At 67.4% G+C, this 115,343-nt stretch carries 102 protein-coding genes and 1 pseudogene (1 of these 103 running past the window's edge); 74 read left to right on the forward strand and 29 right to left on the reverse strand.

Features of this window, described 5'->3' with window-relative positions:
* Positions 1-1,661, reverse strand: a 1,661-nt coding sequence (locus ACLQ2Q_RS05160) for a M6 family metalloprotease domain-containing protein (protein ID WP_425818664.1), incomplete at its 3' end; no start/stop codon positions are given.
* A gap of 508 nt (positions 1,662-2,169) precedes the next feature.
* On the opposite strand from ACLQ2Q_RS05160, the gene ACLQ2Q_RS05165 reads away from it, so the two are divergent.
* From ACLQ2Q_RS05165 to ACLQ2Q_RS05180, 4 genes are read left to right on the forward strand one after another with little or no spacing between them, the layout of a single operon-like run.
* The gene (locus ACLQ2Q_RS05165) at positions 2,170-3,267 is read left to right on the forward strand and encodes a C1 family peptidase (protein WP_425818666.1); all 1,098 of its coding nucleotides are present in this window, start codon (positions 2,170-2,172) and stop codon (positions 3,265-3,267) included.
* Between the two features lie 41 nt (positions 3,268-3,308).
* Entirely contained in the window at positions 3,309-3,521 is a 213-nt protein-coding gene (locus ACLQ2Q_RS05170; protein ID WP_425818668.1) for a hypothetical protein, read from the forward strand.
* 30 nt (positions 3,522-3,551) lie between these two features.
* Positions 3,552-3,971, forward strand: coding sequence for a hypothetical protein (locus ACLQ2Q_RS05175; protein ID WP_425818670.1), 420 nt, complete (start codon positions 3,552-3,554; stop codon positions 3,969-3,971).
* Between the two features lie 4 nt (positions 3,972-3,975).
* Complete coding sequence (locus tag ACLQ2Q_RS05180; RefSeq protein WP_425818672.1) at positions 3,976-4,335, forward strand: protease inhibitor I42 family protein; 360 nt, start codon at positions 3,976-3,978, stop codon at positions 4,333-4,335.
* 46 nt (positions 4,336-4,381) lie between these two features.
* Here the strand turns inward: ACLQ2Q_RS05180 and ACLQ2Q_RS05185 are convergent, their stop codons facing one another.
* The gene (locus tag ACLQ2Q_RS05185) at positions 4,382-5,101 is read right to left on the reverse strand and encodes a hypothetical protein (RefSeq protein ID WP_425818674.1); all 720 of its coding nucleotides are present in this window, start codon (positions 5,099-5,101) and stop codon (positions 4,382-4,384) included.
* 239 nt (positions 5,102-5,340) lie between these two features.
* Between ACLQ2Q_RS05185 and ACLQ2Q_RS05190 the strand changes: the two genes are divergently transcribed.
* The 13 genes and pseudogenes from ACLQ2Q_RS05190 (at position 5,341) to ACLQ2Q_RS05250 (ending at position 20,748) form a co-directional block, all read left to right on the forward strand.
* On the forward strand, positions 5,341-6,723 hold the full coding sequence (locus ACLQ2Q_RS05190; RefSeq protein WP_425818676.1) for an ABC transporter substrate-binding protein: 1,383 nt from the start codon (positions 5,341-5,343) through the stop codon (positions 6,721-6,723).
* A complete protein-coding gene (locus tag ACLQ2Q_RS05195) occupies positions 6,723-7,691 on the forward strand; it encodes a carbohydrate ABC transporter permease (RefSeq protein ID WP_425818677.1) in 969 nt (322 codons plus the stop codon). The genes ACLQ2Q_RS05190 and ACLQ2Q_RS05195 overlap by 1 nt, the downstream gene beginning before the upstream one ends.
* A gap of 9 nt (positions 7,692-7,700) precedes the next feature.
* On the forward strand, positions 7,701-8,534 hold the full coding sequence (locus ACLQ2Q_RS05200; RefSeq protein ID WP_425818679.1) for a carbohydrate ABC transporter permease: 834 nt from the start codon (positions 7,701-7,703) through the stop codon (positions 8,532-8,534).
* On the forward strand, positions 8,534-9,793 hold the full coding sequence (locus ACLQ2Q_RS05205) for a glycoside hydrolase family 32 protein (protein ID WP_425818681.1): 1,260 nt from the start codon (positions 8,534-8,536) through the stop codon (positions 9,791-9,793). The genes ACLQ2Q_RS05200 and ACLQ2Q_RS05205 overlap by 1 nt, the downstream gene beginning before the upstream one ends.
* 117 nt (positions 9,794-9,910) lie before the next feature.
* Positions 9,911-10,927, forward strand: coding sequence for a LacI family DNA-binding transcriptional regulator (locus ACLQ2Q_RS05210; protein ID WP_425818683.1), 1,017 nt, complete (start codon positions 9,911-9,913; stop codon positions 10,925-10,927).
* A 64-nt stretch (positions 10,928-10,991) separates the two neighbouring features.
* Positions 10,992-12,659, forward strand: a complete 1,668-nt coding sequence (locus tag ACLQ2Q_RS05215) for an ABC transporter substrate-binding protein (protein WP_425818685.1) — start codon at positions 10,992-10,994, stop codon at positions 12,657-12,659.
* A 61-nt stretch (positions 12,660-12,720) separates the two neighbouring features.
* Positions 12,721-13,698, forward strand: a complete 978-nt coding sequence (locus tag ACLQ2Q_RS05220; RefSeq protein ID WP_425818687.1) for an ABC transporter permease — start codon at positions 12,721-12,723, stop codon at positions 13,696-13,698.
* A gap of 39 nt (positions 13,699-13,737) precedes the next feature.
* Positions 13,738-14,754: an ABC transporter permease gene (locus tag ACLQ2Q_RS05225; protein WP_425819939.1), complete on the forward strand. Its 1,017-nt coding sequence runs from the start codon at positions 13,738-13,740 to the stop codon at positions 14,752-14,754.
* Positions 14,751-15,668: an ABC transporter ATP-binding protein gene (locus ACLQ2Q_RS05230; protein ID WP_425818689.1), complete on the forward strand. Its 918-nt coding sequence runs from the start codon at positions 14,751-14,753 to the stop codon at positions 15,666-15,668. The genes ACLQ2Q_RS05225 and ACLQ2Q_RS05230 overlap by 4 nt, the downstream gene beginning before the upstream one ends.
* Positions 15,665-16,699, forward strand: a complete 1,035-nt coding sequence (locus ACLQ2Q_RS05235; protein ID WP_425818691.1) for an ATP-binding cassette domain-containing protein — start codon at positions 15,665-15,667, stop codon at positions 16,697-16,699. Before ACLQ2Q_RS05230 ends, ACLQ2Q_RS05235 begins: the two co-directional genes overlap by 4 nt.
* On the forward strand, positions 16,696-18,180 hold the full coding sequence (locus ACLQ2Q_RS05240) for a glycoside hydrolase family 32 protein (protein WP_425818693.1): 1,485 nt from the start codon (positions 16,696-16,698) through the stop codon (positions 18,178-18,180). The genes ACLQ2Q_RS05235 and ACLQ2Q_RS05240 overlap by 4 nt, the downstream gene beginning before the upstream one ends.
* Before the next feature lie 53 nt (positions 18,181-18,233).
* The gene (locus tag ACLQ2Q_RS05245; RefSeq protein ID WP_425818695.1) at positions 18,234-19,796 is read left to right on the forward strand and encodes a glycoside hydrolase family 32 protein; all 1,563 of its coding nucleotides are present in this window, start codon (positions 18,234-18,236) and stop codon (positions 19,794-19,796) included.
* A gap of 344 nt (positions 19,797-20,140) precedes the next feature.
* A pseudogene (locus tag ACLQ2Q_RS05250) lies at positions 20,141-20,748 on the forward strand (glycoside hydrolase family 172 protein).
* A gap of 137 nt (positions 20,749-20,885) precedes the next feature.
* Here ACLQ2Q_RS05250 and ACLQ2Q_RS05255 read toward each other — a convergent pair.
* On the reverse strand, positions 20,886-22,505 hold the full coding sequence (locus ACLQ2Q_RS05255) for a M28 family peptidase (RefSeq protein WP_425818697.1): 1,620 nt from the start codon (positions 22,503-22,505) through the stop codon (positions 20,886-20,888).
* A gap of 166 nt (positions 22,506-22,671) precedes the next feature.
* Complete coding sequence (locus ACLQ2Q_RS05260) at positions 22,672-23,169, reverse strand: MarR family winged helix-turn-helix transcriptional regulator (RefSeq protein WP_425818699.1); 498 nt, start codon at positions 23,167-23,169, stop codon at positions 22,672-22,674.
* 89 nt (positions 23,170-23,258) lie between these two features.
* Between ACLQ2Q_RS05260 and ACLQ2Q_RS05265 the strand changes: the two genes are divergently transcribed.
* Both ACLQ2Q_RS05265 and ACLQ2Q_RS05270 read left to right on the forward strand, forming a co-directional pair.
* Positions 23,259-24,908 (forward strand): FAD-dependent monooxygenase, encoded by a 1,650-nt coding sequence (locus ACLQ2Q_RS05265; protein WP_425818701.1) that lies wholly within the window; start codon positions 23,259-23,261, stop codon positions 24,906-24,908.
* A gap of 216 nt (positions 24,909-25,124) precedes the next feature.
* Positions 25,125-26,402, forward strand: coding sequence for an ATP-binding protein (locus ACLQ2Q_RS05270; protein ID WP_425818703.1), 1,278 nt, complete (start codon positions 25,125-25,127; stop codon positions 26,400-26,402).
* 75 nt (positions 26,403-26,477) lie between these two features.
* On the opposite strand, the gene ACLQ2Q_RS05275 is transcribed toward ACLQ2Q_RS05270, so the two are convergent.
* Entirely contained in the window at positions 26,478-28,922 is a 2,445-nt protein-coding gene (locus ACLQ2Q_RS05275; RefSeq protein ID WP_425818705.1) for a glycoside hydrolase family 2 TIM barrel-domain containing protein, read from the reverse strand.
* 302 nt (positions 28,923-29,224) lie between these two features.
* Here ACLQ2Q_RS05275 and ACLQ2Q_RS05280 point away from each other — a divergent pair, with 302 nt between their 5' ends.
* Entirely contained in the window at positions 29,225-31,069 is a 1,845-nt protein-coding gene (locus tag ACLQ2Q_RS05280; protein WP_425818706.1) for a hypothetical protein, read from the forward strand.
* A gap of 104 nt (positions 31,070-31,173) precedes the next feature.
* Here ACLQ2Q_RS05280 and ACLQ2Q_RS05285 read toward each other — a convergent pair whose 3' ends face one another.
* Positions 31,174-32,196 carry a LacI family DNA-binding transcriptional regulator gene (locus tag ACLQ2Q_RS05285; RefSeq protein WP_425818708.1) on the reverse strand — a complete coding sequence of 341 codons (1,023 nt, stop codon included), beginning with the start codon at positions 32,194-32,196 and terminating at the stop codon, positions 31,174-31,176.
* A 343-nt stretch (positions 32,197-32,539) separates the two neighbouring features.
* On the opposite strand from ACLQ2Q_RS05285, the gene ACLQ2Q_RS05290 reads away from it, so the two are divergent.
* The 7 genes from ACLQ2Q_RS05290 to ACLQ2Q_RS05320 all read left to right on the forward strand — a co-directional run bounded on the left by ACLQ2Q_RS05290 (position 32,540) and on the right by ACLQ2Q_RS05320 (position 42,879).
* On the forward strand, positions 32,540-34,069 hold the full coding sequence (locus ACLQ2Q_RS05290) for an ABC transporter substrate-binding protein (RefSeq protein ID WP_425818710.1): 1,530 nt from the start codon (positions 32,540-32,542) through the stop codon (positions 34,067-34,069).
* A 23-nt stretch (positions 34,070-34,092) separates the two neighbouring features.
* A complete protein-coding gene (locus ACLQ2Q_RS05295; RefSeq protein WP_425818712.1) occupies positions 34,093-35,034 on the forward strand; it encodes an ABC transporter permease in 942 nt (313 codons plus the stop codon).
* Positions 35,031-36,824 carry a dipeptide/oligopeptide/nickel ABC transporter permease/ATP-binding protein gene (locus ACLQ2Q_RS05300; RefSeq protein WP_425818714.1) on the forward strand — a complete coding sequence of 598 codons (1,794 nt, stop codon included), beginning with the start codon at positions 35,031-35,033 and terminating at the stop codon, positions 36,822-36,824. Before ACLQ2Q_RS05295 ends, ACLQ2Q_RS05300 begins: the two co-directional genes overlap by 4 nt.
* On the forward strand, positions 36,817-37,668 hold the full coding sequence (locus ACLQ2Q_RS05305; RefSeq protein WP_425818716.1) for an ABC transporter ATP-binding protein: 852 nt from the start codon (positions 36,817-36,819) through the stop codon (positions 37,666-37,668). Before ACLQ2Q_RS05300 ends, ACLQ2Q_RS05305 begins: the two co-directional genes overlap by 8 nt.
* Before the next feature lie 106 nt (positions 37,669-37,774).
* Positions 37,775-39,295: a family 43 glycosylhydrolase gene (locus tag ACLQ2Q_RS05310; RefSeq protein ID WP_425818718.1), complete on the forward strand. Its 1,521-nt coding sequence runs from the start codon at positions 37,775-37,777 to the stop codon at positions 39,293-39,295.
* 214 nt (positions 39,296-39,509) lie between these two features.
* The gene (locus ACLQ2Q_RS05315; RefSeq protein ID WP_425818720.1) at positions 39,510-41,252 is read left to right on the forward strand and encodes a DUF5605 domain-containing protein; all 1,743 of its coding nucleotides are present in this window, start codon (positions 39,510-39,512) and stop codon (positions 41,250-41,252) included.
* A gap of 25 nt (positions 41,253-41,277) precedes the next feature.
* On the forward strand, positions 41,278-42,879 hold the full coding sequence (locus ACLQ2Q_RS05320) for a DUF5597 domain-containing protein (RefSeq protein ID WP_425818722.1): 1,602 nt from the start codon (positions 41,278-41,280) through the stop codon (positions 42,877-42,879).
* A 79-nt stretch (positions 42,880-42,958) separates the two neighbouring features.
* On the opposite strand, the gene ACLQ2Q_RS05325 is transcribed toward ACLQ2Q_RS05320, so the two are convergent.
* Both ACLQ2Q_RS05325 and ACLQ2Q_RS05330 read right to left on the reverse strand, forming a co-directional pair.
* Positions 42,959-43,267: a Dabb family protein gene (locus ACLQ2Q_RS05325; RefSeq protein ID WP_425818724.1), complete on the reverse strand. Its 309-nt coding sequence runs from the start codon at positions 43,265-43,267 to the stop codon at positions 42,959-42,961.
* Between the two features lie 116 nt (positions 43,268-43,383).
* Entirely contained in the window at positions 43,384-43,587 is a 204-nt protein-coding gene (locus ACLQ2Q_RS05330) for a hypothetical protein (RefSeq protein WP_425818726.1), read from the reverse strand.
* A 16-nt stretch (positions 43,588-43,603) separates the two neighbouring features.
* Between ACLQ2Q_RS05330 and ACLQ2Q_RS05335 the strand changes: the two genes are divergently transcribed.
* From ACLQ2Q_RS05335 to ACLQ2Q_RS05355, 5 genes are all read left to right on the forward strand, one after another.
* Complete coding sequence (locus ACLQ2Q_RS05335) at positions 43,604-43,792, forward strand: hypothetical protein (RefSeq protein ID WP_425818728.1); 189 nt, start codon at positions 43,604-43,606, stop codon at positions 43,790-43,792.
* Positions 43,793-43,859: 67 nt separating this feature from the next.
* Positions 43,860-44,588 carry a hypothetical protein gene (locus ACLQ2Q_RS05340; RefSeq protein ID WP_425818730.1) on the forward strand — a complete coding sequence of 243 codons (729 nt, stop codon included), beginning with the start codon at positions 43,860-43,862 and terminating at the stop codon, positions 44,586-44,588.
* Between the two features lie 161 nt (positions 44,589-44,749).
* Positions 44,750-45,133, forward strand: coding sequence for a YciI family protein (locus ACLQ2Q_RS05345; protein ID WP_425818732.1), 384 nt, complete (start codon positions 44,750-44,752; stop codon positions 45,131-45,133).
* 133 nt (positions 45,134-45,266) lie between these two features.
* Positions 45,267-45,404, forward strand: a complete 138-nt coding sequence (locus tag ACLQ2Q_RS05350) for a hypothetical protein (protein ID WP_425818734.1) — start codon at positions 45,267-45,269, stop codon at positions 45,402-45,404.
* Positions 45,401-46,075, forward strand: coding sequence for a GAP family protein (locus ACLQ2Q_RS05355; protein WP_425818736.1), 675 nt, complete (start codon positions 45,401-45,403; stop codon positions 46,073-46,075). Before ACLQ2Q_RS05350 ends, ACLQ2Q_RS05355 begins: the two co-directional genes overlap by 4 nt.
* Before the next feature lie 15 nt (positions 46,076-46,090).
* On the opposite strand, the gene ACLQ2Q_RS05360 is transcribed toward ACLQ2Q_RS05355, so the two are convergent.
* The 8 genes from ACLQ2Q_RS05360 to ACLQ2Q_RS05395 form a co-directional block, all read right to left on the reverse strand.
* On the reverse strand, positions 46,091-48,199 hold the full coding sequence (locus tag ACLQ2Q_RS05360) for an alpha-galactosidase (protein WP_425818738.1): 2,109 nt from the start codon (positions 48,197-48,199) through the stop codon (positions 46,091-46,093).
* Positions 48,200-48,203: 4 nt separating this feature from the next.
* Complete coding sequence (locus tag ACLQ2Q_RS05365) at positions 48,204-49,214, reverse strand: LacI family DNA-binding transcriptional regulator (RefSeq protein ID WP_425818740.1); 1,011 nt, start codon at positions 49,212-49,214, stop codon at positions 48,204-48,206.
* Positions 49,215-49,268: 54 nt separating this feature from the next.
* Positions 49,269-50,438, reverse strand: coding sequence for a Gfo/Idh/MocA family protein (locus ACLQ2Q_RS05370; RefSeq protein ID WP_425818742.1), 1,170 nt, complete (start codon positions 50,436-50,438; stop codon positions 49,269-49,271).
* A gap of 85 nt (positions 50,439-50,523) precedes the next feature.
* The gene (locus ACLQ2Q_RS05375; RefSeq protein WP_425818744.1) at positions 50,524-51,363 is read right to left on the reverse strand and encodes a carbohydrate ABC transporter permease; all 840 of its coding nucleotides are present in this window, start codon (positions 51,361-51,363) and stop codon (positions 50,524-50,526) included.
* A complete protein-coding gene (locus tag ACLQ2Q_RS05380) occupies positions 51,360-52,310 on the reverse strand; it encodes a carbohydrate ABC transporter permease (protein WP_425818746.1) in 951 nt (316 codons plus the stop codon). The genes ACLQ2Q_RS05375 and ACLQ2Q_RS05380 overlap by 4 nt, the downstream gene beginning before the upstream one ends.
* Positions 52,311-52,368: 58 nt before the next feature.
* Positions 52,369-53,682, reverse strand: a complete 1,314-nt coding sequence (locus ACLQ2Q_RS05385; protein ID WP_425818748.1) for an ABC transporter substrate-binding protein — start codon at positions 53,680-53,682, stop codon at positions 52,369-52,371.
* A 210-nt stretch (positions 53,683-53,892) separates the two neighbouring features.
* Positions 53,893-54,906 (reverse strand): saccharopine dehydrogenase family protein, encoded by a 1,014-nt coding sequence (locus ACLQ2Q_RS05390; protein ID WP_425818750.1) that lies wholly within the window; start codon positions 54,904-54,906, stop codon positions 53,893-53,895.
* Positions 54,903-55,808 (reverse strand): SDR family NAD(P)-dependent oxidoreductase, encoded by a 906-nt coding sequence (locus tag ACLQ2Q_RS05395; RefSeq protein WP_425818752.1) that lies wholly within the window; start codon positions 55,806-55,808, stop codon positions 54,903-54,905. The genes ACLQ2Q_RS05390 and ACLQ2Q_RS05395 overlap by 4 nt, the downstream gene beginning before the upstream one ends.
* A 54-nt stretch (positions 55,809-55,862) precedes the next feature.
* Here ACLQ2Q_RS05395 and ACLQ2Q_RS05400 point away from each other — a divergent pair, with 54 nt between their 5' ends.
* Positions 55,863-56,486, forward strand: coding sequence for a TetR/AcrR family transcriptional regulator (locus ACLQ2Q_RS05400; RefSeq protein ID WP_425818754.1), 624 nt, complete (start codon positions 55,863-55,865; stop codon positions 56,484-56,486).
* Positions 56,487-56,489: 3 nt separating this feature from the next.
* On the opposite strand, the gene ACLQ2Q_RS05405 is transcribed toward ACLQ2Q_RS05400, so the two are convergent.
* Complete coding sequence (locus ACLQ2Q_RS05405) at positions 56,490-57,353, reverse strand: fumarylacetoacetate hydrolase family protein (RefSeq protein WP_425818756.1); 864 nt, start codon at positions 57,351-57,353, stop codon at positions 56,490-56,492.
* A gap of 2 nt (positions 57,354-57,355) precedes the next feature.
* Positions 57,356-57,928, reverse strand: coding sequence for an SMP-30/gluconolactonase/LRE family protein (locus ACLQ2Q_RS05410; protein WP_425819941.1), 573 nt, complete (start codon positions 57,926-57,928; stop codon positions 57,356-57,358).
* A gap of 36 nt (positions 57,929-57,964) precedes the next feature.
* Here ACLQ2Q_RS05410 and ACLQ2Q_RS05415 point away from each other — a divergent pair, with 36 nt between their 5' ends.
* The 16 genes from ACLQ2Q_RS05415 to ACLQ2Q_RS05490 all read left to right on the forward strand — a co-directional run bounded on the left by ACLQ2Q_RS05415 (position 57,965) and on the right by ACLQ2Q_RS05490 (position 77,322).
* Positions 57,965-58,372: an IclR family transcriptional regulator gene (locus ACLQ2Q_RS05415; protein ID WP_425818758.1), complete on the forward strand. Its 408-nt coding sequence runs from the start codon at positions 57,965-57,967 to the stop codon at positions 58,370-58,372.
* A 91-nt stretch (positions 58,373-58,463) separates the two neighbouring features.
* Positions 58,464-59,486 carry a hydroxyacid dehydrogenase gene (locus ACLQ2Q_RS05420; RefSeq protein ID WP_425818760.1) on the forward strand — a complete coding sequence of 341 codons (1,023 nt, stop codon included), beginning with the start codon at positions 58,464-58,466 and terminating at the stop codon, positions 59,484-59,486.
* Positions 59,483-61,447 carry a DUF2264 domain-containing protein gene (locus tag ACLQ2Q_RS05425; protein WP_425818762.1) on the forward strand — a complete coding sequence of 655 codons (1,965 nt, stop codon included), beginning with the start codon at positions 59,483-59,485 and terminating at the stop codon, positions 61,445-61,447. The genes ACLQ2Q_RS05420 and ACLQ2Q_RS05425 overlap by 4 nt, the downstream gene beginning before the upstream one ends.
* 40 nt (positions 61,448-61,487) lie before the next feature.
* Positions 61,488-62,504, forward strand: coding sequence for a LacI family DNA-binding transcriptional regulator (locus tag ACLQ2Q_RS05430; protein ID WP_425818764.1), 1,017 nt, complete (start codon positions 61,488-61,490; stop codon positions 62,502-62,504).
* A 236-nt stretch (positions 62,505-62,740) separates the two neighbouring features.
* The gene (locus ACLQ2Q_RS05435) at positions 62,741-63,715 is read left to right on the forward strand and encodes an ABC transporter permease (protein WP_425818766.1); all 975 of its coding nucleotides are present in this window, start codon (positions 62,741-62,743) and stop codon (positions 63,713-63,715) included.
* A gap of 101 nt (positions 63,716-63,816) precedes the next feature.
* Complete coding sequence (locus ACLQ2Q_RS05440) at positions 63,817-64,686, forward strand: carbohydrate ABC transporter permease (RefSeq protein ID WP_425818768.1); 870 nt, start codon at positions 63,817-63,819, stop codon at positions 64,684-64,686.
* A gap of 45 nt (positions 64,687-64,731) precedes the next feature.
* Positions 64,732-66,372, forward strand: a complete 1,641-nt coding sequence (locus ACLQ2Q_RS05445; RefSeq protein WP_425818770.1) for an extracellular solute-binding protein — start codon at positions 64,732-64,734, stop codon at positions 66,370-66,372.
* Between the two features lie 51 nt (positions 66,373-66,423).
* Positions 66,424-66,705: a twin-arginine translocase TatA/TatE family subunit gene (gene tatA, locus ACLQ2Q_RS05450; RefSeq protein ID WP_425818772.1), complete on the forward strand. Its 282-nt coding sequence runs from the start codon at positions 66,424-66,426 to the stop codon at positions 66,703-66,705.
* A 7-nt stretch (positions 66,706-66,712) separates the two neighbouring features.
* The gene (tatC, locus tag ACLQ2Q_RS05455; RefSeq protein WP_425818774.1) at positions 66,713-67,537 is read left to right on the forward strand and encodes a twin-arginine translocase subunit TatC; all 825 of its coding nucleotides are present in this window, start codon (positions 66,713-66,715) and stop codon (positions 67,535-67,537) included.
* 105 nt (positions 67,538-67,642) lie between these two features.
* Entirely contained in the window at positions 67,643-68,926 is a 1,284-nt protein-coding gene (locus ACLQ2Q_RS05460) for a polysaccharide pyruvyl transferase family protein (RefSeq protein ID WP_425818776.1), read from the forward strand.
* Positions 68,923-70,134: a glycoside hydrolase 5 family protein gene (locus tag ACLQ2Q_RS05465; RefSeq protein WP_425818778.1), complete on the forward strand. Its 1,212-nt coding sequence runs from the start codon at positions 68,923-68,925 to the stop codon at positions 70,132-70,134. Before ACLQ2Q_RS05460 ends, ACLQ2Q_RS05465 begins: the two co-directional genes overlap by 4 nt.
* Before the next feature lie 98 nt (positions 70,135-70,232).
* Positions 70,233-72,392: an alpha-galactosidase gene (locus tag ACLQ2Q_RS05470; RefSeq protein ID WP_425818780.1), complete on the forward strand. Its 2,160-nt coding sequence runs from the start codon at positions 70,233-70,235 to the stop codon at positions 72,390-72,392.
* A 116-nt stretch (positions 72,393-72,508) separates the two neighbouring features.
* On the forward strand, positions 72,509-73,840 hold the full coding sequence (locus ACLQ2Q_RS05475) for a choice-of-anchor Q domain-containing protein (RefSeq protein ID WP_425818782.1): 1,332 nt from the start codon (positions 72,509-72,511) through the stop codon (positions 73,838-73,840).
* A gap of 119 nt (positions 73,841-73,959) precedes the next feature.
* Positions 73,960-75,342: a GH1 family beta-glucosidase gene (locus tag ACLQ2Q_RS05480; protein ID WP_425818784.1), complete on the forward strand. Its 1,383-nt coding sequence runs from the start codon at positions 73,960-73,962 to the stop codon at positions 75,340-75,342.
* Positions 75,343-75,509: 167 nt separating this feature from the next.
* On the forward strand, positions 75,510-76,454 hold the full coding sequence (locus ACLQ2Q_RS05485) for a LacI family DNA-binding transcriptional regulator (RefSeq protein WP_425818786.1): 945 nt from the start codon (positions 75,510-75,512) through the stop codon (positions 76,452-76,454).
* Between the two features lie 40 nt (positions 76,455-76,494).
* The gene (locus tag ACLQ2Q_RS05490; protein WP_425818788.1) at positions 76,495-77,322 is read left to right on the forward strand and encodes an AraC family transcriptional regulator; all 828 of its coding nucleotides are present in this window, start codon (positions 76,495-76,497) and stop codon (positions 77,320-77,322) included.
* A gap of 9 nt (positions 77,323-77,331) precedes the next feature.
* Here the strand turns inward: ACLQ2Q_RS05490 and ACLQ2Q_RS05495 are convergent, their stop codons facing one another.
* Positions 77,332-78,111 (reverse strand): SDR family oxidoreductase, encoded by a 780-nt coding sequence (locus ACLQ2Q_RS05495; RefSeq protein ID WP_425818791.1) that lies wholly within the window; start codon positions 78,109-78,111, stop codon positions 77,332-77,334.
* Between the two features lie 225 nt (positions 78,112-78,336).
* Here ACLQ2Q_RS05495 and ACLQ2Q_RS05500 point away from each other — a divergent pair, with 225 nt between their 5' ends.
* The 11 genes from ACLQ2Q_RS05500 to ACLQ2Q_RS05550 all read left to right on the forward strand — a co-directional run bounded on the left by ACLQ2Q_RS05500 (position 78,337) and on the right by ACLQ2Q_RS05550 (position 90,069).
* Positions 78,337-80,358 (forward strand): heparinase II/III domain-containing protein, encoded by a 2,022-nt coding sequence (locus ACLQ2Q_RS05500; RefSeq protein WP_425818793.1) that lies wholly within the window; start codon positions 78,337-78,339, stop codon positions 80,356-80,358.
* 176 nt (positions 80,359-80,534) lie between these two features.
* Positions 80,535-81,236 carry an RraA family protein gene (locus ACLQ2Q_RS05505; RefSeq protein ID WP_425818795.1) on the forward strand — a complete coding sequence of 234 codons (702 nt, stop codon included), beginning with the start codon at positions 80,535-80,537 and terminating at the stop codon, positions 81,234-81,236.
* 4 nt (positions 81,237-81,240) lie between these two features.
* The gene (locus ACLQ2Q_RS05510) at positions 81,241-82,365 is read left to right on the forward strand and encodes a glycoside hydrolase family 88 protein (protein WP_425818797.1); all 1,125 of its coding nucleotides are present in this window, start codon (positions 81,241-81,243) and stop codon (positions 82,363-82,365) included.
* Positions 82,362-83,408 (forward strand): ABC transporter permease, encoded by a 1,047-nt coding sequence (locus tag ACLQ2Q_RS05515; RefSeq protein ID WP_425818799.1) that lies wholly within the window; start codon positions 82,362-82,364, stop codon positions 83,406-83,408. The genes ACLQ2Q_RS05510 and ACLQ2Q_RS05515 overlap by 4 nt, the downstream gene beginning before the upstream one ends.
* On the forward strand, positions 83,405-84,292 hold the full coding sequence (locus ACLQ2Q_RS05520) for a carbohydrate ABC transporter permease (RefSeq protein ID WP_425818801.1): 888 nt from the start codon (positions 83,405-83,407) through the stop codon (positions 84,290-84,292). The genes ACLQ2Q_RS05515 and ACLQ2Q_RS05520 overlap by 4 nt, the downstream gene beginning before the upstream one ends.
* A gap of 65 nt (positions 84,293-84,357) precedes the next feature.
* A complete protein-coding gene (locus tag ACLQ2Q_RS05525; RefSeq protein WP_425818803.1) occupies positions 84,358-86,010 on the forward strand; it encodes an extracellular solute-binding protein in 1,653 nt (550 codons plus the stop codon).
* On the forward strand, positions 86,007-87,035 hold the full coding sequence (locus tag ACLQ2Q_RS05530) for a zinc-dependent alcohol dehydrogenase (protein ID WP_425818805.1): 1,029 nt from the start codon (positions 86,007-86,009) through the stop codon (positions 87,033-87,035). The genes ACLQ2Q_RS05525 and ACLQ2Q_RS05530 overlap by 4 nt, the downstream gene beginning before the upstream one ends.
* Complete coding sequence (locus ACLQ2Q_RS05535; RefSeq protein ID WP_425818807.1) at positions 87,032-87,805, forward strand: SDR family oxidoreductase; 774 nt, start codon at positions 87,032-87,034, stop codon at positions 87,803-87,805. Before ACLQ2Q_RS05530 ends, ACLQ2Q_RS05535 begins: the two co-directional genes overlap by 4 nt.
* A 69-nt stretch (positions 87,806-87,874) precedes the next feature.
* Positions 87,875-88,090, forward strand: coding sequence for a twin-arginine translocase TatA/TatE family subunit (locus ACLQ2Q_RS05540; protein WP_425818809.1), 216 nt, complete (start codon positions 87,875-87,877; stop codon positions 88,088-88,090).
* A gap of 117 nt (positions 88,091-88,207) precedes the next feature.
* The gene (locus ACLQ2Q_RS05545; protein WP_425818811.1) at positions 88,208-89,287 is read left to right on the forward strand and encodes a zinc-dependent alcohol dehydrogenase; all 1,080 of its coding nucleotides are present in this window, start codon (positions 88,208-88,210) and stop codon (positions 89,285-89,287) included.
* Entirely contained in the window at positions 89,284-90,069 is a 786-nt protein-coding gene (locus ACLQ2Q_RS05550) for a FadR/GntR family transcriptional regulator (protein WP_425818813.1), read from the forward strand. The genes ACLQ2Q_RS05545 and ACLQ2Q_RS05550 overlap by 4 nt, the downstream gene beginning before the upstream one ends.
* 60 nt (positions 90,070-90,129) lie before the next feature.
* On the opposite strand, the gene ACLQ2Q_RS05555 is transcribed toward ACLQ2Q_RS05550, so the two are convergent.
* A complete protein-coding gene (locus tag ACLQ2Q_RS05555) occupies positions 90,130-91,344 on the reverse strand; it encodes a mandelate racemase/muconate lactonizing enzyme family protein (RefSeq protein ID WP_425818815.1) in 1,215 nt (404 codons plus the stop codon).
* Between the two features lie 103 nt (positions 91,345-91,447).
* Between ACLQ2Q_RS05555 and ACLQ2Q_RS05560 the strand changes: the two genes are divergently transcribed.
* The 4 genes from ACLQ2Q_RS05560 (at position 91,448) to ACLQ2Q_RS05575 (ending at position 95,830) form a co-directional block, all read left to right on the forward strand.
* Positions 91,448-92,710, forward strand: coding sequence for an ABC transporter substrate-binding protein (locus ACLQ2Q_RS05560; protein WP_425818817.1), 1,263 nt, complete (start codon positions 91,448-91,450; stop codon positions 92,708-92,710).
* A 65-nt stretch (positions 92,711-92,775) separates the two neighbouring features.
* Complete coding sequence (locus tag ACLQ2Q_RS05565) at positions 92,776-93,777, forward strand: carbohydrate ABC transporter permease (protein ID WP_425818819.1); 1,002 nt, start codon at positions 92,776-92,778, stop codon at positions 93,775-93,777.
* Complete coding sequence (locus tag ACLQ2Q_RS05570) at positions 93,774-94,664, forward strand: carbohydrate ABC transporter permease (protein ID WP_425818821.1); 891 nt, start codon at positions 93,774-93,776, stop codon at positions 94,662-94,664. The genes ACLQ2Q_RS05565 and ACLQ2Q_RS05570 overlap by 4 nt, the downstream gene beginning before the upstream one ends.
* 26 nt (positions 94,665-94,690) lie before the next feature.
* On the forward strand, positions 94,691-95,830 hold the full coding sequence (locus ACLQ2Q_RS05575) for a cellulase-like family protein (protein ID WP_425818823.1): 1,140 nt from the start codon (positions 94,691-94,693) through the stop codon (positions 95,828-95,830).
* Between the two features lie 42 nt (positions 95,831-95,872).
* Here ACLQ2Q_RS05575 and ACLQ2Q_RS05580 read toward each other — a convergent pair whose 3' ends face one another.
* Positions 95,873-96,871: a LacI family DNA-binding transcriptional regulator gene (locus tag ACLQ2Q_RS05580; protein WP_425818825.1), complete on the reverse strand. Its 999-nt coding sequence runs from the start codon at positions 96,869-96,871 to the stop codon at positions 95,873-95,875.
* A gap of 94 nt (positions 96,872-96,965) precedes the next feature.
* On the opposite strand from ACLQ2Q_RS05580, the gene ACLQ2Q_RS05585 reads away from it, so the two are divergent.
* From ACLQ2Q_RS05585 to ACLQ2Q_RS05610, 6 genes are all read left to right on the forward strand, one after another.
* Entirely contained in the window at positions 96,966-98,387 is a 1,422-nt protein-coding gene (locus ACLQ2Q_RS05585) for an ADP-ribosylglycohydrolase family protein (protein ID WP_425818827.1), read from the forward strand.
* A gap of 231 nt (positions 98,388-98,618) precedes the next feature.
* Positions 98,619-99,917, forward strand: a complete 1,299-nt coding sequence (locus ACLQ2Q_RS05590) for an ABC transporter substrate-binding protein (protein ID WP_425818829.1) — start codon at positions 98,619-98,621, stop codon at positions 99,915-99,917.
* A 95-nt stretch (positions 99,918-100,012) separates the two neighbouring features.
* Positions 100,013-100,951, forward strand: a complete 939-nt coding sequence (locus ACLQ2Q_RS05595; RefSeq protein WP_425818831.1) for a carbohydrate ABC transporter permease — start codon at positions 100,013-100,015, stop codon at positions 100,949-100,951.
* A 9-nt stretch (positions 100,952-100,960) separates the two neighbouring features.
* On the forward strand, positions 100,961-101,806 hold the full coding sequence (locus ACLQ2Q_RS05600) for a carbohydrate ABC transporter permease (protein ID WP_425818833.1): 846 nt from the start codon (positions 100,961-100,963) through the stop codon (positions 101,804-101,806).
* A gap of 1 nt (position 101,807) precedes the next feature.
* Positions 101,808-102,881: a Gfo/Idh/MocA family protein gene (locus ACLQ2Q_RS05605; protein ID WP_425818835.1), complete on the forward strand. Its 1,074-nt coding sequence runs from the start codon at positions 101,808-101,810 to the stop codon at positions 102,879-102,881.
* Between the two features lie 10 nt (positions 102,882-102,891).
* Positions 102,892-103,710: a sugar phosphate isomerase/epimerase family protein gene (locus tag ACLQ2Q_RS05610; protein WP_425818837.1), complete on the forward strand. Its 819-nt coding sequence runs from the start codon at positions 102,892-102,894 to the stop codon at positions 103,708-103,710.
* Here ACLQ2Q_RS05610 and ACLQ2Q_RS05615 read toward each other — a convergent pair.
* Complete coding sequence (locus tag ACLQ2Q_RS05615) at positions 103,703-104,440, reverse strand: GntR family transcriptional regulator (RefSeq protein ID WP_425818839.1); 738 nt, start codon at positions 104,438-104,440, stop codon at positions 103,703-103,705. The genes ACLQ2Q_RS05610 and ACLQ2Q_RS05615 overlap by 8 nt on opposite strands.
* 246 nt (positions 104,441-104,686) lie before the next feature.
* Between ACLQ2Q_RS05615 and ACLQ2Q_RS05620 the strand changes: the two genes are divergently transcribed.
* Both ACLQ2Q_RS05620 and ACLQ2Q_RS05625 read left to right on the forward strand, forming a co-directional pair.
* Positions 104,687-105,772 (forward strand): Gfo/Idh/MocA family protein, encoded by a 1,086-nt coding sequence (locus ACLQ2Q_RS05620; protein ID WP_425818841.1) that lies wholly within the window; start codon positions 104,687-104,689, stop codon positions 105,770-105,772.
* Entirely contained in the window at positions 105,772-106,818 is a 1,047-nt protein-coding gene (locus tag ACLQ2Q_RS05625) for a Gfo/Idh/MocA family protein (RefSeq protein ID WP_425818843.1), read from the forward strand. The genes ACLQ2Q_RS05620 and ACLQ2Q_RS05625 overlap by 1 nt, the downstream gene beginning before the upstream one ends.
* Before the next feature lie 81 nt (positions 106,819-106,899).
* Here ACLQ2Q_RS05625 and ACLQ2Q_RS05630 read toward each other — a convergent pair whose 3' ends face one another.
* The 7 genes from ACLQ2Q_RS05630 to ACLQ2Q_RS05660 all read right to left on the reverse strand — a co-directional run bounded on the left by ACLQ2Q_RS05630 (position 106,900) and on the right by ACLQ2Q_RS05660 (position 113,262).
* A complete protein-coding gene (locus tag ACLQ2Q_RS05630; RefSeq protein ID WP_425818845.1) occupies positions 106,900-107,517 on the reverse strand; it encodes a bifunctional 4-hydroxy-2-oxoglutarate aldolase/2-dehydro-3-deoxy-phosphogluconate aldolase in 618 nt (205 codons plus the stop codon).
* Positions 107,514-108,473 carry a hypothetical protein gene (locus ACLQ2Q_RS05635; RefSeq protein ID WP_425818847.1) on the reverse strand — a complete coding sequence of 320 codons (960 nt, stop codon included), beginning with the start codon at positions 108,471-108,473 and terminating at the stop codon, positions 107,514-107,516. The genes ACLQ2Q_RS05630 and ACLQ2Q_RS05635 overlap by 4 nt, the downstream gene beginning before the upstream one ends.
* Positions 108,470-109,843: an FAD-dependent oxidoreductase gene (locus ACLQ2Q_RS05640; RefSeq protein ID WP_425818849.1), complete on the reverse strand. Its 1,374-nt coding sequence runs from the start codon at positions 109,841-109,843 to the stop codon at positions 108,470-108,472. The genes ACLQ2Q_RS05635 and ACLQ2Q_RS05640 overlap by 4 nt, the downstream gene beginning before the upstream one ends.
* Before the next feature lie 29 nt (positions 109,844-109,872).
* Positions 109,873-110,562 carry an SDR family NAD(P)-dependent oxidoreductase gene (locus ACLQ2Q_RS05645; RefSeq protein ID WP_425818852.1) on the reverse strand — a complete coding sequence of 230 codons (690 nt, stop codon included), beginning with the start codon at positions 110,560-110,562 and terminating at the stop codon, positions 109,873-109,875.
* Positions 110,559-111,344 carry a sugar isomerase domain-containing protein gene (locus ACLQ2Q_RS05650; protein ID WP_425818854.1) on the reverse strand — a complete coding sequence of 262 codons (786 nt, stop codon included), beginning with the start codon at positions 111,342-111,344 and terminating at the stop codon, positions 110,559-110,561. The genes ACLQ2Q_RS05645 and ACLQ2Q_RS05650 overlap by 4 nt, the downstream gene beginning before the upstream one ends.
* Positions 111,341-112,369, reverse strand: a complete 1,029-nt coding sequence (locus ACLQ2Q_RS05655; protein ID WP_425818856.1) for an ROK family protein — start codon at positions 112,367-112,369, stop codon at positions 111,341-111,343. Before ACLQ2Q_RS05655 ends, ACLQ2Q_RS05650 begins: the two co-directional genes overlap by 4 nt.
* A gap of 164 nt (positions 112,370-112,533) precedes the next feature.
* Positions 112,534-113,262 (reverse strand): GntR family transcriptional regulator, encoded by a 729-nt coding sequence (locus ACLQ2Q_RS05660; RefSeq protein ID WP_425818858.1) that lies wholly within the window; start codon positions 113,260-113,262, stop codon positions 112,534-112,536.
* 128 nt (positions 113,263-113,390) lie between these two features.
* Here ACLQ2Q_RS05660 and mmsA point away from each other — a divergent pair, with 128 nt between their 5' ends.
* Positions 113,391-114,974 (forward strand): multiple monosaccharide ABC transporter ATP-binding protein, encoded by a 1,584-nt coding sequence (gene mmsA / locus ACLQ2Q_RS05665; RefSeq protein ID WP_425818860.1) that lies wholly within the window; start codon positions 113,391-113,393, stop codon positions 114,972-114,974.
* Positions 114,971-115,343, forward strand: partial view of a multiple monosaccharide ABC transporter permease gene (mmsB, locus tag ACLQ2Q_RS05670; protein ID WP_425818862.1) — the 5' portion only. Its footprint extends 1,010 nt past the window's final position; the window shows 373 of its 1,383 coding nt (coding positions 1-373); the start codon lies at positions 114,971-114,973; the stop codon falls past the right edge of the window. The genes mmsA and mmsB overlap by 4 nt, the downstream gene beginning before the upstream one ends.

The following is a 115,343-nucleotide window of genomic DNA, read 5'->3' on the forward strand; positions in this document are numbered from 1 at the left end:
TCATCGACGGGGCCGTTGGTGATGTTCCAGGTGCCGTCCCCGTTCGCGAACGCGACCGGGATCGACGCCCACCCCGGAGTCTGCCGCACCAACGCAATGTCCTTACCCCCATACACCACCTCCGCCGGACCCGCGCCCCGGGTGTGGACGGTCATCGACGCGCTGACGGCGGAGATCTGCTCGATCTCGAGGCCTGATGCGCTGCCGTCCCACCAGTTGCTGTTCGGCCCTGTTGCGGCGCCGAATGCGACGGCGGCGCGGCCGTACAGGTCTTCGGCATCGCCGGCGTTGACTCTGCGCTCGAGGTCGAAACGGTTGTCCGCCTGTTCCAGGGAGCATTCGTAGTGCTCGGTCGGCGTCATCTGTTCGTGGCTGTTGTCGCCGTTGACGTCGACGTGCCAGATCGCCACGCCGGCGGCGGGCAGCGCCGCGTCGCGGCCGGACTGCTGACGGTTCTCCAGAATGAAGTACTCCGACGCGTTCCTGGGATGAATGAGGAAGTCGTTCTTGCCCGCCTCGACGGTCGCGGTCATCCCGCCGGCGAGTGTCGTAACCCGGGATGCCCATCCGGCGGCGTGCTTCAGGTAGGCGTCGACCTGTGTGGGGTTCTTGTTCGACCCGCCGAAGCACATCAGCGAGTAGTGACCGATCCCGTTGCCGACGTTGACCTTGTCGTAGTCGTACAGATCCGGAAAGTCACAGACCATGTGCCCGTTCTCGTGACAGAACGTCCTCAGGGTCAACTCGTCCCCCAGATCGGTGATCTGATAGTCCCGGAACCGGCGTCCACCATCGACGGAGTAAGTGTTGGCGAGGCCCCACGCGTGCGGCCAGAGGCCCTCGGACCATGCGTTGGAGCGAACGCCTGCATAGAAGACGCTGAGTGCCTGGATGAAACCGCCGGAATCCGCCGTCAACCCGGAGAAGTTGAACCCGCTCGCGACGAGGCCGTCCAAAGCCTCGCGGATCAGCTCCTGGGCACGCGTTCCGTACTTGATCGTCCGGTCGGTGTAGTAGGTGCGCGGGCGCGCGGCGCGGAAGTACGCGGCTACATGATTCTTGTAACGGAGCTTGCCGTCGGAGACATCTCGAAAGTAGTCGAACGCCGAGCCGTTATTGCCGAATCCGCTATAGCCGGGCTTGTTGCAGAAGTCATCAACCTGCTGGCGGCTGATCGTCTGCGGGAAGTCCGAGAAGTCGATCAGGAGCACGAGTCCGAGGTAATCGCCCGTTGTAGCGGCTGATGGGGGGGCACCTCCCGGCCCTTCGGGCGCACCCTGCGGCGTCACGCCGTCGGGGGGTTCGGCTGCTCGGCGCGCGCGGTCCTCCCGGCGTCGCTCCATCCATCGCGGGACGGACCCCATGGCCGCCTGGGCGCGCTCGGTGTGCGCGCGAGCCGCCTCACGGGTGACACGCACATGCTTGGGAAGCGGTAGGGCCTCGCGACCCTCCTCGCCGACCCGCGTGCCTGTCGGGACCAGTGTCTCGCCGTCGCCGGACAACTTCGCGTATTGGTAGTAGCCATCATCCGCGTGGACGACCGTGTAACCCTCGAGGGTCTCGAAGACGGCTTCGAACTGGTTCCCCCACCCCCGCAGCGTCACTTGCGAGCCATCGGGATTCACGAACGTGAAGATTTCGCCGTCGAATGGACTGGCCATGTCCGGCCCCCCTCTTTGAGAGCTCGGGATCCCGAGGGCGGCCTACCAACGACCACCGTGTCGGGCAAAGCGAGCAAATGTTGACTGTACTGTCGGTTAGGAGCTGCATTCCGTCTTGTTGATACATCGGCGTGCACCCAAATGAAGGGTGTGGTCCGATCACGGGCTCCCCGACTGCTGCAGCTCCTCCGGCCAGGTCGAGCACGCCATTCCCGCTACTCCGGGTTCAGGAGCCAGATTTGCCGGCGACGAATTGCGGCGCCGACTCCCCAACTGGCCAGGCCCCGTGGCCTCCCTGCACGATCCTTCGCAGGCATCCCCATTGACGCGTCACACCGTATACCCAGATGACCTGGTTGTCTGTCCCCCTTTCGGGGGACAGGAGGAAACGGGAGCGAGTCAGAACCCCGGCTGCTGCAGCGCTCGAAAGTGACGTCGCGACTGGTCCTCTTGACACGAGTCTGGGCTAGGTATAGACGTTAGGCGAGCCACAGACAGGGTGGAGATCATGGCGAACGATGAACCGACGGTCAGTCAGATTCAGGCCGCTATCAAAGCAGACGGCCTCTCCTGGGAGGCAGAAGAGAACTTCCTCACGCAGATGTCGGCTGAGGAGCGCCGGGGGTACCTGGGAGTCATAGTCACTCCTGCCGAGATGGCCGCTCTGAAGGCTGAGACCCAAGCGCTCGCAGCTCAGGAGTCGGCATCATTCGGAGCTGCGGTCGGTGCGCCCACCGCCGTCGACTGGCGCACGGGCGGGTACGTGACCTCGGTGAAGGACCAAGGCGGCTGTGGTTCCTGCGTCGCGTTCTGCACCTGCGCCGTAATCGAATCCGGGGTGCGGATCAAGCTGAACAATCCCAACTACGGGATCGACCTCTCCGAAGCCTTCCTCCAATTCTGCGGCGGCGGCAGTTGCAATGGCTGGGGCCTGACTTCAGGGTTGGACTTCGCGCAGAGCACCGGCGTCACGGACGAGGCCTGTATGCCGTACCAGGCGCAGAACATGGATTGCGGGGCCAGTCGATGCGGCGACTGGCAGAACCGGCTCACCAAGATCTCGGGCTATGCCGGTCATGCGACGATGGCGGCGCGCAAGGAGGCCGTCGCCAAAGGTCCGGTGCTGGCGGGGTTGGAGGTGTGGAGTGACTTCTTCGCCTACAACGGGACGTCCGTATATGTGAAGTCATCGGCGGCCACGAGGCTGAACCCGCCGGGTTACCACTGCATCTGCGTCGTGGGCTACGACGACAATCAGCAGTGCTGGATCGTCAAGAACAGCTGGGGCACCACGTGGGGAGACCAGGGGTTCGGCCGCATCGGGTATGGCCAAGCGGATCTGCTCATCGACTCGAGTTGGTCCTTCTACTCCGCGGACGTGGTGGTTGGTCCGGTCTTTCAAAGCACAAAAGTGACTCAGGTATTCGCTAGCCGCGACTCGCAGAATGCTTGGGCACACTTTCCCGGCATGGGATGGCGCCGCATCCAACCGGGAGCGGCCGACGGCGTTACGAACGTTCACGCCATCCTGACGGAAGCGTCTGCAAAGAATCTCACCGTTACCGTGCTCGTCGACGGCTCACAGATCTATCAGGCCTACCTGTAGTCCGAGCTAGCGGCCTACGTCGATTAAGGAGAAAAGGTTTCATGTGGACGAACATCAACCAGATCTATACCAGCCGTGACGCACAGAACGCATGGGCGCATCTCGCTGGTACGAACGCCTGGCACCGCATCCTCCCTGGAAGCGGCGACGGCGTGACGAACGTGCTCGTCGTCCTGGTCGCCGCCAAGGCGAACAACCGACAGGCCTACGTCGTGCAAGACGCCAGCGGCAACATCCTGCAGGCGTATCTGTAACGCCTGACGTGCGCATCGAGAGGATTCGTCGTGAGCTCTGAAGTCACCATCACGATCACCATTGGCGGGACTGGACAAACTGCGGCTGCCCACCTGGCCTCGGTCGACGTGGGCGCGCCACCCGCGCCCGCGGCACTGGAAGAGCTCCAGACGGCCGGGACGGGCGAGAGCCCCGTCCCGTTGGAGGTCGCGCAGCTCAGCCGGCTCCGTGGCGAGGTCAGCCCTTCCAGTGCCGGGCTGCCCGAACCGATGCCTGTCGACCAGCTGTCTGCAGGCAGTTTCACGATGGCCCCGCCACCGGCCGACGTGTCGTCGCTGGCCTCTCAGGTCGGCGGCGGGTCACCACCGGCGCCTTTGTCTGTCGAGGAGCTTGCCGCGGCCGCTGACGCAGGGGGAAACTCGGAGCCGGCGGTGAGCCAACGCTCCAAGCCCAAGCCGCCCCGAGGCTGACCACGTGGCGGAGGTCCATCTGCAGGCATCCGACGACGGGGGCAGCGTCGCGGCCAAGGTAGGCGACCACATCGTGATTGTGCTGGAGGAGAACGCGACTACCGGGTACCGCTGGACGATTGCCGGCGCCACCGAAGCCGTCACGCTTGCCTCCGACGGGTACGCACCTTCTCCATCGGGGAATCTGCCCGCACCGGGCAGCACGGCGCCCACCGACCCGGTCATGGGGCGTGGCGGCAACCGTGAGTTCCGCCTCGTGGCGGTTTCGCCCGGCGTCGCCAGAGTTGTCTTGGCTCTGAAGCGCGAGTGGGAGGACGACGCATCGGGCATCGCCCGCTGGACGGCATCGATCAACGTCACCTGACGGCGGCCGTACGCCCGCCCGCGAGGCACCGTGATCACCGTCTTGTCTACGAGCCGGATCCCGGTTCTATGCCCGTGACTTTGGACGCGACGAGCGTGAACAGGCCCGTGATGATGAGCAGGACGAAGAGGAACTCGGCGCTGTTCTCTCTGAATGGCTCCCAGAGGTTCCACGCCGATGCAGGGATTGCAGCGCTCCACAGAGCGAACGCGATCGGTGCCAACACGATCGACCAGGCCAGCTTTCGCTTCGCGGCGGCAGACCTCTTCCGTCCGGAGGTCTTCCTGGCCCAAGCGGTCAGCCATATGAAAACGGGCGTCGCTATGAGTGCGATCACCCACAACGGTAATGAATAGTTCGGTGGCGAGCCGGCGTCCGCCGGCTGCATCATGGTCACGAACGCACCGTACGCGGCCACAATTTCGGCGGGAATCCAGAGGACGAGAACACCGAGCGCTGCCGTGAGCAGTTGTGGAGCGGTCTTGCTGGGTGGAGGTTGATCATTCCCGCCCTTGCGGGGTTCCGCAGCGACGATATCCACGATTTCCGACAGCGCGGTCGTTCGGGTGTCTGCTTCGTCGAGCTTACGTCGGACGCTCTCCAGCACCTCGGCGTCAGCGGTTCCGGCTACCTCGGTTCTTCTGCCAGGATCCGACGATTCTGACGGCTCGAACCTGGCCACGACGACGTTGGTTCTCGCTTCCGGCGATGCGGGGGGGAATGCGTCAGCGTCCTCGACGGCGGAGGCAAGACCGAAAATGCTCATTCTGCAAATCCTCCTTGAATTGCCTTTGCAGGCGCGCATGTCAGCGCCCACGATTCTTCGTACCATCTCCGGAATAGGCGCCCAGGGAGGCGCGTCGGTCAAGTCCTCGAGATTTTGGTCGCGCAGATCCTCCGAAGTGTGATATAAGCAGGTCTCTTGACGGGTGCTGGCCGCGGGGCGACAATGAGCCCCAACGAGACCCTAAGCGGACGCTCTCTCGCCGGGGACGGAGCAACATCGTGGTTGATCTTTCACGCAGGGCGATGATCGCCCTTCTCGGTGCCGGGGTGGTCGGCACGGCAATATCGTGGCCGCGGCTCACTGGGGGCGACATCCCGGGCCGGGGATCCGACGCGCTGACTGTCGCGCTCTTCGGAACCGCTCAAGACGCGGCCGCCAGACAGGGTCTCATCGACGGATTCCAGGGGCTCCATCCCGACATCCCGGTGCGCATCATCGCCATCCAGGGACAGGACTGGAGCAACTACTTCGCGAAGATCCTCACCCTGGTGGCCGCCGGCACCCCGCCGGACGTCGTCACCGTGGCGACGGAGGGGACTCAGCTCTTCGCATCCCGAATGGCACTTCCCATCGACGAGTACGTCCAGCGCGACGCCGCGGAGATGCAGAACTACTTCGACGACGTCCATCCCTCGCTCGTCGAGGCGATGATGTACAAGGGCAATCTCTTCCAGCTTCCCGACAACTTCAACGCTGCGAACGTGTTCTACAACACGGCGGCGCTCGAGCGGGCCGGTCTGGAACGACCCCGAGACAATTGGACGCTCGACGACTTCTTCACGGTCGCCCGGACCATGCAAGACGCCGCAGAGGGTCAGTTCCTGCCGTACTTCTGGAACAACCGTTTGTGGGGCGGCGTGGTCCCGTGGCTGTACATCAACGACACGAGCTTCCTCAGCGAGGAGAAGGCGAAAGGCGGGGACTGGCTGTGGGACCAGTTCTACCCGAATGAGGCGCCCCGTGGCGGTGGATTCCTGTGGGAGAACGCGGATGCCCTCAACGAGAACTGCGTCGAGAGCTTCGGGGTCCTCGAGCAGATGGTGCGGGAAGGACTCGCCGCCAACCCGGCTCAGGGTGGCGGAAACGAGCTGGTCGCGCTCTTCTCGACCGGCAAGGTGGGCATGACCCCGGCCGGCGGCTTCTGGGCACAGGGGCTGAGCGACGCAGGCGTCGCGAACGATGACTACGACGTCACGTACTTCCCCAAGATGGCTGGGCAGCGCCACCAGTTCGGGGCCGGCGGCTACGCCATCATGCAGACGTCGCAGCGCAAGGACGAGGCGTGGGAGTGGCTCAAGTACTGCGTCTCCGTGGAAGGCATGTCGATCGCGCACCCTCGCCCGGATTCGTCACTGCCGCGCAAGTCGCTGAACGACGAGCTGTACGGCGCCGGAGTCGGGCCGCAGCACTGGGAAGTCTTCTACGACACGCTCGAGAAGTTCCCCACCACGGGCCCGATGCCCGCGCCGCCGCAGCAGGCGGCCGTCGAAGCGGCGCTCATCAAGAACGTCGTCGGCACGATCACGAATGGCCCGGACGGCGTCCGGCCGGGGCTGGAGCTCATGCAGCGTGATCTCGAACTGGCCTTGAGGAGGTCATGATGTCGGTCACGGTGCCCACCCCCGCCGCGGAGCGTGCGGCCGTCGATGAGCTGGAAGCGGAACTCCACGGTCGCGGTCTCGTTGAGGACAAGGGCCACAAGGGGTCGCGCGTGCTGGTGTGGGTGTTCCTCGCCCCGACCCTGATCGGTCTCGGGCTGTTCACCTTCATCCCGATCATCGCCTCGATCGTGCTGGCCTTCTTCCGCTGGGACATCATCACGGCTCCGCAATTCGTCGGTGTCGACAACTTCGTCGAGATCGCGGCGAACCCCACGATCCGGGTGTCGTTCCTGAACACCATCGGATTCGTCATCACCGCCGTGATCGTGCAGCTTGCGGTCGCACTGGCGCTGGCGCTGCTCGTGCAGTCGAAGATGCCCAACTGGCTGCGGACGTTCTTCCGCTCGTCACTGTTCTTCCCGCTCATCCTGTCCGCGGCATCCGTCTCCCTCGTCATGTCGTACCTGTTCAACCAGGAGTTCGGCCTCGTCAACCAAGTCCTCAGCTGGTTCGGAGTTCCGGCCGTCGGGTGGCTGACCACGGGCTTCGGGGCGAAGGTCGTCGTGCTGCTGGTGTACGTCTGGCAGAACTTCGGCTTCACCTTCCTGCTCTTCATCGGCGGTGTCGCCGCCATCCCGAGGGAGGTGTACGAGGCGTCGGCGCTCGACGGCGCGACCGGCTGGGCGCAGTTCCGTCAGATCACCCTCCCGCTGATCAGCCCCACCATGCTCGTCGCTACGGTCATGGCGATCATCAGCGCGCTGCAGATCTTCGATCAGCCATACGTCCTCACCCGAGGAGGCCCCGGAGACGAGACGCGCACCGCGGTGATGGTGATCTACGAATCCGCCTTCCAGAAGCTGGAGTTCGGCCTCGCCTCGGCGGTCGGCATCGTGCTGACCGTCCTGATACTCGCGGTGACGGCCGTCCAATTCCAGCTCAGCAAGCGCTACGTCTTCTACGGGTGAGGTCGAAAGATGTCCATCGAAGCAGTCGCCACCCGCTCGCCGTTGAACACGCTCGGCAAGGTCGCCAAGTATGTCGTGCTGAGTATCGCGGTATTCCTCACACTCGGACCAGTGGTCTGGACGCTCATCACAGCCATGACACCCACCGACCCCGTCACGAACACGACCCAGTTCGGCTTCTCAGCCTTCGCTGAGGCATTCCAGAGGATTCCGCTGTGGCTGTACACCTGGAACAGCGCACTGGTCACGCTTCTGGTGGCGGCCGGGCAGATGCTGACCGCGGCCATGGCGGGGTACGTCTTCGCCCGATTCGAGTTCCGCGCCAAGAATCTGATCTTCGCGCTCATCCTCGCCACCATGATGGTGCCGATGCAGGTCACGATCGTGCCGGTGTTCATGCTGATCCGCGGCATGGGCCTGGCGGACACACTGATGGCGCTCATCCTCCCGGCGCTGCCCACCGCCTTCGGAACGTTCCTCATGAGGCAGTACTTCATGGGGTTGCCGGCGGAATTGGGCGAGGCCGCCGAGATTGACGGCGCCGGCCCGTGGAGGGTCTTCTTCAGCGTCTATCTGCCGCTGGCCACTCCCGGGCTCGCAATCGTCGGGATCCTCGCATTCAACTACCACTGGAACGAGTTCTTCAGACCCCTGATCATGATCATCAGCGAGCAGAACTTCACTCTGCCGCTCGGTCTGGTGTCGTTGCAGGGAAACCTCGGAACGGGAGCCGTCTCAGTGGTGCTCGCCGGCGTCCTGCTGTCGATGATCCCCGCGCTCTTCGTCTTCATCTTCGGACAGAAGCCGCTGCGCGAAGGGCTGACGGCGGGCACGGGCAAGTGATGCACCCGGACCCCTCGTTCCCGGCGCTGCACGGGCGCCCGGACCACGGTTGGGTGAACGACCCCAACGGGCTCGCCGTCCTCGACGGCCGGTATCACGTGTTCTTCCAGTACAACCCGGATCGCCCCGTGCATGAGCGCATCCACTGGGGGCACGCGAGCTCAGATGATCTCCTGCGCTGGCGCGAGGAGCCGATCGCCCTGGCGCCGCGGGACGGGGCGCCGGACGAGCGAGGCTGCTGGAGCGGATGCCTCGTCGACGACGCCGGGACGCCCACGGTGCTGTACACCGCGGTGAGTGCGGCCGGCCCGGGTGAGGCAGGCGTGGTGCTCGCGACCAGCGACCGCGCCGCCATCGAGTGGCAGCCGCGCAAGACGATCATCCCCCACACCGACGAGCCGCACGACATCCAGGTGCGCGACCCGTACGTGTTCGTGTTCGATGGTCGCCGGTATGCCGTGCAGGGCGGCGGCGCCGTGGGTGAAATGCCTCGGATCGTGCTGTACGCGTGCGAAGACCTTCGCGAGTGGACGCTTCTCGGCAACCTCTTGACCCCGGATGACCCCGCGGCGGCCGCATACGGCGAGGCCGATGTCTGGGAGTGCCCGAACCTGTTCGAGATGGACGGGCGATGGGTTCTCATCATCTCGCCGCTGACCTTCCGTGAGAGCGGTGCGCAACACGGCGAGGTGTTCGCCCTCATCGGACAACTCGAGCCGGACCGCGATTCGCTGTCCTTCCGGCCAGAGGCGACGAGCCGGCTCGACGACGGCGTCAGCTTCTACGCGCCCCAGGTGCTCGTGGACGGCGAGCGTCGACTTATCTGGGGATGGACCCGGGATGAGGGCCGCTCGGCCGCGCAGATCGCCCAAGCAGGGTGGACCGGAGCGCTCACGCTCCCCCGCGAGCTGCGGCTGGAAGGGGACGCGCTGCGAAGTGCTCCGGCTCGGGAACTGGAGGGCCTACGGCGCGAACGCGTCCACCCCGTCGATGGAGTCATCGACATCGGAGCCTTCGAGATCGAGGGGACGGATGCCGGTGTACGACTGATCCTCGAAGGCGAGCGCGGGTCGGAGACGATCGTGGATGTCGACGGCTCATCGTCGACCGACATCCGGATTCTCGTGGACGGCAGCGTCATCGAAGTCTTCGTCGAAGGCACGGTGGCGCGAACACTACGCGCCTATCCCGATACCGGCTCCCGCTGGCGCATCCGCGGCGGCGCCGGGCTGCGCCTCTGGCGCCTGGGCCTCGAGTAACTCAGGATGCGGGCGCGTCCTGAATTTTTCTACTTGACGTCGCTCCTAACGCGAGTTAGTGTGGGTCCACCACCGACTAACTCGCGTTAGTTTCACCCCCGCTCAGAAAGCCCGCTCATGTCGAAGACGACTCGCCGACCGGTGACGATGAAAGACATCGCGGTGCGCGCGGGCGTCTCGCGCACCGCCGTCTCCCTGGTGCTGAATGGCCGGCAGTCCGTGGCGCTCGCCGACGAGACGCGGGCCCGGGTTCTGGCCGTGGCGGCCGAGCTCGGCTACCGGCCGAACGCGGGCGCCCGCGCCCTCGCGAATCAGCGGAGCGACTGGTACGGACTCGTCACGGAGATCGTGACCGCGCCGTTCGCCGTCGACATCATCAAGGGGGCGCAAGACCGTGCCCTCCTTGATGAGAAGTATCTGCTCATCGCGTCGACGGAGTCGGATCCCGTGGCCGATACGGCGGTCATCGAGCGCCTTCTCGAGCAGCGGGTCGAGGGTCTCCTCTTCGCGGCGACCTGGCACCGCGCGGTGACGCTCCCGGAGATCGCCCATGAGGTTCCCACTGTGCTCGTCAACTGCTTCGATCGGGAGGGCCGCTTTCCGGCCGTGATCCCCGACGAGCGCGCGGGCGGACGCCGTGCGACCGAACGCCTCCTCGCGGCGGGACACCGTCGCATCGGCTTCGTCAACCTCGACCCCGACATCCCGGCCGCCGTCGGCCGACGCATCGGCTTCCATGAGACTCTTCGCGAGGCGGGAATCTCAGCCGACGAGAAGCTCGAGATCTCCGGACACGCGACCGCCGACGGCGGCTACACCGCGGCATCCGCCCTTCTCGACCTCGCCGATCCGCCGACAGCCATCTTCTGTGCGAACGACCGCATGGCGATGGGCGCGTACGACGCCATCAAAGAGCGCGGACTGCGCATCCCCAACGACGTTGCCGTCATCGGATTCGACAATCAGGAGCTCATCGCGGCCTACCTGAGACCCGGACTCACGACGGTCGCACTGCCCTTCGAAACGATGGGCGCCAAAGGCGTGGAACTCCTCGCCGCCATCATCGCGGGTCAATCGACCGCCACGGAAAACGTGACGGTCGACTGCCCGCTCCTCGAACGCGCGTCGGTCTGACTGGACATCTGGTCCGGCGCGCAGCCCCTTCGGCTTCAACGAAGAAGAAAGGAACACCCTCATCATGACAGTTCACAGGAAAGCGGTGCTCATCGCTGCCGCTCTGGTGACCTCCGCGGCGCTCGCGCTCTCGGGCTGCAGCTCCGGCGGAGGCCGCTCCGCCCAGCCCGCCGACGGCTCTCAGCTCCTGACCATTCCGCGCGAGGACATGGGGACGTTCGACCGCAACTTCAACCCGTTCTCGAACCCCGGATTCCCGATGACTCAGCAGGCGATCTACGAATCGATGCTCATCTACAACCCGGCCGACGGCTCCACGACCCCATGGCTGGCGACGGAATGGGAGGTGACTCCCGACAGTACGGGCATCACCTACCACCTGCGCGAGGGCGTGAATTGGTCGGACGGCGAGCCGTTCACCGCCGACGACGTCGTGCTCTCGTTCGACCTTCAGCGCGAGATCCGCGGCGGCTTCGACTACATCGAGACCGTCACCGCCGTCGACCCGCTCACAGTGCAGTTCGACTTCAACGAGCCGTTCTCGCCCGCGCTGCTCGACATCGGGCAGCAGATCATCGCACCCGCCCACATCTGGAGCGAGGTCGAGGACCCGACGAAGTTCGCCAACGAGGAGCCGGTCGGCACAGGTCCCTACACCGAGGTCACGAACTTCCAGGCGCAGTCCTTCGACCTCGGGAAGAATCCCGAGTACTGGCAGCCCGAGAAGCAGAAGATCGAGGGCATCCGCATGCTCGCCTTCGCGGGCAATGACGGCGCGAACCTCGCAGCGGCCAATGGAGACGTGGACTGGGCGCCCCAGTTCATACCGAACATCGACGAGGCCTACGTCGCGAAGGACGCCGAGAACCGGTTCTTCTGGTTCCCGCCCACCGGGTCGATGATCAACTGGCAGTTCAACACCACCAAGGCCCCGTTCGACGACCCGAATGTGCGCAAGGCGCTGTCGATGGCGGTCGATCGCGAGCAGGTCACCGAGATCGGGATGCAGGGCTACACCGCTCCCGCCGACTGCACCGGTCTGAGCGGTTCGTATGACACGTGGCGCGACGGAGCCGTCGTCGATTCGTGCACGTGGACGAACCGTGACGTGAAGGGCGCGGGCGAGCTGCTGGACGACGCGGGCATCACCCTCGGCGCCGACGGCAAGCGGGTCCTCCCCGACGGCACGCCGTTCGCCTTCGACTTCTCGGTCGGCTCCACCTCGAGCGACTGGGTGTCGGTCGGCAACGTCATCTCGCAGAACCTCGCCGAACTGGGTGTCACCGTGACCGTCGCAGCCAAGGACTGGGGCGACGTGGTGGCCGGATACGAGAACGGAACCTTCGATTCCGGCATCGTGTGGAGCGCAAACGCCCCCACCCCGTACCAGTTCTATCGGGGCGTGATGGGAAGTGAGACGGTGAAGCCGGTCGGCGAGCAGACGTTCGACAACTATCACCGCTACGGCAGCCCGGGGGCCGACGCCCTGCTCGCACAGTTCGCTGCGGCACCGGACGAGGCCGCGCAGCACGACGTCGCGAACCAGCTGCAGGCGCTCTTCGCCGAGGAAGCCCCTGTCGCCCCGCTGTTCCCAGGCCCGGAGTGGGGCGCGGCGAGCACGGAGCGCTTCACCGGCTGGCCCTCCGAGGACGACCCATACGCGACGCTCTCGACGCGCTCGCGGACGACGGTCCTCGTCCTGACCGCCCTCGAGCCAGTCGCCGCCGACTGAGAAACGATTCGTCCCGCTGCGTCGCCGACGCGGCGCAGCGGGACGATCCAGGAGGCATCACATGGGCTACATGCTGCGACGCTTCGGGTTCTACCTCGTCGCGTTCTGGGTGTCGATCACCCTCAACTTCTTCCTCCCCCGCTTCATGCCGGGAGACCCGGTGTCGCGCATGGTCGCGCGCCTCCAGGGTCAGCTCCGCCCCGATCAGATCGAGGCCCTCAAAGAGTCCTTCGGGCTCAGCGACGCCCCGCTGTGGGAACAGTACCTGCGGTATCTCGGTCAAGTCTTCACCGGCAACCTCGGCTTCTCCATCTCGCGGTTTCCGACACCGGTCATCGACGTCATCACGAGTGTGATCGGCTGGACGCTTCTCCTGGGCTTCGTGTCGCTGATCATCGCCGTCGTCATCGGCAACGTGCTCGGCATCCTCGCGGCCTGGCGCCGCGGCGGAATCCTCGACTCCTACGTCCCGCCGTTTCTCATCTTCATCGGCTCGTTCCCGTACTTCTGGCTGGCGATGGGGCTGCTCTACGTGTTCGGGGTGGTGCTCGGGTGGTTCCCGGTGCGGCATGCGTACGGGGTGGGGATGACTCCCGAGTTCTCCCTCGCCTTCATCGGCGACGTGGCCTACCACCTGATCCTGCCGGCCGCCTCGATCGTGCTCGTCTCCATCGGCGGCTGGATGCTGGGGATGCGCAACACGATGATCGCCACGAACGCCGAGGACTACATCGTCATGGCCGAGGCCAAGGGCCTGGGCGCCAACCGCATCCGGACGAACTATGCGGCGCGCAATGCGCTGCTGCCCTCCGTCACCGCGTTCGGGATGTCGCTCGGCTTCCTCGTCGGCGGTGCGCTCCTCACCGAGGTCGTCTTCGCCTATCCGGGCATCGGCTACACGCTGCTCGCGGCGGTGCAGAACCTCGACTACCCCCTCATGCAGGGGCTCTTCCTGACGATCACCACCTTCGTGCTGATCGCCAACTTCCTCGTGGACATCGTGTACGTGCGGCTCGACCCGCGCGTGCGCGTGAGCTGAACGGAGCGCGTGATGTCACTCGCACAGAATCCTCAGGCGATGGCCGAGCTCGATCTCGGCACGGCGCCCGGCCCCGATGGCCAGCTCCTCGCCGCACCGCCCCCGCCCCGTAAGCGCGGCGGCGGGGGAGGGCTCCTTCGGGGCCTCGTCGGCAACACCAAGTCGGTGGCCGGCATCGCGATCCTCGTCATCTTCCTGCTGATCGCGGTCTTCGCGCCCGTCATCTCGCCCGGAGACCCCAACCTCATCACGGGGATGGGCTCCCAGCCGCCCTCGCCGGAGCACTGGCTCGGCACCACCGCGAAGGGACAGGACGTCCTCGCCCTCAACATCTGGGGCTCCCGCTCATCGCTCTTCGTCGGCTTCTCGGTCGGCATCCTGGCAATGCTCGTCGGCCTTCTCGTCGGCCTGGCATCGGCATACCTCGGACGCTGGGTCGACAACCTCCTGTCCCTCGTCACCAACGTGTTCCTGCTGCTGCCCGGCCTGCCGCTGCTCGTCATCCTCGCAGCGTTCCTGCCACAGGGGCTCGGCACCGTGATCCTGGTGCTCGTCGTCACCGGATGGGCCGGATCGGCGCGCGTGCTCCGCTCGCAGGCGATGTCGATCCGTGGCAAGGACTTCGTCGGCGCCTCGCAGGTGACCGGTGAAAGCAGCATCCGCATCATGTTCCGCGAGATGCTGCCGAACATGGCGTCGATCGTCATGAGCACGTTCCTCGCGTGCGTCATCTTCGGCATCGGCGCGCAGGCGGGCCTCGAGTTCTTGGGACTCGGCGACATCAGCACCGTCAGCTGGGGAACGAACCTCTACTGGGCGAGCAACGACGGCGCCCTGCTGACCGGCGCCTGGTGGGTCTTCGTCCCTCCCGGCGTCTGCATCGCCCTCGTCGCATTCGCACTCGCCCTGGTCAACTACGGCGTCGACGAGACGACCAACCCACGCCTGCGTCGGCCGCGCCGCCGCACCACCCCCGACGAACCCACCCGGGTAGCGGCATCGGCGGGGAACAACTCCGCACAGGCCGCGGCCGCCCAGAAGGAGCAGAGCCGATGAGCACTCCCTTGCTCGAGATCGAAGATCTCAGCGTCGAATACGTCACCGAAGCGCGCACGGTCCGCGCGGTCGACCGGGTCACCTTCTCGATCGCCGAACGCGAGGTATTCGGGTTGGCCGGCGAGTCCGGCTGCGGAAAGTCGACGATCGCCAATGCGATCCTGCGACTGCTGCGGGACCCCGCCGTCATCGCCGGAGGATCCATCCGATTCGCCGGAACGGACGTGCTGGCGCTGAGCGCGAACGAACTGCGCGACTTCCGCTGGCGTCAGGTGGCGATGGTCTTCCAGAGCGCGATGAATTCCCTCAATCCGGTGATGACGATCGGCGACCAGATCGCGGACATCTTCACCACCCATGAGGGCGGGTCCAAGAAGGCGGCGATGGTTCGGGCCGGTGAGCTGCTCGACCTCGTGGGCATCCCGCGGGACCGCCTGCGGTCCTACCCGCATCAGCTCTCGGGTGGGATGCGGCAGCGCGTCGTCATCGCGATGGCCACGGCGCTGCGGCCACCCCTGTTGGTGATGGATGAGCCCACGACGGCGCTCGACGTGGTCGTGCAGCAGGAGATCATGGCGCAGATCAAGGACCTGCAGCAGGAGCTGGGATTCGCGATCCTGTTCATCACGCACGACATCTCGCTGATGGTCGAGCTGTCCGACCGGATGGCGATCATGTACGCCGGCCGCTTCGTCGAGACCGCGCCCGCGAAGGAGGTCTTCGACGCTCCGAAGCATCCGTACACGCGCGCGCTGATGAATGCGTTCCCGCCCATGGCGGGTCCGCGGACCCGTCTTCAGGGCCTCGGGGAGGGCGTGAGATTCCGCGACATCCCCGACCTGCAAGCGGTGACGCCCAGCCACTGGGTGGCGCCGAGCACTGACGAGAATCTGATCCCGGAGGCGATCGCATGACCGACCACGACATCCCTGTGCTCTCGACGCGCGGACTGCAGAAGACCTTCACCATCGGGGGATCCTTCTCACGCAAGCAGGTGCGCGCCCTGGGCGGCGTCGACCTCGACATCGCCCACGGTGAGATCGTGGCGCTCGTCGGCGAGTCCGGCAGCGGCAAGTCCACGCTCGCACGCTGCATCGCGCGTCTCGAGCAGCCATCCGAAGGCACCTTCCTGTTCGAAGGCGAAGACATCATCGCCACATCCAAGCGGCGTGCGACGCGCGAATACCGCTCGGCGGTGCAGATGATCTTCCAGGATCCGTTCGGCTCGCTGAACCCCGTGCACCGGATCGGGCACTTCCTCGAGCGCCCGCTGCGCATCCACGGCGCAGCCTCCGGCCGCGCGGCGATCGAGCAGGCCAAGCGCCGACTGATGGCGAAGGTCGGGCTGCCCGACGAGATGCTCGACCGCTACCCGCACGAGCTCTCGGGCGGTCAGCGGCAGCGCATCGCCATCGCCCGCGCTTTGGCGGTGAACCCCCGGCTCCTCCTTGCCGACGAGCCGACGTCGATGCTCGACGTCTCGGTGCGGATCGGGGTGCTCAACCTCATGCGCAACCTCTGCGAGGAGCAGGGGATCTCGATGCTGTACATCACGCATGACCTCGCATCGGCGCGCTATCTGGCCGACCGCATCATCGTGATGTTCGCCGGGGAGTTCGTCGAGGGCGGCGACGCCATGGAGCTGCTCGCACATCCCGCGCATCCGTACACGCGGTTGCTCATCTCCGCGGTTCCCGACCCGAAGCGCACGGAGCCATTCGATGCGGTCGAGCGAGCGCAGCTGCGTCGCGCCGTTCTGCAGCCGACCGAGTGCTCGTGGACGGGGAGGGCGGCCGAACCGTGCTCGGCCGAGAAGCCGGTGTTCCACCGGCTGAGCGAAAAGCCCGAGCACTGGGTGCGCTGCGGCCTGTACGCACCGCCGGCGGACGCGCCCGGAACCGCGCTCGAACAGGCCGCGGACGACCAGGAGAACGACGCCGCATGACCGCGCACTTCTCCGCCGGCGCCGCCGTGGCGTCTCCTGAGCTCGCGGCGCGTGCGGCACGAGACCCGCACCGGCCGGCCTTCCACTTCGTCGCACCGGCAGGGTGGCTGAACGATCCGAACGGGCTGACGCAGCGGGACGGCTGGTACCACCTCTTCTACCAGTACAACCCGTTCGCCCCGGTCCACGGGCGCATCCACTGGGGACACGCGCGCAGCACCGACCTCATCCACTGGGAGCACCTGCCGATCGCACTGGAGCCCGGCGACGGTCCCGACGCCGACGGCTGCTGGTCGGGCGTGCTGGTCGACGACGGCGGCGTCCCGACGCTTGTGTACTCCGGCCATCACGACGGCACCGAACTGCCCTGTGTGGCCACGGGTTCGGCCGACCTGCTGGAGTGGACGACGGATGCCGCGAATCCCGTCATCCCCGCTCCGCCGAGCGACCTCGACATCGTCGCCTTCCGCGACCATTGCGTCTGGCGGGAACCCGCGCCGGACGGCGTCCCCGGGCGCTGGCGCCACATCATCGGCGCCGGCATCCGCGGGGTCGGCGGAACCGCCCTGCTCTACGAGTCGGACGACCTGCGCTCCTGGCGCTATCTCGGACCCCTGCTGGTCGGGGACGCGAACGCTCAGCCCCGCACAGCTCCGGACTGGACGGGCACGATGTGGGAGTGCGTCGACCTGTTCCGGGTCGGATCCGCGAACGAGGGGGTCGACGTGCTCGCCTTCTCCGCATGGAACGACGGCGTCACCCACCACCCGCTCTTTTGGTCGGGCGAATACCGCGGCGATCGCTTCGAACCGCGCACACTGCATCGCCTCGACCTCGGGGGTCGTTACTTCTACGCCCCGCAGTCGATGCAGGACGAGACGGGCAGGCGCCTCATGTTCGGATGGATGCAGGAGGGACGAAGGGATGCCGCCGCCGTCGCCGCCGGATGGTCCGGGGTGATGTCGCTGCCGCGCGTGATCACCGCAGAGGCGGACGGAACGCTGCACCAGGCACCGGCGCCCGAGGTCGACGCCCTGCGCGCCGAGCTCCTCTTCGACGGTGACGCAGCTGCCGCGAGCCGTGGCGCGGTCGACGGCGATCAGCTCGATCTCGAACTCGAGGCGACGCTCGCTCCGGGCGGCTCCGTCGTATTGACTGTGCGGGCCACACCGGACGGACACGAGCGGACCGTCTACCGACTGCGCCGGATCGGCGACGAGGCCCAGCTCTCGCTGGACCGGACGCGGTCCAGTCTCGATGAGAGCACTGACGTCGAGCCGCTGTCAGGCCCTGTGCCACTCGACGGCGACACCGTACGGCTGCGCGTGCTCGTGGATCATTCCGCGCTGGAGGCCTTCGCCAACGGCGTTCCACTCGCCGCCCGGGTGTACCCGACGAGCCCCCATGCCAGACGGGTCTCCGTCGACCTCTACGACGCACAAGCTTCGCTGCGCGCCTGGCGAGTGGCATCCGCTCGCTGACCTCAGTCCCACCAATCGGCAGCGGCCACGCTGCCTCGAACAGAAGGTGACCCATGGAAGACTCATCCGCCGTCTCACGCCGCGCGCTTCTCGCCGGAGCCGGGGCGACCGCTCTCGGCAGCACGCTCGCCGTGGCGGGGGGCATCGCTCCCGCATCCGCCGAGTCCGGCCCCGCCGGCTCAACCTCGAAAGGACGCACGCGCACGCGTCCCACTTACCACTTCAGCGTTCCCGACAACTGGAAGAACGACCCACAGCGCCCCATCTACCTCGATGGCGAATACCACTACTACTACCTGTACAACGCCGACTACATCGACGGCGGAGGAGGCACCGCATGGCGTCGCGCGACGACACGGGATCACGTCTCGTTCCGCGATCGCGGCGTCGCCATCCCGAAGTTCACCAACGCCAACGGCGACTGCTGGTCGGGAAGCCTCGTCGTCGATGAGCGCGGCACCGCCGGATATGGCAAAGGCGCGGTCATCGCCCTTGTGACGCAGGCCCCCGGCGGGAAGCAGGCCCAGTATCTCTGGTACTCGACGGATGGCGGACGATCCTTCCGGCCCGGCGGGGATGCGCCCGTGCTGCCGAATCCGGGAGTGCCGGACTTCCGCGACCCGAAGGTGATCTGGGACGCCGACCGAGACCGCTGGTTCATGGCGAACGCAGAAGGGCAGAAGATCGGGTTCTACATATCGGCCGATCTGCGGTCATGGCAGCGCGTCGGCCAGTTCGAGCGCACCGACCTCGGCGTGCTCGAGTGCCCCGACATCTTCCGCATGACCGCGGATGACGGCAGCTCGCGGTGGATCCTCGGCATCAGCGCCAACGGCAAGAGCCGCGGATTGCCGGCGACGTATGCGTATTGGCCCGGCGCCTTCGATGGATCGACGTTCGTCCCCGACCATGGCGAGCCGCAGTGGCTGGACTACGGGTTCGACTTCTATGGCGCCGTGACGTATCCGCATCACAACGCCGCGGGCGCAGAGGACGCGACTCTCCGCCGCGCCATCGGGTGGGCCAACTTCTGGGACTACCCGCACAACACACCAACGCTTGCGACCGACGGCTATAACGGCGACGACATGATCGTGCGCGACATCCGGCTGAAGCGGGGGAGCGACGGCTACTATCTCGCCTCCGCCCCGACCACGGCGCTCGAGCAGTACGCGAAAAGGACGCACCGGCTCGGCGATGTCGTCGTCAGCGGCACCCGCGATCTCGACGTGCGGTCGCTCGCCTACGACCTGACGTGCGAGGTGACCTGGAACCCGGCGGCCGCACCCGCGAACATCGGCTTCGAGGTGTGCCGCGCCCCCGGAGGCGGGCGCCATGTCGCGGCCGGCGCATACCTGCGCGGGCCATTCGTGTACGTCAACCGGCGCCCGACCATCAACCCCACCGGTGGTGAGTCGCAGACCCCGATCGACCCCTCCACCGGGCGCCTCGTCGTCCGCATCCTCGTCGATCGAACGAGTGTGGAACTCTTCATCGGGGACGGTCGCGTCGTGCACTCGCACCGAGTGTTCCCGCTCGAGGGCGACGACCGCATCCGCCTCTACGCCCACGAAGGCGAGGCGGTGTTCCGCGGACTCACCATTCGGGAGCTCTGAGCGTCATCACACAGCTGTCACGCGCTTCACCCCGGTGCAGAGAGGGAGACGAATGCTCACCGGGTGCAATCGACTTCGCAACGACGGAACCCTGCGCAGCCGCGCCATGAATGCGGAGAATCCGACCGGGGCCCCCGGCTCTGCGGGTTCAGCGAGCTCGCCGCTGGGGCCGGGTCGCAAGGGGAGCGCGTGGTATCGACTGCCGGCCGGGGAGTCCATTGCGCTCGCCGACATCAGCGGTCCCGGCGTGATCCGTCATATCTGGATCACCGTGACCGACAAGAGCCCCGCTGGCCCGAACTGCGCAGCGAGCACGCCGGTGACCTGGAACACATCTCTTCCAGATCGACTACACCACCGGCGACGACTTCGACCAGTGGCCCGGCTACTTCCACGCTCAGTGGCGGCGCAGTAACGGCACAACGGCGCCGGGTGAGGACCACGTCATCGTCGATGGCGTGGTCGGCAGCGGATGCTACGTCGGCACCTATGTCGCCCTTGCATCGCTCCACCGATACTGGTGGGGGAGGGCGAGGTCAAGTTCTACGTGGACGACGACACCGATCTGCCGACCCTCTGCAGCACCGGACTGGAGGACTACGCCGGAGGTGCGTGGGCGTTTCAGGACGCGCTGCGCGCCGAGCCGGAACCGAACACCCTGACCTTCAGCGCACCGTACTTCGGTTACCCGTTCTCAAGCGCCACTGACAGGACGAAGGCTTCTGAATTCTCCACGCCGATGCTTGCGATGCATGGACTCTACCGATGGCATCTACCGGACCCGGTCTACTTCCAGGAGAAGCTCCGCGTGGCTGTGCAGCAGATCGGCGCGTGGGATCACGGTCTGTTCGAGCGATCCGACGACATTTCCACGACCGCGTACTGGTATCAGACAACGGTGAACGCTCGCTTCGCCGCACTTCCTCCCGCGGCACGGCGCGCTCCGCGTTGATGCGCGGGGGCGATGGCCACAAGGTCGACGTCCACCCATCCGCCAACTGAGGAAACTCAGGGCGGCGACGGAGCCGGTCGCCTGCACACGAGAGGCGGGGGCGCGATCAGCACCCCCGCCCTGCTCAGTGCATCGAATCAGTCGACGTCGCCGTGCTCGTGGTCGGGCGCGAGGCCACCGCCACCGGGAAGGTTGACGGTGCCCTGCGGACCGGCCGGTGCCGGGAACGCGAGGTTCCCAGGTACCTTCTTGCCGACCACGCCGTTCACCGTCTCGGTGGAGTAGGCGTAGGTCAGCACAGCTGCCGCGATCGCGTCGGAGTTGACATCGAGCGCGTCGAGCGCGAGGTTGTCTATCGTGTCGCATGCCAGGTGGTAGCACGGGTCGTACTGCTGGCCCGCCTCACCGCCCCAGATCTCCTCCTGCTGCTCGGTCTTGGGCACTTCGGCGCCCGTGAACAGGCCGCCCGCCGGGATGCCGTTCTGTATGAACGCCTGGTAGTCGCTGCGACCGCTGAACTGCGCGTCGTCGTACGGCACGCCCGCCCATGTGTAGTAGCTCTCGAACAGGTCCTCGATCTGGATGGAGCCCTCGGGGATCGGTACGCCGGCAGGCGCATCCCAACCCGACTCGTCACCGTCGTACACCATGAAGATGTAGTTGGGCGAGGCCACCATGTCGAAGTTCAGGTAGAGCGCGACGTCACCGAGCGTGCCCTCCACCCGCTGCTCTTCGACCCAGGCGCGGGAGCCGAGCAGTCCGCTCTCTTCTGCGCCCCACCACGCGAAGCGGATGGTGTTCTCCGGCTTGAGCTTGGAGATCTGCTGGGCGATCTCCAGGAGCGCCGATGAGCCGCTGCCGTTGTCGTTGATCCCCGGGCCGGCCAGCACTGAGTCGAGGTGTGCGCCGGCCATGACGACGTTCGAGTCGTTCGTACCGGGCAGCTCCGCGATCACGTTGACCTGCGGACGCGACTCCGGCTCGTCGACGACGACGCGGGCCGTCGAGTTCGCCTGGGCGAGCGCAGCGCCGTCGGCGAAACTCGCACCGACGACCGGAATGCTGAGCGGCGTCTGGTTGATGCCGAACAGCGTGCCCGTCACGAGGCCGGAGCGAAGCTCGGTGTTGCCCTGGTTGAAGATGATCACCGCCTCGGCGCCCGCCGTCTGCGCGTTGATGGCCTTGACACCGAACTCGCACGTGCCCCGCTGGACCAGTGCGATGTCGTTCGTCCCCGAGAAATCGAGACCGACGAAGTCCGACTCGTCACATCCGCTCGTGACCGGATCGCGTGGCGGGTCGAGGACGATGTCGACCGGGATCACGTTGCCTGTGACCTCGCCATAGCCCGTTCCGGTGAACGTGCCCGACTCGTACTCGGCGGCGACCGGGGTCAGCTGCTCGAGCAGGGGCGGCGGCACGAAGGTGAACGGGAACTCGTCCAGTTCCACGCTCCAGCCGGCGGCTTCGAGCGTCTGGACAACGTACTCGACGCTCTCGGTGTAGCCGGTCGTGCCCGCCGCGCGGGTGTCGTCGTTGGCATCAGCGATGGCCTGTAACGCCTCCTCGTGTTCGAGGACCCCTTCCACGGTCACGCAGGAGAGGAGTTTCTCGTAGGTGTTGTTCGTGCGTGTATCGCATGCCTGAGGCGGGGCTGCGAACGCGCCGCCGGCTGGTACCAGCGCCAGGGCAGCGACCGCCGTCGTCGCGATCACTGCCGTCCTGGCGCGCTTGGAAAGTGTTGCAGATGGGTACATCGTCTTCCTTCCGTGCGGGCGTCTTCGTTGACACCCGTCCGGAGGAGCCTAATCGGAGCCTTGCGCGACCGGAAGCGCTGGTTCCGAGAACCTGCCTGGCAACGGTGGACGTTCTCCTCCCGCTGCGCAGTTCGGCCAGCACCGTGGCGTCCCTCAGGTCGGTGCGTCAGGACGAGAGATCGTCGGCGAAACGAGCGAGTCGCTCCTTCGCTCCGCGGAGATACCGGTGGATCGCCGCCTGTTCGGCTTCGTTGAACTCGGTTGCTAGGTCGTCCAGAGCCTCGAACAGGGGGGAGAGCTCGTCGAGCGCTCGTCTGATCGAATGCTCCTGCGCGATCAGTGAGACTCTGCGTCGATCCGACTCGGCACGCTGGCGAGTGATGTGCTCTGCTCGTTCCAGCCGATCGACGAGTTCCGTCGCAGAGCCGCTGGTGATCCCGAGCCGGTGACCGAGTTCCGCTGGCCCGATGGGATCCGATTCGGCAGACATGACGTGGGAGAACGCAGCGAAATCGAGCAGGCGAAGCCCTAATCGCGCCGCCAGCGCCTGGTCGACTTCGGTCGACGCCCTGTTCACAGCGCGCAGCGACCACGAGAGCTCCGCGGCGGACATCCGCGAGCGCTCAAGGTTCTCGACTTCGTCAGGAGTCTTGCTTGCCCTCATGGTTAGACACTACTTGACATTTAGCTCCGATACCATGAAACTCGAATACCGAGCTAAATAATGTAACATCCCGAGCTGGAGGCCCGATCATGACTTCGATCACTTACACCGGTGTGCTCGTCGTGGGTGCCGGGCCCGCCGGACTCACCCTCGCGGCTGACCTGCTCCGGAGGAACGTCTCCGTTCGGCTGATCGATCAGGCCGGGTCACCCGCGCCGACTTCTCGCGCGACGAGCCTGACGCCGCGCACGCTGGAGGTACTCGACGATCTGGGCATCGCGCAGGAACTCCTTGACACCGGGATCCGCATCCGGACGGCGGAGGCCTACCAAGGCCAGAATCGGGCGTTCCGGCTCACGTTTCCCGAGACGGGTCAGACCCGGTATCCATTTCTGCTCAACAACTCGCAGCGGCAGACAGAGGACCTGATGACGGAACGCGTCCGGGCGCTCGGAGGCACCGTGGAGCGCGAGCGCCGGCTCATCGGTCTGCGTCAGGACCGAAAGGGTGTCGTCGCGCTCATCGACGGGCCTGCAGGACCCGAAGAGATTCACGCGAAGTGGCTGATCGGGGCAGACGGCGGGAGAAGCACCGTGCGCAACACGCTCGGCATCCCCTTCGAAGGCAAGACGGGCACGCTTGAGGAGACGATCGTGCTCGGCGATGTCCACATCGACTGGAATCTGCCGTCCGACCGGCTGTATTCGTGGTTCAACGAGGATGGTGCTCTCTTGGCGTTCCCGTTCCGTGAGCCGGGTCGGTGGCGTATCACGGCGGCACTGAGTCCCGCCGAGGAAGCCGACGGGCGATTCATCGAGGACTCCATCGAACGATTCACCGAGCTCTATCAGCGGCGCACCGGAGACACCACGAGCCGCCTCACCGACATGCAGGGATTCTCCGTCTACCGCGTCAACCAGAGGGTCGTCGACCACTATCGGCGCGGCCGGGTGGTGCTGATGGGCGACGCCGCACACGTGCACACGCCCGCAGGCGGACTCGGGATGAACACCGGAATCCAGGATGCCTACAGCCTCGGGTGGCGCCTCGCGATCGCGGTCCAGCGCGGCGATGACGCCGCGATCGAATCGTATGAGCGGGAACGTCGCCCCGTCGCCCTCGCACTTCTGTCGAGCACCGGCAACCTGCAACGCCTGTGGAGCATTCGCGACCGCAGGGTGCAGCACGTTCGCGATAGCGCGCTTCAGATCGTGCTGAATCTCGGCCCTGTGAGGCGGGCGTTCTTCGCCGGTGCCGGCCAGCTGAACGTCACGTACCGTGCACGCTCCCGAATCGGTCGACGGAGCGGTCCGCGCGTAGGCGACCGCATCCCGGATGTCCGCGTCGCGCACGGGAACACGGAGCAGTCGTGGCTCCATGAGCATCTACGCGGCACACAGCCCGTGCTCATCGTCCTGGCCGGTGATCGGATTTCGAACAGGGGCGTCGACGACCGACTCACGGCACTGGCCCACGATGCGCAGCGGCGCAGTGTGACCCTGCTGTACGTCGAGGCCCCCGGCGTGGACCACGCCGAGCGGGGCGGTGTGACCACCGTGGTCGATACGCACGGCGACCTGCACCGGCGTTTCCATGCGCGCACCGCCCGATCGATCGTCGTCCGCCCCGACAAGCACATCGCTGCCATCAGCACAGCACACGACTCAGCGATCCTCGCGCTCGCCGAATCGCTCACGCACCGGCCCGAGACGATGAGCGAGTTTCCGCGACGAGCGTGAGAGCTCGAGTTGCCCGGGCCCTGAGCTCGCCCGGGCGTTCTCCGCTGAACGCGCCACCCACCAGTGGGCACGAGCGGAGTCGTTCCGCACCCGCTCCATCCGGGTCCTTCCGCGCACCTGGGCGCTGTTCGCGGGATCACGTGATGGTGCTCGCCGCCATGCCCGCGGCTCGATAGCCTCAGATATGCGCGCTCCCGTGGACGGACCCCAAACGCCATGACCGGGTGGCGCATCCGCGACTATCACGCTGACGACGTCGATGGCATCCTGCGACTGTGGGAGCAGATGCTCGCCGTCAACGCCGAGCCCGTCTACGGCCTGTCCGACGTCCTCGCCTCCTGCGCCAAGGACCACGCGGTCGTCGCAGTGATCGGCGAAGAGGTGGTCGGCGCGGCGATCGGGCGGGCTGCCCACGCGCAGGGATGGGTGGTGTTCCTCGCGACCGCGTCGCACGCTCGCGGAGCCGGCATCGGGTCGTCCATGCTGGCCGCGCTCGAGGCGCGGATGGCGGCGGCCGGCATCTCGAAGCTGTCGGCGCTGATGCCGGCGGCTGAGACCCGGGTGGGGGCATTCCTTCATCAGGGGTTCGCGTTGAAGCAGGATCTTCATTACTTCGAGCGGCATGTCCCTGTGCAGCGCGAGGAGCTGAAGATCCTCGCCGAGCTGGGCGGGCGTGTCCTTCCGCGCGGACTCTGGGACGGCGTCGGGGGAATGACCGCGGAGAAGGACCTGCTCGAGCGGCGCGTGGTGATGCCGCTCGCGCAATCCGAACTCGCGGACCGCTTCGGGGTCGTCCCGCCCCGCGCCATCGTGCTGTTCGGGCCCCCCGGCACGGGCAAGACCACCTTCGCCAAGGCCATCGCGTCGCGCCTGGAGTGGTCGTTCGTCGAAGTTTTCCCATCTCGGTTGGCGGCGAACCCCGGGGGTCTCGCCGGCGCACTGAGAGAGACGTTCCTCAAGATCTCGGAGCTCGAACACGCCGTCGTGTTCATCGACGAGGTGGAAGAAATCGCCTCCCATCGCCAGGGCGAGCCGCCATCGCCGACGCAGGGCGTGACGAACGAGCTGTTGAAGATCATCCCCGCGTTCCGCGACCAGCCGGGACGTCTACTGATCTGCGCCACGAACTTCATCCGGGCACTGGATGCCGCTTTCCTCCGTCACGGCAGGTTCGACTATGTCATTCCCATCGGCCTCCCCGACGAGCTGGCGAGGCGCGCGATCTGGGAACGTTACATCCCCGTCGCGGCGGTCGACATCGATGTGAAGGTGCTCGTCGAGATGACCGAGGGCTTCTCGCCCGCCGACATCGAATTCGCCGCGCGCAAAGCATCGCAATCCGCCCTGGAGAGTGCGGTGAGCTCGGGCGTCGACGATCCAGATGGGCCATTCCTGGGGGACTATGTCGCTGCGATATCGGCGACTCGAGCGACGGTGTCGGCCAAGGTGGCGCAAGAGTTCTGGGAGGACATCGAGAACGTCGGACGTCTCTGAAGACGCCGGGGCGAGCCGACGAACGGGAGGGCCGAGAGGTTGTGGTCGTGTCGAAAGGGCAGCTTCTGGCGCGCCTCAGAGTGCGGTGACGGTGCCGGGCCGGGATGCGGTTACGCGCACGGTGACCGGACCAAGACTCCGGCCCGCTGCCGTCAGCGCGATCGACCCGGGGCCCGTCGGCCGGAGGACCGCCAGCAGCCGGCCATCGAAGGTGGTGTGCGAACCTGCGAGATAGCTCTCCTCGGTGATGGGCCGGGCACTGCCGAGACCCTGCAGCACTGCCGGTCCGGTCACATCCACCGTCACGGGCTGATCGCGTGATGTGAACAGCGTGCCGTCGGCGTCCACGATCTCGATAGTCACGTACGCGAGGTCGGCCGGGTCGGCGCTGATGACGTCGCGGTCGGCTCGCGCGCTCAGCATCCGCTCGCCGCTCGCACTGGCGACGGACATCTCAGCGCCTCCGTGTGCCACCGCGCGCAGGACGCCGGGCTGGTAGGCGAGCTCGAACTCCGCACGGAAGCGGTGTGCGGCTCCGGTCGGCTGCACCCCGACGGATTCCCCGTTGAGGAAGAGCTCGACGGACGCGGCATGGCTGTAGACCTCGACCATCATGGGCGCTCCCGGCTCGACGTCCCACGTCCAGCTGGACACCGTGTCGCTCCATGCCCACCCGAGGGCGCGACGATCGCGGCCATGTGATTCGGGCCGTCGCACCGCGATGTACGGGTCTGCGCGCAGCCCGAACACGATCTCGCGGTAGTAGGACGACGGGCGACGGTAGCCCGTCAGATCGAGGTCGCCGCAGTACGCGGCGAGCGCGGGATACGCCGAGATCGGCATCTCCTGGTCGGGCGCATCGGCGTATCGGGTGACGCCCAGTCCGGCCTCGCCGAGATAGTCGAATCCAGTCCAGGTGAAGTCGCCGAGAACGTGCGGGTATTGCTGCACCAGGGCCCAGTTGCGGTCGATCTGCGTGGCGAGCGTCTCGGTGCCGAGGACGATGCGATCCGGGAAGCGCTCGAGCTCGCCGGCGTAGCGGGACGCGGCGTAATTGTGCCCGGCGACGTCGAGAACGGCGTGGCCCTCGACGGTCTTCTCCGTCACAGCGTCGGAGAGGCTGATCTGGTCGATGAGCTCATCCATCTGGCTCATCAATTCGTTCACGCCGCCCGATGAATCCAGTTGCGCCACCTCGCCCTTGAACTGCGTGAGCGTGTCCGCGATAGTCGCGACGAAGCCGCTGATCCCGTTCGTGACGTAACGGGTCGAGTCGAGTTCGCGCACTTTCTCGGCGAGCGCGCGGCCGGTCACGGCGCCGAGCGGCGTGCCGATGTCGAGCACCTCGTTGCCGATCGAGTACATGATCACGCTGGGGTGCGAGAAGTCTCGCTCGACCATCGCCTCGACGTCTCGCTCCCACCATTCCGGGAAGGCGAGTGAGTAGTCGAAGGGGTTCTTACCCTTGGCCCACATGTCGAAGGCCTCGTCCATGACGAGCATCCCGAGCCGGTCGCACGCGTCGAGCATGGGCGTGCTGATCATGTTGTGGGCGGCGCGCACCGCGTTGAAGCCGGCTGCCTTCAACAGCTCGATGCGACGTTCCTCCGCACGGGGGATCGCGGCCGACCCGAGCATGCCGTTGTCATGGTGGATGCAGGCGCCCCGCAGTTTCACCACTTCGTCGTTGATGCGCAGGCCGTGCTGAGGGTCGAGGCGGAGAGTCCGCACGCCGAACGAGGTGGTGCTCTCGTCGGGCGCGACGCTGTCTACGGTGAGGGTGCCATGCGCCCGATAAAGCGAGGGCTCGTCGACGCTCCAGCGTCGAGGCTGCGGAACGTACAAGCGCTGCCGCGCCAGCACGCTGTCGCCCGCGCGCACCGTGACCGGCGAGCTCGAAACGCCGACGGGTGCCCCGCCGGGATCGAACAGCCGCGTCTCCACCCGAGCAGTGACCGTGCTCACGCCCTCATTCGTCACGCGATGCACGATCTCGACCACGGCACGCTCGTCGTCGACGTCGGGGGTTGAGACGCGAGGACCATCGCCGTCGAAGTGGACCATTCCGGAGACGTGAAGCTGAACTCCGCGGTGGATGCCGAGCCCCGAGTACCAACGCGAGTCGCGATGGGCGCGGGCCTCAACCCGCACCTCATTGGGTTCGCCGTAGCGGAGGAAGGGATCCAGGGCGATGCGGAAGGGGGCGTAGCCGTTGGGATGCTGACCGGCATAGTCGCCATTCACATACACGGCGGCATCCCGGTACACGCCATCGAACCGAAGCGACACGCGCTGGTTGCGCCAGTCCGTCGGAACGTCGAGGGTCCTCGTGTAGGCGACCGACCCGCCGGTGAAGTAGCCGGAGGAGTCCCCACTCGGTGCATCGGGCGTCCGGGGCAGGGCGAGCATTGCGTCGTGCGGCAATGTCACCGGCTGGGCGCCGACACCTCCGGACAGTTGGGCGAAGATGCTCTGGTTCGGCTGAACGGACCAGCCGGTGTTGAAGTCGATAGCGACCACGATGTCTCCTCAAACGCCCGGATTCTGGCGTCCGGGAGAGCGGGGTGACGCGGCGAGCTGCACTCCAGGCCCGTCACCTTGCATATCCCCAGGCTTGCACCGATTGGCGGCTAACCTCGTCGATTGCGCAATTATGCGGTTGTGTGACTGCGCTTGCGCAATAACCGTCGCTTCCGTTGACGCCGCGGTGCTGACGCTCTTAGCGTCAGCGTCTGTCGACTGCCGGTCACTCTTTTCTCGCCGCGGCATCCGGCTCGCATCGACGGTCGATGCGGATTCATCGATGAAGCTGAAGGAGAACCATGAATCGAGCACCTTCGCGCCGGAGGTCCCCTCTTGCGCTGGGAGTCGCCTTGGCGGTGTGCGCGGTGATGCTGCCTGCACTGCCGGCCGCCGCGGAACCGGTCGAATGCGTCACGGACGCCGCGGGCGCCATGCAGGTCACCGGCGAATGCATCGATCCGCTGTACACACAGCCGATCGTCGATGCCGAGACCGACGAAGCGTCTCCAGTCGCGCACCACCGAGTGTCCGGTCATTTCGAAGGCACGAACATCCAGTTCAACATCTACCTGCACCCCCAAGCCGACAAGGCCAAGTGGGACGGTCGATTCTTCCAGTACACCTACCCCACCACGTTCACTCCCGGCCAGAACACGTCGCGGGCGAGCGATCGGGCCATCGGATTCGCGCTGGCGAGCGGCGGGTACACCGTGCAGGCGGGGAACGACTTCCTCTCACTCGGGTACCGGCACGCCGCTGCCGCCGCGAAATTCGCGGAGCAGGTGGCCGCCGACTACTACGGCGGCGACCGGGAGATCTTCGGATACCTCTATGGGCCGAGCGGCGGCTCGTTCCAGGCGGTCGGCGCGGCCGAGAACACCGACGGCGTCTGGCAGGGGTTCGTCCCGATGGTCCAGGCGGTGCCGGCGCCGAACAGCTACAACTTCAACGGCCGGTCCGCTGCCGAGCTCATCCTCGCCGACAAGGCCGATCAAATCCGCGACGCCCTGCTGCCCGGAGGCAGCGGCGACCCGTACGCCACGCTCGATGAGGCCGAGCGGGAGATGCTCACAGAGCTGCATCTGCTGGGCATCCCCTGGAAGGCCTGGGAGAACTCCGACTATCTGCTCGGCTACGACCCCTCCTACTTCGGCTCGGGCCTCGACTCCGACGACCCTCTCGCCTACGACCCGACGTACGTCGACGACTTCTGGAAGGCAGAGGGCTACCTCGGGACGGAAGACTCGCCGCTCGGCGCGCGGGTGCGCGCCGAACTGGCCGAGATGGGCGACACCGTCGGGCACCGCTGGAACATCGCCAAGCGCTTCGCCTACCGCTACCAGCTGCCGGCAGCCGGCGAGGGATGGATCGCGCTCGACCAGTTCCGCAACGCGGACGGAACGCCCCTCTATCCTCAGCGCACGGTCGGCGAGCCCAAGTTCTCCGGCGCAGTGTCGGGGAACACCGCGTTCGACGGGTCGATCAACGGGAAGATGATCGTGGTGTCCAACCTCTACGACAGCGACGCGCTGCCGCTGCACACCGACTGGTACCGCAAGCAGGTCGAGAAGAGCCTGGGCGCCGCGGCATCCAGCACCTACCGCGTGTACTTCACCGACCACGCCGACCACCAGGATGCCCCGCCCGCGGGAGAGCGTGCCGCCACCCTCGTCGACTGGTACGGCATGGTCGAGCAGGCGCTGCGCGATGTCGCCCGCTGGGCGGAGGACGGCGTTCCGGCGCCGGCATCCACCCGCTATGAGATCAAGAACGCTCAGATCGAGGTGTCGCCGTTCGCGCTGGCACGGCGCGGCATCCAGCCGACCGTCGACATCGGAGCTCGTGATGGCGTGATCAAGGCCAAGGTCGGCAAGCCGGTTCTTCTCGCTGCGGCCGCGCACACACCGGCCGGCGGCGGCAAGATCATCGCCGCCGAGTGGGACTTCGAGGGCGACGGCGAGTACGTGCCCGGCAAGTCCACCGCACCGCGGAGGATCGCCGCGATCGGGACGACGCACCGCTTCACCGAACCAGGAATTTACTTCGCCAGCCTTCGGGTCACCGCCGAACGCGACGGGAACATCGGCGCGGAGTACGCGCTGCTGCAGAACATCGACCGCGTGCGCGTCGTCGTCACTGAGTAGTCGACCGAGGAGCGGACGGATGCCGCATCCGGCATCCGTCCGTCCCTACGGCGTGCCACGACCGCTCGGGTCTGGACGACTGCAGGGCGGTGGGCCGACGACGCTTAGAAATCGGATGTCGGTAGCGTCGATGCCCTCACGATGAGTTCGCTCGGCAGCTCGACACGTTCGTGTCGCTGATCGTCGTGGTGCCGCAACCGGGTCACGAGTTCCACCGCCCGGGCGGCCATCGCTCGGAGCGGCTGTCGCACAGAGGTCAGGGGCGGGTCGGCCCTTGCCGCGCGAGGCTCGTCGTTGAAACCGACGACGGAGACGTCGTCGGGGATCCTCAGCCCGATCCGCGCCGCCGCGCGATACACGGCGAACGCCATCTCGTCATTGCACGCGAACACGCCCACGGGCGTCGGGGCCGTGCGAATCGCGGCGACCAGCCCCTCGGTGAGAGGCGCGTCCGTCCACTCCGAGTCGACGCGGAGAACCTCCGCTTCGGGTCGATGCTCCGCGATCGCCGCGCGAAACCCCTCCTCGCGCGCCCGGCCGAACCGGTACCGCGGAACCCCCGTCACGACCACGAACCTCGCCGCAGCGCTCGCCGCCAGCAGCGTGCCCGCGTCATGTCCGCCTTGCCAGTCCGTCGTTCCGACGCTGGCAAGTGCGCCCTCCGGGTCCGAACGAGGCTCGAGCAGCACAATGGGAATCCGAAGGCCTCGGATCTCGTCCAACTGTCTCGTGGTCGGACGGATGATTCCGATGACGACGCCGGAGGGCCGGCGGGTCGCGACCCGGGTTGGCCAGTCGTCGCTCGGATCGGGGCGTTCCAGGGTGAGCACGAGGTCGAACCCCAGCCGGAAGGCAGCCTCGCGTGCTCCTGTCGTCATCGCGTCCGTCCACGCGTCGTCGAAGCTGCCCAGCACGAACTCGATCAGTCGAGGGTCGAGGGTCGTCGGTCTTCCGCGATTCACCAGGCTCCGGTCGTAGCCGAGCTCCTCCGCTGCCGCGACGACCCGTTCTCGAGTCGACCGCGAGAGATCACCCCTTCCGGAGAGAGCCCTCGATGCCGTGGGCACAGACACGCCCGCAGCATCGGCGACATCCCGAAGCGTGACGAGTTCATCGTCCTTCACCACCGCCGGGCCTCCCAGCATCACTTTTGCGCAAGCATTCCATCACTTTGCGGATAAGTCACGGGCCGCGCCGCGAGGGCGCTCCCCGTACCCGACATGGTGCGGAAATTCCGCCTGTCCGGCGGTGTCGGCGCTGTCTCGGAGCAGCCCTCACTCGGCATGCTTGACGTAGCCACCGGGTCGTCGATCTCGGCTCGACCGCCGTCTACGTTGCGCAAAAACGCCGGCCTTCGTTGTCGGCGGTGGGTTATCTGCCTAGCGTCATGGCAAGCGATCCGACCCAATGGAAAACGGATACTTTCGGGCACAGCTTGCCCCGCCAAGAGATCACAACAAAGGAGTTGAAATGCGTTTCACACGACGTGGCGCGATAGCGGCAGTGGCAATCCCTGCGCTCGCAGCCGTCACCGTACTCACCGCCTGCGCCCCTGGGGGCAGCACCGGCAGAACCTCGGGCGAGGCAGGAGACACCCTCACGCTCGGCATGACAGCCGATCTTCCAGGCCTGAGCGTTCTCATCCAGCCGAGCTACCAGGGCTGGTTCGCGGATGCCGTCTGGGACTCACTGTTAATCTGTGACGAGTTCGGCAAGCCCTCGCCGCAGCTGGCAACGGAGTGGGAGTACAACGACGACCAGAGCGCCGCGACCCTGACGCTGCGCGAAGGAGTCAAATTCTCGGATGGCAGCGAGTTCGACGCCGCAGACGTCGAGGCCGCCCTCACCGCGGCCGGTGAGGTCAACGATCGCTTCGCGGACCTCACATTCGAGTCGCCCGACCCGCAGACGATCACCATCACGTGGCCGCAGCCGATCCCGACGATGGACGTCATTCTCTGCGAGCCCAACATCTCATCCTCGAAGGCATACGAGTCGGCGAATCTCGACACGACCGTCGTCGGTTCGGGTCCGTATCTCTACGACGCCGATGCCAGCACGCAGGGCTCCAACTACGTCCTGAAGAAGAACCCGGACTACTGGGACTCGGACACCTACCCTTTCGAGAACCTCGAGCTCAAGGTCTTCACCGACAACACCGCCGGCCTGAACGCGCTCAAGACCGGTCAGATCGACGGCATCCTCGCTGACGCCTCCACCGTCGAAGAGGCGAAGAGCTCCGGCAAGGAGGTGGTCACGCTGCGTGGCGTCACGACGCGCCTGCTCATCACGGATCACAACGGCGAGAAGATCCCCGCGCTCGGCGATGTCCGGGTGCGCCAGGCGATGAACATGGTGTTCGACCGGGATGCGATCGCAGAGGACCTGTACCGCGGCTATGCGGATCCGGCATACCAGATCTTCCGTGAGGGAAGCACCGCGTATCTCGAGGACCTCACCGAGGACCCATACCCGTATGACGTCGAGGCGGCCAAGGCGCTGATGGAGGAGGCCGGCTACGCCGATGGGTTCGCGCTGCAGATCCCGTTCTTCGAGGGGCAGGGGCACGACCTCCTGTTCCCGTATGTGACCGAGCAGCTCGGTCAGCTGAACATCACGGTGGAGCAAGTCAACCTGACCGGTCCGGACGCGTACACCGAGCTCCTCAGCGGCACGTACCCTGTGCCGCTGTGGCAGCTGGGCAACTATGGTGAGTCGCTGCAGGACATCAAGGACTACATCCTGACCGACGGCATCTGGAACGTCTCGCACCAGGCTGACCCGACGATCGACGCGCTGTGGCAGACGATCCTCACCGGCACCGACGAGGAGAAGATCGCCGCGCAGCAGGAGATCAACCAGTACGTGATCGACCAGGCGTGGTTCGTGCCGATGGCGTACCCGGACGGCTTCTACGCCTACAGCCCGGACATCTCCATCCCCACCATGTCGGACTTCGCGGCACTGCACCCGCTGCTCCGCGACTTCCAGCAGAACTAGACAGCGACCGACGGGCCCCGGCTATGTTCCGCACTATTGTCATCCTCCTTCTCCGATCTGTCGGTGTGCTGCTCATCGTGAGCTTCTTCACCTTCTGCATCACCTTCAGCGACGGGATCGGGATCGCCCGCAGCGTGCTCGGACTCAGCGCGAGCGACGAGCAGGTGGCGGCAAAGGCGGCAGAGCTGGGGCTCGACCGGCCCCTGATCGTGCAGTACCTCGATTGGCTCTCCGGGCTGGTCACGGGCGACCTGGGTGCATCCTTCCTCACCGGCCAATCGGTGACCGAGGCGCTGTCCACCCGCGTGCCCGTAACGCTCTCCCTGATCATCCTGACGATGATCCTCACGACCGTCATCAGCGTCGTGCTCGGCGTCACCTCAGCGCTCTACGGGGGGTGGATCGACCGCGCGCTGCAGTTCATCTCGGTGCTCGGCGCCGCAATACCGGGATACATCCTCGGGATCGGCCTCATCTTCGCATTCGCGATCGCGATCCCGTACTTCCCCGCGACCGGCTACATCCGGGCCACCGACAGCGTGCAGGGCTGGCTCTGGTCGCTCACGCTGCCGGTACTCGCGCTACTGGTCGGTGCGATCGCGAACGCGGCAGCACAGTTCAGGGGTTCGATGCTCGACGCCCTGTCGCAGGACTACGTGCGCACCCTGCGGTCCCGGGGCATCCCTGAATCGCAGCTGCTGTTCCGGCACGTTCTGCGCAATGCCGGCGGCCCCGGGCTGGTGGTGCTCAGCCTGACGACACTCGGCTTATTCGGAGGGGCGCTTTTCATCGAGGCGATCTTCGCCCTTCCCGGGGTCGGCCTGCTTTCCGTCTCTGCCGCGCTGGCGGGGGACGTGCCGATGGTGATGGGAGTAGTGGTCGTCGTCATCGTCCTCGTCCTGGTTGTCAACCTGCTCGCCGACGTGCTCGGTAGCCTGCTCAACCCGAAGGCGAGGATCCGATGACCGTCGATCAGCATCAAATCGACCCGAACGTGGACGGCACTGCCGCACTCACGAAGAAGCGCGTACGGCGGTCGACGTTCCGGTCGCTGATGAAGAATCCGTTCGCGGTGTTCGGCATCGTCGTCCTGTCGATCATCTTCGCGGCCGGGATTCTGGCTCCGTGGATCGCACCGTATCCGCCGAACGCGACCGACTTGGCTGCGACCAATGCTGCACCTTTCAGCGAAGGGCACCTTCTCGGGGCGGATGCGTCGGGGCGCGACATCCTTTCCAGGCTGATCTGGGGGACGCGCCAGACGATCGTCGCCTGCGTGATCGTGCTTGGCGTGTCGCTCTTGCTCGGCCTGACCGGCGGCCTGGTTGCCGGGTTCTATCGCGGTCGACTCGAGGCGGTGGCGAACTTCGTATCCGACGTCCTCCAGTCGCTTCCCGGCATTCTCACGATCGTCGCGTTCTTCGCGTTGACGGGTCCGAACATCCCACTCTCGATGACCGTCTTCGGGGTCATGGTCGCGCCTTCGCTGTATCGCCTCGTGCGGTCTGTCGTCATCTCCGTGCGCTCCGAGCTTTACGTCGACGCCGCCAAGGTCGTGGGTCTCTCCGATCTGCGCATCGTCGGCCGCCACGTTCTCTCGGCTGTCCGAGCTCCCGTGATCGTGCAGGGCGCCTTCGTGCTCGCGACGGCCGTTGCGATCGTGGGCGGCGTCGACCTGATCGGGCTCGGCGATCCCTCTCAGGCCTCGTGGGGTCGTGTCCTGCAGGACGCGTTCAACAACATCTACACGAACCCGGCCAACGTCATCTGGCCGGCACTTGTGATCAGCCTCACCATTCTGGCCTTTGTCCTCCTCGGCAACGCCCTCCGAGACACGCTCCAGGCATCCAACCGCAGCGCCGCTCTGAAGCCTTCTCGTCGACGCGCGCTCAACACGGCTGCGCAGGATGCGCGCGTCGCCGGTGAACACGACCACGCCGCAAGACAGGACGTCCTTCTCTCGGTTCGTGGGCTCCGCGTCGGCTACCCGTCCTCGAGCAATGAGGTCACGGAGGTGGTTCATGGCGTCGATATCGACGTGCGCAAGGGGGAGATCCACGGCCTGGTCGGCGAGTCCGGATCCGGCAAGTCGCAGATCGCCTTCTCGATCATCGGCATCCTCCCGCGCGAGGCGGTGGTGCTGGGCGGCAGTGTGTTCTTCGACGGGAAGGATCTCCTCGCCGACCCGGCGCGAATGCGCAAGGTCCGCGGCCGCAGGATCGCCTACGTTCCGCAAGAGCCGATGTCGAATCTGGACCCCTCGTTCACCATCGGGGCACAGCTCATCTACGGTCTGCGCTCAGCGACCGGTGTCTCCAAGAAGGCGGCACGGGCCAAACTGCTGGAATTGTTGCAACGTGTCGGGATCCGCGACGCCGAACGCGTCATGCGTCTCTACCCGCACGAGATCTCCGGCGGGATGGCGCAACGCGTCCTCATCTGTGGGGCAATCGCCTCGGACCCCGATCTCATCGTCGCCGACGAGCCCACCACGGCTCTGGATGTCACGGTCCAGGCAGAGGTTCTCGAGCTGCTGCGCCAACTCAGCAGCGAACGCGGTCTGGCGATGATCATCGTCACCCACAACCTGGGCGTTGTCGCCGACATCTGCGACACCGTGAGCGTCATGCGAGGCGGCCTGATCGTGGAACAGAACGACGTGGACACGCTCTTCGCCGCACCGACCAACCTTTACACCCGGGACCTGCTGGAGTCCTCTCGCAAGGTCGAGCTCATGGAGGTCGCAGATGACTGAGAAACTGCTGCAGATCAGCGACCTCGTGGTCCGCTACGGCGGCAAGCGGAGCGGTAAGACCGTCATCGAGAATGTCTCACTCGACCTGGCACCCGGGGAGACCGTGAGCCTCGTCGGTGAGTCGGGGTCCGGGAAGACGACGATCGGTCGTGCCATTCTCGGCCTGGCGCCGGTCACCGGCGGAACCATCTCCTTTCGCGGCCAGGAGATCAGCAACATCCCCCGTGCCCGCCGCCGTCAGATTGCCCGCGATATCCAGGTCATCTTCCAAGACCCATATTCGTCACTCAACCCCTCAATGACGGTCGAGAGCATCCTCGTCGAGCCGCTGCGTGCCGCCGGGGTGACCGAGGGACGCGCGAGGGTCCGAGAGCTTCTGGATGCTGTCGGCCTCCCCGCCGATGCATGGTCGCGCTACCCGCGCGAATTCTCCGGAGGTCAGCGGCAGCGCATCGCAATCGCCCGGGCGCTGGCATTGAATCCGTCGGTGATCGTGTGCGACGAGCCGACCAGCGCCCTGGACGTCACGACCCAGGCGCGGGTCCTCGAGCTCCTCAGCGATCTGCAGAAGGACACGGGTGTCGCATACCTCTTCATCAGCCACGACCTCGGCGTCGTGCACAGTATCAGCGACCGGATCGCCGTCCTCCAGGGAGGACGCATCGTGGAGCTCGGCGACGCGCACCAAGTCGCCACGAATCCCCAGCATCCGTACACACATCGGCTGCAGATGTCCGCCCCAGTTGCCGACCCGCCACGCCAGCGCGCCCGCCGCGCCGCACGATTGCGGGCGCTGCACGACGAGGCCGCAAAGCCACCGGAGGGGGTCGAACTCGGCGCATGACGTGATCGCTCTCTGTCCACCGACTCATCGATAACACTCGTCAGGAACGTCATGCCCTACATTCCCGCGCCCCCCGGCACGACCTCGCTCGAACGGAGCGCCCCCAGTGCCTGAGCACACGTCCACGGCGAGTCGCGCAATAACAGACACGTCGGCAAACGGCGCATTCCAGCCGATCCTCCCGGGCTTCCACCCCGACCCGACGATCTGCCGCGTGGGCGATGACTACTACCTTGCAACGTCGAGCTTCGAGTACTTTCCGGGAGCGCCGATCTTTCACAGCACGGACCTCGTCTCGTGGACCCAGATCGGCAGCATCCTGACGACGCGTGAGCAGTTCCGGCTCACCACCCCCGGTCCATCGACGGGGATCTACGGGTCGACGCTGCGGTTTCACGGAGGGCGGTTCTGGTTCATCACCACGAACGTCAGCGACTTCGCCGCCGGCCAGGTGATCGTGCATGCCACCGACCCCGCCGGACCGTGGAGCGAGCCGGTCTTCGTGCCCGAGGCAGTCGGGATCGACCCCGACCTCTGCTGGGACGACGACGGCGAGAGCTACCTCACGTGGCATGTGCTCGACTTCACCGTCGGGGGACAGGGGATCCGTCAGGCGCGCATCGATCTCGAGACCGGACGCCTGCGGGAACCGCACTACCCGATCTGGCAGGGGTCCGGTATGCAGGCCGCCGAAGGGCCGCACCTCTATCGCATCGGCGACCACTGGTACATCCTGCTGGCCGAGGGCGGAACCGAGCGCGGCCATTGCGTCACGGCGGCGAGGAGCACGAGCCCGACCGGTCCCTTCGAACCCTGCCCGTGGAACCCGGTGTTCACCCATCGCAGCAGTTCTCACCCCGTGCAGAGCGTCGGACACGCGGACCTGGTGCAAGGACCCGACGGCCGATGGGCGGTCGTCTACCTGGGCGCACGGCCCCGCGGGTCCACTCCCGGCTTCCACGTGCTCGGACGCGAGACATTTCTCGCCGGCATCGACTGGGTCGATGGCTGGCCGGTCTTCGACGAGTACAGGTTCGACATCCCAGTGCCGGATACCGCCTTCGAGGATGACTTCTCGGGGGCGGCGCTGGATCCGCGTTGGGTCGTTGCAGACGGTGAACCCGCGTCCACGGTGGAGCGCGATCCCGACGGCGGACTTCACTTCCCGTCGGCGGGTCGATCCGCCGCCGATCTGCTGTGCGCACGGGTGCGTGATTTCGCCTGGGTCGCCGAGGCGGTGGTCGAACGCGCAGGGGAGTTCCGCCTGCGGCTGGACGAGCGTCACTGGTGCGGTGTTGTGGTGGATGCCGGAACGGCCCGTGCCATCCTCCGGATCGGAGACGTGTGGCAGGAAGTGGCTGCCGCCCCTGTGAGAACGCCCCGCGTGACGCTTCGGCTCGAGGCATCCGTGCCGCGCAGCGCACCCGTGCCCTTCGGGTATGCCGGTCCCGACGACGTCACCCTGTCGGTGGACACAGGTGACGGCTTCGTGAAATTGGCACGGCTCGACGGTCGCTATTTCTCGACCGAGGTGGCGGCCGGTTTCACGGGCCGGATGCTGGCGCTCGGTTCACCTCACCCCGGTGGGCGCCTGCTGAGCGTGAGCTATCGGCCGATCTACGACTGACCGCGGTCGACGCCAGGTTCTGGTGCGAGCGGGGTCAGAGTGTGGTGCCGGTCTGTGCGGGCCTGACCGACGTTGCGCAATAACCGCCGGCGGTGCCAGCAAATTGCGCAAGTCCTGGCGGCCGAACGGCCCGTTTGACACTCTCGACGAGAGACAACGTGGTCCCCGGTCCTGCCGGGCGACGAGGCTCGATCCCGACTCAAGGAAAACCCCTATGCGCACCATTCAACGATCCACGCCCGTATCCGCTGTGCTCGCGCACGGTGACGCCGCCGCCGTCGTCCGCTCCATAGCTCCCGAGGTGCTGGATTCCCCGATGGTCGTCGAATTGGCGGACTTCCCGTCGGCCGCGATTCTGGGCCTCATCCTCGGCGATGACGACCCGCGCATCTCGCAGATCATGGAGGGCGTCGCCGAGTTCGAGGATCTCAGCCCGCGTCCGGCGGTCGAAGCCCCGATCGCCGCGGCTCCCGACTACGAGTCGGGTGCCGTGCCACGGGGAAGCGCACGGGTCGAAGCATCCCGGGGGGCGGGCGCGAACCGCCGCACGGAGATCGTGCTGCACGGTCCGTCCCACGGCAACCCGTTCGTGGACGTCGAGCTGACCGTGACCTTCCGCACAGTGGGCAAGGACATCACCGTCGGCGGCTTCTACGACGGCAATGGCACGTACCGGGCTCGATTCCTTCCGCCCTCGGCCGGTCGCTGGAGCTTCACGACCACCTCCAACGCCCGCTCCCTGGACGGCATCCACGGCACGATCAGCGTGTCCGAGAGCGATGCACGGGGACCGGTTCGGGCCGTTGACGGCGGGCACTTCGCATACGCCGACGGCACAGCGTACGTGCCGGTGGGGACCACTGCCTACGCGTGGACGCACCAGGACGAGGCGCTGCAAGAGCAGACGCTGCGCTCACTCGCCCAGGCGCCGTTCAACAAGATCCGGATGGGCCTGTTCCCGAAATCGTTCATGTTCAACGCCAACGAGCCGGAGCGGTTCGTCTTCCCCCGTGCGGAGGGCGGCGGCTGGGACACCACGCGCTTCGATCCGGAGTACTTCGCCGCCCTGGAGACGCGACTGGACCAGCTGGCCGCGCTGGGTGTCGAGGCAGACCTGATCCTCTTCCACCCCTACGACCGGTGGGGCTTCGCGACGCTCGGTCCCACCGCCGACGACCGGTATGTCGCCTACGTCACTCGACGCCTTGCTGCATTTCCCCACGTGTGGTGGTCGATGGCGAACGAATACGACCTTCTCACCACGAAGGGCCGCGAGGACTGGGACCGTCTCGCCCGCCTGGTCCGCTCGAATGACCCGTACGGCCACCCTCTCTCGATCCACAACTGGGTCGAGGTCTTCGACTACTCCGTCGATTGGGCTACTCACTGCAGCATCCAGAGCGGTGACTACACGATCGGCAAGTCCATCGCCCGGTGGAAGCGTGCCTGGGACAAACCCGTCATCGTCGACGAATCCGGCTATGAGGGCGACATCGACCAGGGGTGGGGCAACCTTCCCGCAGAAGAGATGGTGCGGCGCTTCTGGGACGCCACCCTTCACGGCGGATACCTCACGCACGGCGAGACGTACTACTCGGAGGACGATGTGCTGTGGTGGTCGAAGGGCGGCACGCTGCAGGGCGACAGCCTGCCGCGGCTCGCATTCCTCCGACAGATCATCGACGCGTCACCGACGGGACGGCTCGATCCGCTCCCCAGCGACTGGGACTTCCCGTCCGGCGGCGCCGACGGGTACATCGTGACGTACTACGGAGGACACCGACCTCGCTACCGCGATGTGCGCATTCCGGAGGGACGGACTGCCACCATCGAGGTCCTCGACACCTGGAAGATGACGATCGAACCACTGCCCGGCGACCACACCGGCCAGGTGCGTGTCGAGCTGCCCGCCCGCCCCTACATCGCGATCCGCGTCGTCCTGGCACCCGAGTCCTGAGCGCACCACCGCCGAGGAGAATCTGATGAACAGCCTTCTGCACCGCCGATTCGAGCATGGTCGTCTCATGCTGCACGGACGTCCGTACCTCATCGTGGGCGGCGAGCTCCACAACTCCGGGAGCAGCACGCGCGCCGCCATCACGGAGTCGCTGGATGCGGCCGCCCTCATGGGTGTCAATACCGTACTGGCGCCGGTCGCCTGGGAGTCGATCGAGCCCGAGGAGGGCGTCTTCGACTTCAGCATCGTCGACGCGCTGATCGGCGCCGCCCGCACCCACTCCCTGCACGTCATCCCGCTCTGGTTCGGAACGTGGAAGAACGGGATGTCGAACTACGTGCCCGGCTGGGTCAAGCGCGATGCCGCTCGCTTCCCGCGCATCCACACATCGGCGGGAACCCCCATCGAGGCGATCTCCCCGTTCTCTCGCTCCGCTTGTGAGGCGGATGCCCGCGCCTTCGCCGCGCTGATGCGTCATCTGAAAGAGCTCGACGATGGGGAGACGGTGTTGATGCTTCAGGTCGAGAACGAGGTCGGAGTACTCGGCGACTCCCGCGACCGGAGTCGACTCGCAGAGGAGAAGTGGGCGGATCCGGTGCCGGCAGCGGTGCTCGACGCGCTGGGTCGACTCGACGAGGGGCGTCTCCTGGGGGCGGTTCGGAGGACCGGCACGGCGAGGGACAGCAATTGGGAAGGTGTCTTCTCAGAGGAGGCGGACGAGGCCTTCATGGCAGCTGCATACGCGTCGTACATCGATGAGGTCGCTCGGGCGGGTCGCGCGGAATTCGACATCCCCCTCTACGTGAATGCCTGGGTCGACGCCAATGCGCAGAGCGATGGCGGAGAGGCCGGGTTCGCGCTCGCCGGCGGGGTTCGGCCCGGTGAGTACCCGAGCGGCGGACCGCTTCGACACACCGCGAGCATCTGGCGTGCGCTCGCGCCGACGCTCGACTTCCTCGCACCGGATCTCTATTTCGGCACGTTCGATGCGATCGCGAGCGAGTACGCCGCGATCGACGGAATCCTGTTCATCCCCGAGATGCAGTGCAATCGAACCGGGGTGGAGCAGATGTTCCGCGCAGTCGGTGAGCTGGGGGCGGCGGGCGTCGCTCCCTTCGCGTTCGACATCATGGCGAAGGACGATCCTCACTACTCGGACGTCACCGACGCGTTCCGGTTGCTGTCCGCGGCGGGGAAAGTTCTCGAGCAGTATCCGGATGCCGAGATGCATGGATTCACGCTCACCGGTGACAAGTCGACGAAGCGCCTCTTCGGCGATGGAGCGGTCGAGGTCAGCAGCAGCCACCTTGCCGAGACCTTCCCCTCGGAGAGGAACGGCGTCGGTTTGGTGGCTCGCGTGCGACAAGATTTGTTCTACGTGATCGGCCGCGGATTCGCTGTTCGGACAGTTGATGCGGGAGGCTCTCGGACCGGCTGGCTGGCCGTCGAGGAGGTCGAGCCAGAAGGCGATGACTGGCGGGTCAGACGTCGCCTGAACGGCGATGAGGTGGGAGGCGGCCAATGGATCCGCCTGCCCGCGCTCGACCAGACACAATCGGAGCTGTTTCCGATCCGGCAGAACACGCGCCTGTCGGGCATCCTGCGCGCGAGCACGTATACCTATTGACTACCCCGGCCCCGACCGCTTTAGCGTCACCGCGGTGGGGTCCTTTGGGGAAGCACCGGAGTTGCCACGACGGGCGACGTCACGCATCGACGTCGAAGACGACCACCTGTTCCGCGAACCGAGAAATGAGCTGCGCGACCGGTTGGTGCGCCGGATGCGGTAGGTAGTCGTCTCGGGCTGCGCTGCTCGCGAAGCTGACGATGAGCGCCCACTCGAATCCGCCCGCAAGTCCTTCCGGGCTGGTGTTCGCCCCGCAGTGAACGGCGAGTACTCCCGGGATGGTGTCCGGGAATGCGCTCGCCAGTTCGGTCAATTCTTGAAGGGCGGCGGCATCGGCATCCGGCTTCCAGCGGACGAGGACGACGTGCACAACGGATGGCGTGGTCATCGTCCCACAATGCCCGAACCGATCGTCCCGGGGGGAATCGACCCGGGTGAAGTGCCCCTGACCACCCATGGACGAGTGAGGGAGCGGTGCGGAGGAGGGGTCGCCTGATCGTCGCACTACTGCCCCTTGTCTTTCTGGTCGTTCTGCTCGCGCCCTTCGCGTGGCTCATCCGGGCGCTCGCCCGCCGGGTCGTAGGCGTCCAGCCGCGGCGGAAAATCATCAGCGCACGTCGCATCGGCGACGACGTCGAGCTGCCTCTCAGCACCCTGACGTCGGCGGTCGGCGAGTACGGACTGTGGTTCGGGAAGACGTTCCAGCACCACGCACTCGTCGGCGGTGTCGTCTTTGCACTCCGGGGGTGACGAGGAGATCCCGTTCGAACTGACGGAGGAGTTCGCTGCGGCGCATCCGGAAGTCACCGTTGTGGAGACCGCCGTCGCCCCGCATGGGTGGGTAGCGAACGTCGAGCCGGAACGCTTCCAGTCCGCGCTGACGGAATGGTTCAAGTCTGCGGATTGGGGCTGACAGTCAGGGCGTTCCGGGAAAACGGCGCTCACTGTGCGCGCGTGGCGAGCGGGTGTACGTTGCAACCGTGGATGGATCGCCCTCCGCATCGAACCCGGACCCCGAGTCGTTTCAGCGCATCACACACTCGCGCCTGTCGGACGCCGAACGCGAGTTGAATGACCTGCGCGCACGGGCGTACGGTCCGGCATCCGACATCGATGCCGATCCGGCGGCGATGGCGAGGCTGATCGAACTCGAAGCCGCTCACGCGGGCGCTCCGGCTCCGGTCACCGTCACACAATCCGTCGGCAGCCGTGCGGCCGAGGCGTCGCCGTCGCTGTGGCAGCGCGCCACCGCGACGCGGAGCCGCGCATGGTTCGTCGTCGGATCGACCGTGGTAATCGCAATCCTCATCTACGCCGCGGCCCGGCTCCTTGCACCGCAGCCCGACGCGACGCTGCAGCCCACCGCGGTGCAGCCGCCGAATAGCCCACTGATCCAGACGCTGGATGGCTTTGGCGAGGTTGCGGACACCACCACACTCCTCCGGTTCGAGCAGTACCACGACGTCAACGTGTGGTCCGTTGAGAACAGCCTGGGCAGCACTTGCCTCATCGCTTGGGACAGTGCAGGCAGCGGCCGGTTCGAATTCGAGTGCCTGCCACCGGGAAGGGAACTCGCCCTCCACCTGGGCGTCGCGGCGGACTCGAATGACGGCTTCGGCGAATGGCTTCCGGGCGGCAGCGTGGTCAGCCTGTATCTCCGCGGGGACATGGTGGACGTCTTCGTCCACACTCCGCCGGCAGCCGACTGAACTCGAGGCGCAGCCAGCCATCGCCGTCGGCGTGACCGGGTGGGATGTCGCAGCAATAGTGTCGTATTCGAGCGTCGCCGTTCGTGGATAAGGTGTGCGACCCGTTTCGGGTCGCCTCAGGAGCCACGACATGGCTCTGGTCCCGATGAGAGGAGACGGCAGTGCCGAAATATCTGATTGCATTCAACGACGAGTGGGTGCCCGAGCACACCCCCGACGAACTGCGTGCCAAGAGCGAGGCGTCGCGAGCTGTGCTCGACGACATGAAAGAGGCGGGCGTCTTCCTCTACGGGGATGGGGGAATCGATGCCTCGACCGCCATCTTCAGTGTCGTGAGCGAGGACGGGAAGCCGGTCTTCACCGATGGGCCGTTCGTCGAGACCAAGGAGCACCTCGGCGGCTTCGCCGTCGTGGACGTGGCGGACGATGAGGCCGCGCGTTACTGGGCAGGACGGTTGGCCGTCGCACTGGACTGGCCGCAGGAGGTGCACCGGTTCCCCTCGGACCTCACGGAGATCATCGAACGGCAGCGGCCCGTGGGGTGAGTGAGAAGGCCCCGCGCGAAGTACCCCCCCACCTCGGCAGAGGTGGGGGTTCTTGCGTCCAGGGGCTCGGCCATGCGCAATCTCGCACCGGATTCCCAGACCGGCCGGTCGGTCGGTACGTATGCTGGCCTCTATGGAGATGCGCGGACGGATACTGCGGGAGACCCGCCGGCTGACGATCGAGGGCGGCTCGATCCCCTCCCTCAACGCCGTCGCCGAAGCTGCCGAGGTGTCGACGGCGCTCCTTTCCGCGCCGAGGACTCGCCCGTGAACATCGAGCTGCTGCTCGGCATCATCGGCCTCGCGGTTCTCGACTCGTTCAATCCGGCGACCATCGCGACCGTGGCGCTGATCCTCGTTCTTGTTCCTCGACGCCCCGGCGTCACCGCCGCCGCGGCGATCACGGGTGCCGCTCTGGCGGTGTTCACGGTCGGCGCCGCCCTCTTCCTGACCGCGGGAGCGGCAGCGGGCGCGGTCGAAGGAATCGTCGTCGTCCTGCGCATCCTCGCCTTCGGAGCCGGTGGCATCGCGCTGATCGTGGCCGGCATCCGGCGCCTCCAGGAACGCCCACGCTCACCCATCGCACTTCCCACCTGGTTCCGGCCGGCGACGGCGGTGCCGTTCGGAATAGTCGTCACCGCGGCCGACCTTCCCAACGCGTTCTCGTACTTCATCGCCATCGAACGGATGGTCGCCGCCGACGTACCGCCATCCAGCGGACTCGCCGTCATCGGCCTCTACACCCTTGTCTACTGCCTTCCGTGCCTGATCCTTCTCATCGTCGGCCTGCTCACCCGCAAGAAGACCCACGCCTTCCTCGACCGCGTTCTCACGCGGCTCGGAACAGGCGTCGTGCGGCGTTCCGTTCCGATCGCGATCATCTTGATGATCCTGGGGGTGGCCGTGGCCTCGGTGCCGTTCTGGATCGAGGCGCTCCTGTAGGCCGGACGCCGTGGGTCAGCGCGGACGCACCCGGAACGTGCGCGCCGCCGTCACGTCTTCCGCAGCCCTCACCCCGAGCGTTCCCGTCGCGGCGTCCCACTCCACCGACCACGCGGGAAGCGCTGCGGGAAACACCGTATCCACCGCGACATCCCTGCCTCGGTAGAGCGGCAGCTGCAACCGCGCGTCGAGCGGCGCATCCGAACCGTGCCGACGCCAGACCGACACGCACGTCTCGGAGGCATCCGGCAGGGCGAGACCGAGCGCGACCCACGGTGATGTCCAGCTCGGAAGGCCGAGCGGCCAGAGCGGGGTCGACCGCTGGATGCCGGGTCGAAGGGTCTTCGCCGCAGCCACCGCCTCGCGAACCAGGCCGAAGCGGTCGGGTGAGAGCCGGTCGAGGAAGCCCGAGAGGTAGAAGCGGCCGAGCAGCCCGGTGACCAGGCAGAAGGCCACCTCCTCGTCGCCCATCTCGGGGTCCGGGTACGACCAGTTCGCCGCCTGTTCGGGGAGCATCGACATCGGCGCGGATGCGGCGATCGGCGGGTAGAGCCGGAAGTCCTGCTGGTCGGAGGTGGACTGGAGCTGAAGCCGCGACAAGAGGGCGTAGTCCATCCGCATCGCGCCCGATGCGCAGTTCTCGATGATCAGGTCCGGATGCCGGTCGAGCACGCCGTCGAGCCACTCGAGGTGCGCGCGGTTGTGCTGCAGCAGTCCATCGCCCACGCTGTCGGCACGCACGTCGGTGCCCGAGCCGGGGTTGATGTTGTAATCGAACTTGAAGTAGCCGACCCCCAGGTCGGCGACCAGGCGGTCGACCACGGCGTCGAGGTGCGCGCGGGCCGCGGGGTGCCTCACGTCGAGGTGGAACCGCTCGTGCTCTTCGACGCGCGCGCCGTGCCGCTGGAAGAAGGCGTCGTCGGGGAGGGATGCCGCGATCGGGCTGCGTACGCCGATCACCTCGGGTTCGAGCCAGAGTCCCGCGATCATGCCTCGCTCCCGGATGTCGTCGGTGACGGGCGCGAGCCCACCCGGGAAGCGGCGCGCCGACGGCATCCACTCGCCGACGCTGCCCCACCACGATCCGCTGTCGTCGTACCACCCCGCGTCGACGCAGAAGACCTCCGCCCCCGCGTCGGCCGCGGCCGCGATGAGGGGGTGCAGCTTCTCGCTGGACGGGTCGCCGCTGAGGGTGTTCATGTAGTCGTTGTAGATGACCGGCATCGCCGCGTTGTCGCTGTGCGCTCTGCGTGAGCGGCGCCGGTGGCGCGTGAGCGATGCGACGGCGTCCGGGATGTCGGATGCCAGCGCGACGGTGACCGGCACGCTGGAGAAGCGGTCGCCCGGTCGGAGGATCTTCGTGAACGCGTGATCCGTGTCGGTCGGACCGGAGAGCGAGAAAATGCCGCCGGCGATGTTCTCTGCGACGTCCCAGCGCCACCCCCCGTTGTGCTCGATCTGCCAGGCCCACGCGGCGCGTTGATCCGATGACTCGACGCCCGCGACCGGCAGCCCGCCGCTCGTCGACCAGGTGCCGCTGGACGTCTGCGTCAGCGCGCTTCGACGATCGTGGCCCGTCAGATCCTCTGCGATCGCCGGGAGTGGCCCGAGGCGCAGATCCGAGGAGGACCATCGCCCCTCGGCCAGCCACTCACTGGTACCGGACGTCAATGTCCAGGTGTCGAAGGCCGAATCGCCGCCCGTCCGTCCCCCGAACGCGGAGCTCCAGCTGGTGACCGACAGCAGGACGGCCTCCCGTCCCCCGGAATTGGAGAGGTGCACGCGGGCGCTCACGGCACCGGTGCCGTGGTGCGCGTGCAGCTCGATCGTGACATGCAGCCCGTGTGCGTCGTCCCGCTGATGGATGCGCAGACTCGAGGACCCCTCGTCCGAGTCCTGTTCGTGCGACACATAGCGCAGGTCGCGGCCGATCCGGGTGTGGTCGAGTCGGCGTGATGCGGATGTATGCCCGGCGTCCGCCGTGATCACCTCGACGAACGGCACGGCATCCGGCATCTCCAGCGACGCACTGGATGAGCGGACCGCCGTGAGCGACACGGGGGTCGACTCCGACCAGACGAAGGTCAGCTCGAGGTTCGGGTCACCCCACCGCAGATCGGGCACGATCTCAGGGCTCCGTCGATTCCCGGATGATCATCTCGGGTACGACGATCGAGTTCTGCGGCTGCGACGAACCTCCGATGAGAGCGGAGAGGAGGCCGAAGGCGCGGGCGCCCAGATCGTCGAAATCCTGATGGACCGTGCTGAGCGAGGGAGCCCAGAACTGCGCCAGCGGCTGGTTGTCGAAGCCCATCACCGCGATGTCGTGGGGAACCTCGATGCCGTTGTCGGAGAACGCACGCATCACGGCGATCGCGATGTCGTCGTTGGCGCAGAACACCGCGGTGACGTCATCCTGGTCCGCAAGCGCCTGACCGGCCGCGTAGCCGGTGGCCGGGTCCCACGTGCACGAGAGCACGGGGGGCACGGGGGCGCCCGCCTCCTCCAGCGCGGCTCGCCAGCCTTCGGTCCGCCCCAGCGACTGCCCCATCGTCGGCTGAGAGACGTGATGCACGGTCTCGTGTCCGAGGGAGAGCAGGTGTTCGGTCAGGTTCCGCCCCGCAGCCCTCTCGTCGAGCAGCGCGTAGGGGATGGAGGGATCGGATGGGTCTCCTCCGCTCACGGCCACCGTCGGCAGGGTCGAGCTGAGCGCCTCGAGGACGGCGCGGCCGGGCTCGTCGAATTCGAGGACGATCACTCCCGCGAGGTTCTCGGCCAGGACCAGCTCGACGGCTTCGGACACGTCGGCCTCGGACGCGGAGTCGACGACGGAGATGATGGACGCGTACCCCTCCTGACGTGCGCTCACCTCGATCCCCTGGATGGTCCGCGCCCAGCCGAACCGTGAGGAGTTCCCCGCCAGGATCGCGATCATCGATCGGCGCCCGAGCGCCAGTGCACGGGCGGCGCTGTTCGGTCGGTAGCCGAGCTGCGTGATGGCCGCCGCGATCCGCTCCCGGAGGCGGTCGCTGACCGGGGTGGTCCCGTTCAGGTAGCGCGAGACGGTCGGCACCGATACGCCGGCGACTCGCGCGACATCCGCGATCTTGGGCGCCTTACTGGGAGAGGGCTGCGTCACGGTGCCTCCTTCCCGACGTGGACCCGACCACCTGAGGGCGACATCCCGCCTTCCTCACACTGTAGATGCGGCGACGCGCTCGAACCGCGGCACCTCGATTCGTTCGCCGTCGCGGAGGGCGGACTCGTGCGCGGCGACGCCCGGAGCGCTCCAGTTGGCCGCCACCACTGCATTGATCGCGGACGGCCTCTCTTCGACGATGCTGCGGACGAACTCATGGACGAGGTGGGGATGGGAGCCGCCGTGACCTCCGCCCTGGATGAAGGAGGCGTGCGAGCCGTCGGAGTAGACGCTCTCGCGCGTGTACGCGGCGATCTCGCGCGGCAGCAGATCGGCTCGATCGGGGGCCTCGATACGGACCGCCTCGACCTCCACCGCCTGCTTGTGCCGACCGCCCTCTCCCTCCCGAGGCCGCGTGACGAAATGCACCGGCGGCTCCTCTTCGATCTGCGGCCACTCGAATCCGTAGTTCTCCCCGTAGATCGCGAAGGCCTCGGTGTATGAGCGTGCCGCCTGGAACAGCGTGCGGGAGATCTCGATCGACACGTCGGTGTCCTCGAGCTCGAAGATCGCCGTCTCGGCCGGGAACGGGTTCCCGTACCGGGTTTGCCGCTCCGAGGAAAGGCGCCCCGAGCCCAGGCTGCGTACGGACGTGGCGCGGGTGTCGAGCAGCCGCAGCAGCGGCGCGACGGCGTGAGTCATGTACCACAGAGGCGGGAGCCCCTCCCAGTAGCTCGGCCAGCCCTCCATGTCCTGGTAGTGCAGACCCTTGGCGTACGTCACCTGGCCGAACCGGCCGGCGTCGAAGATGCTCTGACAGTGCAGGAACTCGCGGGTGTACACCGCGGTCTCCATCATCATGTAGTTCTTGCCGGTCTCCGCTTCGAGACGCACGATCTCGGCCATCTCGTTGATCGAGATCGCCATGGGCACCGTGCTCGCGCAGTGCTTGCCGCTCTCGAGCACCGCGATGCTCTGCGCGCCATGGTCCGGCAGCGCGGTCACGAGGTGCACCGCGTCGATGTGCGGCTGGGCGAGCACGTCCTCGAGGCGGCTGTATCGCTCGGTGATGCCCAGGCGGTCGCCGACCGTCTGCAGCGCATCCTGATCGGCGTCGCACAGCACCACGCGCTCGACATCGGGGTGGTCGCGATAGATGGGCGCGAATTCCGCCCCGAAGCCGAGTCCGACGAGCGCCACCACCGGGCGTGTGTTCACAGTCATGTCGTGCGGGTTCCTTTCGAAGGGACTACAGGGAAGTTCGGGTGGGGGGCGATGAGCCCGCGCGAGAAGCAGCGGCCGAGCCCGGTCACTTGACGGCGCCCGACGTCACGCCGGAGATGATCCTGCGCTGTGCGACGGCGAAGAGCGCGACGAGAGGCACGCTCGCGAGCACCACGTACGCGAAGATCAGGTTCCAGGCGTTCGTGTAAAGGGCGGTGTTGGCGACCTTGAAAAGATTCAGCGGGATCGTGGAGACGTTGCCCCCGCCGAGCACGAAGAAGGCGTAGAAGACGTCGTTCCACGCGAACAGCGTCACGAGGATCGCGCTCGTGGCCATGACGGGGGAGAGGAGCGGCAGGATGATGCGGAAGAAGACCTTCACGGGTCCCGCGCCGTCGACCCGCGCCGCCTCTTCCAGTTCGATGGGCACCGTCCGGACGAAGCCGGTGATGAAGAAGATGACCAGCGACAGGTACATCCCGGAGTAGACGCCGATCAGGCCCGCAGAAGTCCCGGCCAGACCCAGCTGCCGCAGTACGACGACCAGCGTCACGGCGGCGGGCGGGATGAGGACGCCCGAGATCCCGACCGCATACAGGGCGGCGGCCATCCGTCCGGAGCGGCGGGCGAACACCCACGCCGCCATGGCGCCCAGGATGAGGACGATGAGCACAGCGGGCACGACGATGGTGACGCTGCCCAGAAGAGCGAGCCAGATCTCGCCCTTGGTCGCTGCTTCGGAGTAGTTCTCGGCCAGCTGCCACGTGCTCGGGGGATCGAGGTTCGGGTTCAGCGCTTCATCCAGCGGCTTGCCCGACGTCGACAGCACGAGCCAGAACGGAACGGCGATCAGGAGCAGGAGGAGCAGCAGCACGAGGGCCGGCTGTCCCAGCCGGGTGAACGAACGTGATCGAGTGCGGGTCATGCGAGCACCCTCTCTCTGCGGCGGAGGTAGGTGATCAGCGGGATGGCGATGGCCACCACGCAGAGGAAGAGAACCAGGCTCATGGTGGATGCCTGTGCGTAGAGTCCGCTGCCGAAGGTGCGGAAGATGAAGATGTTGAGCACCTCGGTCGATCGCGCGGGTCCGCCGCCGGTGGTGGCCTGCACGATGTCGAACCCGTTGAGCGTTCCGATGAGCGCCGTCGCCACGTTGAAGGTCACGGCCGGGGCGAGGAGGGGGAACTTGATGTTGCGGAAGATCTGCCACGGCGAGGCGCCGTCGATGCGGGCCGCCTCGATCAGCTCGCTGGGAACGGATTTGAGACCGGCGAGGAAGACGAGCATCGCCAACCCCATCCACTTCCACCCATGCACGAGAGCGACGACCACGATCGTCCAGGTGGTGCTGCCCAGCCAGGCGACCGCGACGTCGCGGCCGAAGAGGAATCCCAGGATCTGGTTCAGTCCGCCGTCGGGCTTCAGCATCGCTTGAGCGATGTACCCGCCGGCCAGCGCGGAGATGAGGACGGGGAGGAAGAAGAGGGCGCGGGCGATGCGGTTGAGGATGGTGTCCCGCTCCAGCAGCACCGCGAGGCCCAACCCGAACAGGTTCTGGAAGATCGCCACCAGCACGGCGTAGGTGAGGGTGATGCGCAGTGCCGCAAACAGCGACCCGTCTTCGATCACTCTGCGGAAGTTGTCGAGGCCGACGAAGTTGATCTCGGACTTGAACGCGGACCAGTCGGTGAAGGGGTAGACCATGTTGAGCAGCGTCGGGGTGAAGAAGAACACCACCAGCACGGCGAACGCCGGAACGATGAACAGCCACGGGTGCTCGAGCTTGCGGCGGGCGGCGGGCCGGGTGCGAGCGACCTCCAGCGCCGACTCGACGGTGGCGAGGGGGTCTCGCGCGGGACGTGTGATCGTCACTGATCGTCCTCCAATCGGGAGCGGGGGTTCGCCGACCGTGCCGGCGAACCCCCATCGGTCAGAATCCTTCGGCGCCGACGGCCGTGGCGAGCTGCACGAAGTTCTCCTGTGTCGCCTCGGCGACCTGCTCGGGAGTCTTCTCGCCGTAGTACATGTCGACCAGGTAGAGATACAGATCCGGGTTGACGATCGCCTCGTTCTGCATCGACCCGACCTTCTCCTCCACGGCCGCCGGGTAGTTCTCCGTCCCGATCTGCGGCACGTTGTCGGGGGTCGGCACGTCCGGCTGGAGCGAGACGTATCCCCGCTCCTCGATGAACGTCGGGTAGTAGTCCTCGAGCCAGAAGCGCAGGAACTGGCGGGTGGCGGCCTCGCGCTCGGCATCCCCCGACTTGAACGCGACGACGGTGTTGGTCTGCTCGTCGATGACGGTGCCGACGTTGCCGGTCGGCGAGATCGGGAAGAACCCGATGTTCTCATCGAGCTCGGCGAGATCGGCCGACGCCGCCATCTGGTCGACCAGGGCGTTCACCTGAACGACCATGCCGGCCTCGCCGGAGAGGAGGGCTTCCGCCTGTTCGGCGAACGTGGCCGTCTTGATGTTCGGGTTGCCCGCGGTGGTGTACAGCTCCTCGCAGCGCTCGATCGCCTCGACCACCTTCGGGTTGGTGAACGAGTCCTCGTTCTCGTTGATCCGCTCCCAGAACCCATCGGCTGCTTCATCCGCGAGCATCGTCTGCACGCACCATTGGTTGGGCCAGCGGTCCGCGCTCGCCTCGTACGCGGGGGCGACCACTCCCGCCGCCTTCAGCTTCTGCGCCGCATCCAGCAGACCGTCGTAGCCGACCGGCGTCTCGGTGATGCCGGCCTTCTCGAAGTTGGACTTGTTGTAGTAGACCCCGATCACGCTGGGAGCCTTGATCGGCGCCGCGTAGTGCACGTCGTCGAGGGTGCCCATCTTCTGCGACGGCTCGTCCAGCTTCTCGAGCCAGGGCGCCCCGTCGAGGGACTGCAGCTTCTCGGGCGCCTGAATGATGCGCAGCCCGGATTCCGTCGCCTGCCAGAACATCAGGTCCGGTGTCTCGCCGGTCGCGAGCTGGGTCTGGACGTTCGTCTCGTACTGGTCGGGGACCGTCACGTTGTCCACCGTTGCGCCGGTGGCCTCCTCGAAGGCCGCGATGACGCCTTCCGGCACGGACGAGGTGGACTGCGCCGTCCACAGCGTCAACGTGACGCCGTCGAGGTCCGCCGTGGCGTCGGCCCAGTCGCCCGCCTCGCCGGACGCGGTGGCGGTGGGATTCGAGCAGCCCGAGAGCAGGAGCGCCCCCGCGGCAAGGAGGACAAGAGGAGTTGCGACACGTGCTCTTTTCACGGTTCTTCCTTCGTTGGTGCGTCGCTTCGTCGCGTACGCCGGTCGGTGGGTGAGTGCCCTGGCCACTCGGATGAAGAAGAGATTCGTCGGGAGGAGTGGATCGGACTCGACCAATGAAACCGCTTATCAAATTGAAACGCAAGAGAAGCGGGCAACATTTTGATAACCGGTTTCATGGTCCCCCTCGGGCTGCCTGTACGGCGGACCGCTTCAGTGGAGTTTGACGCGGCGGACTCCGGGCGTGTTCAGAGCGAAGTCCGCGCCGAACACCTCGGACGGGAGACGGTGCCCGGAGGGAACCAGCCCGCCGGCGCTCAGCTCGGAGATCCGCACCGCCGCCGCAGCGGCCAGGTGTGCGGTGAACGTGTACGCATCCGGTCCGAGCAGAACGGCAGACGCGACCCGGTCGGCGGCGTTCTCGGCACGCACGTGGATCGCGGTCCGTCCGGCGGCCCGCTGCTCCTCCGTGGGACCATCCGGCATCCGTCGTGCCATCCGTCGCAGCAGGGAGCCGTGTGGCACATGCATGAGGGCGCGCAGCGGCGCCGGCATGGCCATGGAGGCGTCTAGGTCGGCGACGCCGGGGACCGAGGATGCGAGGTCGCCTCGCCATGGATTGGTCGTCACGGTGGTCGGCCCGTCGCCGTCCGCGAAGTCGATGCGCGTCGTGCGCGCGCCGGATCGGCGGGGGCGCAGGATGCCGCCCCGCCGATGCACGCCCGGCCGTCGCAGGCTTCCGAGGACGACCTCTGTGGTTCCGCGTGATGGGGTGCCCACGGTCTTGAGCGAGAGCTCCGCGTACGTCGCGTCCGGCAGCCGGCTCACGACAGAGGCCAGAAGGCCGTCACTGGGGATGATGCCGAAGCCGATGCCCGGCATCACGAGGCTGCCCGCCGTGCGCGCCGCCGGATCGGCCGCAGCGGCCGACAGGTGCTCGTCGACTTCGCCCGCGAGGTCCAGGTAGTGGATGCCTCGCGCGATGCTCGCTCTCAGAAGCGGCGGCTGGGTCACGGCGAACGGTCCCGCGCAGTTCAACAGGATGTCGGCTCCCTCCAGTGGAGGGGTCTCCAGTCCTCCGACCCGCACCTCGAGACCGAGCGGCCGCGCGACCTCTTCGAGCGCCGCACGGCGTCGGCCGGCGAGGACGGGACGGGCGCCCGCGGCCACGAGCTGGCCGGCTACCAGGGAGCCCGTGTATCCGCTCGCGCCGTAGAGGACGATCACGGCGTTGCGCCGGCGTCGGCCTTCGGTCGCACATTCTTCAGGGGCGCCCGAGTGCTGCCCGGCCCCGGCTGAGGAAACTGGGAGCCCACGAAACGGTCCCACTGGCGATCCGTCAGGACTCGACGCAAGCCCATGAGAACCCCGGCGGACGGGGTGACCCGCATCCGTGGGCGCGGCCGCCGGTCGCCGATGGCCCGTTCGATGACGGAGGCGACCGAGTCGGGCTCTCCTCCCAGTCGGGCGAAGAGCCCGCTGGTGTACGACTCCGTCACAGATCGCGCGACCGCCGCATTGAACTCCGCGTACGGTCCGTCGGCTGTGGGGACAGCGGCCACCGCGGTCGAGGAGAACTCGCTGCGGATGAGCCCGGGCTGCACGAGCACGACGTCGATGCCGAACCCCTTGACCTCGAACCGCAGCGCATCGCTGAATGCTTCCATCGCATATTTCGTCGCGTGATACGCGCCACCACCGGGGAACGTGAGGGTGCCGCCCATCGATCCGATGTTCACGATGCGTCCTCGCTGTGCGGCGCGCATCGCGGGCAGGACGAGCTGCGCCATCCGCACCGACCCGAAGACATTCGTCTCGAACTGCCGCCGGATGTCGGCGGTGGAGAGGGTCTCGACCGCTCCGGACAGCGAGTATCCGGCGTTGTTGACCAGGGCGTCGATGCGACGCTGCTCGTCGAGAACGGTGCGGACGGCGGCGGTCATGGACGTCGCGCTGGTTACATCCAGCTCGAGCAGGTGGCAGCCCAATGGGGCGAGATCCGCGATGCTCTCGATGCGCCGAGCAGAGGCGTAGACGGTGTGCCCGGATGCGGCCAGGCGGACGGCCGCGGCGCGTCCGATGCCCGTGGAACAGCCGGTGATCAGGATGACGCGGGGGAAGTTGTTCATAGGACAAGTTAGACAGATTTAGCATAATCTGTCAATCGGGTACAGACTGGGGAGATGCTTCCGAGTGGAACCGCCTCCGATCCGACGCCCGCTGCGGCATCCGCGACTCGCCAGACCCTCCTCGAGGCCGCCACCGCAGAGTTCGTCGCCTTCGGATACCGTCGCTCGTCGATGGAGAGCGTCGCACGGCGGGCCGGACTGTCGCGCGCGACGCTCTACCTCTATTGGTCCAGCAAGGAACAGCTCGTGCGCTCCCTCGTGGAGGCCCTGCACGAGGAGCATCTCTCAGCGATGCGCGAGGCGATCGAGCGGCGACACGGAGACACCGCCCAGCAGCTGGCCGCCGTACTCGAGGCTCGATTCGCGCGTTTCGTCGCCCTTACGGCGTCTTCGCCGAACGCGGCCGAGCTGTATGACGTCCACGACCGCGTCTGCGGCGATATCGCTGCGGCGGCGAATGCCCGCGCCACGGCGCTGATCGAAGAGCTCGTCGACGCGCTGGTCTCGGAGGGCCGCGTATCGCTGTCGCGTTCAGGGCTCGGCGTCACAGAGACCGTGAGCGTTCTCACGCTGTGCGGTGAGGCAGCGAAGGGTGAGAATCGCGATGCCACGCCGACGCAGTTCCACGACAATCTCGATCGGATCGTCCGGATGCTGGTGCAAGGGCTCGGTGCCTGACGGTCAGCGCTCCTCGAACCGCGCGCGTCCCTCCACCACGGTGTTCTCGAGTGCGCCGATCGACTCCACCTCGATGCGGACGACATCGCCCGCCAAGAGGGTGACATCGATCGGGGGGACGATGCCGGTGCCGGTGGAGAGCACCATGCCGTTCGGATGCACGTCTCCGCGGAACGCCCAATCCAGGAGGTCGGCGAATCGGCGTCGCATCTGAGCAGTGTTCGTCTCGGCGTGCCACACGACGGTGCCGCCGCGCGTGATGGTGCCCGAGACGGCGAGCCGGTGCGGGTTATCGACGGTCCACGCCAGGCGGATCCTGCGGTGCAGGGCGCACGCGCCCGCGTACACCTTCGCCTGGGGCAGGTAGAGCGGGTTCTCGCCCTCGATCGTGCGCGAGCTCACGTCGTTGCAGATCGTGTAGCCGAGCGGCTGGCCGGAGCGCGTGGCCACGACCGCCACTTCGGGCTCGGGGACGTTGAGGGGGGAGTCCGTGCGGATGCCGATCGGCTGGTCGTCGGTGACCACGCGCCACGCCACAGACTTGAAGAACAGCTCGGGGCGTTCGGCGTCGTAGACCTTCGTGTAGACGTCTGAGACCGAGCTCTCTTCGATCCGCGCTTCGCGTGACCTCAGGTAGGTGACGCCTGCCGCCCAGACCTCCATGCGGCCGGTCACGGGAGGAAGCCACGTCACGGGCGCGTCCACCACTGCGCCCGGCGCTTCGACGAGCGCGTGGATCTCGTGGAGCTCACGCGCGAGCAGCGCGTCGAGGTCACCGACCTCGAGCCGGCGCAGTGTGCCGTCCTCGGATTCGAGGCCCACCCGGGGCGTGCCGTCGATCGGATCGAGATAGCGGGAGAGGTACATCGTCATCCTTTCAAGGGGCGCCACGGGTTTGCGGCTGCTCCGCTGCCACCGGCATCCACCGAGAAGACGGAGCCGGCGAGTGGTTCTCTCTCGAGCGCGGCCTCATCCAGACCGTGCCGCGCCGAGGTGATCGCAAGGGTGCGCAGATCCGGGCCCATGAAGCACATGCTCGTCACCTGCGACACGGGCAGCTCGATGCGCCGATCGAGTTCGCCGCGAGGGGTGTAGCGGTGGATCGCTCCTCCGCCCCAGAGCGCGACCCAGACGCATCCGTCGTCGTCGACGGTGAGACCATCGGGCATTCCGGCGGTGGACGGCACCTCGAGGAACACGGAGTGATTCGACAGTGTGCCGAACTCGGCCCGAGCGACTTGCACGAGAAGCGACCCGACGACGCCCGCGCCGACCACGACGACGGTCGCGCCCCGAAGCTCATCGGCTTTCGACAGCGCTCGCACCGCGACGGCGACGGGCTCGGCGAACACCGCGACATCGGGCGCCAGGTGGTCGGGGACGGGCACCAGCGTCGCCGCCCGGCACAGCATGTACTCCGCCAGGCCCCCGGGTGCGTGCATGCCGAGCACGACGAGTTCCGGACAGAGACCTTCCTCGTGCCGCGCGCACCGATGCTGTATGCGCAGGTCGGGTCTCGCCTGCCGCTGCATGCGACCGGAGTGGGCAAGGTTCTGCTCGCCTACTCGCCACAGGACGTGGTGGAGCATGTGATGCATCACCTCGCCCAGTTCACGTCGAAGACCATCGTGGATGCAGAGAGCCTGCAGCGAGAACTCGAGCTGATCAGGCAACGCGGCTTCGCGCAGACCCGAGAAGAACTGCATATGGGGACGGCGGCGATCGCCGTGCCCATCGTGGATGGCGAAGGCTCGGTGGAGTCGGCGCTCGGAATGGTGACCTCCGACGTACGCAAAGACCTCTCCAAGCTGTTGCCCGCCCTGCAGGTGACTGCCCGGGGGATCGCGCGAAGCCTGCCACCACGCCACGGCACTCTTGCCGCCTGACGGTTCCCCACTTGATTTTGCGTTTAATCAGTGCCACTCTTGGCAGACACGGCGCCGGGACGCGCGCCGGCACCCAGGCAGGAGTAGTCGAGTGAGTGGCAGGCCCGTCGTGCTCATCGCGATGAGTCGTGTCGCGTTCGACCAGCAGTTCGACCAAAGCCACCTCGGGAGGCTGCGCGAGATCGCGACGCTGAGCGATCCCCCTTTCGTCAGCGACCTCGACGCTCGATCAGCCACAGCATTGACCGATGTGGAAGTGATGTTCACATCGTGGGGCACACCGACGCTCGATCGCTCGCTCCTGGAGCGGATGCCGCGCCTGCGAGCTGTGCTGCACTGTGCCGGCACGGTCAAGCAGCTCGTCACCGACGACTTCTGGAGCCGAGGGATACTGCTCACCAACGCGGCGGATGTGAACGCCATCCCGGTCGCCGAGTTCACTTTCGCCTCCATCCTCCTGGCGGGCAAGAAGGCCCCGTTCCTCTCTCGGGCCGGCGTGGCGAGGCAAGTGCTGTGGCCGGGCGCGGACCCGCACCGTCCCTTCGGTCCCGCCAGCAACTACGGCCAGGAGATCGGGATCATCGGCTTCTCGAGGATCGGGCGGCTGGTGGTCGAGAGAATCGCCCGGTCCATGCACCCCGTGACGTGCTGGGTCGTCGACCCGTATGCGAGCGCCGAGGCGGTTGCCGCGGCGGGCGGGCGCCTCACGAGCTTGGAGCACATGCTCGACCGGGTTTCCATCGTGTCACTCCATGCGCCGGCCCTGGCCGAGACGCATCACCTGCTGGGTGCGGCCGAGCTCGCATCGCTTCGCGACCACGCGACCATCATCAACACCGCTCGCGGGAGTCTCATCGACACGGCGGCGCTCGAAGCCGAATGCGCGACCGGCCGCCTGAACGCCGTCTTGGATGTGACCGATCCCGAGCCCCTGCCGGCCGACAGCGTGCTGCACGCGCTGCAGAACGTGTCGATCACCCCGCATGTCGCCGGGTCGCTCGGCACGGAGACCTTCCGGATGACGGACCGGGCGATCGAGGAGCTCGAGCGCTACATAGCGGGCAAGGCGCCTCTCAGCGCTGTCCGACGATCGGAGCTGGAGATTTCCGCGTGAACTCTGATGAAGAGACCTCCGTCCGCCGGCGACTCGCCGAGATCGGTGAGGATCGGCGGCTCTCGCCGTACACCGGCTGGACTCGGGAGCACCTTGCGGCACTGGCCGACGAACTGCTCCTGGCCGTGCGGCCGTACGCCAGCGCGGATCGGTCGCAGATCCTTCTGCCATCGGGCGACGGCCGCGAGGTCCGGCCGATCGATGGCCTCGAGGGCTTCGCGCGGACCTTCATGCTCGCTGCCTTCCGCCTGACCGGCGAGAAGGGACAGGATCCGCTCGGGCTCGCGGACTGGTACGCCGAAGGGCTGACTGCTGGGGTGAACCCGGAGAACCCGACCCGCTGGCCGCGTCCGGATGAGCGCCCCCAGGCCAAGGTGGAAGCCGCCGCCCTGGCGCTGGGGCTGCATCTGACCCGAGAGTGGATCTGGGAGCGTCTCGGCGAGGACGAACGGCGGAACGTCGCCGAGTACCTGGGCAGCGTCGTCGGAACAGACGGCCCGAACACCAACTGGGTCTGGTTCCGCCTGGTCGTGGAGCAGTTCCTGATCTCTGTGGGCGGACGCCACGATCTGCGGGACATCGAGGCAGACCTCGAAGCGCACGAGTCGTTCGTTCGAGAGGGCGGCTGGTACGCGGACGGTGTGACGCGCGCATTCGACTACTACAACGGGTGGGCGCTGCAGCTGTACCCCTTCCTCTGGCTCGAGATGGCCGGGGGAGGCGAAGCGCGCGAAGCCGCGTACAGGCAGCGGTTCGACGAGTTCGTCACCGATGCGGTCGCCCTCGTCGGCGCCGACGGAGCACCTCTCGCACAGGGTCGGAGCCTCATCTACCGCTTCGCCGCGGCTGCGCCATTCTGGACGGCGGCGCTGATCGGCTCGGACGCCATCTCACTCGGCCAGGCCCGACGGGCGGCCGTCGGGATAGTGAAGCACTTCGTCGATCGCGGTGTGCCGGATGCGAGGGGACTCCTGTCCCTCGGGTGGTTCCACGAGTGGACGTCGCTTGCGCAGGACTACTCCGGAACCGGCTCGCCGTACTGGGCCGCGAAAGGGCTCCTCGGCCTCGCGCTGCCCGCCGATCACGCCATCTGGGCCGCCACCGAGGAGCCGCTGCCGAGCGAGCACGCATCGTTCGCGACGCTCATACCCGCACCCGCGTGGCTGGTCGGTTCGACGGCCGACGACGGCATCGTCCGGGTGTACAACCACGGGACAGACCACGCCCTGCCAGGGGCGGAGGTCAGCGACATCCCGCTCTACGCGCGACTCGCGTATTCGACCGCGACATTCCCCCTGCTGAAGCTCTCGGCTGGGCGCCTGCCGGATTCGTCCGTCGTCGTTCTCGACGCGGAGGGTCGGGTCAGTTCCCGCACAGGATTCGAGCGCCTCACGATCGGATCGGCATCCTTCTGCGTGTTCGGGTTCTCTCGATGGCGCAGCCGCTGGATGGACATCACGCCGGGCCAGCTCGACTACAGCAACGGGTTCACCGGCTCCTCGGACTACGGCCCCGAAATCACGGTCGGATCGGTCGTGCGAGAGGAATGGGAGGTTCGACTCGTCCGTCTCTCGCGCTCCGGCTACCCGGCCTCGCGCCCACCGCGTCTCGCGCTCACCGGCTGGCCGATATCCGGCCCGGAGCTCACCTCGAGGGCGGGTGCCGAGGTGCATTCCGACGTTCTGCGATCCGCCCTGCATCCCCTGGAGTGGAACCCGCGATTCCATGAGCAGATCGACAATGATGCGACCCCGCTCTCGGGTTTGACCGGCACTCCGTGCCTCGTCGATGAGGAGGTGGTCTACGGCAGGTGGATGATCGCCGCTGTCGAACTCAGCGGTGCGGAACCGCGGGCTCGCCCCGTCGTCGCGCTCGGGGCCGGCCACGCCGTGATCACCTGGTGGGACGGCGTTCGAAGCGACGTTCCGCTGCCCGGGTACGCTCCGATGGGGGGCCGATGACGTCGCCGGCTCGCCTGCGGCCTAGGGGTAGATTCGTGACATGGTGACATTGCGCACGGTGGCGGAACGCGCCGGCGTCTCGGCGGCCGTCGTGTCGGCCGCCATCTCCGGCAGCAGTTCCGTGCGCATGAGCGAGGCCACGCGGCAGCGGGTGGAAGAGGCGATACGCGAGCTGGGGTACGTACCCAATCACGCCGCACGTTCGCTGAAGACCAGTCGCACGGGCATCGTTGCAACCATCACCCCCAACCTGTCCAACCCGGTCTTCGACGAGGCGCTTCGCGGGGTGCAGGACGCCGCGGAGGCGCACAACGGCGTCGTGCTCATCTCAGACTCGAAGCGTGTCGCACCCGGGAGCAACCTGATGAGCCGCCTCGTCGGAACGGGCATGGCCGACGGGTTCCTCGTCCGCTTCCTCGACGAGATCGACAACGAGAACATCGCGACCTTCGAGGGTCGGGGCGTGCCCTGCGTGGTGCTCAACGGGCCGACCGACGGCAATCACATCTGCGTATGGGTCGACGACCACGAGGGGATCCTCACGGCGACCAGCCACCTCCTGGAGCTCGGACACCGCCGGATCGCCCTCCTCGGCGGGCCCCCGAGCCCGTTCACCGTGGATGCCCGCGGTGACGGATTCAGGGATGCCTTCACCGCGCGTGGCCTGACGCCGCCCGGTGACGAGTGGATCGCGCACGGCTACGAGCTCGAGTTCGTGCGCACCACCACGCTGAGGCTGATGCGGTCGGCGGTGCCGCCCACCGCGATCGTCATCGACAACATCTTCACCGCGCGCGGCCTGCTCGCCGCGGTCGCCGATCTGGGCCTTCGAGTCCCCGACGACGTCTCGGTGATCGCCTACCACGACATCCCCCAGGCCGACTACTATCGGCCTGCGCTGTCCGCGGTGAAGATGCCGTTGTACGAGGCCGGAGTCCGCGGCTACGAGATGCTGCAGAAGATGATCAACGGCGGCGGCGGCCGCAGCGTGCTGGTCCGGCGCCCCGGTGCGCGGATCATCGATCGCGCCTCGACTCGCCGCATCACCGACGTCTGACGTACCGCGCCACGCTTCGCGTCACCTCAACGACCTATTTCGGCGCAGCACTTGATTTTGCGTTTAATCAGTGTGAGAGTGTCGTGTACTCGGGCTCCCGCCGGAGCGCAAATCATCTGAAACAACGGAGTTCTCATGAGTGCCGATCTTCCGAAGGATGCGAACCACCGGTCCCGCATCCCCCTCGTGTCCTCCTGGCAGACGGTCGACCGCCGCCGTGTCGGGGGAGGGCAGTCATGACCGCCGTGATCAGCAAGCCCGTTTCCAAAGCGCAGAAGCCGGCGCCCGTGACGAAACGACGCAACACCCTGCGGATCAGATTCCGGCGGGACCGGGTGCTGCTGCTCCTCGCCCTTCCCGCGGTGATCCTCCTGCTCCTGTTCCAGTACGTCCCGCTCACCATGAACGTCATCGCGTTCCAGGATTACCAGCCGTTCCTCGGGATTCAGGGAAGCCCGTGGGTCGGCTTCCAGAACTTCTCGATCATCGTGGACGGCGACCCGGCGTTCCTGAACGCGCTGCGGAACACGCTGATCCTCACGCTCATCCAGGTCGTCTTCGTCTTCCCCCTGCCGATCGTGCTGGCGCTCCTGCTCAACGCGGTGATGAGCGACCGGTGGAAGAAGACGATCCAATCGGTGCTCTACCTCCCGCACTTCCTCTCCTGGGTCATCGTCGTCGCGCTCTTCCAGCAGATGCTCGGCAATGCCGGGATGGTGAACACCTGGCTGCGAGAGGCCGACCTCTCGACGTTCCAGATCATCGGAGTGCCGGAGCTCTTCCATGTGCTCCTGACGTCCCAAGTGATCTGGAAAGACACCGGCTGGTCGATGATCCTCTTCCTCGCCGCCATCTCACGAGTGGATCCGAGCCTCTACGAAGCCGCCGTGATCGACCGGGCAGGGGCATGGCGTCGGATGTGGCACATCACGCTTCCCGCCATCCGGCCCGTGATCGTCCTGCTGCTGATCCTCCGTCTCGGCGACTCGCTGACCGTGGGCTTCGAACAGATCATCCTGCAACAGGAGGCGGTCGGAGTCCAGGTGAGCGAAGTCCTCGACACCTATGTCTACAACAACGGCATCATCGGCGGAAATTGGGGGGTGTCGGCTGCGGTCGGTCTCTTCAAGGGCGTCGTCAGCGTGCTGCTCGTCCTCGGGGCGAACAAGCTCGCCCACATGTTCGGCGAACGGGGGGTGTACTCGAAATGAGCCTGCTCGAGACAAAGACGGAACGCGACGAGCGTGTGTCACGGAACCGCGACCGGGGAGCCGCCAGAAAGCGTCGGGCCGGCTCGAAGCGTCCGGTCTGGATGGGACGCGCGAATCCGTTCGCGACGCTCGCCAGGGTCCTGATCTTCGCGCTCGCCTGCGCAGCGGTCATCGCCCCCTTCGTCGCCGTGGTGATGACGAGCCTCGCGAGCCAGGAAGAGATCACGGCGAGTGGCGGCTTCGTCATCTGGACGAACGCGCCGTCGTTCGCGGCATACGAAGCCGTGCTCTCCGGAGGCGTCGTGCCCAGGGCGATGCTCATCAGCATCGGCGTCACCCTCGTCGGAACGCTCTTCAGCCTGGCGGCGACCATCGGGCTGGCGTATGGGCTCTCGCGTCCGGGGTCGCTCGCACACAAGCCCATCCTCCTGATGACGCTGTTCACCCTGCTGTTCAGCCCCGGCATCATCCCGATGTACCTGATCGTCCAGCAGCTGGGACTCATCGACAACCTCTGGGCGCTCATCCTGCCCGTCATGGTCAACGCCTTCAACGTCATCGTCATGCGGGCCTTCTTCCTCGACATACCCGCGGAGCTCATCGAGAGCGCCAGAATCGACGGAGCCGGCGACTTCCGCATCCTGACGCGCATCGTTCTGCCGATGTCGAAGGCGGTCATCGCCGTCGTCGGGCTCTTCTACGCCGTCGGCTACTGGAACGCGTTCTTCTCGGCGCTGCTCTACCTCAACTCGCCCGACCTGTGGCCTCTGCAGCTGGTGCTGCGCACCTTCGTCGTCAATCAGACGCCGATGGGCGTCGACGACATGAGCGCCGGTGCCGGAGCGGTGCCGCCGCAGCTCTCGATCCAGATGGCGATCCTCGTGATGTCGATCGTCCCGATCCTCCTCATCTACCCGTTCCTGCAGAAGCACTTCGCATCCGGCCTCATGGTCGGCGCGGTCAAGGGCTGAGCACCACCCACATCAGCGTCCCGTCAACGACGAAAGGAACTCAGCATGTCCACAACGTTCACCCGGAGAAATCTCCTCCAAGTAACAGGGCTCGCCGCCCTGGCAGGCATCGCCGGCGTCACTCTCTCCAGCTGCGCCCCGGGCGGCGGTGCGGTCACCGGGGGAGCCGTGATCGGAAGCAGCGGGCTCCGACTCCCGACCTATCGGGATTCTGCGGTCGTCGAGCCCGCGCTCGTCAGCGCTCACGACGGCGGCATGGCGGCCTACCTCGAGTACCCCGCGAAGGCCGTGCAGGCCGTCTCGAAGACACCCCTCGCCGGCAGCACCGTGACCGCCATCACCTACAGCTTCGATCCGGTCGCGCCGGGGGTCAACGACAACGTGATCTGGCAGCAGGTGAACGAAGCGCTCGGCGGCAACCTGGAGATCGTGTACACGCCGTTCGGGGACTACACCCAGAAGTTCGCCACGACCATCGCGGGAGGGGCGCTCCCCGATCTCGTCGCCATCCGCCCTCCCGTGCAGCAGCTCCCCGCGCTGCTCAACGCGAAGTTCACCGACCTCACCGAGCACCTTTCGGGTGACGCTGTGCTGGATTATCCCAACCTGGCGGGGCTGCCGACGATCTCGTGGCAGGAGACGGTGATCAATGACCGCATCTGGGGCGTGCCGATGTCGCGGCCTCCCGTGGGGCCGCCGCTGATCGTGAGGAAGGACCTCTTCGAGGAGTACTCGCTCTCCACGTCTCCGAAGGACTTCGACGAGTTCAAAGAGATCGTCGTCGCTCTCACCAACGACCGCGAGGGCCGGTGGGCCCTCGGCGACTTCGTCGGCACCCACGACCTGCTGCGCAGTACGCACGGCATCCCCGGGCCCTGGATCGAGAAGAAGGGCGCCTTCACAGCTGACTACGAGCTCCCGGAGTACGAGCAGTCGCTCGCCGACGTCCGAGAGCTGGTCGAGCTGGGCGTGATGCATCCCGACATGGTCGGCTCGTCGAACACGCAGCGCAACGACTGGTTTCTCAACGGCTCAGCCCCCATGGCAGCCGTCGGCTTCACCGGGTTGTCGAAGTTCGCCACGTGGGGCAAGGACATCCCGAACTTCGCGATCGAGGGCATGCTTCCCTTCAGCTACGACGGAAAAGTCGAGCCGACGCACCTCTCCGCCGGAGTCACCCCTCACTTCATGGCCATCACGAAGACCGACGAGAAGCGCGTCAAGGAGCTGCTGCGCGTGCTCGACTGGCTGGCGGCGCCCTTCGGCAGCACCGAGTACGAGCTCCGCAACTTCGGCATCGAGGGGCAGACCTTCGACTTCGTGGACGGCACGCCGCAGGTCAACAGCCAGGGACAGAGCCTCAAGCTCGTCCCGTTCAAGTACCTGACCGACGCGCCGCAGGTCATCTTCAACCCGGTCGACCCCGCGGATGGCGAGCGACAGTTCGAGTATCAGGAGCAGGCCCTCGAACTGCAGGGGGGCGACCCAACGGCCGGACTCTATTCCGAGGCCGACGCGACCAAGTCGACCCAGCTGACGACGAAGGCCGGGGAAGCCCGGGCCGACATCGTGCTCGGCAGGAAGCCCGTCAGCAGCTGGAAGGAGTTCGTCGCGTACTGGAAGGCGAACGGTGGAGACCAGATCCGCAAAGAGTACGAGAAGGCGTTCGAGAAGGCGAACTCATGAGCTCCCGCGCGGCTCGATGATCTCTGCAATCCACTGAATCAAGGAGGAACGATGTTGGGCAACGCATTCGGGTGGCCACACCTGCTGATCATCTTCGCGGTGGTCGTGCTGCTGTTCGGCGCCGCCAAGCTGCCCGCGCTCGCAAAGAGCGTCGGTCAGTCGGCGCGCGTCTTCAAAGGCGAGATGAAGGCGCTGAAGGGCGACGGGGCGGCTTCGGAGGTCGCTCAGGAGCCTGCCGCGGTCGCGCCACCAATCACCACGGCGCCCCTCGCCGCGACGCTCGAGGGCGCGCCCGCGGCGGTTCCCGCCGGCGCCGATCCACGCAGCAGGTAAGCCGGCCATGGTCACCGCCGACGCCGGAGGACTGCCGCGACGCGGTGCGTCCGCGAGCGAGAAGCGCATGTCCCTCGGCGCGCATCTCGTGGAGCTGCGCCGGCGTCTGATGATCTCCGCAGCGGGCCTCGTCGCCGGGATGGTGATCGCGTTCATCGTCACCGACGTCATCATCCGGGTGCTCACCGACCCGATCCGCCTGGTGGCCGAGGCCCGCGGCGACGAGGCGGAGGTGGCGCTGATGTTCACCACCGTGACCAGCGGCTTCGAACTGCGGATGCGCATCTCCGTGGTCGTCGGTCTGATCCTGTCGGCACCGGTCTGGCTCTCTCAGATCTGGCTGTTCGTGATGCCGGGGCTGACCCGCAAGGAGACCCGCTACACCTGGGGATTCCTCGGCGCCGCCATCCCGCTGTTCTTCGCCGGAGCCTATGTGGGCTGGCTGATGGTCCCCCACATCGTCGAGCTGATGGCGACGTTCGTGCCCGACGGAGGCAGCCTGTTCTACGACACGTCGTTCTACTACGACTTCGTGCTCAAGCTCGTGCTCGTCGTGGGCGTCTCCTTCGTCCTCCCCGTCTTCCTCGTGCTGCTCAACGTCGCCGGGGTGATGAGCGGAAAGGCCATCCTCGGCGGCTGGCGCATCGCCGTCCTCGTCATCACCCTCTTCGCCGCCATCGCCACGCCGGCGGCGGACATCGTTTCCATGCTGATGCTCGCCGGGATCATGGTCGTCCTCTACTTCGCGGCTGTCGGCGTCGCCCTCCTCTTCGACCGGCGCCGGGCGAAGAACGCCGCCAAGATCGCCGGCTCGCCCGAACCGTTGGTGTGACCGCCTCCCCGTTCCACACTTCCGCACGCACACCGCACCTCGTGCGCGGCCTCATATCGCCCTGCCACCTGACACACTGCCCACCACGACATTCATGGAGATGACATGCCTACCCAGCACACCCCACCGCACCCGGGTGCAACCCGTCCCCGCCGGATCATCCTTCGTTCGGGGTGGCAGATCGAGAACATCGGCGACGTGGCGCACACACCCGGGGGGCTCGCCCTTCTGGAGCGTCATCTGCCGGAGGCGGAGATCACCTTCTGGCCGTTCTATCAGGAGCTCCCCGACTACGAGGTGCGCTTTCTGAAGGAACGCTTCCCCCGGCTGCGGATCGTTCAGGGCACGCTCGATGAGACGGGTGCCGCATCGACGCCCGAGCTGGAGGCGGCCGTCGAGTCGGCGGACTTCATGCTGCACAACTCGGGCCCATACGCGCTCTCGTGGCGCGACCTTCAGGCCTTCCAGGCCAGAACCGGCAAACCATACGGCGTCTACGGCGTGAGCTACGGACACTGGGTCTTCGGGAACGCCGAGAGGGACGCCTTGACCGCGGCGGCATTCGCATACTTCCGCGACTCGGTCTCGCTCGAGAAGGCGCGCCAGGATGGTGTCGACGCGCCGATCATGGGGTGGTCGCCCGACGCGGCGTTCGCTCTCGACATCGCCGACGACGAAGCAGCGGAGAGGCTGTTGAAGGGACTGGGTCTGCGTGACGGCGAGTTCGTGTGCGTCATCCCGAAGCAGCGGTTCACGCCGACGTGGCGGCATGTGCGCAAGCGGCGCGCGTTCGACCCGCGGCTTCACCAGCGCAACGAGGAGATGAAGGAGCACGATCACATCCCGCTGCGCGAGGCGATCACCGCGGTGGCGCGCCGGACCGATCTGAAGATCCTCATCTGCAACGAAGACGAGACCGAGACCGAGATCGGCAAGACGTGGGTGCTCGACCGCCTGCCCGAGGACGTCCGGCCGAGGGTCGTATGGCTTGATCGACCGTGGTTGCTCGAGGAGGCATCCGGCGTCTACAAGCGGTCCGCAGGGCTGTTCAGCCATGAGATGCACAGCCCGATCATCTGCATCGCGCACGGGGTGCCCGCAACGGTCACCCGTTGGGTGGAACAGAGCAGCAAGGGCGTCATGTGGAAAGACATCGGCCTGGATGACTGGCTGTTCAACTTCGACGACGAGAAGGATGTAGCCCGGTTCCCGGAGGCGGTGCTCGCGCTGGCGCTCGATCCGCGCGAGGCGAAGACGAGAGTCGCCGAAGCGCGCCGGCGCATTGATCTGCGCTTCGCCGAGACCATGGCGGTGCTCGAAAAGGCCAGCCGACCCTCCGCGGGCGCGGAGCAGCCGCCGGTCCTCACAGGCGTGGGCGGGGCTTCGTGACCGGGAGCCCGAGCGGGATTCCGCGGTTCGGCGTCAACTACGTCCCCAGCAGCGGGTGGTGGTACTCGTGGGTCGACTGGGAACCGGCGTCTGTCCAACGCGACCTTATGGCGATCGCCGACCTGGGCGCGGATCATGTGCGGATCCACTGCCTCTGGCCGTTGTTCCAGCCGAATCCGCACATGGTCAGTGCCGTCATGCTCGGGCATCTCGAGTCGCTGCTCGACATGGCTCACGCTGCCGGGCTCGACGTCATCGTCACGGTCTTCAACGGATGGCTGAGCGGGTTCGACTTCCGGCCGTCGTGGGTGCAGGACGGGGTCAGCATCTTCACCGACGGCGCGGTCATCGCGGCGCAGGAGAGCCTGCTGCGGGCGATCGCCGAGCGCATCGGAGACCACCCGCGTTTCGTCGGGATCGACCTCGCCAACGAACCGAGCGTGCTCGCGACGGACACCAAGAACGTCACGACGCAGCCCGAGGGTGACGCGTGGCTGACCCGGCTGCTCGACCGCTGCGACGCCCTCATGCCGGGTTGCATGCATTCGGTCGGGATGGACCACCTGCCATGGCTCACATCGACGAGCGCGTTCAGCCGCGGCACACTGGCCAGCACAGGCGCGGTCACACCCGTCCACGCCTGGGTCTTCTTCACCGGTGCGCTCGAGAGGTATGGCGCGTCCGGTGTCGGGACGAAGCACCTCACCGAGTACATGCTCGAGCTCGCCAAGGCATTCGCGCGAGACAGCAGCCGCCCCGTCTGGCTGCAGGAGTTTGGCATCGCCCCGGAATGGATGCCGCAGGAGGTCCGCGACGAGTTCGTGGCGGAGGCGACTCGCATCAGCGCGTCCGTTGCCGGCCTGTGGGGGATCACGTGGTGGTGTTCGCACGACATCGACCGCTCCCTGGGCGGTTTCGTCGAGCTGGAGTACGACCTGGGTCTGCTGACCGTCGACAATGCGGTCAAATCCTCCGGGGAGCGCTTCCGCCAGGCCGTCGCCGACGTTCGAGCTGGGTCGACCGGGCCGGCGCCGACGCGATCCCACGCGCTCGTGCTGCCCGACGCGGAGACGCCCGACCTGCGCTTCGCCGATCACTTCTTCGCCCTCATCCAAGACGGCATCCGCCCGGCGATCGTGCTCGAGAGTCGAACCGCCGACGCGGGACAGCTGTCCGAGCGGGGTATCACCACCCTGATCCGGCCGTAGGCGAGTGGGTGGCATGGTCACGGGCAATTACACGAGTAAACTCGGCGCGGTCGACCTAGCGCCTCGGCTGCACGACGACTCCTGGAAGGACTTTCTCTATGCCCATCACCGCCGCACCGAACGAAAAGGGCTGGCTCATCGAGACGCCCGGCTCGCTGTACGCGATCGGGCTCGACGCCACCGGACTGCCGGCCCAGCGTTACTGGGGCCCGTCGCTTCCCTCCGATGACTGGGGGCAGCTTCTGCGCGGCGACACGAGCCCGTGGCGCAGTGACACCTCCCGCCCGGAAGAGGTGCAGCAGGAGGTCCTGGCGGACGGCGGCGTGCGGTGGGGCGTCCCCGGCCTTCAGGTCGTGTTCCCTGGTGGCAACCAGTCTCTCGAGCTCCGCTTCGTCGATGCGCGCATCGACAACGAAGCTGCGGGCCAGTCGACGCTCGTGCTCTCGCTCGCCGACAGCCTCTTCGCCTTCTCGGTGCACCTGCACTATCGCGTGCGGGCCGACTCGGACGTGATCGAGCGGTGGATGGAACTCGAATCAGGAGAGGATGCCGAGGGCGACGTCGTGCTGCTGCGCGGGGACTCGGCCAACTGGTTCATCGACGAAGCCGACGACTACTGGTACTCGTCGGTCAACGGACACTGGGGCGGCGAAACCCAGCTCGAGCGCGGACCGCTTCCGGTCGGCGATCTGACCTTCTCGTCTCGCACGGGCACGACCAGTCACGCCGCGAACCCGTGGATCATGGTGCATCCGCAGCATGCGACCGAAGAAGCCGGCGTCATTCGCACCGTCTCGCTGGGCTGGAGCGGCAGCTGGCACCTCACGGCTCAGCGCCGGCCCGAAGGCGGCGTGTCCGTCACGACCGGATTCGGGCACGAAGGGGTTCGCCTGGTTCTCGAGAGCGGGCGCCGACACGTCACGCCGCCTTCCTACGGCCTCGCGACCGACGGCGGCTTCGGCGAAACCTCGCGGAAGTGGCATGCGTTCGCCGTTCGTCACCTGAGGCCCGCGGTGGACGAGCTTCGGCCGGTGCTCTACAACTCGTGGGAGGCGACCGAGTTCGATGTCTCTGAAGCGCAGCAGATGCGCCTGGCCGACAAGGCGGCGGCGATCGGCGCCGAGCTGTTCGTGCTCGATGACGGATGGTTCGGTGCGCGCACCGACGACCGTCGCGGTCTCGGCGACTGGCACCCCAACCCGGATCGGTTCCCGAACGGCCTGCAGCCCCTCGCCGACCACGTGCGAGGGCTCGGCATGGGATTCGGGCTCTGGGTGGAGCCCGAGATGGTGAACCCCGATAGCGACCTCTACCGGGCCCATCCCGACTGGGTGCTGCACTTCGAGGGGCGCACGCGGCACGAGGCCCGCAACCAGCTGGTGCTCAACTTCGCCCGCGACGACGTGAAGCAGTGGGCGCTGGCGTGGCTGGATGATCTCGTGTCGACGTACCGGCTCGACTTCATCAAGTGGGACATGAACCGCTCCTTCACCCAGGCAGGCTGGCCGGAGAACGCGCGCGATCACGGCTCTCTGTGGCTCGGCCACACGCGGGCCGTCTACGACATCATGGCGACGCTGCGCGAGCGCCATCCCTTCCTGCGGATCGAGTCCTGCAGCGGGGGCGGCGGGCGCGTCGACTTCGGCATGATGCAGGTCATCGACCAGTTCTGGACCTCGGACAACACCGACGCGCTCGATCGCCAGACGATCCAGCACGGCTTCAGCCAGCTCTATCCGGCGATCACCATGTGCAACTGGGTGACGGATTCGCCCAATCCCATCACCGCGCGCGTCGTCCCCCTGCAGTACCGCTTCCACGTCGCCATGGCGGGAGCACTCGCGATCGGCGGTGACCTCGATTCGTGGTCGGATGCCGAGCTCGACGAGGCGGCGGAGCAGGTCGCCCTCTACAAGGAGATCCGCGAGGTGATCCAGCTCGGCGCACTGCACCGGCTCGGCGGGCGGCCCGGCGCGGGGCTGACGGCGGTGCAGTATGTGCGCGAGAACTCCGTCGTCGTTCTCTCCTACGAGCCGCGACGCTCCCTGGAGAGGGGAGCCAGGCGCACGGTTCTGCGCCGTCTCGACCCCGCGGCCTTCTATGTCGACCAGCGCACGGGGAGGCGGTTCAGCGGCGCCTACCTGATGCAGCGAGGCCTCGTACTGCACGACGAGCTGAACACGCACCCCGGCAACGGCTCGCTCCGGTTCTCCAATCGCGACTACCTGAGCGCGCTGACGCGTCTGACCCGGAGCTGACCCGGCGGGCGCCCAAGCAGGCCGGTCGGGCTTGCACGAAGACGTGGCGCGAAAGCATTTACACGAGTAAAGTCACTCACGATCGCAACTCGGATACTGCAAAGGAGCACTCATTCATGAAGTTCACGCGAAGCATCTCGGTCATCGCCTTGGCGGCGGTGTTCAGCGGCGCGGGCGTCGCAGCGCATGCAGACGCCGCCTCCGACGGACCCACCACCTATTTCGTCAGCGGCGCCGGTGCGGACACCAACACCGGCCTGGCGCCGGATCAGGCGTTCCGGTCCATCCAGCGCGCATCCGATCTGACGGAGCCCGGCGACACGGTCGAGATCATGGACGGAGAGTACGCAGACACGTCGGGGCAGGGGGTCCTGCGCATCACGCGGTCGGGCACGCTCGATGCCCCGATCACGTACCGGGCCTACCACAACCAGACCCCGGTCATCCGGCCGGTGACCGGGTGGAACGGCGTCTCGCTCGTCGGCGCGTCCCACATCGTCCTCGACGGCCTCGAGATCCGCGGCAACGCCGACAACCTCACGCTCGAGGACGCGACGGCCAACGCGAGCCCGGGCAAGGCGACCTACAACCAGAACTGCGTGCACGCGCGGAAGAACGCCGCGGGTGAGCGCTGGTCCCACCTGACGGTCATCAACTCGCACATCTACGACTGCCCGGGCGGCGGGCTGAGCACGACCGGCGGCGACTACATCACCTTCGCCGACAACGTTGTGCACTCGAACGCCTGGTACTCGGTCTACGCGAACAGCGGCATCTCGATCCTCACCCCGGAAGACGTCGATGACGCCACCGGCTACAAGATCAGGATCGAGAACAACGTCTCATACGACAACGAGAGCAAGGTCAAGTGGATCGCATGCAACTGCATCTCCGACGGCAACGGCATCATCGTCGACTCGACCCTGAACGCACGTTCCTCCGGCGGCGTCGACTACAAGGGGCGCACCCTGGTGGCGAACAACGTCGTCTTCGACAACGGCGGCACCGGCATCCACGCGTACCGCTCGGCCAATGTCGACATCCTGAACAACACGGGCTACCTCAACTCGCGCAGCCCCTTCATCAACAACCCGAACATCAGCGCCTTCGTCAGCCGCGACGTGCGAGTGATCAACAACGTCTCGGTGACGCTGCCCGGCAAGCCGAGCAACTCGGCCTACCGCAACGAGAACGTGCTCTACGACTACAACACGTACTGGGGTGGGGCGGAGCCGGAGGTGCTCGGGGCTAACGACCTGATCGTCGACCCGGAGTTCGTCGCACCCAGCACCGATCCTGCCGTGGCGGACTTCCGGCTGACGCGCGGATCCCCCGCCGGCGACACCGGGATCGCGCTGCCGGAGGTGACCGACGATTTCGACGGCAAGAAGCGCCCCTCAGGCAGCGCGTTCGACCGCGGGGCGTTCGAACTCCGCGGACGGCACTGACCCACACCGCCTGATCACGTCGTGCAGCGTGGCCCGGGCTCTGCTCCATCTGGCCCGGGCCACCCTGCGCCACTGACGACAACCGCAATCCCACCCCTACATAGAGAAGCACCTTCACAATGAGTGTTCGACAGCCTGCCGACGTCTTCCCCCGGGACTTCCTGTTCGGCGCCGCCACCGCCGCCTATCAGATCGAAGGAGCGGCCCGCGAGGGCGGCCGCGGCCCCTCGATCTGGGACACGTTCAGCCACACCCCCGGCAAGGTGCTGAACGGCGATACCGGCGATGTCGCGGATGACCACTATCACCGCCTCACCGACGATCTCGATCTCATGGCAGAGCTCGGCCTCGAATCGTACCGCTTCTCGATCGCGTGGCCGCGCATCCAGGCGACCGGCACCGGCCCGGCCAACGCGATCGGCCTCGACTTCTACGAGCGCCTCGTCGACGGCCTCCTGGAGCGCGGCATCCGCCCGATCGCGACGCTCTACCACTGGGATCTCCCGCAGGCGCTCGGCGACCTCGGGGGCTGGACGAACCGTGCGACGAGCGCAGCCTTCGCCGACTACGCGGCCATCGTCGGTCGTTCCCTCGGTGACCGCGTGCACACGTGGACGACCCTGAACGAGCCGTGGTGCAGCGCCTTCCTCGGGTATGGCGCCGGAGTGCACGCGCCGGGGATCACCGACCCCGTCGCGTCCGTCACCGCCGCGCACCACCTCAACCTCGCCCACGGCCTGGCGATCCAGTCCCTTCGCGCGGAGGTCGGGGACCAGGCACGGTTCTCGGTCACGCTGAACATGTCGCACCTCAAGGGCCAGGGGCACCGCGCCGACGACGCGGTGCGGCAGATCGACGGCATCAGCACGCGCATCTTCCTGCAGCCGATGCTCGAGGGGTCGTACCCGGATGATGTGCTGGCCGACACCGCACATCTGACCGACTGGGCGTTCGTCGCGCCCGGTGACCTCGAGGTCATCCACCAGCCGCTGGACGTGCTGGGCGTCAATTACTACTTCCCGCTGACGGTTCGCGCGCTTCACACCTCCGAGGCCGACGCGAGCAACCCCGGATACCCGGGAGCGGAGCGGATCGCCTTCGTGGAAGAGCCCGGTCCTCGCACGGCGATGGGATGGAACATCGACCCCGACGGGCTCGAACAGCTGCTCGTCGACCTGCGCACCCGGTATCCCGAGCAGCCGCTCATGATCACCGAGAACGGCGCCGCCTTCGACGACGACCTCGTCGACGGCGTCGTCGACGATCAGCGGCGGCTCGACTACCTGCGCGACCATGTCGCTGCCGTGCAGCGTGCCATGCGCCGGGGGGCGGATGTGCGCGGCTACCAGGCATGGTCGCTCTTCGACAACTTCGAGTGGGCGCTCGGCTACAGCAAGCGCTTCGGGATCGTGCACGTGGACTACGCCACCCAGGTGCGAACGCCGAAAGCGAGCGCCCACTGGTACTCCGAGCTGATCAGACGGCGCACGCTGCCTGCGTGATTCCGCGCAGCATCCCGCCGCCGCGCGCCGGCGATCGATCCCCGCAGGGCTCGATGGCCGGGACAGCCCCTGGAGCTATCATCGGATCACCGCATCAGACGGTCCCGATCAGAGGCACGGCCATCAGCGATACAGGCACCCCCCGGCGGCGTGTGACGCGCCACGACGTGGCGCGCCACGCCGGCGTGAGCGACGCGGTGGTCACCTACACGCTCAACGGCGCAGCGCCCGTCGCGGCCGAGACGGCCAGGCGGGTGCGGGAGTCGATCCGGCTGCTCGGCTACACCCCGAACGCGACGGCTCGTGCCCTGCGGATGGGATCGTCACGACTCATCGGCGTCATCGTGCCCGACACCACCAACGTGTTCATCGCCGACCTCTGTCTCGGGGTCGAGCGCGCAGCGCGCGCGCGAGGCTACGACGTGCTGACCATGAACTCGGACGGCGATCATGACCGCATCGAGGAGCACGTGCGGGCCCTCGCCTCCCGGCAGGTCGACGGCGTGCTGCTCGCCCTCGTGGTCGACGAGCGAGATGCTTCGGTGCTCGAGAGCACGGGCATGGCGTGGGCGGTGCTCAACCCGATCGGGGCGGTGCCGGGCGCCCGAGGGGTGGGCGTGGAGCTCGCCGATGGCGCGGAGACCGCAACAGAGCACCTGCTCGGGCACGGATACCGGCGCATCGGATTCCTCGGTGCGACGCACGATCGGCGATTCGATGGATGGCTGGCGACGCTGACGGCCGCCGGCCTCGAGCCGGGCCCCGTCGTGGACTGCGACTTCACGCGCGCAGACGCGTACCGCGCAGGCGTCGAACTCGCAGCCCGGCGGGACGAGCTGGAAGCGGTCTTCATCAGCACCGACATGACGGCGGCCGCGGCGCTGCGCGCCATCCACGAGCACGGCGTCCGGGTGCCCGACGATCTCGCCATCGTGAGCTTCGACGGGTCGGCCGAGGGGGAGTACGCGTGGCCGTCGCTCACGACGGTGCGCCAGCCGATCGACGAGCTCGCCGCGCAGGCTTTGGATCACCTCCTCGACGGCCCCGCGGGTTCGGGAACCGCAACCTCGCTCCGCGGGGAGCTGATCATCAGGGCGTCATGCGGATGCTGAGCCCACACGGGCGGCCTCCCCACGCTCTCGCGAGTCTGACGTGAACGAGAGCGTGCATCCGCTCGCCGGCGCGCTCGAGCCGGTGTTCGATCTCGTCGTCACCGACATCGAATACGTCATCGACCGGGCCCCGAACCCTCGCTGGAGGATCCGAGACTTCGTGAACTCGCGATCCGCGATCCTGGCCTACGCCATCTCCGGCCGCGCGCATTACCAGATCGACGGCGCCGCCTATGAGATCGAGGCGGGCGACATCATCTTCATGCCGCGCGGCACGCCCCACACGGCGGCGAGCGACAGCGCGCAGCCGTGGCGGTTCCTGTCCGTCGCATTCACCGTCACCGCGGCCGACGGGTCGGATCCGGCGGATGCCCTGCAGGAGCTGGCGTCGGTGACACCGGTCACGCACGGAGACGCGGCGCGCCTCTTCCACGCGATGGTTTCGACGTGGGCGACCAAGCGCCCGGGTCACCTTCTGCAGATCCGGGGGGCGGTCGCGCTCGTGCTGCATCGCATCGTCTCCGAGCACGACGTGCCGGACACGCGTCAGCCGTACCTCCGCCGGATGGGCCGCATCACCGAGCAGATCGTGCAGAACTACGAGCGCACCTACTCCGTGGAAGAGCTTGCCGCGCTCGCGGATCTGAGCCCCTCGCACTTTCGCACGGTCTTCAAGCAGGCGACCGGCATGACCGCCACCCGCTACCAGCAGCAGGTGAAGATCGCCAAGGCGACCGAGTTCCTGGCCAGCGGCGAGTACAACGTGACCGAGACGGCGCGCGCCTGCGGCTTCCGAGACGTCTACTACTTCAGCCACCTTTACAAGAAGCTGACGGGCTCCAGCCCCTCCGAAGTCGCGAGGTGGTGAGCGGCCGCGTCAGTCGCGGGGACGTCCGGTCGATTCGAAGCGCACGTCGAGCACGACGACGTGCTTCGGGCGCGTCAGCACGAAGATGATCGTGTCGACCACGTCGTCGCTCGCCATGAGCGCATCTCGGTTCACGGGCCGGTCGCCCCAGAAGGCCGTGTCGGTTCCTCCGGGTGTCAGGTTGGTCATGCGCACCCGCCGGTCCTTCACCTGCAGGGCGAATGCATCGGTGAACATCGCCACCGCCGCCTTCGCCGTGCAATAGAGGGGAGCCGTCGCGTTCGGCCTGGTTCCCGCCAGCGAACCGACGTTGATGATCTGGGCGTCGGTCTCGCGCAGGCGCGGAAGCGCGTGCTTGCACGAGAGGAACGTGCCGAGGACGTTGACGGAGATCAGGGCGTGGAAGTCCTCGACGCTCGTCTCCGCGACGGCGCCGGGAATCGACAGACCGGCCAGATTGACCACCGCATCGACCGGTCCACCGGCCTCGTGGACCGCGGCGTAGAAGCCCTCGACCTCGTCTTCGGACGTGATGTCTGCCGCATGCACAAGGGCGTGGGGCGACGTGGCCCGCAACTGCTCGAGGCGCTCGGGTGAGCTGCCCGTCGCGGCTACCGTCGCGCCCGCCGCGGTGAGGCGTGCTACCAGGCTCTGTCCTATCCCTCCCGTGGCCCCCGTGACCACGATGTGCTGTCCGCGGAGGGCGGCGTCGCCGGCCCGCGCGAGAGCGGGGGCGTCGCCCCGACGGGAGGAGTCGGTCAGGGTGTTCGAGGTGTCGGCATCCGGCATCCCCCCAGCCTCGCCGTTCCTGGACCCCGAGCCCACCGACTGCGTGCCGACTCTTTGCGTCAAACGCCTTGGTCGGCAGCGCGTGGCTGCACCGTCGATTTGTGCAAATTCCCATCCGGAGACACCATGGCTGTCGGCCGAGGACGGCATCAGGATCGAAACCACGGCGGTACCCGGAGACGAATCTCCCCACCGCGTGATGATCGCGACCGACGAAGGAGTCTCATGACCGGACACAGCGCGCCCACGACGACCCGGGGGCGACTGGACGTGGCCGCCGTCCGCGAGCGTTCCGAGCGCGATCCACGTATCTCGCGCATCGTGGAGGTCCTCATCGACCGCGCCCGTCTGTGGGCGAGCGCCCCGACCGTCACCCAGCCCGGCGAGCTCGCCGAATGGTGGCATGTGGCGTGGGAGCGCCTCGGCGACGCGGCATTCGCGCATGCGATGCGCCCCGACGAGCAGATCGCGGAGTGGCTCCGGGCCGAGACCCGGCGGCTGCTCGCCCTTCCGGTCGACGAGTGGGTGGGCCCCTTCTTCCGAACGCGCACCAACCCGCCGATCGGTGCGCTGGAGACCGCCCACGTGGGGCTCGGTGTCGCCGAGGTGCTGGAACTGTGCCCCGAGCTCTTCGACGAGGACGAGCGCGAACACATCGTGGCCGGCCTGATCGAGCATTGCCTGCTGCCCTGCGAACGCGCGGTCACGGCCTATGAGGGCTCCGCCCGGCGGTACGACGAGTCCGGCGGGGCAGAGGGCACGCCCCCCAACAACTGGTACATGGTGCTGCTGGACGGCTTCGCCGCGATCTCACTGCTGAGTGGCGACGCGGACCGCATCGCCACGCTGCCCGGGCGGTACCGGACCGCGAGCTCGCTCTACAACGCCGACAGCTACGGCGAGAGCGTGCAGTACTGGGGCTACGCGACCCTGCACCTGACGAACGTGCGCGAGCTTCTGGATGCGCACGACCCCTCGCTGCTGGCCCGCGACCGGGCGCCCTACGGGCCGATGATGCGGTGGGTCGCCCAGTCCATTCTGTTCCAGGGCGCGCGGCCCGAGCTCGGCGCCGGGACCTATACGACGATGGTCAACTTCGGCGACTCCGCGGTGACCGCGCGACCGCCGGCCGACGCCCTCACGAGCATCGCCCGCCCGGATGCCGGCACCGACGACGAGGACGCGCGACTCGCGCGCTGGCTCTTCGAGCACACCTATCGCGACATCCAGCTCGAGCCCTCGCACCTCTCCACCTTCGGGTTCTTCTCGGAGGTCGGATGGCGGAGCGTGGTCAACCTGCTCTCGGCGGCCGATGCGTCGTCGCCCGAAGAGCTGAGCCTTCCGCTCGCGGCGAGCTTCGAGACGGGATCCGTCATGGTCCGGGACCGCTGGACCGGCACCCGCACCGTGCTCGCGGCGCAGGCCGGCACCGACCGGCTGAACGTGGACTCGCATCGCCACGACGACCACGGCAGCTTCGTGCTGAGTCACGGAGACGAGCTGTTCTTCGCCGACCCCGGACACTGCTCGTATCGGCTCGAGGCCCAACAGGTGGCCAAGCGCGCCGAGAGCCACAGCACCTGGGTGCTGCGCGACGGCGGCACGGACGCGATCCTCGAGCGGCGTCAGCCGCACGCCGCCCCCGTCGGCATCCGCACCGCCCCCTGGACCTCCGCGGGCTGGACCGCGTTCTCGGTCGACCTCGCCCCGAACTTGCCGGAGACCATCACCCGGGCTCGGCGCACATGGATCACGCTCCTGCCGCACGTCGTCCTCATCGTGGACGACATCGCCTCGACGCTGCCCGTGAAGGTCGAGACGTCCTTCGTGCTCAACGATCGCGACCACGGCCTGAGAGTCAACCAGGCGACCGCGACGCGGCTCGTCCTGCGTCGCGGCGAGGCGGCGGCCAAGTTCTTCCGTCTCAGCGCCGAGACCGACGCGGCTCCCGTCAGCGGATCGGCAGATCGTCGGTGGACGGCGTTGCACGACATCTATCAGCCGCAGCCGAACGCCCCCACCCAGGGTCGTGAAGGCAGCGGCGTCGTGTACTCCTACCGCAACGCTGCGGGCACCCGCCATCGGGCGGTGTACTCGATCGTGCTCGACGATGAAGCCGTGATCCGCGGGTGGCACGTCGATGTCGCCGACGACGGGACGGTGCTCATCGAGCGACCGGACGGCGTGGGACTGGCCGTCGATCCCTCCGGGTTCGCCCCCGGCGACGCCCCACCGGCGACGCAGTGACACCGGGATGATCATGCTCCATCGACGTCGGCAGATCGTGCAAATGATCGACAGCCACGACCTGGAGCACCCCCTCAGCCGTCCATAAATTGGGTGGAGAAGCCAGAGCCGGCGACATGCCTCGGACGATCATCCGGGACACACGCCGGCCCGTCCGAGCAGAATGTGTGGTTCCCGTGTCGGCAGACATCTCAAAGGCCCCTGCGGCATCGCCCGCCGCGCCGAAGATCGGTGAGCGCGAGCTCTGCGATCGCTACCAGGCGGTTCCCACCGCGGCGATCAACGACGTGCTGCGGGCGGCCGGCCTGCTGCAGCAGGTGCTGCCGCCCGCCGTAGCCTCGCTCGAGCAGGGCGTCCGCATGGCGGGCATCGCCTTCACCATCAAGGGCTCGAAGGACCTTCGACTCGAGAACGAGATGGTCGAGCGCGCCGCGATGCTCGAAGCGATCCCCGACAACGCGGTGTGCGTGTGGGACACGTCGGAGGACGACGAGTCGGCCCAGTGGGGCGAGGTCATGACCATGGCAGCCAAGCGTCAGGGAGCGCGCGGCGCCGTGATCGACGGCGGCGTCCGCGACACCGACAAGATCCTCGAGCTCGACTTCCCGGTGTTCTGCCGGTACCGCACCTCGAACGGGATGCTCGGGCGATTCCGGATGTCGGCATGGCAGACCCCGATCCGCATCGGCTCGGTGACGATCCAGCCGGGCGACATCATCGTCGGCGATGTCGACGGCGTCATCGTCGTTCCCCGTGAGCAGTCGCTCGACGTGCTCATCGCGGCCGAGGCGATCAAGGACGAAGAGGTGCGCCTGAAGGCGATGATCACCGACGGGCTGCCGCCCAGAGAGGTCGTGGAGCGCGGTGGCTACTTCTGATCCCATGACCGCCGAAGCCGCCGCACCCGCCGTGGCTCCCGCGGCACTGTCCGTCGGGCTCTTCGATCACTACCAACAGCTCGACGAGGTCAAGGCTTACTTCGGCGTCCTCGCGATCTATGCGCTGGCCCGCCTCGGCGACGAGCAGGGCGACGAGCACCTCCTGGACCGCGTGGAGTCGATGCTGCGCCGGTTCCCCGACGAGATCGAGCACCCGCGCTACAACTTCCCGTCCTATCGCATCGGCGGGATCGCACAGAGCTTCATGATCTCGCGCGGCCGGATGACCGATCGCCGGGAGCTGCTCCGCGAGTACGCCGAAGAGATGATGTCGGCCCCGAGAGATGCGAAGGGGATCCTCACCCTCATCGATGTACCCGGCGACCTGATCTGGATCGACGTCGCGATGGCCGCCACCCCCTTCCTGCTCTTCGCCGGGCAGGCGCTCGGTGAGCGGCGCTACATCGACGAGGCCGTCGACCAGGCAGTGCTGATGCACGACGAGCTGCTCGACGCCGGCACAGGCCTGCTCCATCAGTGCAAGAACTTCGTCGGCCCCGGCATCCGCTCGGAGGATCACTGGAGCCGCGGGAACGGATGGGGCTACTTCGCGCTGGCCGAGCTCGTGCGGGGGCTGGCGCAGGATGACCCGCGCAGGCCCGAGGTCGAGCGACGCTTCATCGCGATGTCGGAGGCGCTGCTTCCGCACCAGAGCGCCCGCGGCCTCTGGCGGCAGGAGATCCCCCTCCCGTCGGCCTGGGAGGAATCCTCCGGCACGGGCCTGATCCTGTACGGGATCGGGGCGGGGCTTCGCTCGGGAGTTCTCAGCGGCTCGCGATGGACGACCGCCCTCGAGCGCGGTCTGCGGGGCCTCGCCGAGACGTGCGTCAACGCCGACCACTCGATCGAGAACAGCTGTCCCGGAACGCTCTGCCCGGGCAGCGGCGACCAGAAGGGCACCGTGCAGGCCTACCTGACGAACGCACTCCCTTATCGGGACGAGCCGCACGGATGTGCTCCCGTCATGCTGGCACTGACGATGGCGAATGCCGCCGGCGTCAGCGCGCTGCGGCTCCGTGCACATCCCCAGAGCGGTCCGTTCCTCGGCGACGAAGGCGTCGGCTCATGAGTGGGCGCACATCGGCCGCCGTGGACGAGCGCCCCGAGCCCTCGCCCACGAGCCCCCCGGGGACGCCCCCGGGGGCACCGGCATCCGGGAAGGCCGCGAAGACCGCGCGGTCGCGACGGCCCAAGAAGCACAAGAAGAGCGCGTGGCAGCGCTTCCTGCGCGACCGGGCGCTGCTGCTCATGGTGCTGCCCGGGATGCTGCTCTTCATCGTCTTCCACTACCTGCCGCTGCTGGGCAACGTCATCGCCTTCCAGGACTACGTCCCGTTCATCAGCATCCCGGAATCGCCGTTCGTCGGCCTGAACAACTTCCAGGTGCTCTTCGCGGATCCGGCGTTCTGGAATGCCGTGAAGAACACGCTGGTGATCACGCTGCTGAACCTGCTGCTGTTCTTCCCCATCCCCATCGCGATCGCCCTGCTGCTGGACAGCCTCTTCCACGAGAAGATCAAGGGCTTCATCAGAAGCGCGATGTTCCTGCCGCACTTCATCTCGTGGATCGTGATCGTCGCCCTCTTCGAGCAGATTCTCGGGGATGCGGGGCTGCTGAACCAGTTCGTCATGCAGCTGGGCGGGGATCCGGTGCACATCATCGGCAACGAGTCGCTGTTCAAGTTCCTGCTGGTGGCCGAGCAGGTCTGGAAGGACGCAGGCTGGGCGTCGATCATCCTCACCGCGGCGCTCGCATCCATCGACTCCAGCCTCTACGAGTCCGCCGCCGTGGACGGCGCCGGCTACTGGAGGCGCCTCTGGCACATCTCGCTCCCGGGGCTCCGGCCGGTCATCATCCTGCTGCTGATCCTGCGACTCGGAGACGCCCTCTCCGTCGGGTTCGAGCAGGTGCTGCTGCAGCGCTCGAGCGTCGGTCCAGAAGCGGCGGAGGTGCTCGACACGTACATCTACTTCTTCGGGGTGCAGAACGGAAACTGGTCGGTCGCCGCAGCGGCCGGGATCTTCAAGGGCATCGTCGCGCTCGGCCTGGTGCTCGGCGCGAACAAACTCGCCCACAGATTCGGTGAAGACGGGGTGTACACAAGGCGATGAGCAGATACGCAACCAATCGACCCGCGTGGATGGAGAAGCCCAACCGCGCGCTGAGCGTCCTGAAGTTCGCCGTGCTCGCTGGGATCCTGGTCGCCGTGATCTTCCCCTTCGTGGTGGTCGTCGCGACGAGCCTCTCCACCCAGGCGTCCATCTCCCGCGCCGGCGGTCTGGTCGTCTTCCCCACCGAACTGTCCCTGGATGCATACGCCGAGATCCTCGGTGGAGGCGTGGTCAGCCGCGCCGTCCTGATCAGCATCGGCGTCACGCTCATCGGCACGCTGTTCAGCCTGACCTGCACCATCCTCGCGGCCTACGGGCTGAGCCGGCGTGACTCGTTCCTGCACACCCCGCTCCTGACGATCGTGCTGCTCACGCTCCTGTTCGCTCCGGGCATCATCCCGAGCTATCTCGTCGTGAAGAATCTCGGTCTGCTCGACAATTACTGGGCCCTGATCCTGCCCACCGCGATCAACGCGTTCAACCTCGTGATCATGCGCAACTTCTTCCTCGGCATCCCGTCCGAGCTCCTGGACGCGGCGCGTATCGACGGCGCAGGAGACTTCACCATCCTCTGGAGGATCGTTCTGCCGCTGTCGAAGGCAATCACGGCGGTCATCGCCATGTTCTACGGCGTCGCGTACTGGAACTCGTTCTTCAACGCGCTGCTCTACATGCAGACGGAATCGAAGTGGCCGTTGCAGCTCGTGCTGCGCGTGTTCGTGCTCGAAGGGCAGCAGATGGCCGTGAGCGGTGAGGCCCCGCCCCCGCAGCAGGCGCTGCAGATGGCCATCGTCGTGCTCGCCATCATTCCGATCCTCCTCATCTTCCCGTTCGTCCAACGCCACTTCACCAAGGGCGTCATCACCGGGGCCATCAAGGGCTGACCCGCCCTTGCACGGCATCCACGAGGCACGTCGCCGTGCATCCAACCCTCAGCAAAGGAAAACCCATGACAAGTGACCAGCTTCCCGGCCGCGGCGTGAGCCGGCGCGGATTCCTCACCGGGGCGGCCGTGCTCGGCCTCACGTTCGGCTCGGGCATCCTGGCTAGCTGCGCCCCCGGCACCATAGGCGGAACCGCGGCCGCAGCCGGGTCCGGGGTCGCGCTGCCGGCCTTCGCCCGCCCCGAGGGCATCAAGCCGGACCTGCCCGGCTCGGCCGACGGTGTGCAGCCCGGTTACTTCTCCTACCCGAAGAAGCTCGTGAAGACGGTGAAGGAGGCGCCGGGAACCGGCGTCGCCCTGACCTCGATGATCATGACGTTCGCCGCCGCCCCGGCGCAGTCGCAGTACTTCGACGCCGTCAACAAGGCGCTCAACGCCCCCATCGACCTGGTCATGGTTCCCGCGGCGGACTACACGCAGCGATTCAGCACCGTCATCGCCGGCGGCGACCTGCCCGACACCATGGAGATCGTCGGATACCTGGCGCTGCCGCGCATCGGCGACTTCCTCAAGGCGAAGTGCGTCGATCTCTCCAAGCACCTCTCGGGCGACGCGGTGAAGAAGTACCCCAACCTCGCGGCCATCCCCACGCAGAGCTGGAACAGCACCCGAGTGAACGGGAAGATCTACGGCGTTCCCATCCCGCGGAACATCTTCTACCCCGCACCCTTCTACCGGAAGGACATCGTCGACGCGAGCGGCGCCGACCTCCCGGGCACGCCCGACGAGTTCGTCGCCTTCTGCAAGGACTTCACCTCGAAGCAGAACGGCGTCTACGCCCTCGCGTCCGGGGACCCGGCCAACCCTTTCGGTACGGACTTCTACCGGGGCATCTACGGCGCCCCGAACTGGTGGCGGGAGAAGAACGGCAAGCTCACCCACCTGGTGGAGACCGAGGAGTTCCGGGAATCCGTCGCCTTCAGCAAGCGGCTGTGGGATGCCGGTGTCTACCACCCGAACAGCCCCGCAATGAAGGGGAACGAGGCGACCGACCTGTTCAACACCGGGAAGGCCATCGTCGTGTTCAAGGGCAATCAGGGCTGGGCGATCAACCAGCGCAACGGCAAGGCCGTCGACCCGAAGCTGGTCGTGGGGGCGCTTCCGCAGTTCGGGGCGGACGGCGGTCCTGGACAGAACAACATGGGCAGCGGCTCCTTCGGGTACACCGTCATCACGAGCGGCGCGAAGGACAGGGTCGAAGAGATCCTCGGCATCCTGAACTTCCTCGCCGGCCCGTTCGGGAGCGAGGAGTACCACCTCGTGAACTTCGGCATCGAGGGCGTGCACCACACCGTCGGTGCCAACGGCCCGGCCCTCACCGACCTGGGGAAGGCCGAAGTCATCCAGTCGTATCACTACATGGCGTCGCCCGAGCAAGTGCTGTTCGATGCCCAGTTCGTCGAGGAGTACGTCAAGCCGATGCACGCGTGGGAGACGGAGCTCGTACCGAACTTGGTCGCGAGTCCGACAACGGGGCTGACCTCGGATACGGAGTCACGCGTCAACGCCTCCCTGCTGACGATGATCAACGACACCGTCACTTCGGTGACGGTGGGCCGTAAGCCGATGTCTGCGCTCGATGCGCTCGAGGCGGCGTGGCTGGCCGGAGGCGGAAGCCAGATCAAGGCCGAGTACGAGAAGGCGCTCGCGAAGGCATGAGGACCCTGGCCGCGGCGTATGTCGCCGAACACTCCATCGAGGTCCACGAGGTCGCGCCGAGCCGGCCAGGGCCCGGCGAGGTGCGGATCGCCGTCGCGTACGTCGGCCTGTGCGGAACCGACCTGCACGTCTATCACGGCGCCATGGATGCGCGGGTCTCCCGGCCCGCCGTGCTGGGTCACGAGATGTCGGGGTTGATCGCGGAGCTCGGCGATGGCGTGGATGGATGGGCCGTCGGCGACGCGGTCACCGTCATGCCGCTGGCGTGGGATGGGACGTGCGCCGCGTGCCTGGCCGGTCACTCCCACATCTGCCAGAACCTCACCTTCATCGGCATCGACTCACCCGGAGCGCTGCAGACGTCGTGGACCGTACCCGCGGACACCCTGGTGGCGCTGCCGCGGGGCCTTCGGCTCGACCACGCGGCGCTCGCCGAGCCGGTGGCCGTCGCCGTGCACGACGTGCGTCGCTCCGGCCTCGCCCGAGGCGAGCGCGCCGTCGTGATCGGGGGAGGCCCGATCGGCACTCTCATCGCGACCACGGCGCGCTCGGTCGGCGGGCACGTCATCGTGGTGGAGCCCGATGCGAATCGCCGGGCCGCGGTCGCGTCGCTGGGTTTCGAGGTGCTCGATCCGTCGAAACCCGACCATGAGGAGCGGATCGCCGAGTGGACCGACGGCGCCGGAGCGGATGTGGTCTTCGAGGTCTCCGGGTCCGCGGCCGCGGTGCTGGGCTCCACCCGGTTCGTCCGCGTGCGGGGAAGGCTCGTCATCGTGGCCATCCACCCCGAGCCGCGCCCGATCGACCTGTATCGCGTCTTCTGGCGTGAACTGACGCTGATCGGAGCGCGCGTCTACGAGCGAGCGGACTTCGAGCGGGCCGTCGAGATGCTCGCGTCGGGCACGGTCCCCGCGGACGAGCTGATCACCAGCATCCGTCCGCTCGCCCAGGCGTCGGACGCGTTCGACGCGCTCGGACGGGGCGGGTCCATGAAGATCCTCGTCGACTGCGGAGCCGATTCGTGAGCGATGCCGAGAACCCCTTCGATCTGACGGGCCGGACGGCGCTCGTGAGCGGCGCCCGCCGGGGCATCGGTCTCGCGATGGCACATGCTCTTGCACGCGCGGGCGCAGACATCGTCGGGGTCAGCGCGAACATGGAGAGGCAGGGCAGCGACGTCGAGCGGCGCATCCGCGCGCTCGGCCGGGCGTTCGAAGGACACGCCGTCGACTTCGCCGACCGCGAGGCCGTGCTCGCGTTCGCCGACCTGATGAGCGAGCGGGCGCGACCCATCGACATCCTCGTCAACAACGCCGGCACGATCGTGCGCGCTCCCGCGGCCGAGCACCCGCTCGATGCCTTCGACCGGGTGCTCGAGGTGAATCTCGCGAACCAGTTCGCCCTTACTCAGCGGATCGCCCGCGGCATGCTCGCGCGAGGCCGAGGGCGCGTGATCTTCACGGCGTCGCTGCTCTCGTTTCAGGGCGGCATCAACGTCCCGGGCTACACCGCGGCGAAGTCCGGCATCCTGGGGCTCACCAAGGCCCTCGCGAACGAGTGGACGGCGGGTGGTGTGACCGTCAACGCGATCGTGCCCGGATACATCGCGACCGACAACACGCGGGCGCTGCGGGACGATCCCATCCGCGCCCAGGCGATCCTCGACCGCATCCCGGCCGGCCGCTGGGGCACTTCCGACGACCTCGGCGGAGCCACCGTGTTCCTGGCCAGCCGCGCGTCGGACTACGTCTCGGGCATCGCCCTGCCCGTCGACGGCGGATGGCTCGGTCGGTGACCAGCCGGTCGGCGAGCCGACCGACCACGTGCTCCGCACCTGGAGCAACCAACGAACGAAGGAGTTCTCATGCTCGCGAATCTGTCAGGTTGGCACCTGCTCATCATCCTGGCCGTCATCCTGCTGCTGTTCGGCGCCGCGCGCCTTCCGGCCCTGTCGCGAAGCGTCGGGCAGTCGGTGCGCATCCTCCGCGACGAGACGCGGACGGGCAAGGACGGTGAAGCGGATGCCGTGGCCCAGGCACCCGCGGTCGCTCCCGCAGAATCGCAGGGCAGCCGCACCTGACGGAGAGGGCATGACGGTCGGCACCGGCGCCGAGGACGAACACCGCGCAGCCATGAGGTGTTCGGCAATACTGGTATTACCACTACCCTGGTAGCAAGTCATCAGGGAGGGGACCGCATGCGCGCCGCACGCTGGACCGGCCGACGGGCGATCACCGTCCAGGTTGTGCCGGTGCCGCGACCGCGCACGCACGAGGCCCTGATCCGGGTGCTCTGGACGGGCGTCTGCGGGAGCGATGTCGAGGAGTACCTGCATGGCCCGGTCGTCATCGCCGGGGAGATCACCCTCGGCCACGAGATCGTCGGGACCGTCGAAGCCGCCGCTGAGGACGGGTCGGGGCCGAGCGCCGGGACGGTCGTCGTCGTCGACGTCGTCACGGGATGCGGTCGCTGCTACTGGTGCGAACGGCATGAGGAGGGACTCTGTGCCGAACTCTCCGTCACGGGCCAGCACGTCGACGGCGGCCTCGCTGAATTCGTGGTGGGCCGGGCCGATCGGCTGATTCCCGTTCCCGTCGGCGTGCCGCCGGTGCATGCCGCGCTCGCCGAACCCCTCGCCGTCGCGGTGCGAGCCGCCCGAAAGGCCGGTGCGCTCATCGGGCGGGGCGCCCTCATCGTCGGCGGCGGCACGGTGGGGATGCTGCTCGCTCAGGTGCTGAAGGCAGGCGGCGCGTCACCCGTCGTTGTGGTGGAGCCCGCCACGTCGCGCCGGCGGATCATCGAGAGCTGGGGAATCGCCACCGCATGGGCAGACACCGCCGCCGAGCGAGCGGAGGCGGTTCGCGGACTCTTCCCGGATCGCGGCGTAGACATCGTTGCCGAGTGCTCGGGCCGGAAGGGCATGACTGCGGAAGCGGTGCGACTGGTTCGGCGCGGAGGGACGGTGATCCTGCTCGGCGTGCTGCCGGAGGAGGAGAAGGTGGACGTGCTCGACGTCGTCCTGGGGGAGAAGGTCATCGTGGGCTCGGCCGCTCACATGTGGGACGACGACGTCTCCGTCGGCATCGAGATGCTCGCCGCCGGGCTCGTCGATGTGGCGCCGATGATCACTCATCGGGAGCACCTCAGCAACGTCTCCGGCGCGTTCGAGATGCTGACCGAGCAGGGGAATACGGTGATCAAGATGGTCATCGGCCCCGATGGCGACGGGGCAGCGGAAGGCCCGGGATCCGCCGGCGTCAGAGAGGGAACGGCATGACAGCTCCACGCAACGCAGGGATCCCCATCGGGCGGGAGCAGCTGCTGAACAGGCTCACGGAGTCGCTTCTCGGCGGCGAGTTCAAGCCCGGGGACAAGCTTCCCTCGGAGAGGCAGCTCTCCGAGAAGTACGCGGTGTCGAGGCCGGTCGTGCGCGAGGCGATGCAGCGGCTTCGCGAACGCGGACTCATCCATGTCGCGCCGGGAAGCGGCGCCTATCTGCGCGAATCGAGCGCCCTGGACTGGGCCCGGCCGCTCGACGCGGCGGGTCGGCCGCGGGCGGCGACGACGCGACAGCTGGTGGAGGCGCGCGTGATGCTCGAGCAGCAGGCGGCCTCCCTCGCGGCGCGAAGGGCGACCGCGGAGGACATCGAGAACCTGGAACTCGCACTGACGGCGTTCGCTCGAGCCACGACGGTCATCGAGCGCGCGCGGTGCGACATCGCGTTCCACTCCCTCATCGCGAAGGCCTCGCACAATCCCGTGATCGAGATGATGTTCGGCGCGATCGCGCCCATGGTGTTCGAGGTGATGCTGCGGAGCCTTGATGACCCTGCCGTCGTGCGGGTCGGCGCGCCGCTGCACGATGTCGTCCTCGCATCTATCAAGAAGGGCGATTCCGACGCGGCCGCCGAGGCGATGTGCCAGCACGTCAACCTCGCGGAGACCATGTTCGGAGAGGACTTCGACGCCCAGATCGACTCCATCGGGCGGCGGAAGGTCGACACTCTTCTGGGCCCGGGGGTGGAGCTCGAGGACGTCATCGCCGAAGCGCTGCGCTGAGTCCGAGACGCCGCGCTGAGCTGAGTCCGCCGCCCGGGCTCCGGCCGGACGCCGCAGAGCTCAGCGCAGCAGCAGTGCGGAGTCCGACAGCCGGGACGAACGCAGCGTGGTGCCGTCGCGCTCGGCGAGGTCGGGAAGCAGACGGATGCCGAGGCCCGGCTCGTCGGGCGCCGAGATGTGCCCGCCCTCGATGACCGCCCCGCCCTCGACGAGGGTCGAGTACCAGCCCAGATAGCCGGCGCGCACCGTCTCCTGCAGCAGGGTGTTGGGGGATGCGGTTGCCAGATGCGTGCACGCGGCGAGCGCGACGGGGCCCGTGCAGTCGTGCGGCGCCACCGGGACGCCGAAGGCATCGGCAAGCCCCCCGACCTTCTTGGCGGTCGAGAGGCCGCCCGACCATGTCGTGTCGACGGTCGCAACGCCGATCGCTCCCTGCGACAGAAGCGACTGGAACCCCGGGACGCCGGCGACCGTCTCGCCCGCCGCGATGCGCAGCGACGTTCCGCCCGCCACGCGGGCCAGGCCGTCGACGATGTCGGACCGAACGGGATCCTCGATCCAGAAGGGCCTGAACTCCTCCAGGGCCTCGACGATGCGCACCGCGGATGGCACATCCCACAGGGCGTGCAGCTCGATCATGATGTCCATCTCGTCGCCCACAGCGTCACGGATCTCTGCCACCTTCGACAGCCCCTGCGCGAGCTCCCGCTGGCTGATGCGATGCCCTCCGGATGCCTCGGCGTACGAGTCGAAGGGCCAGATCTTCATGCCCCGCACCCCCTGATCGAGCAGGTCGCGCGCGAGCAGACCGGGGGTCGTGATGGCGGCGTGCAGGTCTTCGAAGCGGCCCTCGCGCAGTCCCCAGTTCGACACCGACTGCCCCCGCGAGCTGTTCACGTACATGCCGCCGGCGCAGGTGTTGTAGATCTCGATGCTGTCCTGCGTGCGGCCGCCCAGCAGGTTGTACACGGGCTGCGAGGAAGCCTTGCCGAGGATGTCCCAGAGCGCCAGGTCGATGGCCGACCGGGCCCGAGTCTCGACGCCCGAGCCGGCATAGCCCACGTAGCCGGCCAACCGGGATGCGTGGCGCTCGATACGCCTCGGATCCTCGCCGAGCAGCAACGGGGCGGCAACCGAGTGGATGTGGGCGGCCACGGCATCCGCTCCGTAGAAGGTCTCGCCGAGCCCGGTGATGCCTTCGTCGGTGTGGACCACGACGAAGGTCAGGTTGGGAAACGCGTCGACGATGAGGGTTTCGATTTCAACGATCTGCATGCCGGAACATTAGCACTGGCATGACTGGTAAGACCAGTGCTATGGTGTGGGCATCCGGTCGAAGACTTCCCGACGACCGGCCCCTGCACACAAAGGAGTGACGGTGCCAACTTCACGGCCTACGAAGGTTCTTCTGCCGGCGGCAGCCGCGGCCGCCCTCGGTCTCGTTCTCGCCGGCTGCGCCGCGCAGCCCGCGTCCGATTCGAGCGAGATCACGCTCACCCTCTCGACGTTCGGCAACTTCGGCTACAGCGACGAACTGCTCGCAAAGTACGAAGCCGAGCATCCCGGGATCAAGATCGTGCACAACGTCGCCGCCAACGGCACAGACGCGCGCACGAATCTCTTCACCAAGCTCGCCGCCGGATCCGGTCTCGCCGACGTCGAGGCCATCGAGATCGGCTGGACCGTCGACCTCCGGCAGTACGCCGACATGTTCGTGCCCGTCCCCGAAGACCAGGCCGACGAGTGGGTCGACTTCCAGACCGCGCCCGTCACCACCGACGACGGAGAGCTCTTCGCCTACGGCGTCGCCACAGGGCCGGAGGCCATCTGCTACCGATCCGACCTGCTCGAGGCTGCCGGGCTGCCCGGCGACCCGGCGTCGGTGGCGCAGTCGCTCACCGGCGACTGGGACGACTACTTCGCGGCCGGTGAGGCCTACGTCGCCGGCGGGGGAGGCCCCTGGTTCGATTCCGCCTACACCGTCTACAACGCGCAGATCGAGCAGATGGGCTTTCCCTACGAAGACGAGGACGACAACATCGTCGCCGACAATCCCGACGTCGAGCGCGTGTTCCGCGACACGCTCGCCGGGGCCCCGCAGCTCTCCGCCGGGCTCACCTCCTTCTCCGAGGACTGGGCCGCTGCGATGGGCAACGGCGGGTTCGCGACGATGGCGTGCCCCAGCTGGATGCTCGGCATCATCGAGGGCAACTCGCAGGGCGTCACCGCCTGGAACGTGGCGGACGCGTTCCCCGGCGGCGGAGGCAACTGGGGCGGCTCGTTCCTGGCCGTGCCGGTGCAGTCGCCGCACCCCGAGGAAGCGGCCGAGCTCGCGGCATGGCTCACCGCGCCGGAGCAGCAGATCGAGGCCTTCACGGTGGCCGGGCCCTTCCCGAGCCGTCTCGCAGCGTTCGACCTGCCCGAGCTGAAGGAGATCACCAACCCCTTCTTCAACGACGCGCCGGTCGGTGAGATCTTCACGGAGCGCTCCACCGCCATCGACATGATCGTCTACAAGGGGCCGAAGTACTTCCAGATCGACCAGGCGGCGAAGGACGCGATCGCCCGTGTCGAGGCCGGGACGCAGTCGATCGATGACGCGTGGGCCCAGTTCGTCAGCGATGCAGAAGATCTGAAGTGACCTGACGGGGGACGGACGCCTCGCGCGGCCGTCCCCCGCACACCCGCCGTCGGATAGGAACCGCCGTGACCATCGCGAAATCCCCGTCAGATGAGCTGCGCGAGCAGCCCGACCGGCCCGAGCCCACTTCCCTGCCGGCGCAGCGGACGGTCGGCCGCAGAAGCCGGTTCGCCCGCTGGGACCTCAAGTACTCGCCGTACGTCTACATCCTCCCGTTCTTCATCCTCTTCGCCATCGTGGGGCTGCTCCCGCTGCTCTACACGGGCTGGGTGTCGCTGAACGACTGGAACCTGATCAGGGGCCAGGGCCAGTTCGTCGGGCTGGAGAACTTCAGCCGCGTGCTCACCGAGCGCGACTTCTGGGTCGCCACCCGCAACACCCTCAGCATCTTCGTCATCCAGGTCGTCCCCCAGCTCGCCTTCGCCCTCGTGATCGCGGCTGCGCTGGATCGCAACATCCGGAATGCGACCTTCTGGCGCATGGGAGTGCTGCTGCCGTACATCGTGATGCCGGTCGCCGTGGTGCTCATCTTCAACAGCATGTTCAGCGACCAGTACGGCCTCATCAACACGATGCTCGGCCGGATCGGCATCGACCCGATCGGGTGGCACACGGATGTGCTGGCGAGCCACTTCGCCATTGCAGGGATGGTCAACTATCGGTGGACCGGGTATGCGGCGCTCATCCTGCTCGCCGGCATGCAGGCGATCTCGCGCGACTACTACGAGGCGGCGACGATCGACGGAGCGGGGCCTGTTCGGCAGTTCTTCTCGATCACCATCCCGCAGCTGAAGCCGACGCTCGTCTTCGTCGTCATCACGGCGACGATCGGCGGGCTGCAGATCTTCGACGAGCCGAGGCTCTACGACGTACAGGGCAAGGGCGGTCCCGACGGCCAGTGGCTGACCCTGGCCCTCTACCTGTACCGGCTGGGATGGGACGAGCTCGACTTCGGACGCGCCTCTGCGGTCGCGTGGCTGCTGTTCCTGCTCATCATCGTCATCGCACTGATCAACCTGTTCATCAGCAGCAGGATCTCGAGCAAGGAGAGGGGTCGCAACTCATGACTGCAACGCTCCCGTCGCGACTCGTCGTGAACGAGAAGCCGACCCGCCGGCGGTTCCGCAGGCGGATGGGCCGCGCAGGATTCCTCGTCTACGGCTTCCTCGGGGCCGTGCTGCTCGGCGGACTCTTCCCGCTCTACTGGTCGTTCCTGATCGGCAGCGGCGACTCGACGACGCTGTACGACGCCGACAAGTCGTGGATCCCCGGCGGCAACTTCCTCGCCAACGCGGCGGCCGTCGTCGGCAACCCCAGCGTCAACTTCTGGGCGGCGCTCGGAAACAGCATCATCGTCTCGGGCGTCGTCGCGGCATCCGTCGTCTTCTTCTCCACGCTCGCCGGCTTCGCCTTCGCGAAGCTCCGGTTCAAGGGCCGCCCGTGGCTGCTGGTTTTCGTGGTGGCCACGACCGCCGTTCCCACCCAGCTGGGCGTCGTACCGCTGTTCATCGTGATGTCGAAGCTCGGCTGGACCGGCACGCTCGGCGCGGTCATCGTGCCGACGCTCGTGACGGCGTTCGGAGTCTTCTGGATGACGCAGTACATCGGGCAGGTCCTGCCCGACGAGATCGTGGAGTCGACTCGCATCGATGGAGCAAACAGCTTCGTCGCGTTCTGGTACGTCGTGCTGCCGATCGCCCGGCCCGCGGCATCCATGCTGGCCCTGTTCACGTTCATCGCGACCTGGACGAACTTCTTCTGGCCGTTCATCGTCCTCGACTCCCGCAATCCCACACTGCCGGTCGCCCTGCGCTACCTGCAGGCGAACTACTTCGTCGACTACTCGATCGTGCTCGCCGGTGCCCTCCTGGCGACGCTGCCGCTCCTGTTCCTGTTCGCAGTCGCAGGCCGTCAGCTCGTCACGGGCATCATGCAGGGCGCGGTCAAGGGCTGACACCGACCACTATGAAAAGGACACAGATGCCTTCCGTATCCGAGCGCCCGTACGCCATAACGATGTGGGACTTCTCCTGGCTGGAGCGACGCTGGCCCGGCGCCGGCTACGAGGACTGGGACCTCGCCCTGCAGGAGCTCGCCGATCGCGGCTACGACGCTGTGCGCATCGATGCGTATCCGCACCTCGTCTCCGCCGATCCGGACGGCGTCTGGGATCTCGTGCCGGCCTGGAACCAGACCAGCTGGGGCGCCCAGTCGCCGGTCACCGTCCAGCCGCTGCCCGCCCTGCTCGACTTCATCCGCGCGGCCGAGCGCCACGGCGTGGGCGTCGCCCTGTCGACGTGGTACCGACAAGACGCCTCGGATGCCCGCATGGACATCCGCACGGCAGACGATCAAGGCCGCATCTGGGTCGACACGCTGCGGCACATCGACGCGGCGGGGCTGCTCGACACGATCCTCTACGTCGACCTCTGCAACGAGTTCCCGATCCCCCCGTGGACGCCGTACCTGTACCGCGGCCGGCCCGACGCGAAGCTGTCGCGGGCCTCGGCGGAGCTGGCCGAGTGGATGCGGAGATCGGTCGAGGTCGTACGCGACGAGTACCCCGACCTCGACTACACCTACTCGATGTGCACCGAGTTCGCGACGTGGCGCGACCAGGACGTGTCGATGCTCGACCTGCTCGAGCCGCACGTGTGGATGGCGCATCCCGAGACCAGCGACTACAACGCGCGCATCGGCTACAACTTCGAGAAGTACTCGCCCGTGGGGTTCGACAACATCGTGCGCAACGGCCGCCGCGAATACGAGAACGACGCCGCCCGCTACGACGAGGCCATGTTCCGCAGCATCGACACCGTGGCGGAGTGGTCGCTCGCGACCGGCAAGCCGCTGTACACGACGGAGTGCTGGGCGCTCGTGGACTACAAGGACTGGCCGGGCCTGGAGTGGGACTGGATCATGGACCTGACCGCGCGGGGACTGCGTCGGGCCGCCGCCACCGGTCGGTGGGCGGGACTTGCGACCAGCAACTTCTGCGGCCCGCAGTTCGTCGGCATGTGGCGCGAGGTGGGTTGGCACCGCGAGCTGACGGCGCTCATCAAGTCCTCGCCGATCGATGCCGACCTGCGCTCCCGCGTCCGGACGGGCTCGGCCGGCTGACGGTGAGCGACGGCGCGCCTCGCGGATTGGGGGTGCCGCGCTTCAGATGCTGTCGCGTTCCACGAGTTCGTGCGCCAGCACGTCGGTTACCTGCGGTGCGCCCGGGTCCTCCAGCCGCCGGAGCAGGAGCTCGCCGGCCCGGCGGCCGAGCTGCTCGGACGGGATGCGGATGCTCGTCAGGGCAGGCGTGACCATCGCGGCGGCCTCGATGTCGTCGACGCCGATGATCGCGACATCCGCGGGAACGGCGAGTCGGAGTGCGCGCGCGGCGTCGAGGGCTCCGACGGCGATCAGATCGTTCGCGCACACGAGGGCTGTGGGGCGCGCGGGCGCCGCGCGCAGCAGCTCCCGCGTTGCGTGGGCGGCATCGGCACGCGTCCACTTTCCGCCCAGGGCGACGTCGGTCGGCGCGTGACCCGCCTCGAGCATCGCCCGTCGATAGCCCTCCAGCCGCAGGCCGCCCGGGGCTTTTCCGGCATCAGAACCGACGAAGACGACCCGACGGTGACCGGCGGCGATCATGCGGGCGGCCGCGTCGAACCCGATCGCCTCGTCATCCACCGTGACCCGATCCATCCGCACGTCGGCAGCCGCGTGCGCGATGAGGACCGCCGCGACCCCCTCCGCCTGCAGCCTGATCAGTTCGTCCTCGGGCACGTCGCCGGCCAGCACGATCGCGTCGACTCTGCGCTCGCGGATCGTCGCGAGGAATCGGCTCGTCAGCGCGGCACCCGCGGCGGCGTCGAAGAGCACCACAATGTTGCCCGCGGGTGCGACGACGGATTGCAGCCCCCGCGCCAGTGCCGGATAGTGCGGGTTCGCGAGGTCGTCGACCAGCAGGGCGACCGTGGCGGTGCGTGCGGTGTTGAGAGCCTGCGCGAAATAGTTGGGACGGAACCCCAGCGATTCGATCACCTGCTCCACGCGGGCGCGGGTCTCTGCCGACACCGGTCGCTTGCCGCTCAGCACGTGCGACACGGTGGTCTTGCTTACGCGCGCGGCGAGGGCGACATCGCCGAGAGTCGTGCGCCCGCCATCCATCCTCACAATGCTCCCCTGCGACTCCGGGTAGCGTCCTCTCGCTACGCAAACTAGTTTAGGCTACTGTCGACGACGAGCAATGAGGAGAGCGGATATGGCCGGCTGGGCGAACGTGCGACTGCTGCTGGAAGAGGAGTACCGCCAGAGTGCGGAAGAGGGTAAGGATCATGACGCGATCGAGTCGATCCGCGCCCGTGCAGCGAGCGAAGACGACCCCGCAGCGCTCGCCGGATTGCACGTCGAGCTCGTCGCGCTCCCCGTGCGCCCCGACTTCCCCTTCATCGAGCCCGACGACCTCCACGCCATCCGGTCGCTGCGCGGGGCGTCACCGGGGGTCGAGTCGGCCGGTTCGCGCGACCTCCCCGACCAGCTGCACGGAGCGTGGCTGGGCAGGGCGGTCGGCTGCGCCCTCGGCAAGCCCGTCGAGGCGTTCATGTCTGCGCGCGGCGAGCTGGCATCGTGGCAGCGGCAGCGACTCTTCCTACAGGCGATCTCGCCTGACGAGTGGCCCATCCGCGGCTACGTCCCGGCCGAATCCCCGGCCGAGGGGCTCACCGGGTCGCCGTGGTGTCCGGCATCCAGCCGGGAGCGCATCGCCTTCATGGAGACCGACGACGACATCCGCTACACGGTCATCGGACAGCTGATCGTGGCCCGCTACGGAACCGGCTTCACGTCGGCCGATGTCGCTCGGACGTGGCTGGATCGGCTGTCGTACAACTGGGTCTGCACGGCCGAGACCCAGGCCTACCGCAACCTCGTCGCGCGATACGACGCGGTGCGCGACCAGGATCCGGCGTTCGAGCGCGAGGACCCCGCGGCGATCGACTGGTTCGATGTCGCTCAGACCCTCAACCCGTACCGCGAGTGGATCGGGGCGCAGATCCGCATCGACTCCTACGGGTACGCGGCTCCCGGTCGTCCCGAGGCGGCAGCGGCGATGGCTTACGCCGATGCCAGGATCAGTCACACCAAGAACGGCATCTACGGGGCGATGCTCTGCGCGGCGATGATCGCGGCCGCCTTCGACTCCGACGACATCGACGCCGTGGTCGAGGCCGGTCTGGCACAGATCCCTTCCACCTCACGGCTGCACGCGGCCATCCGTCGCACCGTGGAGCTGTGCGCCGCCCGAGGGAACGACTTCGAGGCCTTCGAGGCGATCATCGAAGACCTCTATCGAGAGGTCGGCGGCTACCACCCCGCGCATACGATCAACAACGCCGCGGTGGTGGTCGCCGCGCTGCTGGTCGGCGGCGGCGACTTCCACCGCGCCGTCACCTTCGCGGTGATGGCCGGGTGGGACACCGACTGCAACGGCGCCACCGTCGGGTCCATCATGGGAGCGCTCCTGGGTGCCAGGAGAATCCCCGCGGCATGGACCGATCCGCTGCACGACACCCTCCGGTCGCAGATCGCCGGCTACCACCCGATCCCCATCTCCGAGTGCGCCGATCGATCGCTGGTCCTGGCTGAGCGTGACGGCGGCGCGGTGCCGTGGCAGGCGTGGTGGTGATCGGGTCGCTCGACATCGACACCGTTCTGCGCCTCGACCATATGACCGCGCGCTGCTCGTCCGGTGACTCGCGGCACTGAGAGCGCGGAGATCCTAAATGTATATGCATCTAATTCAATTCACGTTAGACAAGTAGGGAGAGTTGACTATAAGATCGCTCCACACGGTGCAATCCGAACCGTGCTGAACTCGGCGGGCACTCCGCTCGCCGTCCTTCACCAAGGAGCTTTCATGACGAGTCAAAGACGACTGACCAAGGTCGGCGCCCTCGCGGCCGCGGCGGCGATGACGGTGGGGGTTTCCGCCTGCGCCGGGGGCGGCGGGGACGCCGGCTCTTCCTCCGGCGACGAGCCGTTGGTGGTGATGTCGACCTTCACTCCGGCCGACTTCGCCGGGCCTTGGTACGAGGCGGCCGTAGAGGCGTTCACCGAGGAGACCGGCATCGAGGTCAAGTCCGTGACGGTCAGCGCGGTGGACATCTACACCGCCTATGAGACCGCTGTGCTGGCCGGCGAAGAGCCTGACGTGCTGATCGCCAACCTGTATGACAAGGCGCTCACCTGGACCGAGACGGGTGCGACGCTGCCGGTCAACGACTACCTGAAGGAGTGGGGCCTCGACAAGACGATCGAATCGGCGGCGATCGATGACTGGACCGATGCCGACGGCAACGTGCAGGCGTTCCCGTTCAACGGCTTCACGTGGCCGGTCTGGTACAACACCGAGATCCTCTCCAGCGTCGGAATCGACTCCGTCCCGACCACGTATGACGAACTGATCGAGGCGGCGACGGCGCTGAACGGCGCGGGCATCGCTCCCGTGGCCATCGGCGGCAGCGACTGGTCGGGGATGAAGTTCTTCCTCCAGCTGGTGCAGCTCACGATGTCTGAAGACGAGGCGAAGGATGTGATGTCCAACGGCGGCTACTGCGACAGCGAGGCCGCGATGACCGGCATCGAGGACTTCCTCGCACTGAGCGAGGCCGGCGTCTTCATCAAGGATGCGCAGGGGCTGACGGCCGACAACATGTACGCCGAGTTCAATCAGGGCACCGCGGCGATCATGCCCGCAGGCTCCTGGCAGTTCAGCGCCACTCCGGAGGAGCTCATTCCCAACGTGACGCTGGGGGGGTTCCCCCTGCCGAACGACTCCTCGTTCGACAAGCCGGTCGCGTACCAGGCGTTCACGAGTTCGGGCGTCTGGGTCACCAAGAAGAGCGCCGATCGGCTGGAGGACTACCGGAAGTTCGTCGAGTTCATGTACTCCGCCGATGTTCAAAGCAGCTTGGTCTCGGATGCGGGGGTCGTTCCGGTCGTCGAGGTGCCCGGCCTCGAGGATGCACTGGCCGACCAGCCGCTGCTCCTGAACGCCGTCACCGAGATGCCCGACACGGTGGAGTACGGAGTCTTCCCCGACTTCTTCGTGCCGGGCGCCAAGACGCAGGCGATCAACAGCGCGATCAGCACCGCATACGCGCCGGGGGCCGAGGCCGCCGACGTCTGCGCAGCGATCGACGCCGCATACAACTAGCGCGAAGCGGTGCCGACCTCGTCGGCACCCCTTCCCTCGTTCACGTGATGGACGAGCACCGACATGTACGAAAGGCGAATGTGATCATCCAGACCGTGTCACAGCCCATAGTCTCGCCGATCACCTCCCCACGTCGCGGAGGTCGCCCGCGCAACGCGCTCGGCAAAGAGGCGGGACGTCGACTGTCCCTCACCCTCATGACCGCTCCCGCGCTGCTCTGGTACCTGTTCTTCATGCTCATCCCCGCCGTGAGCATGGTGGTCGTGAGCTTCCTGGACTGGCCCGGGCTGCTGGCGACCCCGAGCTTCTCCGGCTTCGCCAACTACGAGAAGCTCGTGGCCGACCCCGAGTTCTGGGCAGCCGCGCGCAACACGCTGGTGCACGTCGTCGTGGTCGTAGGCGTGATGATCCCCGTCTCGTTCATGCTGGGCTACTACCTCAACATGAAGCCGCGCGGCCATCGCGTGCTGCGCATCCTCTTCTTCGTCCCGGCCCTGCTCTCGGTGTCGGCGCGGGCGATGGTGTTCTTCGGGGTCTTCGCCCCCGGCGGATTCCTGAACGGCGTCCTGCGAACGGTGGGTCTTGACTCGCTCACCACGGCGTGGCTGGCCAATCCGGAGACGACCCTCGGCGTCGTCATCTTCGTAGACCTCTGGGGCGGCATCGGCTTCACGGCGATCCTCTTCGCCGCTCGTCTCACATCGGTCTCTCCCGAGATCTACGAGGCGGCTGAGCTCGACGGGGCCACGCACTGGCGGAAGATGTGGGGGGTCGCATTCCCGGTGGTCAAGGGCTATGTCGGAGTCGTCACGATGCTGCAGTTCCTCTGGACGCTCTTCTACTCGGCGACCACCGTGCTGCTGCTCACCAAGGGCGGCCCGGGCACCTCCTCGACGACCCTCTCCTTCATGGTCTACCAGCAGGCCTTCATCGAATCCGACATCGGGTACAGCCAGGCGATCGGCGTCGTGCTGTTCGTTGCGGGGCTGGTCGGCATGATCGTCATCAGCCGGTCGATCCGGCAGAACTTCTAGGCGGCAGAGATGGCACAGAACTCTTCGGCATCGCGTTCAGACGCCGGATACCTCTCCCACGGGCTCGTGTGGATCTACGCGCTGATCCTCGCGGTACCGCTTTACTACCTGCTGGTGACGAGCTTCAAGCAGAACCAGGAGATCTTCACGGCGCCCGCCGCGCTTCCGACCAGCTTCGATCTCGGCAACTACATCGACGCAGCGCAATTCACGGAGATCGGACAGGCGCTCAGCAATTCCGCGATGATCACCATCGGCGCCGAGGCCATCACCCTGGCCCTCGCGCTCCCCGCCGCGTACGGCCTCGCCCGCGCCACGGGGCGGCTGGCCCGGGTCGTCGAGGGCGTCTTCGCCGGCGGATTCCTGATCCCGGCGTTCGCAGCCCTGGTTCCCACTGTGCTGCTCGCGATCAGTCTCGACCTGTTCTACAACCCGCTCTTCCTGATCCTCTTCTTCCCGGCGACGCAGCTGCCGCTCTCCGTGATCCTCCTCACTCAGTTCATGCGCGCGATCCCCGCGGAGCTCGAGGAGAGCGCGATGATGGACGGCGCATCCCGGTGGTCGATCCTGTGGCAGGTCTACGCGCCACTGGTCGTACCGGGCATCGTGACCGTCGCGCTGCTGAACTTCCTGACCTTCTGGAACGAATACCTGTTCTCGCTGTCGATCCTCGGCGTCGACCCGGCGATCAGAACGGTCCAGGTCGCCGTGCCCACGCTGATCGGCGGGCAGGCCACCAACGCCGGCACCCTTGCGGCTGCCTGCGTGATCTCGATCATCCCCGTATTCATCGTCTACGCCATCTTCAATCGACAGATGGAAAATGCCCTCGTCGCAGGCGCCCTGAAAGGCTGACATGACAGATAACCCCACCCGCATCGCCTTCCTCGGCGCGGGAAACATCGCCGGACCGTACGCCGAGAGCGTCGCGCGGCATCCGGAACTCTCCCTCGTGGGCGTCTTCGACGTCGACGCCGAGAAGGCCGCACAGTTGGCCGCGAGCACCGGATCCGTCGCATATGCGACGCTCGACGAGCTGGCGGCGGATGCACCCGAGATCGTCGTCAATCTCTCGAGCGCGCCCTACCACTACGCGACCAGCCTCGAGCTGATCGGCCGCGGGCTCAACGTCTTCAGCGAGAAGCCGCTCGCGCTCGAGCCCGGCCAGGCGGCTGAACTGGTCACGGCCGCGCAGAGCGCCGGCGTGCGACTGGCCTGCGCCCCCTCGATCTGGCTCGGGCGCGCTCAGCTCGCGGCCGCCGAGCGCGTGCTCTCGGGAGCCATCGGCGAGGTCGGACTCGTGAAGGCCGAAGTGAACCAGGGGCGCATCGAAACGTGGCACCCGGCACCCGGTTCGTTCTATCAGGTGGGGCCGGTCGTGGATGCCGGTGTCTACCCCATCACGTATCTCACCGCCGTGCTCGGTCCGATCCGCGAGGTCTCCGCCCTCAGTTCGATGTCGGTGCCCGATCGGGTGACGCTCGGGGGAGAGGCTTTCCGCCCGCACGCCAACGACACGTGGGTCGTCATCGCGACCTTCGAGTCGGGAACGGCACTGACCCTCACGTGCAATTTCTTCGTCGACTCGGCCACCCAGCCGCGCACCATCACGTTCCACGGCGCGTCGGGGTCCATCGCGCTCGATGACTGGTTCCTTCCCGGAGCGGGCGTGCGCGAGGCGGCCTACGGCTCCCCGCTCACCGTGGCGCTGCCCGCGGACGCCGGCATCGAGGCCGACTGGGCGCTCGGCGTGGCGGACCTCGCCACGGCCATCCGCGAGAACCGGCCCCACCGAAACGGCAGCGAGCACGCCGCCCACGTCGTGGACGTGCTCGACGCCATCCGGCGCTCGGAGGCCGAGGGCACCCGCGTCGGCGTCACCTCCAGCTTCCCTTCCCCGTTCTCCGCACTTGCCCACCTCAACGCTTAAGGACAAAGACATGAATGCCATCTCCTTCATGGGAGCAAACCTCGTCGCGCAGCAGCTCAACTGGTCGATGACCGAAGGCTGGTTCCAGGGCGACACCGCTGCGAACGACTTCTACCGACCGCTGGAGACATTCGAGGAGCGTTTCGACGCGTTCGTCGTGCTCACGACGGAAGCCGGATTCTCGAGCCTCGACGTGTGGACGGGGCAGCTCAACTGGGCGTGGGCGACCGAAGCACACCTCGAGGCGGCCGGCCGAGTGCTGCGCGCGCGGAACGTCTCCGTCACCAGCTACGCGGGCACCTTCGGCGAAACGCTCGACGAGTTCGCGAAGGCGTGCGCGGTCGCCGTGGCTCTCGGCGCCCCCATCCTCTCCGGCAACACCCCGCTGCGCGAGACCGCCCGGACCGGCGTGGTCGAGGGGCTGCGCTCGAACGACCTCGTGCTCGCCATCGAGAACCACCCGGAGGCGTCGGCCGAGGAGCTGCTCGCCAAGATCGGCGACGGCGCGGACGGGCTCATCGGCGCCGCCATCGACACGGGCTGGTGGGGCACGAACGGTGCGAATGCCGGTCAGTGCATCCGGCAGCTGGGGTCGCATGTGATGCACGTGCACCTCAAGGACATCCGGGCAGTGGGCGGACACGACACCTGCGAGCTCGGCGACGGCATCGTCGATATCGAGGACTGCGTCGCGGCGATCGAAGAGATCGGCTTCACCGGGCCGATCAGCATCGAGCACGAGCCGGAGCACTACGACCCCGTTCCCGAGGTCGTGGCCTCGCTGGCGAAGCTGAAGGGGTGGCTGGCGGTGCCGAGCGCAGTCAGCTGACGGCGGGCCGATCGCCCGGGTCGGCGAGCATGAAGGTGGCGTCGAGGACGTAGCGCGACGCGTTGTAGACAGTGGTGGTGAACTCCAGCTCGCGGGAGTCCTGGTCCGTTATCACGCGCTGCTCGACGAGCACGACCGCACGCGGCTTGAGCTGCAGCAGTCTGCTCTCCTCCGAGGTGGCCGGGCGTGCGCTGATGCGGGCGACGGCGGTTGTCGGCTCTCGCCCCAGGTTGCGCAGCGCGTCGTGCAGCGAGCCCGCCTCGAGGTCCTGCGCGAGCACGGGGGCGGCATCCGGTGTCAGAGTCGTGTGCTCGATCGCCATGGGCGCATCGTCGGCGAGCCGCAGCCGCACGAGCGAGACCACGCGCACCCCGGCATCCAGGCGCAGCGCTTCTGACTCGCCGGTGCTCGCCTCGCGGAGCTCCGCTGTCAGGAGTATCGAGGAGGGCGTGAGCCCCCGCCCGCGCATGTCCACAGTGAAACTCGTGAGGGGTCCCGAATGCCGGTGCAGCGGCTGCGGGGCGATGAACGTGCCGGAGCCGCGGCGGCGTCGGACCAGACCCTCGGACGCGAGGTTCTGGACGGCCTGCCGTGCCGTCATCCGGCTCACGCCGAATTGAGTGGCCAGTTCGGCCTCGGACGGCAGTGGGTCGCCCTCGCGTCCGTTGAGCACCCGCGTGCGCAGCCAGCTCTCGATCTCGAGATACAGCGCCCCGCCGCGAGCGCTCATCCGACGCGCCGGCGCGCGGGGAGGCGGACGGGCTTCATCCGGTCAGCCTATAGTCGACGCGTCATCCGGCGCCGTGTCGCTCGGGACCTGAAGTCGCCCACGACCCGACCAGATCTCGGGGCGCTCGTCATGCCCTCCGATTGGCTATACGGGTAGGAACGAAAAGTATATACTTGAGCGCGGAGGCGACGAGGGCCGCAAGACCCCGGTCATCCTCTCACCTGAACCATCGCAGAAGGAGCATCGATGCCCAACGAGCCGCGCAGAGTCGCCGTGTTCGGATTCGACCACATGCATGCCGGTGATCAGATCGCCGTGGCGCAGTCGCTGTCCACCACCGCGCTGGTCGGAGTCTGGGACAGCTCGCCGGAACGCCTGGCGTCGGTGTGTGCCGAGCTGGGCGTGCCCGAGGCGCTGCAGTTCGCCGATGTCGACGAGCTCGTCGCACACGCCCGACCCGAGATCGCCGTCATCTGCTCCACCACGAAGGACCATCGCCTCCACGTCGAGTACTTCGCCGAGCGCGGCATCCACGTGCTGCTCGAGAAGCCTTTCGCCTCGAGCATGGAGGACGCCCGCGCGATGTCAGCGGTCGCTGCCGAGGGACGCGTGCTCCTGGGAGTGAACTGGCCTCTGGCGTGGTACCCCGTGCACCGCTCGACGCATCGCCTTCTCGGCGAAGGCGCGATCGGGGCGATCCGGGAGGTGCACTACTACGACGGAAACCGCGGTCCGCTGCTGCACACGCACGGCAAGGTCGAGACCGATCCCGACGAAGTCGCCCGGCTGAAGGCCTCCACCTGGTGGTACCAGGCCGAGGCGGGAGGCGGCTCGCTGCGCGACTACCTCGGGTACGGCACGACGCTCGCGACCTGGTTCCGCGGGGGCGAGCTGCCTTCAGAGGTGAGCGCACGCACCCACCTGGCGCCGGGAGACGAGGTCGACGAGCAGTCGGTCGTCGCGGCCTCGTACGCGTCCGGCCTCTCCACCTTCCAGACCCGCTGGGGGACCTTCACCGATCCGTGGACCCACCAGCCGTTTCCCCGGTGCGGATTCGTGATCGTGGGCGACGCCGGCACCATCGCCAGCTTCGACTACGCGGACGAGGTCCGGATGCAGACAGAGGCGCATCCCGAGGGCATCTCGGTTCCGGTGGACGTCATCCCCGAGCACGAAGCCGGCGGTCTCGCGAACCTCGTGCACTGCCTCGACACCGGCCGCCCGCTCTACGGCCCGCTCTCCTGGGAGACCTCGCTCGCGGGTCACCGCATCGTCGAGGCCGCCGCCAAGAGCGCGTCCACCGGGACCGTCGTCACCGTGGAGGACATCTGATGGCGGTGGGTCCCGCCATCGCGCTGATCGGATGCGGCGGCATCAGCGCGGCGCAGCTGGAGGCCTATCGAGCCGCCGATCTCAACCTGACGCTGCTGTGCGATCGCACCCTGGCGAAAGCCCGAGGCCGCCGGGACGAGTACTACCCGCACGCGGCCATCACCGACTCCGTGGGCGAGGTGCTGGGCGACCCGTCCATCGAGATCGTCGACATCGCGACGCACGTCACGGGGCGAACGGCACTGGTCGAGCGGGCCCTGAGCGCCGGCAAGCACGTGCTCAGCCAGAAGCCGTTCGTGCTCGATCTCGAAGAGGGGGAGCGCCTGATCGCGCTCGCCGACCAAGAGGACCGCCTCCTCGCCGTGAACCACAACGGACGCTGGGCGCCGCACTTCGCGATCGCGCTCGACGCGGTGCGGGGGCGGCAGCTCGGCGACGTCTACTCGGCGGATTTCGCCGTGTACTGGCCGCACGACCAGCTCTTCGAGCACGATCCGCACTTCTCGAGGATGACCGACCTGGTGCTGTACGACTTCGGCATCCACTGGTTCGACCTCGTCGCCCAGCTGCTCGAAGGCTCGGGCAGCCCGCTCCGCGTCTTCGCCGTGGCATCCGTGCGGCCCGATGCGCGCATCCCCGTTCCCACCAACGCCATCGTGGTGATCGAGTACGAGCGCGCCACGGCGTCGATCATCTTCCGTGCGTCCTCGCCCCGCGCGGAGTCGGGCCGGTTCCGGATCGAAGGATCGTCGGGCACGCTCGTGCACGACGGCGAAAGCCTGGGCGGAGCGCTCGTAGAGCTGCACAACGAGGCGGGCCGTACCGACATCGCCGTCGAGGGCGACTGGTGGTCACGCGGAATGATCGGCACGATGCAGGAGCTGATCGATGCGATCGGCGAAGGAAGGCAGCCCAGCAATCGCGCCTCGACCGCCCTGCCGGGACTCAGCCTCTGCTTCGCCGCGATCGAGTCGGTGCGAACCGGTCTCCCGGTGGACCCTCGGTCGGTGCGTCGATACACGCAGCCCGGCCCCTCGCAGGGGTAGTGGCGGGGAGCGGCTCACTGGCGCGTCCGCCCTGCCGCGTCATCCGTACGGCGTGTCCGCCCCCGCGTCTTCCGCCCCACGTCAGCTCGCGCGGACGGCGGCGAGGAAGCGACGGGCGCGCTCGGCAGGGGCAAGGTCCCTATCGCTCGGATCCACGCTGATCGTGCCGACGCCCACGGCGATGCAGCCGGCGGCGAGCAGTTCCCGCGCGGCCGTCACATCGACGCCCCCTGTCGCCATCAGCGTGAGCGATGGCAGGGGGGCGAGCAGGTCGCGTACGTACGCCGCGCCGCCCAGGCGGGCGATCGGGAAGACCTTCACCGCCACCGCACCCTCGTCGTGCGCGCGCCAGATCTCCGACGGGGTCGCGGCCCCCGGGATCGCATCGACGCCCCGGTCGCGGGCAAGTCCGGGAAGCCACGGCACCCAGACCGGCGAGACGAGGAACCGGGCACCGGCATCGACGGCGTCGTGCGCCTGCCGCTCCGTCAGCACGGTGCCGGCACCGACCGTCACGTCCGGATCCTCCGACAGCCGGCGGATCGCCTCGAGAACGTCGGGCGTGCTGTAGGTCAGTTCCAGCACCGTGAGCCCGCCCTGGGCGAGGCCCCGGGCGGCGGCGACCGCCTCATCCGCCGACGGCGAGCGCAGGACGGGGATGACGCCGACCTCGGCGATGCGGTCGAGGACGGCGCTCACACCGTCCTCCATGCCAGCGCGCGCTGCGCGTTGCTGTGCTGGATCCGGTGGAGGTCGGCCGCGCCGACCCCCGCCTCCTGCAGCACGGCCGGGAGGTCTGACGCGAGCCAGGCCAGGCCCGGCTCCCCGCCGAGGGCCGACCACAGCGTGCGACGTGCTCCGTCCGTGCCGAGCACGATCTGGTCGGCGAAGCCGGCCTCGACCAGGGCGAGCACCGCGCGCACTGTGACGGATGACGTGCCGTCGGCGCGCTCGCGAAGGGACTGATCGAGCTCGAGCACCGCGCCCGTGGCCGCGAGGTCGCGAAGGTAAGCGAGGTTCGCCGCCTTGTCGACGTGACTGAGGATGATCGAGGTGGCGGGCACGCCCGCGGCGACGAGCCGTTCGACCTGGGCGATCCCGCCCACGCCGCCCTCGCAGTGCGTGAGCACGGGGGCGCCGGTGGCCGCACTGGCAGCCGCGGCGGCCTCGATGTTGCGCAGGTCCCGGGCATCGGGGTCTTCGCCGGAGGTGGCGACCTTGACCAGCCCCGCCCGGTGCTCGGTTCGGCGCACGATCGGGCCGGTGTAGTCGAACTCGTCGATGCCCTCGAGCAGATCGGCGACGAACAGCGCGGTGAGCTCGTCGGGCCCGACCCGGTTGGTCCAGTGCAGGGGGCCGTAGTAGCGGTCGTGGTGAAGGCCCGTCGCCGAGACGATGTGCACGCCCGTGCGGCGGGAGATCTCGGCGAGGCGCACGGCGTCGCGCCCGGCGGAGATCGGCATGGCGTCGACCATCAGGCCGGCGCCCGCGGCGCGGCAGCGCGCGACCTCGTCGACCGCGGCATCCACGTCGTGAAGGTGGATGTGCGGGAACCGGTCGGCGATCAGTGGGGAGTCGAGGATCAGGTGCTCGTGGGCGTACGCGGCGCCGTCGAAGTCGTCGATGTCGCCGAGCACGGTGCGGATGCCGGTCACAGGAGCACCCCGTCCCCGATGAGCGTCGCGCGCAGGGCATCGGTGTCGATGTCGCGCAGCGGCACGCCCGTCGCCACCGACTGCGCCGCCGCGGCGCCGGCCGCATGTCCGTACGACAGGCACTGCGCGATCGATCGCGCGGAGGCGTGGGCGTCGTGGGTCGCCGACAGGCACCGTCCCGCCACGAGCAGGCCGTCGATGTCCTGCGGTACGAGGCTGCGGTACGGGATGCCGTAGGCCCGGCCGGTCGGCTCGCCATCCGCTCCCGCGGCGACGTAGCGCCAGATCGTGGCATCGCCGCCGTCGTGGTCTTCGATCGGCGCACCGCAGAGGGCGATGGCGTCGTCGAACTGCCGCGCCTCGAGCACGTCGTCCTTCTGCAGGACGTACTCGCCGACGAGCCTGCGGGTCTCCCTCGTGCCGGCCCATACGGAGGTGTTCAGCAGGTGGGAGTTCTCGTACCCCGGCACCCTGTCGCGGAAGAACCGCGTGTACTCGGCGGCCTGCTTGCGGCCCTCGATCTCTGCGGCGGTGGCCGCCCACGGATTGGTGGGGTCGATGCCCGACACCCGCGTGACGTTGGTGTGGTAGACGCCGGGCAGCACGGTGTAGTGGGCGGATCCCTCGAGCCGGGGAAGGGTGTAGTCGCCGTTCCCGGCGGCCTCTCTCATCAGGCTGTGCAGTTCGGCCGTCTTCACAGGGTCGCCGACCCCTCCGAGCCGGAACGTGGTCGTGAGCGGCTGGACCCGCCGCTGCGCGCTCGGCATCTCGAGCGCGCAGCCCGCTGCCCACGCCACGTCCGCGTCGCCGCTGGTGTCGATCACCCGGTCGGCGAGGATGCGGAACGGCCCCCGCCTGGTGAGCACCACCACGCCGCGCACGGTGTGCCCGTCGAGGAGAACGGCTCCCATCCGCGCGTGCAGCAGCGGGCGGACCCCGCTGTTGAGGATGCGCTGGTCCCACGCGATCTTGAGGGCCTCGGGCTCGTAGGTCACGCCCGTCCCGGCGCCGTACGTGTTGCCGCGCAGCACGGCGTCGCCGGCGTCGAGCATGGCCCTCGCGACCTCCCAGCCGATGCCGCCGACGATCCGCTCTTCGCTGCCCGCAGGAAAGAACCCGTACATCGTGTCGAGCACGGCGACGGCGGTCCCGCCGAAGAATCCGCCCGCCTCGATCAGGATGGTGCGGGCGCCGTGACGGGCGGCCACCACCGCGGCGGCGCATCCGGCAGAACCGCCACCGACGACGGCGACGTCCGCTTCCCACAGCACGGGGATGTGCTCCGCCGCCTCCGGCGAGAGGCGCACGAGGTCCCACGCGGTGGCGGGCGGGTCGATGATGAGGTCGGAGGTGAAGGTGTCGAGTGCCATGGGAGTCCTTGGATGAGAGGGGTGGGCCGTCAGCGGAGCAGCCAGCCGCCGTCGACGGGGATCACGGCACCGGTGGTCTGCACCGAGTTCTCACCGGCGAGCCAGCGGACGGCGGCCGCGACCTCGTCTCCGGTGGCCGGGCGACGGGTGAGGGGCATGAGTTCGGGGAAGCGCGCGATGATCTGCTCGTCACCGAGCGCGCGGGCCGCCATCCGGGTCTCGACGAGGCCCGGCGACACGATGTTGAAGCGGATGCCCTTGCGCGCGCCCTCATAGGCGGCGGCTTCGAGCAGCGGGATCATGCCGGCCTTCGCGACGCGATAGGCGGCCGTGAGGAAGTCCCCGTCCAGACCCTTGGCGAGGGCGGAGCCGATCAGCACGACCGATGCGCCAGGGGCGCAGTGATTCATGCACGCACGGGCGAAGTAGAAGGCCGAGGTCAGGTCGACCCGCAGCACCTCGTCCCATCCCTCGTCGGTGCAGGTCGAGACCGGCCCGTCCCCGATGCGGCGCCCGCTCATCCCGATCGTGTGCACGGCGGCCGTGATGGGTCCCTCCGCCGCGAGCTGCGCCGCGACCCCGTCGGCGACGCCCGGCTGCGTGATGTCTTCATGGGGCCGGTCGGAGGTGTGCACGGCGAAGCCGTCCTCGGCGAGCCCGCGCGCGCAGGCGCCGCCGATTCCACCGGTGCCTCCGATCACCCACGCCGTGCCGGTCACGGGGCGACCGGTTCGCTTACCGGCATCCGCAGAACGGATGCCTTGCGGCGGGCGTGCTCGAGGTAGGCGTTCTCGAACAGCTCCTTCGACCGCTCGGCGCCGACGACCTGACCGCCGGTCAGGACGGGCAGCTCGATCCCCCTGTCCGACAGCTTCTGGGCGGTGAGCACCTTGAGCGTGTTGACGATCGCGATGTTGGAGATGCTGCTGACCGGGCCGACCTTGTTCTCCCAGCCGTCGATCACCACGGCGGCATCGCCGAGCGGAGTGCAGATGTCGATCACGACGTCGGCGTGGTCGGCGAGGATCGTGCCGGACGCGTGTGTGGGCGGCACCGCGCGGGCTTCGCTGATGGAGGTCACCGCGATCACCTTGAGGCCCGCTGCGCGGGCGATCATCGCCGTCTCGACGGGCACCGCGTTTCGCCCCGTGGCGCTGAACATCAGGATCGCGTCGGTGGGGCGCAGATCGAAGTTCGCCATGATGGCCTCGGCGAACCCGGGCACGCGCTCGATGAACATGGCCTGGCGCTGCCCGTTCGATCCCGCGATCTCCGTGTGGAAGGTCATCGACAGCTCGACGAGCGGGTGCCAGCCCGGGTACGACCCGTACCGCGGGAACATCTCCTCGACCGGGATGCGGGAGTGGCCGGTGCCGAAGGTGTGCACCACCCCTCCGCCGCCGATCGCGTCTGCGGCGATCGCCGCCGCCCGCTCCAGGGCGGCGCTCTGCGTCGTCTCGATCCGGTCGAGGACGGCGCGTGCTTCGGAGATCCAGGTCATGGCTGGGTCCTTCCTGTCAGAGATGGGAGAAGTCGGCCGACACGGTGGGCGGCGAGTGCGGCGGCGCCCACGGAGCCCGCCTCGTGGCCGTATCGGGCGCTGATCGCGGAGACTCGCCCGGTGAGCGATCGCCGGGCATCGAGGGCTTCCTGCACGTGCGGCAGGTACAGGTCTGCCGCCGGCAGCAGCCCGCCGCCGATCACGACGGCGTCGAGCTGCAGCAGCAGGGAGATCGTCGCCGCCGCCTGCCCGAGCGCCGCTCCCGCGCGCGCGAAGGCGTCCTCTGCCCACGGGTCGCCGCGGCGCGCGGCATCAGCCACGATCTTGGCGGTGAGGGGCTGCGCGCCGTCGGCGGTGAGTTCGCGCAGCATGACGGACTGCGACATCGCCACGGTGCGGGCAAGGCCGCCGACGATCGCCGATGCGGAGGCGATCGTCTCCAAGCAGCCCCGACCCCCGCAGAGACAGAGCACGCCGCGCGGATCGACGGGCACATGGCCCATCTCGCCGATCGCATCCATGTCGCCGACGAGGATCTCACCGCGCAGGGCTATGGCCCCGCCGACGCCGGTGCCGAGGGTCACGAAGAGGGCGTCGGGGATGCCGACCGCCGCTCCGGTCGAATGCTCGGCCCACGCGAAGGCGCGCGCGTCGTTCGTGAGGACCACCGGCAGCCCTGTCAGCCGTTCGAGCGTGTCGGCGACCGGCAGATCGTTCCAGTCGCCGGGAAGGTTCGGGAGGAAGACGCTGCGACGCAGCACCGCGTTCACGGTGCCGGGCACGGCGACTCCGATGCCGGCCAGGTCGCCGGAAGTCTGCTGGGCAAGCTCCGCAACGGCGGCCAGAACGGCGTGGTGATCGATGCGGGGAGTGGGGATGGCGCCGGTCGCCTCCACGGCGCCCCCCGCCAGCACGGACCACTTGATCGCCGTGCCGCCGATGTCGACGCCCAGGAACCGCGCCGTCGCGGAGCAGGCCACGTCGCCGTCGGCCCTGGTCGCATCGTCGATGGCGCACGCGTTCACGATCGGGTCTCCTTCGCCGCGGGGCCGGTCACTGTGCCGCCTCGTTGTCTATGTCTATACAACTTGCAATGAGCACACTGTACGTTTTGGCGCGCGCTGGTGTCAAGCCGCGCAGAAACAGCGGTGGCGCCGCTCATCCGAGCGGCGCCACCGGGAGGAAGGGGTCAGGCGGAGGGCGCGGGGTCCGTCAACGTGAACACGGCGTCGATGACGTAGCGGTCGGCGGCGTAGTTCGTCGTGGTGAACTCCAGGGGCCGCTCGGACTGATCGGAGATGACCCGCTGCTCCTGCAGCACGGCGGCCCGGCGCGGCAGATCCAGCAGCGCGGACTCCTTGCCCGTGGCCTCCCGCGCGCTGATCCGGCAGACGGCCGTGACCGGCTGGCGCCCCAATTCGCGAAGCGCCTGATGCAGCGAGCCCTGCTCGAGGTCGTGCGAGAGCACGGGAACGCAGTCGGGGGTGAGTACGGTGCTCTCGATGGCCATCGGCTGCCCGTCCGCCAGCCGGATGCGCACGAGCGACACCAGGCGCTGGCCGGGTTCGAGCCGGAGTGCGCCGGCTTCGGCCGCCGTCGCATCGCGCAGCTCGGCGGTGATCAGGCGCGACGAAGCCGAAAGCCCGCGGCGCTTCATGTCCTCCGTGAAGCTCATCAGCGGCCCGGAGTGCCGGTGCATCGGCTGCGGTGCGATGAACGTGCCCGAGCCGCGCTGGCGGCGCACCAGGCCCTGCGCGGCGAGGCTCTGCATCGCCTGACGCGCCGTCATCCGGCTGACGCCGAACTTCTCCGCGAGCTCCGCTTCGGAGGGGAGGGGGTCGCCCTCACGACCACCGATGACCTGCTCCCTGAGCCAGGACTCGATCTCGCGGCGGCGCGTGCCTGTGGCGGCGGGCATCAAGAACTCGCATCAATCATGTGCGTCAGTATACGTTACATGTTCGTCGACAAACCTATATACATTTGGGACCGTATTGGTCTATCGTTGGGCTCGGCCACGAATGGACGAAGAAGTCGGGGAGTGCGATGTCAGATGAAGCGAAGCCTTCCGGGGCCCAGGAGCAGTCGCCGGCGATCCTGCAGATGCGCGGGATCACGAAAGAGTTTCCCGGGGTCAAGGCGCTCGACGACGTGACGCTCACGGTCCGCCCCGGCGAGATCCACTCCATCTGCGGAGAGAACGGTGCCGGCAAGTCGACGTTGATGAAGGTCCTCTCCGGTGTCCACCCCTACGGCACCTACGGCGGCGACGTCGTCTTCAACGGCGAGGTGGCGCAGTTCCGCAGCATCCGCGACAGCGAGCAGGCGGGGATCGTCATCATTCATCAAGAGCTCGCCCTCATCCCGGAGCTCTCCATCGCGGAGAACATCTTCCTCGGAAACGAGCCGGCACCGCGCGGCCGCATCCGGTGGGACGACGTGAGGGTCCGCGCGGTGGAGCTGCTCGCCCGGGTGGGGCTCGACGAGGATCCGAGCACGAAGATCAAGGACATCGGGGTCGGCAAGCAGCAGCTGGTGGAGATCGCCAAGGCCCTCAGCAAGAACGTTCAGCTGCTCATTCTCGACGAGCCGACGGCGGCCCTCAACGAGGATGACTCGCAGCATCTGCTCGACCTCATCAAGGGCCTTCAGGGCCGAGGGGTCAGCTCCATCATGATCAGCCACAAACTGAACGAGATCGAGCAGATCAGCGACACGATCACCATCCTGCGCGATGGAATGACCATCGAGACCTTGGATGTGACCCGCGGGGAGGTCAGCGAAGACCGCATCATCCGCGGCATGGTGGGGCGCACGCTCGAGCATCGCTTTCCCGAACGAGGTCCGCATCCGATCGGAGAGGTGTTCTTCGAGGTGCGGGACTGGACCATCCGCCACCCGCTGGCCAGTGAGAGGCTGGTCGCGAAGTCGTTGCACTTCACGGTCCGCAGGGGAGAGATCGTCGGCTTCGCAGGGCTCATGGGCGCCGGCCGCACCGAGCTGGCGATGAGCGTCTTCGGGCGTTCCTACGGCGAGTACGTCTCTGGTGGGATCGTCAAGGACGGCGTGCCCGTCGAGCTGCGCACGGTGTCCGAGGCCATCCAGCACGGCCTCGCCTACGTGAGCGAAGACCGCAAGTCGCTCGGCCTCAACCTCATCGACGACATCAAGCGATCCACGGTCGCCGCGAAGCTCACGAAGATATCCCGTCGGGCGGTCGTCGACTCCTTCCGCGAGCGGGCGGTTGCGGAGGATTACCGCCGGCAGCTGCGGATCAAGGCATCGAGCGTCGATCAGGGCGTCTCGAAGCTCTCGGGCGGAAACCAGCAGAAGGTGGTGCTCGCCCGGTGGATGTTCACCGAGCCCGACCTGCTCATCCTCGACGAACCGACCCGCGGGATCGACGTCGGCGCGAAGACCGAGATCTACGGGATCATCCGCGAGCTGGCCGAGAAGGGCGCCGGGATCGTCCTCATCTCCTCCGAGCTGCCGGAACTGCTCGGGATGTCCGACCGCATCTACACCCTCTTCGAGGGGCGCATCACCGACGAGTTCGATATCGCCGACGCCGACCCGGAGACCCTCATGAGAAGTATGACCCGATCTGCCACCCCGAAGGATCCGCGATGACCACCCAGACCACTGCCCCCACCGCCCCCGGCTCCACTCCGGCCCCCGCGCGCCGACGGCGGCTCAAGGACCTCGGCATGATGTTCGGCGGGTCAACCTCCAGTGCGCGACAGTTCGGCATCCTCGGGGCGCTGATCGCCATCATCCTGTTCTTCCAGCTCGCCACGGGCGGCAAGACACTCGAGCCGGGCAACGTCATCAACATGATCAACGCCAACGCGTATGTGCTGATCCTCGCGATCGGCATGGTCATCGTCATCATCGCCGGCCACATCGACCTCTCCGTCGGCTCGGTCGCGGCCTTCACGGGGATCATCGTCGCGATCGCCCTCAACCGCTGGGAGCTCCCGTGGCCGCTCGCGGTGCTGC

The sequence above is a fragment of the Microbacterium sp. DT81.1 genome (assembly GCF_049844955.1).
In the GTDB taxonomy this organism is placed as follows: domain Bacteria; phylum Actinomycetota; class Actinomycetes; order Actinomycetales; family Microbacteriaceae; genus Microbacterium.

Excerpts from the sequence above, each read along its gene's own strand:
- ACLQ2Q_RS05590 (WP_425818829.1), top strand. The coding sequence starts at position 98,619 with ATGACGAGTCAAAGACGACTGACCAAGGTCGGCGCCCTCGCGGCCGCG.
- ACLQ2Q_RS05200 (WP_425818679.1), top strand. The coding sequence starts at position 7,701 with ATGTCCATCGAAGCAGTCGCCACCCGCTCGCCGTTGAACACGCTCGGC.
- ACLQ2Q_RS05495 (WP_425818791.1), bottom strand. The coding sequence starts at position 78,111 with ATGCCGGATGCCGACACCTCGAACACCCTGACCGACTCCTCCCGTCGG.
- ACLQ2Q_RS05350 (WP_425818734.1), top strand. The coding sequence starts at position 45,267 with ATGGAGATGCGCGGACGGATACTGCGGGAGACCCGCCGGCTGACGATC.
- ACLQ2Q_RS05570 (WP_425818821.1), top strand. The coding sequence starts at position 93,774 with ATGACTGCAACGCTCCCGTCGCGACTCGTCGTGAACGAGAAGCCGACC.
- ACLQ2Q_RS05315 (WP_425818720.1), top strand. The coding sequence starts at position 39,510 with ATGCGCACCATTCAACGATCCACGCCCGTATCCGCTGTGCTCGCGCAC.
- ACLQ2Q_RS05610 (WP_425818837.1), top strand. The coding sequence starts at position 102,892 with ATGAATGCCATCTCCTTCATGGGAGCAAACCTCGTCGCGCAGCAGCTC.
- ACLQ2Q_RS05240 (WP_425818693.1), top strand. The coding sequence starts at position 16,696 with ATGACCGCGCACTTCTCCGCCGGCGCCGCCGTGGCGTCTCCTGAGCTC.
- ACLQ2Q_RS05370 (WP_425818742.1), bottom strand. The coding sequence starts at position 50,438 with ATGACTGTGAACACACGCCCGGTGGTGGCGCTCGTCGGACTCGGCTTC.
- ACLQ2Q_RS05205 (WP_425818681.1), top strand. The coding sequence starts at position 8,534 with ATGCACCCGGACCCCTCGTTCCCGGCGCTGCACGGGCGCCCGGACCAC.
- ACLQ2Q_RS05585 (WP_425818827.1), top strand. The coding sequence starts at position 96,966 with ATGGCCGGCTGGGCGAACGTGCGACTGCTGCTGGAAGAGGAGTACCGC.
- ACLQ2Q_RS05555 (WP_425818815.1), bottom strand. The coding sequence starts at position 91,344 with ATGCAGATCGTTGAAATCGAAACCCTCATCGTCGACGCGTTTCCCAAC.
- ACLQ2Q_RS05500 (WP_425818793.1), top strand. The coding sequence starts at position 78,337 with ATGACCGGACACAGCGCGCCCACGACGACCCGGGGGCGACTGGACGTG.
- ACLQ2Q_RS05515 (WP_425818799.1), top strand. The coding sequence starts at position 82,362 with ATGAGTGGGCGCACATCGGCCGCCGTGGACGAGCGCCCCGAGCCCTCG.
- ACLQ2Q_RS05520 (WP_425818801.1), top strand. The coding sequence starts at position 83,405 with ATGAGCAGATACGCAACCAATCGACCCGCGTGGATGGAGAAGCCCAAC.
- ACLQ2Q_RS05185 (WP_425818674.1), bottom strand. The coding sequence starts at position 5,101 with ATGAGCATTTTCGGTCTTGCCTCCGCCGTCGAGGACGCTGACGCATTC.
- ACLQ2Q_RS05480 (WP_425818784.1), top strand. The coding sequence starts at position 73,960 with ATGAGTGTTCGACAGCCTGCCGACGTCTTCCCCCGGGACTTCCTGTTC.
- ACLQ2Q_RS05220 (WP_425818687.1), top strand. The coding sequence starts at position 12,721 with ATGGGCTACATGCTGCGACGCTTCGGGTTCTACCTCGTCGCGTTCTGG.
- ACLQ2Q_RS05235 (WP_425818691.1), top strand. The coding sequence starts at position 15,665 with ATGACCGACCACGACATCCCTGTGCTCTCGACGCGCGGACTGCAGAAG.
- ACLQ2Q_RS05575 (WP_425818823.1), top strand. The coding sequence starts at position 94,691 with ATGCCTTCCGTATCCGAGCGCCCGTACGCCATAACGATGTGGGACTTC.
- ACLQ2Q_RS05375 (WP_425818744.1), bottom strand. The coding sequence starts at position 51,363 with ATGACCCGCACTCGATCACGTTCGTTCACCCGGCTGGGACAGCCGGCC.
- ACLQ2Q_RS05165 (WP_425818666.1), top strand. The coding sequence starts at position 2,170 with ATGGCGAACGATGAACCGACGGTCAGTCAGATTCAGGCCGCTATCAAA.
- ACLQ2Q_RS05325 (WP_425818724.1), bottom strand. The coding sequence starts at position 43,267 with ATGACCACGCCATCCGTTGTGCACGTCGTCCTCGTCCGCTGGAAGCCG.
- ACLQ2Q_RS05475 (WP_425818782.1), top strand. The coding sequence starts at position 72,509 with ATGAAGTTCACGCGAAGCATCTCGGTCATCGCCTTGGCGGCGGTGTTC.
- ACLQ2Q_RS05195 (WP_425818677.1), top strand. The coding sequence starts at position 6,723 with ATGTCGGTCACGGTGCCCACCCCCGCCGCGGAGCGTGCGGCCGTCGAT.
- ACLQ2Q_RS05320 (WP_425818722.1), top strand. The coding sequence starts at position 41,278 with ATGAACAGCCTTCTGCACCGCCGATTCGAGCATGGTCGTCTCATGCTG.
- ACLQ2Q_RS05430 (WP_425818764.1), top strand. The coding sequence starts at position 61,488 with ATGGTGACATTGCGCACGGTGGCGGAACGCGCCGGCGTCTCGGCGGCC.
- ACLQ2Q_RS05460 (WP_425818776.1), top strand. The coding sequence starts at position 67,643 with ATGCCTACCCAGCACACCCCACCGCACCCGGGTGCAACCCGTCCCCGC.
- ACLQ2Q_RS05640 (WP_425818849.1), bottom strand. The coding sequence starts at position 109,843 with ATGGCACTCGACACCTTCACCTCCGACCTCATCATCGACCCGCCCGCC.
- ACLQ2Q_RS05410 (WP_425819941.1), bottom strand. The coding sequence starts at position 57,928 with ATGCACGCACCCGGGGGCCTGGCGGAGTACATGCTGTGCCGGGCGGCG.
- ACLQ2Q_RS05615 (WP_425818839.1), bottom strand. The coding sequence starts at position 104,440 with ATGAGCGCTCGCGGCGGGGCGCTGTATCTCGAGATCGAGAGCTGGCTG.
- ACLQ2Q_RS05295 (WP_425818712.1), top strand. The coding sequence starts at position 34,093 with ATGTTCCGCACTATTGTCATCCTCCTTCTCCGATCTGTCGGTGTGCTG.
- ACLQ2Q_RS05305 (WP_425818716.1), top strand. The coding sequence starts at position 36,817 with ATGACTGAGAAACTGCTGCAGATCAGCGACCTCGTGGTCCGCTACGGC.
- ACLQ2Q_RS05230 (WP_425818689.1), top strand. The coding sequence starts at position 14,751 with ATGAGCACTCCCTTGCTCGAGATCGAAGATCTCAGCGTCGAATACGTC.
- mmsA (WP_425818860.1), top strand. The coding sequence starts at position 113,391 with ATGTCAGATGAAGCGAAGCCTTCCGGGGCCCAGGAGCAGTCGCCGGCG.
- ACLQ2Q_RS05290 (WP_425818710.1), top strand. The coding sequence starts at position 32,540 with ATGCGTTTCACACGACGTGGCGCGATAGCGGCAGTGGCAATCCCTGCG.
- ACLQ2Q_RS05270 (WP_425818703.1), top strand. The coding sequence starts at position 25,125 with ATGACCGGGTGGCGCATCCGCGACTATCACGCTGACGACGTCGATGGC.
- ACLQ2Q_RS05605 (WP_425818835.1), top strand. The coding sequence starts at position 101,808 with ATGACAGATAACCCCACCCGCATCGCCTTCCTCGGCGCGGGAAACATC.
- ACLQ2Q_RS05255 (WP_425818697.1), bottom strand. The coding sequence starts at position 22,505 with ATGTACCCATCTGCAACACTTTCCAAGCGCGCCAGGACGGCAGTGATC.
- tatA (WP_425818772.1), top strand. The coding sequence starts at position 66,424 with ATGTTGGGCAACGCATTCGGGTGGCCACACCTGCTGATCATCTTCGCG.
- ACLQ2Q_RS05245 (WP_425818695.1), top strand. The coding sequence starts at position 18,234 with ATGGAAGACTCATCCGCCGTCTCACGCCGCGCGCTTCTCGCCGGAGCC.
- ACLQ2Q_RS05545 (WP_425818811.1), top strand. The coding sequence starts at position 88,208 with ATGCGCGCCGCACGCTGGACCGGCCGACGGGCGATCACCGTCCAGGTT.
- ACLQ2Q_RS05215 (WP_425818685.1), top strand. The coding sequence starts at position 10,992 with ATGACAGTTCACAGGAAAGCGGTGCTCATCGCTGCCGCTCTGGTGACC.
- ACLQ2Q_RS05210 (WP_425818683.1), top strand. The coding sequence starts at position 9,911 with ATGTCGAAGACGACTCGCCGACCGGTGACGATGAAAGACATCGCGGTG.
- ACLQ2Q_RS05625 (WP_425818843.1), top strand. The coding sequence starts at position 105,772 with ATGGCGGTGGGTCCCGCCATCGCGCTGATCGGATGCGGCGGCATCAGC.
- ACLQ2Q_RS05470 (WP_425818780.1), top strand. The coding sequence starts at position 70,233 with ATGCCCATCACCGCCGCACCGAACGAAAAGGGCTGGCTCATCGAGACG.
- ACLQ2Q_RS05550 (WP_425818813.1), top strand. The coding sequence starts at position 89,284 with ATGACAGCTCCACGCAACGCAGGGATCCCCATCGGGCGGGAGCAGCTG.
- ACLQ2Q_RS05650 (WP_425818854.1), bottom strand. The coding sequence starts at position 111,344 with ATGACCTGGATCTCCGAAGCACGCGCCGTCCTCGACCGGATCGAGACG.
- ACLQ2Q_RS05660 (WP_425818858.1), bottom strand. The coding sequence starts at position 113,262 with ATGCCCGCCGCCACAGGCACGCGCCGCCGCGAGATCGAGTCCTGGCTC.
- ACLQ2Q_RS05405 (WP_425818756.1), bottom strand. The coding sequence starts at position 57,353 with ATGTACCTCTCCCGCTATCTCGATCCGATCGACGGCACGCCCCGGGTG.
- ACLQ2Q_RS05260 (WP_425818699.1), bottom strand. The coding sequence starts at position 23,169 with ATGAGGGCAAGCAAGACTCCTGACGAAGTCGAGAACCTTGAGCGCTCG.
- ACLQ2Q_RS05600 (WP_425818833.1), top strand. The coding sequence starts at position 100,961 with ATGGCACAGAACTCTTCGGCATCGCGTTCAGACGCCGGATACCTCTCC.
- ACLQ2Q_RS05540 (WP_425818809.1), top strand. The coding sequence starts at position 87,875 with ATGCTCGCGAATCTGTCAGGTTGGCACCTGCTCATCATCCTGGCCGTC.
- ACLQ2Q_RS05510 (WP_425818797.1), top strand. The coding sequence starts at position 81,241 with ATGACCGCCGAAGCCGCCGCACCCGCCGTGGCTCCCGCGGCACTGTCC.
- tatC (WP_425818774.1), top strand. The coding sequence starts at position 66,713 with ATGGTCACCGCCGACGCCGGAGGACTGCCGCGACGCGGTGCGTCCGCG.
- ACLQ2Q_RS05225 (WP_425819939.1), top strand. The coding sequence starts at position 13,738 with ATGGCCGAGCTCGATCTCGGCACGGCGCCCGGCCCCGATGGCCAGCTC.
- ACLQ2Q_RS05620 (WP_425818841.1), top strand. The coding sequence starts at position 104,687 with ATGCCCAACGAGCCGCGCAGAGTCGCCGTGTTCGGATTCGACCACATG.
- ACLQ2Q_RS05170 (WP_425818668.1), top strand. The coding sequence starts at position 3,309 with ATGTGGACGAACATCAACCAGATCTATACCAGCCGTGACGCACAGAAC.
- ACLQ2Q_RS05445 (WP_425818770.1), top strand. The coding sequence starts at position 64,732 with ATGTCCACAACGTTCACCCGGAGAAATCTCCTCCAAGTAACAGGGCTC.
- ACLQ2Q_RS05300 (WP_425818714.1), top strand. The coding sequence starts at position 35,031 with ATGACCGTCGATCAGCATCAAATCGACCCGAACGTGGACGGCACTGCC.
- ACLQ2Q_RS05280 (WP_425818706.1), top strand. The coding sequence starts at position 29,225 with ATGAATCGAGCACCTTCGCGCCGGAGGTCCCCTCTTGCGCTGGGAGTC.
- ACLQ2Q_RS05580 (WP_425818825.1), bottom strand. The coding sequence starts at position 96,871 with ATGGATGGCGGGCGCACGACTCTCGGCGATGTCGCCCTCGCCGCGCGC.
- ACLQ2Q_RS05525 (WP_425818803.1), top strand. The coding sequence starts at position 84,358 with ATGACAAGTGACCAGCTTCCCGGCCGCGGCGTGAGCCGGCGCGGATTC.
- ACLQ2Q_RS05530 (WP_425818805.1), top strand. The coding sequence starts at position 86,007 with ATGAGGACCCTGGCCGCGGCGTATGTCGCCGAACACTCCATCGAGGTC.
- ACLQ2Q_RS05265 (WP_425818701.1), top strand. The coding sequence starts at position 23,259 with ATGACTTCGATCACTTACACCGGTGTGCTCGTCGTGGGTGCCGGGCCC.
- ACLQ2Q_RS05400 (WP_425818754.1), top strand. The coding sequence starts at position 55,863 with ATGCTTCCGAGTGGAACCGCCTCCGATCCGACGCCCGCTGCGGCATCC.
- ACLQ2Q_RS05435 (WP_425818766.1), top strand. The coding sequence starts at position 62,741 with ATGACCGCCGTGATCAGCAAGCCCGTTTCCAAAGCGCAGAAGCCGGCG.
- ACLQ2Q_RS05395 (WP_425818752.1), bottom strand. The coding sequence starts at position 55,808 with ATGAACAACTTCCCCCGCGTCATCCTGATCACCGGCTGTTCCACGGGC.
- ACLQ2Q_RS05440 (WP_425818768.1), top strand. The coding sequence starts at position 63,817 with ATGGGACGCGCGAATCCGTTCGCGACGCTCGCCAGGGTCCTGATCTTC.